General features: G+C 44.0%; 92 protein-coding genes, 5 tRNA genes and 1 rRNA gene (1 of these 98 running past the window's edge). 29 read left to right on the plus strand and 69 right to left on the minus strand.

What is annotated here, in order from left to right; all coding sequences use genetic code 11:
• Nucleotides 1-93, plus strand: a 5S ribosomal RNA gene (gene rrf, locus D0T51_RS06095); the annotation flags it as partial.
• 265 nt (nucleotides 94-358) lie between these two features.
• Here rrf and cobC read toward each other — a convergent pair.
• The 7 genes from cobC to D0T51_RS06130 all read right to left on the minus strand — a co-directional run bounded on the left by cobC (nucleotide 359) and on the right by D0T51_RS06130 (nucleotide 7,973).
• Nucleotides 359-910, minus strand: a complete 552-nt coding sequence (gene cobC, locus D0T51_RS06100) for an alpha-ribazole phosphatase (RefSeq protein WP_163726664.1) — start codon at nucleotides 908-910, stop codon at nucleotides 359-361.
• 7 nt (nucleotides 911-917) lie between these two features.
• The gene (locus D0T51_RS06105; RefSeq protein ID WP_163726666.1) at nucleotides 918-1,682 is read right to left on the minus strand and encodes an adenosylcobinamide-GDP ribazoletransferase; all 765 of its coding nucleotides are present in this window, start codon (nucleotides 1,680-1,682) and stop codon (nucleotides 918-920) included.
• A gap of 1 nt (nucleotide 1,683) precedes the next feature.
• On the minus strand, nucleotides 1,684-2,721 hold the full coding sequence (cobT, locus tag D0T51_RS06110) for a nicotinate-nucleotide--dimethylbenzimidazole phosphoribosyltransferase (RefSeq protein WP_163726668.1): 1,038 nt from the start codon (nucleotides 2,719-2,721) through the stop codon (nucleotides 1,684-1,686).
• Nucleotides 2,708-3,250, minus strand: a complete 543-nt coding sequence (locus tag D0T51_RS06115; RefSeq protein ID WP_163726670.1) for a bifunctional adenosylcobinamide kinase/adenosylcobinamide-phosphate guanylyltransferase — start codon at nucleotides 3,248-3,250, stop codon at nucleotides 2,708-2,710. Before D0T51_RS06115 ends, cobT begins: the two co-directional genes overlap by 14 nt.
• 2 nt (nucleotides 3,251-3,252) lie before the next feature.
• Complete coding sequence (gene cbiB / locus D0T51_RS06120; protein WP_163726673.1) at nucleotides 3,253-4,200, minus strand: adenosylcobinamide-phosphate synthase CbiB; 948 nt, start codon at nucleotides 4,198-4,200, stop codon at nucleotides 3,253-3,255.
• Between the two features lie 80 nt (nucleotides 4,201-4,280).
• The gene (locus D0T51_RS06125; protein ID WP_163726676.1) at nucleotides 4,281-6,563 is read right to left on the minus strand and encodes a TonB-dependent receptor; all 2,283 of its coding nucleotides are present in this window, start codon (nucleotides 6,561-6,563) and stop codon (nucleotides 4,281-4,283) included.
• Between the two features lie 243 nt (nucleotides 6,564-6,806).
• Nucleotides 6,807-7,973, minus strand: a complete 1,167-nt coding sequence (locus tag D0T51_RS06130; RefSeq protein WP_163726679.1) for a Gfo/Idh/MocA family protein — start codon at nucleotides 7,971-7,973, stop codon at nucleotides 6,807-6,809.
• A gap of 247 nt (nucleotides 7,974-8,220) precedes the next feature.
• Here D0T51_RS06130 and D0T51_RS06135 point away from each other — a divergent pair, with 247 nt between their 5' ends.
• The gene (locus D0T51_RS06135) at nucleotides 8,221-8,961 is read left to right on the plus strand and encodes a polyprenol monophosphomannose synthase (protein ID WP_163726986.1); all 741 of its coding nucleotides are present in this window, start codon (nucleotides 8,221-8,223) and stop codon (nucleotides 8,959-8,961) included.
• Between the two features lie 207 nt (nucleotides 8,962-9,168).
• Nucleotides 9,169-10,521 (plus strand): site-specific integrase, encoded by a 1,353-nt coding sequence (locus D0T51_RS06140; RefSeq protein WP_163726682.1) that lies wholly within the window; start codon nucleotides 9,169-9,171, stop codon nucleotides 10,519-10,521.
• Between the two features lie 157 nt (nucleotides 10,522-10,678).
• Here D0T51_RS06140 and D0T51_RS06145 read toward each other — a convergent pair whose 3' ends face one another.
• Nucleotides 10,679-12,772, minus strand: coding sequence for a S9 family peptidase (locus D0T51_RS06145; protein ID WP_163726685.1), 2,094 nt, complete (start codon nucleotides 12,770-12,772; stop codon nucleotides 10,679-10,681).
• A gap of 86 nt (nucleotides 12,773-12,858) precedes the next feature.
• On the opposite strand from D0T51_RS06145, the gene D0T51_RS06150 reads away from it, so the two are divergent.
• On the plus strand, nucleotides 12,859-13,344 hold the full coding sequence (locus tag D0T51_RS06150) for an SPOR domain-containing protein (protein ID WP_163726688.1): 486 nt from the start codon (nucleotides 12,859-12,861) through the stop codon (nucleotides 13,342-13,344).
• Nucleotides 13,345-13,407: 63 nt separating this feature from the next.
• Here the strand turns inward: D0T51_RS06150 and D0T51_RS06155 are convergent, their stop codons facing one another.
• The gene (locus D0T51_RS06155) at nucleotides 13,408-15,693 is read right to left on the minus strand and encodes an NADP-dependent malic enzyme (RefSeq protein WP_163726691.1); all 2,286 of its coding nucleotides are present in this window, start codon (nucleotides 15,691-15,693) and stop codon (nucleotides 13,408-13,410) included.
• Nucleotides 15,694-16,110: 417 nt separating this feature from the next.
• On the opposite strand from D0T51_RS06155, the gene D0T51_RS06165 reads away from it, so the two are divergent.
• Both D0T51_RS06165 and D0T51_RS06170 read left to right on the plus strand, forming a co-directional pair.
• Nucleotides 16,111-17,178: a DUF4831 family protein gene (locus D0T51_RS06165; protein WP_163726697.1), complete on the plus strand. Its 1,068-nt coding sequence runs from the start codon at nucleotides 16,111-16,113 to the stop codon at nucleotides 17,176-17,178.
• Between the two features lie 30 nt (nucleotides 17,179-17,208).
• Complete coding sequence (locus tag D0T51_RS06170) at nucleotides 17,209-18,765, plus strand: peptide MFS transporter (RefSeq protein ID WP_163726700.1); 1,557 nt, start codon at nucleotides 17,209-17,211, stop codon at nucleotides 18,763-18,765.
• A gap of 75 nt (nucleotides 18,766-18,840) precedes the next feature.
• Here D0T51_RS06170 and D0T51_RS06175 read toward each other — a convergent pair whose 3' ends face one another.
• From D0T51_RS06175 to D0T51_RS06215, 9 genes are all read right to left on the minus strand, one after another.
• Nucleotides 18,841-19,749, minus strand: coding sequence for an outer membrane beta-barrel protein (locus D0T51_RS06175; protein ID WP_163726703.1), 909 nt, complete (start codon nucleotides 19,747-19,749; stop codon nucleotides 18,841-18,843).
• Nucleotides 19,750-19,776: 27 nt separating this feature from the next.
• Complete coding sequence (locus D0T51_RS06180) at nucleotides 19,777-20,241, minus strand: DUF4252 domain-containing protein (RefSeq protein WP_163726706.1); 465 nt, start codon at nucleotides 20,239-20,241, stop codon at nucleotides 19,777-19,779.
• Nucleotides 20,242-20,253: 12 nt separating this feature from the next.
• Nucleotides 20,254-20,763 carry a hypothetical protein gene (locus tag D0T51_RS06185; RefSeq protein WP_163726709.1) on the minus strand — a complete coding sequence of 170 codons (510 nt, stop codon included), beginning with the start codon at nucleotides 20,761-20,763 and terminating at the stop codon, nucleotides 20,254-20,256.
• Nucleotides 20,760-21,269, minus strand: coding sequence for an RNA polymerase sigma factor (locus tag D0T51_RS06190; protein ID WP_163726712.1), 510 nt, complete (start codon nucleotides 21,267-21,269; stop codon nucleotides 20,760-20,762). The genes D0T51_RS06185 and D0T51_RS06190 overlap by 4 nt, the downstream gene beginning before the upstream one ends.
• A 70-nt stretch (nucleotides 21,270-21,339) precedes the next feature.
• Complete coding sequence (locus tag D0T51_RS06195) at nucleotides 21,340-22,692, minus strand: MATE family efflux transporter (protein ID WP_163726715.1); 1,353 nt, start codon at nucleotides 22,690-22,692, stop codon at nucleotides 21,340-21,342.
• Between the two features lie 44 nt (nucleotides 22,693-22,736).
• On the minus strand, nucleotides 22,737-23,732 hold the full coding sequence (locus D0T51_RS06200) for an ABC transporter ATP-binding protein (RefSeq protein ID WP_163726719.1): 996 nt from the start codon (nucleotides 23,730-23,732) through the stop codon (nucleotides 22,737-22,739).
• A 6-nt stretch (nucleotides 23,733-23,738) separates the two neighbouring features.
• Entirely contained in the window at nucleotides 23,739-24,773 is a 1,035-nt protein-coding gene (locus tag D0T51_RS06205) for an iron ABC transporter permease (protein ID WP_163726723.1), read from the minus strand.
• Nucleotides 24,774-24,821: 48 nt separating this feature from the next.
• Nucleotides 24,822-26,378, minus strand: a complete 1,557-nt coding sequence (locus tag D0T51_RS06210; protein ID WP_163726726.1) for a CHC2 zinc finger domain-containing protein — start codon at nucleotides 26,376-26,378, stop codon at nucleotides 24,822-24,824.
• 795 nt (nucleotides 26,379-27,173) lie between these two features.
• Nucleotides 27,174-29,363 carry a glutamine synthetase III gene (locus D0T51_RS06215; RefSeq protein WP_163726728.1) on the minus strand — a complete coding sequence of 730 codons (2,190 nt, stop codon included), beginning with the start codon at nucleotides 29,361-29,363 and terminating at the stop codon, nucleotides 27,174-27,176.
• Between the two features lie 125 nt (nucleotides 29,364-29,488).
• On the opposite strand from D0T51_RS06215, the gene lptB reads away from it, so the two are divergent.
• A complete protein-coding gene (lptB, locus tag D0T51_RS06220; RefSeq protein WP_163726731.1) occupies nucleotides 29,489-30,238 on the plus strand; it encodes an LPS export ABC transporter ATP-binding protein in 750 nt (249 codons plus the stop codon).
• Nucleotides 30,239-30,258: 20 nt separating this feature from the next.
• On the opposite strand, the gene D0T51_RS06225 is transcribed toward lptB, so the two are convergent.
• From D0T51_RS06225 to D0T51_RS06260, 8 genes are all read right to left on the minus strand, one after another.
• A complete protein-coding gene (locus tag D0T51_RS06225; protein WP_163726734.1) occupies nucleotides 30,259-31,155 on the minus strand; it encodes a CPBP family intramembrane glutamic endopeptidase in 897 nt (298 codons plus the stop codon).
• A 64-nt stretch (nucleotides 31,156-31,219) separates the two neighbouring features.
• Nucleotides 31,220-33,232, minus strand: coding sequence for a tetratricopeptide repeat protein (locus D0T51_RS06230; protein ID WP_163726737.1), 2,013 nt, complete (start codon nucleotides 33,230-33,232; stop codon nucleotides 31,220-31,222).
• 25 nt (nucleotides 33,233-33,257) lie between these two features.
• Entirely contained in the window at nucleotides 33,258-34,241 is a 984-nt protein-coding gene (locus tag D0T51_RS06235) for an SPOR domain-containing protein (protein WP_163726740.1), read from the minus strand.
• Between the two features lie 179 nt (nucleotides 34,242-34,420).
• Entirely contained in the window at nucleotides 34,421-35,533 is a 1,113-nt protein-coding gene (locus D0T51_RS06240; protein ID WP_163726743.1) for a carbohydrate-binding family 9-like protein, read from the minus strand.
• The gene (locus D0T51_RS06245; RefSeq protein WP_163726989.1) at nucleotides 35,530-36,702 is read right to left on the minus strand and encodes a serine hydrolase; all 1,173 of its coding nucleotides are present in this window, start codon (nucleotides 36,700-36,702) and stop codon (nucleotides 35,530-35,532) included. The genes D0T51_RS06240 and D0T51_RS06245 overlap by 4 nt, the downstream gene beginning before the upstream one ends.
• Nucleotides 36,699-37,214, minus strand: coding sequence for a gamma carbonic anhydrase family protein (locus D0T51_RS06250; protein WP_163726746.1), 516 nt, complete (start codon nucleotides 37,212-37,214; stop codon nucleotides 36,699-36,701). Before D0T51_RS06250 ends, D0T51_RS06245 begins: the two co-directional genes overlap by 4 nt.
• Nucleotides 37,215-37,255: 41 nt before the next feature.
• A complete protein-coding gene (locus tag D0T51_RS06255) occupies nucleotides 37,256-39,043 on the minus strand; it encodes an aminopeptidase P family protein (protein ID WP_163726747.1) in 1,788 nt (595 codons plus the stop codon).
• Nucleotides 39,044-39,183: 140 nt separating this feature from the next.
• Nucleotides 39,184-40,203 carry a branched-chain amino acid aminotransferase gene (locus D0T51_RS06260; RefSeq protein ID WP_163726750.1) on the minus strand — a complete coding sequence of 340 codons (1,020 nt, stop codon included), beginning with the start codon at nucleotides 40,201-40,203 and terminating at the stop codon, nucleotides 39,184-39,186.
• Nucleotides 40,204-40,349: 146 nt separating this feature from the next.
• On the opposite strand from D0T51_RS06260, the gene metF reads away from it, so the two are divergent.
• The gene (gene metF / locus D0T51_RS06265; RefSeq protein ID WP_163726753.1) at nucleotides 40,350-41,300 is read left to right on the plus strand and encodes a methylenetetrahydrofolate reductase [NAD(P)H]; all 951 of its coding nucleotides are present in this window, start codon (nucleotides 40,350-40,352) and stop codon (nucleotides 41,298-41,300) included.
• Here the strand turns inward: metF and D0T51_RS06270 are convergent.
• From D0T51_RS06270 to D0T51_RS06290, 5 genes are read right to left on the minus strand one after another with little or no spacing between them, the layout of a single operon-like run.
• The gene (locus D0T51_RS06270; RefSeq protein ID WP_163726756.1) at nucleotides 41,297-41,842 is read right to left on the minus strand and encodes a DJ-1 family glyoxalase III; all 546 of its coding nucleotides are present in this window, start codon (nucleotides 41,840-41,842) and stop codon (nucleotides 41,297-41,299) included. The two genes, metF and D0T51_RS06270, sit on opposite strands and share 4 nt — an antisense overlap.
• An 8-nt stretch (nucleotides 41,843-41,850) precedes the next feature.
• A complete protein-coding gene (locus D0T51_RS06275) occupies nucleotides 41,851-42,693 on the minus strand; it encodes an energy transducer TonB (protein WP_163726759.1) in 843 nt (280 codons plus the stop codon).
• Nucleotides 42,694-42,697: 4 nt separating this feature from the next.
• On the minus strand, nucleotides 42,698-43,108 hold the full coding sequence (locus D0T51_RS06280; RefSeq protein ID WP_163726762.1) for a biopolymer transporter ExbD: 411 nt from the start codon (nucleotides 43,106-43,108) through the stop codon (nucleotides 42,698-42,700).
• Nucleotides 43,108-43,818, minus strand: coding sequence for a MotA/TolQ/ExbB proton channel family protein (locus tag D0T51_RS06285; protein WP_163726765.1), 711 nt, complete (start codon nucleotides 43,816-43,818; stop codon nucleotides 43,108-43,110). The genes D0T51_RS06280 and D0T51_RS06285 overlap by 1 nt, the downstream gene beginning before the upstream one ends.
• 19 nt (nucleotides 43,819-43,837) lie before the next feature.
• The gene (locus tag D0T51_RS06290) at nucleotides 43,838-44,566 is read right to left on the minus strand and encodes a pyridoxine 5'-phosphate synthase (protein ID WP_163726767.1); all 729 of its coding nucleotides are present in this window, start codon (nucleotides 44,564-44,566) and stop codon (nucleotides 43,838-43,840) included.
• Between the two features lie 85 nt (nucleotides 44,567-44,651).
• Here D0T51_RS06290 and D0T51_RS06295 point away from each other — a divergent pair, with 85 nt between their 5' ends.
• The 3 genes from D0T51_RS06295 (at nucleotide 44,652) to D0T51_RS06305 (ending at nucleotide 47,277) form a co-directional block, all read left to right on the plus strand.
• The gene (locus tag D0T51_RS06295) at nucleotides 44,652-45,311 is read left to right on the plus strand and encodes a CBS domain-containing protein (protein WP_163726769.1); all 660 of its coding nucleotides are present in this window, start codon (nucleotides 44,652-44,654) and stop codon (nucleotides 45,309-45,311) included.
• Nucleotides 45,312-45,331: 20 nt separating this feature from the next.
• Nucleotides 45,332-46,216 (plus strand): NAD kinase, encoded by an 885-nt coding sequence (locus D0T51_RS06300; RefSeq protein WP_163726771.1) that lies wholly within the window; start codon nucleotides 45,332-45,334, stop codon nucleotides 46,214-46,216.
• 95 nt (nucleotides 46,217-46,311) lie between these two features.
• The gene (locus tag D0T51_RS06305; RefSeq protein WP_163726773.1) at nucleotides 46,312-47,277 is read left to right on the plus strand and encodes a glycoside hydrolase family 43 protein; all 966 of its coding nucleotides are present in this window, start codon (nucleotides 46,312-46,314) and stop codon (nucleotides 47,275-47,277) included.
• 286 nt (nucleotides 47,278-47,563) lie between these two features.
• Here the strand turns inward: D0T51_RS06305 and D0T51_RS06310 are convergent, their stop codons facing one another.
• Nucleotides 47,564-51,535 (minus strand): hybrid sensor histidine kinase/response regulator transcription factor, encoded by a 3,972-nt coding sequence (locus D0T51_RS06310; protein WP_163726775.1) that lies wholly within the window; start codon nucleotides 51,533-51,535, stop codon nucleotides 47,564-47,566.
• A gap of 292 nt (nucleotides 51,536-51,827) precedes the next feature.
• Here D0T51_RS06310 and D0T51_RS06315 point away from each other — a divergent pair, with 292 nt between their 5' ends.
• Both D0T51_RS06315 and D0T51_RS06320 read left to right on the plus strand, forming a co-directional pair.
• Nucleotides 51,828-52,892, plus strand: coding sequence for a family 43 glycosylhydrolase (locus D0T51_RS06315; RefSeq protein WP_163726777.1), 1,065 nt, complete (start codon nucleotides 51,828-51,830; stop codon nucleotides 52,890-52,892).
• Between the two features lie 45 nt (nucleotides 52,893-52,937).
• Entirely contained in the window at nucleotides 52,938-54,749 is a 1,812-nt protein-coding gene (locus D0T51_RS06320) for a glycoside hydrolase family 2 protein (RefSeq protein ID WP_163726778.1), read from the plus strand.
• Between the two features lie 410 nt (nucleotides 54,750-55,159).
• On the opposite strand, the gene D0T51_RS06325 is transcribed toward D0T51_RS06320, so the two are convergent.
• From D0T51_RS06325 to D0T51_RS06415, 19 genes are all read right to left on the minus strand, one after another.
• A complete protein-coding gene (locus D0T51_RS06325; RefSeq protein ID WP_163726781.1) occupies nucleotides 55,160-55,471 on the minus strand; it encodes a DUF3467 domain-containing protein in 312 nt (103 codons plus the stop codon).
• A 359-nt stretch (nucleotides 55,472-55,830) separates the two neighbouring features.
• The gene (gene rpoC / locus D0T51_RS06330; protein WP_163726784.1) at nucleotides 55,831-60,111 is read right to left on the minus strand and encodes a DNA-directed RNA polymerase subunit beta'; all 4,281 of its coding nucleotides are present in this window, start codon (nucleotides 60,109-60,111) and stop codon (nucleotides 55,831-55,833) included.
• 118 nt (nucleotides 60,112-60,229) lie between these two features.
• Entirely contained in the window at nucleotides 60,230-64,042 is a 3,813-nt protein-coding gene (rpoB, locus tag D0T51_RS06335) for a DNA-directed RNA polymerase subunit beta (RefSeq protein ID WP_163726787.1), read from the minus strand.
• Nucleotides 64,043-64,148: 106 nt separating this feature from the next.
• Entirely contained in the window at nucleotides 64,149-64,529 is a 381-nt protein-coding gene (rplL, locus tag D0T51_RS06340; RefSeq protein WP_163726791.1) for a 50S ribosomal protein L7/L12, read from the minus strand.
• Between the two features lie 41 nt (nucleotides 64,530-64,570).
• Nucleotides 64,571-65,095, minus strand: coding sequence for a 50S ribosomal protein L10 (gene rplJ / locus D0T51_RS06345; RefSeq protein WP_163726794.1), 525 nt, complete (start codon nucleotides 65,093-65,095; stop codon nucleotides 64,571-64,573).
• 15 nt (nucleotides 65,096-65,110) lie between these two features.
• Nucleotides 65,111-65,809, minus strand: coding sequence for a 50S ribosomal protein L1 (gene rplA / locus D0T51_RS06350; RefSeq protein WP_163726797.1), 699 nt, complete (start codon nucleotides 65,807-65,809; stop codon nucleotides 65,111-65,113).
• A 15-nt stretch (nucleotides 65,810-65,824) separates the two neighbouring features.
• Nucleotides 65,825-66,268, minus strand: a complete 444-nt coding sequence (gene rplK / locus D0T51_RS06355) for a 50S ribosomal protein L11 (RefSeq protein ID WP_163726800.1) — start codon at nucleotides 66,266-66,268, stop codon at nucleotides 65,825-65,827.
• A gap of 69 nt (nucleotides 66,269-66,337) precedes the next feature.
• Nucleotides 66,338-66,880 carry a transcription termination/antitermination protein NusG gene (gene nusG / locus D0T51_RS06360; protein WP_163726803.1) on the minus strand — a complete coding sequence of 181 codons (543 nt, stop codon included), beginning with the start codon at nucleotides 66,878-66,880 and terminating at the stop codon, nucleotides 66,338-66,340.
• Between the two features lie 12 nt (nucleotides 66,881-66,892).
• A complete protein-coding gene (secE, locus tag D0T51_RS06365; RefSeq protein WP_163726805.1) occupies nucleotides 66,893-67,087 on the minus strand; it encodes a preprotein translocase subunit SecE in 195 nt (64 codons plus the stop codon).
• Between the two features lie 18 nt (nucleotides 67,088-67,105).
• A tRNA-Trp gene (locus D0T51_RS06370) sits at nucleotides 67,106-67,178 on the minus strand.
• Nucleotides 67,179-67,221: 43 nt separating this feature from the next.
• Nucleotides 67,222-68,409: an elongation factor Tu gene (gene tuf / locus D0T51_RS06375; protein ID WP_163726808.1), complete on the minus strand. Its 1,188-nt coding sequence runs from the start codon at nucleotides 68,407-68,409 to the stop codon at nucleotides 67,222-67,224.
• A gap of 55 nt (nucleotides 68,410-68,464) precedes the next feature.
• Nucleotides 68,465-68,536: transfer RNA gene (locus D0T51_RS06380), tRNA-Thr, on the minus strand.
• A gap of 9 nt (nucleotides 68,537-68,545) precedes the next feature.
• A tRNA-Gly gene (locus D0T51_RS06385) sits at nucleotides 68,546-68,618 on the minus strand.
• Between the two features lie 134 nt (nucleotides 68,619-68,752).
• A tRNA-Tyr gene (locus tag D0T51_RS06390) sits at nucleotides 68,753-68,835 on the minus strand.
• 196 nt (nucleotides 68,836-69,031) lie between these two features.
• A tRNA-Thr gene (locus D0T51_RS06395) sits at nucleotides 69,032-69,105 on the minus strand.
• A gap of 100 nt (nucleotides 69,106-69,205) precedes the next feature.
• Entirely contained in the window at nucleotides 69,206-69,505 is a 300-nt protein-coding gene (gene hpf / locus D0T51_RS06400; RefSeq protein WP_163726811.1) for a ribosome hibernation-promoting factor, HPF/YfiA family, read from the minus strand.
• Complete coding sequence (locus D0T51_RS06405) at nucleotides 69,495-70,403, minus strand: tyrosine-type recombinase/integrase (protein ID WP_163726814.1); 909 nt, start codon at nucleotides 70,401-70,403, stop codon at nucleotides 69,495-69,497. The genes hpf and D0T51_RS06405 overlap by 11 nt, the downstream gene beginning before the upstream one ends.
• Before the next feature lie 76 nt (nucleotides 70,404-70,479).
• Complete coding sequence (gene rpsU, locus D0T51_RS06410; protein ID WP_163726816.1) at nucleotides 70,480-70,671, minus strand: 30S ribosomal protein S21; 192 nt, start codon at nucleotides 70,669-70,671, stop codon at nucleotides 70,480-70,482.
• Between the two features lie 178 nt (nucleotides 70,672-70,849).
• A complete protein-coding gene (locus D0T51_RS06415; RefSeq protein ID WP_163726819.1) occupies nucleotides 70,850-71,692 on the minus strand; it encodes a hypothetical protein in 843 nt (280 codons plus the stop codon).
• 360 nt (nucleotides 71,693-72,052) lie between these two features.
• Here D0T51_RS06415 and D0T51_RS06420 point away from each other — a divergent pair, with 360 nt between their 5' ends.
• Together D0T51_RS06420 and nifJ are read left to right on the plus strand one after the other, a co-directional pair.
• Nucleotides 72,053-73,231 (plus strand): ATP-binding protein, encoded by a 1,179-nt coding sequence (locus D0T51_RS06420; RefSeq protein WP_163726821.1) that lies wholly within the window; start codon nucleotides 72,053-72,055, stop codon nucleotides 73,229-73,231.
• 130 nt (nucleotides 73,232-73,361) lie between these two features.
• On the plus strand, nucleotides 73,362-76,904 hold the full coding sequence (gene nifJ / locus D0T51_RS06425; RefSeq protein WP_163726824.1) for a pyruvate:ferredoxin (flavodoxin) oxidoreductase: 3,543 nt from the start codon (nucleotides 73,362-73,364) through the stop codon (nucleotides 76,902-76,904).
• Between the two features lie 107 nt (nucleotides 76,905-77,011).
• Here the strand turns inward: nifJ and D0T51_RS06430 are convergent, their stop codons facing one another.
• The 10 genes from D0T51_RS06430 to D0T51_RS06475 all read right to left on the minus strand — a co-directional run bounded on the left by D0T51_RS06430 (nucleotide 77,012) and on the right by D0T51_RS06475 (nucleotide 89,891).
• A complete protein-coding gene (locus D0T51_RS06430) occupies nucleotides 77,012-78,448 on the minus strand; it encodes a Gfo/Idh/MocA family oxidoreductase (RefSeq protein WP_163726827.1) in 1,437 nt (478 codons plus the stop codon).
• A gap of 259 nt (nucleotides 78,449-78,707) precedes the next feature.
• Nucleotides 78,708-81,227 (minus strand): YfhO family protein, encoded by a 2,520-nt coding sequence (locus D0T51_RS06435; protein WP_163726994.1) that lies wholly within the window; start codon nucleotides 81,225-81,227, stop codon nucleotides 78,708-78,710.
• 14 nt (nucleotides 81,228-81,241) lie between these two features.
• Nucleotides 81,242-82,000, minus strand: a complete 759-nt coding sequence (locus D0T51_RS06440) for a glycosyltransferase family 2 protein (protein WP_163726992.1) — start codon at nucleotides 81,998-82,000, stop codon at nucleotides 81,242-81,244.
• Entirely contained in the window at nucleotides 81,997-83,256 is a 1,260-nt protein-coding gene (locus tag D0T51_RS06445) for a glycosyltransferase family 4 protein (RefSeq protein WP_163726830.1), read from the minus strand. Before D0T51_RS06445 ends, D0T51_RS06440 begins: the two co-directional genes overlap by 4 nt.
• Nucleotides 83,257-84,120, minus strand: coding sequence for a glycosyltransferase (locus tag D0T51_RS06450; RefSeq protein WP_163726834.1), 864 nt, complete (start codon nucleotides 84,118-84,120; stop codon nucleotides 83,257-83,259).
• Nucleotides 84,121-84,130: 10 nt separating this feature from the next.
• Nucleotides 84,131-85,249 carry a glycosyltransferase family 4 protein gene (locus tag D0T51_RS06455; RefSeq protein WP_163726836.1) on the minus strand — a complete coding sequence of 373 codons (1,119 nt, stop codon included), beginning with the start codon at nucleotides 85,247-85,249 and terminating at the stop codon, nucleotides 84,131-84,133.
• 18 nt (nucleotides 85,250-85,267) lie between these two features.
• The gene (locus D0T51_RS06460; protein ID WP_163726839.1) at nucleotides 85,268-86,404 is read right to left on the minus strand and encodes a glycosyltransferase; all 1,137 of its coding nucleotides are present in this window, start codon (nucleotides 86,402-86,404) and stop codon (nucleotides 85,268-85,270) included.
• Nucleotides 86,401-87,495, minus strand: a complete 1,095-nt coding sequence (locus D0T51_RS06465) for a glycosyltransferase family 1 protein (RefSeq protein WP_163726843.1) — start codon at nucleotides 87,493-87,495, stop codon at nucleotides 86,401-86,403. Before D0T51_RS06465 ends, D0T51_RS06460 begins: the two co-directional genes overlap by 4 nt.
• The gene (locus D0T51_RS06470; RefSeq protein ID WP_163726846.1) at nucleotides 87,496-88,404 is read right to left on the minus strand and encodes an FkbM family methyltransferase; all 909 of its coding nucleotides are present in this window, start codon (nucleotides 88,402-88,404) and stop codon (nucleotides 87,496-87,498) included. It abuts the gene before it with no gap.
• A 44-nt stretch (nucleotides 88,405-88,448) separates the two neighbouring features.
• Nucleotides 88,449-89,891, minus strand: a complete 1,443-nt coding sequence (locus D0T51_RS06475) for a lipopolysaccharide biosynthesis protein (RefSeq protein ID WP_163726849.1) — start codon at nucleotides 89,889-89,891, stop codon at nucleotides 88,449-88,451.
• A gap of 722 nt (nucleotides 89,892-90,613) precedes the next feature.
• On the opposite strand from D0T51_RS06475, the gene D0T51_RS06480 reads away from it, so the two are divergent.
• The 4 genes from D0T51_RS06480 to D0T51_RS06490 are packed head-to-tail and all read left to right on the plus strand — an operon-like array spanning nucleotide 90,614 to nucleotide 94,097.
• The gene (locus D0T51_RS06480; protein WP_163726851.1) at nucleotides 90,614-91,915 is read left to right on the plus strand and encodes a phenylacetate--CoA ligase family protein; all 1,302 of its coding nucleotides are present in this window, start codon (nucleotides 90,614-90,616) and stop codon (nucleotides 91,913-91,915) included.
• Between the two features lie 23 nt (nucleotides 91,916-91,938).
• Nucleotides 91,939-92,364 (plus strand): ACT domain-containing protein, encoded by a 426-nt coding sequence (locus tag D0T51_RS06485; protein ID WP_163726854.1) that lies wholly within the window; start codon nucleotides 91,939-91,941, stop codon nucleotides 92,362-92,364.
• 30 nt (nucleotides 92,365-92,394) lie between these two features.
• Entirely contained in the window at nucleotides 92,395-92,535 is a 141-nt protein-coding gene (locus D0T51_RS12230; protein WP_203583335.1) for a symporter small accessory protein, read from the plus strand.
• Nucleotides 92,532-94,097, plus strand: coding sequence for a sodium:solute symporter (locus D0T51_RS06490; RefSeq protein WP_163726856.1), 1,566 nt, complete (start codon nucleotides 92,532-92,534; stop codon nucleotides 94,095-94,097). The genes D0T51_RS12230 and D0T51_RS06490 overlap by 4 nt, the downstream gene beginning before the upstream one ends.
• 11 nt (nucleotides 94,098-94,108) lie before the next feature.
• On the opposite strand, the gene D0T51_RS06495 is transcribed toward D0T51_RS06490, so the two are convergent.
• The 3 genes from D0T51_RS06495 to D0T51_RS06505 all read right to left on the minus strand — a co-directional run bounded on the left by D0T51_RS06495 (nucleotide 94,109) and on the right by D0T51_RS06505 (nucleotide 96,389).
• Nucleotides 94,109-95,119 carry a M28 family metallopeptidase gene (locus D0T51_RS06495; protein ID WP_163726859.1) on the minus strand — a complete coding sequence of 337 codons (1,011 nt, stop codon included), beginning with the start codon at nucleotides 95,117-95,119 and terminating at the stop codon, nucleotides 94,109-94,111.
• A gap of 205 nt (nucleotides 95,120-95,324) precedes the next feature.
• Entirely contained in the window at nucleotides 95,325-95,480 is a 156-nt protein-coding gene (locus tag D0T51_RS06500) for a hypothetical protein (protein ID WP_163726662.1), read from the minus strand.
• Nucleotides 95,481-95,690: 210 nt separating this feature from the next.
• On the minus strand, nucleotides 95,691-96,389 hold the full coding sequence (locus tag D0T51_RS06505) for a M48 family metallopeptidase (RefSeq protein WP_163726862.1): 699 nt from the start codon (nucleotides 96,387-96,389) through the stop codon (nucleotides 95,691-95,693).
• 104 nt (nucleotides 96,390-96,493) lie between these two features.
• Here D0T51_RS06505 and gpmI point away from each other — a divergent pair, with 104 nt between their 5' ends.
• From gpmI to D0T51_RS06530, 5 genes are all read left to right on the plus strand, one after another.
• On the plus strand, nucleotides 96,494-98,020 hold the full coding sequence (gpmI, locus tag D0T51_RS06510; protein WP_163726865.1) for a 2,3-bisphosphoglycerate-independent phosphoglycerate mutase: 1,527 nt from the start codon (nucleotides 96,494-96,496) through the stop codon (nucleotides 98,018-98,020).
• Nucleotides 98,021-98,093: 73 nt separating this feature from the next.
• Nucleotides 98,094-98,672 carry a DUF3109 family protein gene (locus tag D0T51_RS06515; protein ID WP_163726868.1) on the plus strand — a complete coding sequence of 193 codons (579 nt, stop codon included), beginning with the start codon at nucleotides 98,094-98,096 and terminating at the stop codon, nucleotides 98,670-98,672.
• Nucleotides 98,673-98,956: 284 nt separating this feature from the next.
• Nucleotides 98,957-100,018 (plus strand): DUF2027 domain-containing protein, encoded by a 1,062-nt coding sequence (locus tag D0T51_RS06520; RefSeq protein ID WP_163726871.1) that lies wholly within the window; start codon nucleotides 98,957-98,959, stop codon nucleotides 100,016-100,018.
• 10 nt (nucleotides 100,019-100,028) lie between these two features.
• The gene (locus D0T51_RS06525) at nucleotides 100,029-100,502 is read left to right on the plus strand and encodes a CYTH domain-containing protein (RefSeq protein ID WP_163726874.1); all 474 of its coding nucleotides are present in this window, start codon (nucleotides 100,029-100,031) and stop codon (nucleotides 100,500-100,502) included.
• 22 nt (nucleotides 100,503-100,524) lie between these two features.
• Nucleotides 100,525-102,684, plus strand: a complete 2,160-nt coding sequence (locus D0T51_RS06530; protein ID WP_163726876.1) for a S46 family peptidase — start codon at nucleotides 100,525-100,527, stop codon at nucleotides 102,682-102,684.
• Between the two features lie 379 nt (nucleotides 102,685-103,063).
• Here D0T51_RS06530 and D0T51_RS06535 read toward each other — a convergent pair whose 3' ends face one another.
• Nucleotides 103,064-103,843, minus strand: a complete 780-nt coding sequence (locus D0T51_RS06535; RefSeq protein WP_163726878.1) for a Cof-type HAD-IIB family hydrolase — start codon at nucleotides 103,841-103,843, stop codon at nucleotides 103,064-103,066.
• Nucleotides 103,844-103,974: 131 nt separating this feature from the next.
• Between D0T51_RS06535 and D0T51_RS06540 the strand changes: the two genes are divergently transcribed.
• Together D0T51_RS06540 and D0T51_RS06545 are read left to right on the plus strand one after the other, a co-directional pair.
• Nucleotides 103,975-104,973 carry an aldo/keto reductase gene (locus D0T51_RS06540; RefSeq protein WP_163726881.1) on the plus strand — a complete coding sequence of 333 codons (999 nt, stop codon included), beginning with the start codon at nucleotides 103,975-103,977 and terminating at the stop codon, nucleotides 104,971-104,973.
• A 60-nt stretch (nucleotides 104,974-105,033) separates the two neighbouring features.
• Nucleotides 105,034-107,964: a PD-(D/E)XK nuclease family protein gene (locus tag D0T51_RS06545; protein WP_163726884.1), complete on the plus strand. Its 2,931-nt coding sequence runs from the start codon at nucleotides 105,034-105,036 to the stop codon at nucleotides 107,962-107,964.
• Nucleotides 107,965-107,970: 6 nt separating this feature from the next.
• On the opposite strand, the gene D0T51_RS06550 is transcribed toward D0T51_RS06545, so the two are convergent.
• From D0T51_RS06550 to pyrB, 4 genes are read right to left on the minus strand one after another with little or no spacing between them, the layout of a single operon-like run.
• The gene (locus D0T51_RS06550) at nucleotides 107,971-108,708 is read right to left on the minus strand and encodes a porin family protein (protein ID WP_163726886.1); all 738 of its coding nucleotides are present in this window, start codon (nucleotides 108,706-108,708) and stop codon (nucleotides 107,971-107,973) included.
• Between the two features lies 1 nt (nucleotide 108,709).
• The gene (locus D0T51_RS06555; RefSeq protein ID WP_163726889.1) at nucleotides 108,710-109,276 is read right to left on the minus strand and encodes a flavin reductase family protein; all 567 of its coding nucleotides are present in this window, start codon (nucleotides 109,274-109,276) and stop codon (nucleotides 108,710-108,712) included.
• A 15-nt stretch (nucleotides 109,277-109,291) separates the two neighbouring features.
• Entirely contained in the window at nucleotides 109,292-109,756 is a 465-nt protein-coding gene (pyrI, locus tag D0T51_RS06560) for an aspartate carbamoyltransferase regulatory subunit (RefSeq protein ID WP_163726892.1), read from the minus strand.
• An 11-nt stretch (nucleotides 109,757-109,767) separates the two neighbouring features.
• Nucleotides 109,768-110,682 carry an aspartate carbamoyltransferase gene (pyrB, locus tag D0T51_RS06565; RefSeq protein WP_163726894.1) on the minus strand — a complete coding sequence of 305 codons (915 nt, stop codon included), beginning with the start codon at nucleotides 110,680-110,682 and terminating at the stop codon, nucleotides 109,768-109,770.
• 239 nt (nucleotides 110,683-110,921) lie between these two features.
• Here pyrB and D0T51_RS06570 point away from each other — a divergent pair, with 239 nt between their 5' ends.
• The 3 genes from D0T51_RS06570 to D0T51_RS06580 form a co-directional block, all read left to right on the plus strand.
• Nucleotides 110,922-112,658: a PAS domain-containing sensor histidine kinase gene (locus tag D0T51_RS06570; RefSeq protein WP_163726898.1), complete on the plus strand. Its 1,737-nt coding sequence runs from the start codon at nucleotides 110,922-110,924 to the stop codon at nucleotides 112,656-112,658.
• Complete coding sequence (locus D0T51_RS06575; RefSeq protein WP_163726900.1) at nucleotides 112,648-114,960, plus strand: PAS domain-containing hybrid sensor histidine kinase/response regulator; 2,313 nt, start codon at nucleotides 112,648-112,650, stop codon at nucleotides 114,958-114,960. Before D0T51_RS06570 ends, D0T51_RS06575 begins: the two co-directional genes overlap by 11 nt.
• 163 nt (nucleotides 114,961-115,123) lie before the next feature.
• Nucleotides 115,124-115,343, plus strand: the beginning of a protein-coding gene (locus D0T51_RS06580) for a KamA family radical SAM protein (RefSeq protein ID WP_163726902.1). It continues 1,901 nt past the right edge of the window; only the first 220 of its 2,121 coding nucleotides appear in the window; its start codon is at nucleotides 115,124-115,126; its stop codon lies off the right edge, out of view.

Here is a 115,343-nt window from a genome sequence, read left to right on the forward strand (position 1 = left end):
GGGATCCACCTCTTCCCATTCCGAACAGAGAAGTTAAGCCTCACCACGCCGATGGTACTGCCCAAAAAGTGGGAGAGTAGGTAGCTGCCGTTTTAAAGAGAGAGAGTCTATTTCGAAAGAGATAGGCTCTTTTTTTGTTTACAGAAAGAGGGAGAGGGGAGTTAACGATTAACGGTTAATGATTAACGATTAACGAAGAGTGGTTAGTGTTTAGTGTTTAGTGATTAGTGTTGGTCGCAAGCGACCAGGGGGAATGGAAGATTGTTTGGATATCAAAATGTAGAGCCTAAATTAATCGTTAATCGTTAAACGTTAATCACTAATCACTAATCACTAATCACTAAACACTAAACACTAATCACTCTTCGTTAAACGTTAATTGAATAACCTCCCCATATGCAGGCATATTTTTGAAGGCGTCTTTTATGTCGTAATGACCGGCATAAATGCGGGCGCAAGTAAGTACACCTCCATGTGCAAAGAGGGCGATGCGTTTTAGATTGTTTTTATTGGCATATTTTCTTATCTTATCCAGGAACTCGCTTACCCGCTTCAGTTGATCCTGCATGGATTCCCCATTGGGGCATGCAATGTTGACCCAGTCTTCAAACCAGGCAATAGATCGTGGGTCGGCAGATAGATCATCCCAGGATTTCATTTCCCAATCTCCAAAATTGAGTTCCAGTATCCGCTCTTCACGTTCCGCATCGGCATAACCGCAATACGTTGCCAGACGTACACACCGGGAAAGGGGGCTTGTCCATACTTTGTCGAATCTAATACCTTCCAATCTTTTTTTAACAACAGCCGCTTCTTCTTCAAAGCTATCTCGCAATGGTACATCGGTTTGTCCATAGGTACATCCTTGTGGGACATCAACGGATGTATGTCTTATCAAATATATTTCCATAGGATAATTAATTTGTACTGATTAAAGAGAAGTAGACTGTTACAACTCCCAGGTAAAAACTCAATTCACAAAGAAGAAATGTTGCACCGCAGCCATCTCCGGTATAACCTTGTATTTTCTTTTGCATGACAGATGTGAGGAAGAAGAAGGTACATAGAGGGAGAATGGCAGCATAAAGATAAGTCATATCGGGAAGCCATAAGAATAAGGGAGTCAGAGCGCATAGAATACTTATCGTATATTCCATAGCGTTCATGGGACTATAGATCGTTTTATTTTTAGCTTCTTCTGCCGGGCGGGCATAGGGAAGGCGGTTGATGATCATACTGGCCACTCCTTTGGCATAAGGATCTCCCGCCAGCATTACATAACCGGCAATTTCTATCGGCAAACTACTCAATAGTAGATAGAGAAGTCCGAAATAAGAGATAAGACCGATCACCCCATAGCTGCCTATGTGGGAATCTTTCATGATACTTAATATGCGCTCGCGTGTATTCCCTCCGCCAAAGCCATCCAGGAAATCAGCCAACCCATCTTCATGCAGGCAGCCGGTGAGTAATGCGCGGGTGAGTATAGCCAATAAGATAGCGGCAGAGGCTGGCAGAAACAGGGAACAGGCATACAATATGAATACCGAGCAACCGGCTGTCAGCCATCCCGTGAGTGCCCAATAGGGAACGACTCGTTTAAAATATGTACCGGGTATTTCCGTCAGGCGCCAAAAAGGCAAGCGGGTGAAAAAGATAAAAGCAGCCAGTAGTTGTTTCATCTTAAAAATATTTAGTGATAGAGGCTTGGGTGAAATTATGCATTTCATTTAGCATACGTACGGCAGAGTCGATAAGAGGATATGCACATACCGCTCCCGATCCTTCTCCCAAGCGTAAGCCCATATGTAACAAAGGCTTGGCATTCAAAATATGCAGTAGCTTTTTATGTCCTGCCTCCTCTCCACAATGCCCAAAGATACAATAAGAAAGCATCTCCGGATAGAGACGCGAGGCTGCCAATACACAATTTGTCATGATAAATCCATCCACCAGAATCAGCATTTTTAGTTCAGCTGCCCGCAGCATCCCCCCTACGGCCATGACCATTTCGTACCCGCCGAAGTATGTAATAACATCCAGAACTTCGTTGCTCCCGCTATAGTTTGCCCGTGCTTTTTGGAGGATGCGGCATTTGTGTTGCACCCCCTCGTCGTCGAGTCCGCTACCGGCACCTACACATTCGGGCAGAGGGATGTCGGTCAGGCATGTCATCCACATACTTGACGTCGCCGTATTGCCAACACCCATTTCCCCAAAGCTAATCACATTGCATCCTTCTGTATAACAGTCGGAGACGGTCTCCGCTCCATAGGCGAGTGCCTGTTCCATTTCTTCGCGTGTCATAGCCGATTCGTAGAGAAAGTTCCGGCTGCCCTTGCGTATTTTTTTGTTGATAAGTTGGGGGATGGAAGGGAAGTCGAAGTCGACACCTCCGTCTACTATCTTCAATTCAAACCCATGTTGTCGTGCCAGGAAGCAGATGCCGGCACCACCATTGAGGAAGTTATGTATCACCTGCCGGGTCACTTCTTTGGGAGATTTACTGATACCTTCATCCGCAATGCCGTGATCGGCGGCATAGATAACATTGACCGGATGTTTTAATTCAGGCGATATATTTTGTTGTATCCATCCGATTTGTAAGGCAATCTCCTCCAATCGTCCTAACGAGCCTTTGGGTTTGGTCAGGTTATTGATTTTTTCTTCGATTGCCGGGAGAATTGCGTTGTCGGGTTTTTCTATTTTAAATGTGATCATATGATACGTTGTTATTTGGAGTCTTTATTGTTACGGGAATACCGCTGACCATGAGTATGACTTGGTCTGCCCGGGAGGCGATGTATTGGTTTAACCAGCCTTGCAGATCGGTGAACTTACGTTGTATTTCGTCGGTAGAAGTACCTCCCAGTCCTATTTCGTTTGTGATGAATATAAAGTGAGCCTCCTGTTGGATAAAGGTGTCAAATTCCGTTTTTAGTTGGGAAAGGGAGAGGGAGACATCGCTTTGATTGTCAAAGAAGAAGTTCGTCGCCCAAAGAGTGATGCAGTCGATAACGACAGTGTGCCCATCCAGGTGGTACCGGCTCAATTGTTTTTCTTCCTCCAGGTTGATCCATTCGGGGCCACGGTCTTGTTGGTGGCGGAGGACACGTTCTTTAAACTCGTCGTCCCAGATGCGTGATGTCGCCAGATACACCGGATACGGATCCAGGGATAATGCCAGTTGTTGGGCATAACTGCTTTTGCCTGATCGTTGCCCCCCTGTTATAACAGTGATTTGCCTCATAGTTATATAAAAAATAAGAAGAGAGTGATACAAAGTCCCATAACCAGCTCCACCTTACTGTTTATCTGGATAGCAGTTAACATATCCTGTATAGTTAAGAGCCGGTCATTCGTTCCTATATATGGTTTTTCTACAGGTTTCCCGAAATAATCATGTGTCCCGCCGAACCGGCAATCTAAGACAGCCGCTAAGGCAGCCTCCGGATAACCCGCGTTCGGACTGGCATGTGCTTTGCCGTATTGTTGAACGAATGTACGTTTGTTCCAGTTTCCGGAGACAAAGAGTATCAGGGCAGCAGTCAGTCGTGCCGGAATATAGTTGGCAAGGTCGTCTATTTGTGCGGCCGTACGTCCGAACGCCAAGTATCGTTCGTTCTTATAACCGATCATAGAGTCTAAGGTATTGATCGTTTTATAAGCAACCATTCCCGGTAGCCCCAAAAGGAGAAACCAAAACATAGGGGCAATAACCCCGTCGCTTAGGTTCTCCGCCAGCGATTCAAGGGCTGCGGTACGTATTTCCTGATCGGAGAGGGTAGAAGTATCTCTTCCTACAATCCGGGAAAGTTGCTTTCGTCCTTCCTCTGTACTTCTGTCTACAGCTTCGAATACCGCTTTTACTTCTTTGATTAAGGTCGTGCCGGCCAGGCAGAAGAAGACACCGACAGCGACCCCTAAATTATATAGATTTGGTTGCAAGGCATAGGCGTGGTGTAAGATCGTTTGTGTGATGCCATAGGTGCCGATAATAAGTAGGAGGGCAAAAACACAACCTTTCAGTTGTCTTTCTTCTCCTTTGTTTAAGGATTTTTCACCCGAGGCGATCAACTTTCCCAATAGAACCACCGGGTGGAAAGAGCCTCCCGGATCAGCCCAAAGGCGATCGGCCAACCAACCTCCCAGGAAAGGAAGAATACGCATCAAATCTGTGGCGTGGTGTGTCCAGAACATATAAAGTATTCAATTTCATACAAAGGTATAAAATTATCCCTCTATATTGACAACATTAGCCTACGGTTTTACCTCCCTCCTTAAAACGTAATAGCCACCTCTGCCCCGATCTGGAAGGGTTTGCTCAATTGCATGAATTTATTATCTAATGATTCAAAATAGAATGCCGCATACCGGGTATCTGTTATGTTTTTACTCCAGATGTTCAGGTTGACAATGCCTTTGCGCACGCCTATTTTGGCATTAACCGTGTTGTAGAAGTTCTGTTTCAAATCATTTTGTTCTGTCCAATATATTTTTCCAATACCGCTGTATTGAACGGATGCTGTGAACTGATCTAACCAAGAACCTTGCAACAACCGATTGTATTGTACGCCTACGTTTAACGTATTCTGGGGAGTATACGGGATGTGATTTCCTTTGAAATCTTCCCGTCCGTTGTGGTAGTCACGGAAAGTAGCATGGGTATACCCATAGTTCAGATCCGCTGTCAATTCCTTAGTAAACCGTGCTTGCAGCGATACTTCGGCTCCATAGCTACGTGCTTTCCCGGCATTGGTCAGGATGCGTCCGTTTCCACTGTTTACGAACTGGGTGAGTTGAAGGTCGCGTATATCCATATAAAACAGGGTTGCTTCTGCTTGTAAATAGTCGGGGATCAATTCGCTGCGTATGCCCAATTCATAGTTCCAGCTCTTCTCCGGTTTGTATGCAACAACATCTTCCACGGGAAGAGGCTCAACGGCCATATTCGGCATATATTTATTCATCAATTCATATTGCATCTGGCTTTGCATCAGGTCGGCAGACATTTGCACATTGTATCCCCCTGTTTTGTATCCTTTGGACACCGAAAGGTAAGTGAATGTACGGGGTGTACATTCATATTTAAGAGCCACCTTGGGCAGGAATTCCCAAAAATCCTGCGATGTACTTACGTCCATCCGGGTAGTATCTGTAGGAATCTCCGTTACAGGCATGCCGGGACGCATCGACATGCCCAGGCGCATGCGTGCTGCTGCGTCATAATCCATCTTTTGTTTTTCATAATCCAGACGCATTCCGACAGTAAGCGATAAACCTTCTGTGAATAGGTTGTTGATTGTTGACTGGTGAAAAAGTGCTGCCCCATAAGAAGGTGTTTCAAAAGTACCAGGGATATAGAGTTCGTCTCCCAGTACCATCAAAGTAGGCATTTTGGGATTATCTTCTTTCAATTGAGTGAATACTTCTTGCAGAACACCTATCCCGTCTTTTTTGAAGGTGACAGGCCCGTCCGTATCCAGTTTGTTATAAAAACCAAACAAACCGAAAGACCATTGATAGTCTTTATTTGTATTGCTTCGGATAGCAAACTCTTGGCTGAAGGCCTTTTGTTTTTGTCGTTGGTTAAGCGTGAAGACAGAGGTGGTGTCATAGTCCTGATCCATATGCATATTATCTTCTAACCATTGATAACCGGTCGTGCTGGTCAGGATAAACGGCTCCGTCCGGTAAGTCAGTAACAAATGATTGCCAGCCATTTTCCGGTTATATGTGCTGGGGTCATTGATGTTGACCGGCTTTACCTTACCTGTCGAGTCGCGTTTGCCATAAGGGAAAGCTCCCTGGTCGGTATAATCGTAGGTGAAGGTATAAGCCGCTGTCAGTTTGGGCGTAATGCGCCAGTCCAGTTTCAACCGTGCACCGGCAGACTCTTCTTTATCCGCTTTTTTCCCGGTAAACTCATTGGTGAAAAAGCCATCGTTGCGATCGTAATATCCTCCGACAGAGAAAGCGATGTTTTCACTCAGTTTATTATAATGAGAGGCTTTTGTTTTGAATTGTCCGTAGTTTCCTCCCGAGAGCGATATTTTTGTTCCTTGAAAATCAAAAGGAGATAATGTATAGATATGCACAATGCCTCCCATCGCATTGCGGCCGTACAAGGTGCCCTGAGGACCACGTAAGACTTCTATGCGTTGTATATCGGTTAATTCAAAGTCGAATGTGCTTTTGTCCAGATAAGGCACATTGTCTACATACAAACCAATGGATTGCCCACTGCTTCGGGCGCCGATACCTCGGATATAAATGGCCGATGTCAGTTTGGATCCGTAATCCGGCATATATAAGTTCGGGACAAATGCACTGATGTCTTTCAATGCATCGATCTGCCTGTTAGTAATCATTTGCGGGGAGAGCAGGCTGACTGCTCCGGGTAATTTGACTAAGTTGTTCGTCTCTTTGGTTGAAGAGGTAATCATTACTTCGTCGATGGCATATGTTTTAATCGTGTCGTTTTCGATTATGCCATCGGCTTGCATCGTTTGTACGCTGAAGAATGAAAGGCTCGTAAGCAGTAAAAGATAAAGTTGTTTCATTGTCTATTTAATTTCTTTCAAGCTGCAAAGGAAGAATAAAAGGAGAGGGCGGACAATCACTAGATGTAGTGATTTTCCCTTGTATAAAAAAAAATGCCGATATATGTCAGCAAAATTGCCGACATATATCGGCAAAATTGCTGACGATTATCGGCAATTGTGCTGACATATATCAGCAATTTTATTTGCGGCGGAGAAAAGCGGTATGTTTCCTAAAGTAGACCGGTGATTCCCGCTATCCTTTTAATCGATCCATTTCACCCATTTCTCCTGATCGTTCCATCCGGCTTCGACCATGGTTTCGATGAACTGCATGCCCCGTACACCGTCGTACACCGTCGGGAAGTCGAGCATTTCTTGGCTAGGCTTTTCGCCTTTGCGTTTGGTCATAACGGTCCATGCGAAGTTACGGTATATATTGGCAAAGGCTTCGATGAATCCTTCCGGATGTCCGGCTGGCGTGCGAACATGCCAGGAGGCGAGATCGCCCAGGGAGGTATTATTTCCTATATGAATGATTTCTTCCGGTTTGTTTCCCCATTTCAGGATGAGTTTATTCGGATCCATCTGGTACCATTCCAAGCCTCCTTTTTCACCATAAACGCGCAGGCGGATGTTATTGGCTTCGCCTTTGGCTATTTGTGTCGCTGTCAGGCAACCTTTCAGGCCTTGGTCGAAGCGAAGGAAAGCGGCCCCGTCGTCGTCGACTTGTCGCCCGGGAGCAAAGGTGTTCAGTTCGGCGCAAAGAGCCGTCACCTTTTGTCCGGTGATGTATTCGGCCAAGTGCCAGGCATGCGTACCTATGTCACCGATACAACCGGCCTTTCCTGTTTGTTTGGGATCGGTACGCCATCCGGCATTGTTCCCACCTTCTAATTCAATCCGGTCGGCCAGCCATCCCTGCGGATACTCCACATACAACCGGCGCAATTTGCCCAGTTCGCCTTTGGCTATCCGGTCTTTGGCCTCTTTGACAGCCGGATAGCCGCTGTATACATGGGTCAAAGCCAGGGTAAGTCCTGTCTCTTCTACCTTTTTTTGCAATAATTTCGCTTCTTCGAGGGAGAATGTAATCGGTTTATCCAATACCACATGGAAGCCTCTTTCCAAGGCCATCATGGCAGGTTCGAAATGAAAACGGTTGGGGGTTACAATCGTGACAAAGTCCATGCGTTCCTCTTCGGGAAGCGCCATTTCCCGTTCAAACATATCCTGATACGTATTGTAAATCCGATCTTCGGGAAGAAAATAGGAAAGACCTGAACTTTTAGATATTTCCGGATCAATGCTGAAGCATCCACATACAAGTTCGATTAGGTTATCCATAAAAGCGGCTCTTCGGTGAATGGCTCCAATAAAAGCGTCGCTGCCTCCGCCTACCATTCCCATCTTCAATTTTCTGTTTTTCATGCGTGTACAATAATAGTTGTAGATATAGATTTTAAGTAATGAGTGCTGAGTTTTTTTAATAAAAGGACAAACAAGATGTTAACTGTGTTCAAAGATACCCCTTTTTTCGGTTCTTGCAACAGCTCATTCATTCTCTTCTCTTTGATGGAAAAAAAAGTTTCTTGAAAAACGAAAAGGGTGGAAATAATAGCCTTTATTTGTAGTTCGCAGAAAATATATACCTTTGTATCCATAAAATTAGATGAATATGTCAGACAGTATCGTTATTATACCAACTTATAATGAAAAGGAGAATATAGAAAATATTATCCGGGCCGTATTCGGTCTGGAAAAAAGATTTCATGTTCTTGTTATCGATGATGGTTCTCCGGATGGAACAGCTGATATTGTCAAAGGACTGCAAAAAGAATTCCCGGAACGTCTTTTTATTGTAGAAAGACAGGGTAAACAAGGATTGGGTACGGCTTATATCCGTGGTTTCGAATGGGCATTGGAACGCGATTACGCCTATATCTTTGAGATGGATGCCGACTTTAGCCATAATCCCGATGATCTTCCCCGTTTGTATGCAGCCTGTACGGAAGAAGGGGCGGATGTGGCCGTAGGTTCTCGTTATATAAATGGAGTAAATGTGGTGAATTGGCCCTTGGGAAGGGTTTTGATGTCCTATTTTGCTTCTGTATATGTACGTATTGTTACCGGCATGAAGGTGAAAGATACCACCGCCGGATTTGTATGTTATCGCCGGGAGGTGTTGCATACAATCGAATTGGATAAGATTCATTTCAAAGGATATGCATTCCAGGTTGAGATGAAATTTACTGCCTATAAATATGGTTTTAAGATTATCGAGGTGCCTATTGTGTTTATTAATCGCGTTTTAGGGGTCTCTAAAATGAACTCTTCTATTTTTGGAGAAGCCCTTTTTGGGGTTTTGAAATTAAAATGGTGGAGTTTCTTCAGAAATTATTCCCGCAGATTAAATTGATGTGATCCGATTGTTTTGAGTGGTATGTGTTTGGTAGACAGGATGTTTGGGTGTGTCCTGCTCTTTCCGGAACGTGTTTTTCATGCAAAAAAACGGAATTTTTCTTATTTTTATTTTTTTTTCGCCGTTTGAAAATCAAGGTTTGACAACCCTTTTTTATCTCTCTTTGTTTATATTTGTGTTGATAAACAAAAACGGTAAATTAATATGACATCAATTGAATTTCATTTGCGCACCTCTTCCCGAGGTCGAAAGCATCTGGGAAGTATCTTTCTGCGGGTAATCCATGACCGGAGAACCGCGAGTATCACATTGCCTTATAAATTGTATCCGGATGAGTGGGACAGTAAAGAACACCAGGTTCTTTATATGCCTGACAACATCTCTCGTTTTAGAAAATTACAACGGATAGAAACGGACTTGGATGATATCCGGGCGTTTTTATTGAACTATGCGGAGCGATTGGAACAAGAAGGGCGGGAATTTTATTCCACGGATATTATTGCTGCTTATCGGAGACGGCATGGGGAAAACCTCCTGGCAGTTTTTGTCGAAAAGCTTTGTACGGAACTTACCCGGGCGAATCAGGAAAGGACGGCCCGTGCGTATCAGACAGCTACCAAGAGCCTGGTTGCTTTTGCCGGAAAGCGCACCTTGCATTTGAAGGATATAAACGGAATGCTTATTCGTCGTTATGAATATGACCTGAGAAGAAGAGGTAAAACGATGAATACGATTTCTTTTTATATGCGTAACCTTCGTTCTATTTATAATAAGGCAATCAAAGAAGGTCTTTTGGAACCTATGATCGTTAATCCTTTCGGGGATGTGTTTACAGGTGTGCAACCGACTCAGAAAAGGGCCTTGACAAAGGAGGAAATGAAACTCTTGGCTCCATTAACTACGCATACCTCCTCCTTTGATCCGACCGAGGAAGATTGGTGTGAAGACCCTTCGGTAAGGGAGTTTTACAGACAGAAGAAACGCCTTTCCCGTAAATATATATTGAAGGGAGGGGTAGAAGGTGCTGTTTTAGACGGTCTTGTCATGGCTCAATCTTTATTTCTTTTTTCATTTCTTTCCCGGGGCATGTCTTTTGTGGATATGGCTTATTTGAAGAAAACGGATATTCACGATGGGGTTATTCATTATTTCCGGAAGAAGACCCGGCAGATGCTGGAAGTAAAGATCACTCCGATAATGAACCAGATAATAAAGAACTTCGAGCAAGACACCAAAGATACTCCTTATGTTTTTCCGATTATACGGGAGAAAGGCAAGCCGGCCCGTCTGCAATATGAGAGTGGCTTGCGTTTGCAAAACAAACGGTTGAAACAATTGGCAGGCATTTGTGGTATCCGAAAGAAGTTATCCACACACGTAGCCCGGCATACCTGGGCGACTGTGGCCAAAGGGGAGCATTTGCCTTTGTCGGTGATTAGTGAAGGCCTGGGACATACATCCGAAAAAACAACAGCTATTTATTTGGCTTCCTTTGACCGGTCGATTATTGACAGAGCCGGTGAGAAAGTGGCCAAAGCCATTAAATATGTAGGGTAATCCTTATTTATTCCGATTATTTTATGATGGCTTTGCCATCAAGTACATAAAAGAGTATCGTTCTAATAAAAACCCCTCTCTTTCGGGCATGCCGAAAGAGAGGGGTTTTTTGTAAAAGGTCTGACTTAATAAGAAGTAAGGCAGACTTTCAGTCTTTTTATTTCAGCCATTTATCTAACCATTGGAAGAAGACGCGTTGGAAAAGAACACCGTTTTGAGGTTGCAACACCCAATGGTTTTCATCCGGATAAACGAGCATTTCTGCAGGAATGCCACGCAGTTTGGCCGCATTGAAGGCCGCTAATCCATGGGAGATAGGTACCCTATAGTCTAACTCACCATGTGTCACCAGGATGGGGGTATCCCATTTGTCCACAAAACGATGGGGAGAATTGGCAAAGGTACGTTGTGCGATGGCGTTGTTCTTCTCCCAGTATGGGCCTCCCATATCCCAATTGGCAAACCACATTTCTTCTGTCTCCAGGTATTGTTGTTCGAGGTTGAACAGACCTGCATGAGCGATGAAGGCTTTGAAACGTTTGTTGTGATTGCCGGCTAACCAGTAAACGGAGAAACCTCCGTAGCTTGCGCCCACTGCTCCCAGTCGTGTTTCGTCGATATAAGGCTCTTTGGCCAATTCGTCGATGGCCGAAAAATAGTCTTTCATATTCTGACCACCGTAATCTCCACTGATTTGTTCCAGCCATTCCTGACCGAAACCGGGAAGACCGCGGCGGTTGGGGGCTACAATGATGTAGTCGTTCGCTGCCATAATCTGGAAATTCCAGCGGTAACTCCAATATTGGCTCACCATATTCTGAGGACCACCCTGGCAATAGAGGATAGCCGGATATTTTTTGTTCGGATCGAAGTTCGGCGGATAAATGACCCAGGTAAGCATCTCTTTGTTATCCGTTGTTTTTATCCAGCGGGGAACGCTTTTACCGATCGTGAGCTGATCCATAATAGGTTTGTTGTCGAAGCTGATCTCCGTCGCCTTTCCGGTGCCCGTTTGAATGGTAAACACTTCTGTCGGGCTCTCCATCGACTGGCGCAGCGCAATCATTTGATCGGCAGCCGTGTCAAATCCGATATAGTCGTATTGCCCGTTTGTTATTTGTTTGAGTTGTTTGTTTAGATCCACCTGCCAGATATGTCTCACCCCTTCTTTGGGACAGATGAAGTAGAGAGATTGGTTGTCGGGTAACCATTGGGGACTGCCTGCATTATAGTCGAAAGCAGCCGTAAGATCTTGTTTCTCCCCAGTCGACAGGTTGGCCACAAAAAGACGTTGTTTGTCTGATTCATAGCCGTCGCGTTCCTGGGAGATCCAGGCAATCGATTTCCCGTCAGGAGAGAAAGTCGGTTGTGTATCATAGCCCATCATACCCTCTGTCAGGTTGAATGTTTCTTTCGTTTCGATATGATAGATGTAAATATCCGAGTTGGTTGACAAGGCATAGGCAACTCCTGTTTTCTTTCGGCTGGCGTATGCAATAGATTTTCCATCCGGACTCCAGGCGAGGTCTTCTATTCCGTTCGAAGGTTTCATTGGTGCTTCATAAGGTTCTCCTTCCAATATGTCCGTAGGGGTACCCATGGAGCCGCTTGCATCCCAGGAAGCAATAAAGGGATGGGGTATATTCTCCACCCATTCGTCCCAATGTTTGTACATCAGATCGTTCACCACCCGCCCGGTGGCTTTGGGCAGGTCGGGGTATATTTCGGACGTACGCTGTCCGTATGGGATATCGCTAGTGAACAACACCCTGGATTCGTCTGGGGATAACATGAATTCGTGGATGTCTTTTTCGTGCCGGCTTACCTGGTGCCGGTTGCTCCCGTCTGCGTTCATGACCCATATCTGCGAACTACCGCTTTCTCTTGAAAGAAAAGCAATTTGTTCGCCTCCCTGGATCCAAACAGCATTTTGTTCCCCTTGCGGTGTCTGTGTGATTTGTTGTTTTTGGTTGTTTACCAGGTCGATGACAAACAACTCCCGGTTTCCTTTGTTTTGTGCTATGTCCATAAAGGTAACCCCGTAGAGAACCTTTTTTCCATCCGGCGAAAGGCGGGCATCACTAACCCGGGGCATACTATACAATACTTCCGGTGTCATAAGCCCATTGGGTACTTTGATTTCTTTACGTTCAATGAGTGCAGTCTGTTTTTCCGTCTGTTTGGTTTCCTGTGTGCAAGCACCGACGAGAATAGATGTTGCCATGATGATTGTTCCGATTGGTTTATTCATGTGCGTTTATAATATATTAAGTTCTGTGTGCGAAAATAGTAAAATTAATTTATATCTTTGCGCATCTAATTTAAGTTCTGAAAGATATGAATAAGATTTGGTTATTTGGAGCCGCTATCAGTATGGTATTCGCATTCGGCTCATGCAAACCTAAGCAAAGCGCGTATAAAGCTGCTTACGAACAAGCGAAAGAAAGAGAAATGAGCGCACCTGTAGAGGTTGTAGTAGAGGAAGAAGAAGTAAACGTAGTGCCGGTTTCAAAACCGAAAGTATCCAACGAAGCTACCCGCGCGGAAAAGATAAATGTAGCGCAAGGGGAAGATGCTACCCGTCTGAAACGCTATAGTGTAGTCATTGGTAGTTTCCAAAACAAGACAAATGCCTATTCTTTGAAAGAGCGTATGCAGAATGATGGTTACAATGCTGTTTTAGGACAAAACGAACAAGGCATGTTGCGTGTCATTGTTTCCAGCTTTGATAACAAAGCAGATGCTGCTGAAAGCCGCGATAAGATCAAATCAAAATATGCACCCAACTTCCAGGATGCCTGGTTATTGGAACGTGCTTATTGATTGAGATAAAGTTACAAAATAAAAAAAGAGAGCGAATCCTGTACAGGACTCGCTCTCTTTTTTTTATTCCCCTTTGTCTATCTGTTCCTGTACGATGGCATCGACGACGGCCACCGTTGTCAGGTTCAGTATATCCCGCGTGGAACTTTCTACATCGGTAAAGTGGATCGGTTTGTTTAATCCCATCTGGATCGGTCCGATCGTTTCTACAATGCCCATTTCCAATAAGAGTTTGTACGCACTGTTGGCCGAACTCAGGTTGGGGAATATCAATGTGTTCACATCCTGTCCTTTCAACTTATTGAAAGGATACATCTCATCGCGCAGTTTTTGATCAAGAGCGAAGTTGACTTGCATTTCACCATCCACCTTGATTTCCGGATGATTTGCGTGCAGGTAATCGATAGCCTCATGGACTTTCTTCGGACTGCCTTGTTTGTCGGCCCCAAAGTTGGAGTAAGACAACATCGCCATTACCGGTTCATGGGCAAAGAATTTCACGGCATCGTGTGTCAGACGGGCAACGTCCATCAATACTTCGGACGAAGGATGGCGGTTGATTAATGTGTCGGCAAGGAAGAATGTTCCTTTTTTGCTGGTTATGATATTCAATGCACCAAAATGTTTGTACGAAGGACGTATGCCGATGATTTGTTCCGCCATCTTGGTAATGGCGGAATACCGGCTGTATACTCCGGTAATGAAAGCATCGGCTTCTCCGGTGGCAACCATCATCATGCCGAATGCGTTCCTGTCGACCATCGTTTCGCATGCTTCCGCGTAGGTAACCCCTTCCCGGGCTTTCTTTTCCGAGAGGATACGGGCATAGCGATACCGGCGTTCGTTCTCCCGGTCATGCCGTAAATTGACAATCTCTATCCCTTCCAGGCTAAGGTTTTCTTCTGCCGCTATCTTTTGCAAACGTTCTTCATTGCCCAATAAGATAGGATAACAAATACCTTCGGCTTTGGCTTCGACGGCAGCCTTTAACATATTCGCATGGTTGGCTTCAGCAAAGACAACCCGTTTCGGATTGGCTTTGGCCATATCTGTGAGGGAGCGGATCATCTTATTGTCGTATCCCATCATATCCCGTAGATGATTGGCGTAGCCTTCCCAGTCGGTAATTGTCTTTTGAGCCACCCCGGAGGTGATGGCCGCTTTAGCCACGGCAATGGATACACGCGTCAGGAGTCGGGGATCCAATGGCTTGGGCAGGATGTAATCCCGTCCGAATGTTGTCCGTTTGAGTTTGTATGCGGCATTGACGACATCGGGCACAGCCTCCTTGGCCAACTCGGCAATAGCATATACGGCAGCCACTTTCATCTCTTCATTGATAGCCGTGGCATGGGTGTCTAAAGCTCCACGGAAGATATAAGGAAATCCTAATACATTATTTACCTGGTTCGGATAATCGGAACGTCCGGTTGCAAAAATGATATCTTGGCGTGAGGCCATCGCGTCGGCATACGAAATCTCCGGGTTGGGATTAGCTAAAGCAAATACGACCGGGTTTTCGTTCATGCTGCGCACCATGTCTTGTGTCAATACATCGGCCACGGAAAGTCCCAGGAATACATCGGCACCTTTTACGGCCTCTTCCAATGTCCGGATATTTTGTGTGGTAGCAAATTCTTTTTTCGATTCGTTCAGGTCCGTGCGGTATGTCGAAAGAACCCCTTTGCTGTCGCACATGAGGATATTTTCTTTGCGCGCGCCCAAACGCACATACAATCTGGTGCAGGATATGGAAGCAGCGCCTGCGCCATTGACTACGATTTTTACCTCATCGATTTTTTTACCGATGATTTCCAAAGCATTCAACAGGGCGGCTCCCGAGATGATTGCCGTGCCATGTTGATCGTCATGCATAACCGGGATATTCAACTCTTCCTTCAGGCGTTTTTCTATTTCAAAACATCCGGGCGCTTTGATATCTTCCAGGTTGATGCCTCCAAAAGTCGGAGAAATGGCTTTGACTGTTTGAATAAACTTTTCCGGATCTTTTTCATCCACTTCGATATCGAACACGTCAATACCTGCAAAGATTTTAAAAAGCAATCCTTTTCCTTCCATCACCGGTTTGCCGGCGATGGCACCAATGTCGCCCAGACCCAGTACCGCTGTCCCGTTTGAAATAACAGCAACCAGGTTTCCTTTGGCTGTATATTTATAGGCGTCCAGGGGATTTTTCTCTATTTCCAGGCAGGGCTCGGCTACTCCCGGAGAGTAAGCCAGGGATAAATCTCCCTGTGTGCTGTAGGGTTTGGTTGGAATAACCTCTATTTTACCAGGCTTTCCTTCGGCATGATACCGCAGGGCCTCTTCTTTTATTGATTTTGCCATAGACTGTTTTTTTTGATTAAACTCATATCTGTTTGTAAACCGAATACAAAAATAACTATTTATTATTTGAATATAGACTTTTGCTTTCAAAATAATAGTTGCGGGCCGGTAAAAGGCGACTCCTCTTCATGAATATCAGCAGCCGCAATTAGGGCAGACTTCGGCAGGAAGCAGGCCTGGGCGAATGAAGAAAAAGAGGGGGGGGGTCTGTTGCCGATGCGCATCGGCAATATAAACGAAGCGCATCGACAATATTGACGAAGGGCATCGGCAATATTGCTGAAGCGCATCGGCAATAGATTTCTCCTTGTTTTTGACTTTCGTTTAATTCCATCATTTATCCCTTTCACGTTGGTTACTAACAAAATATTTTTTAGTTTTGTGCTGTCTACATGGACATACAAAGAGTAAAAGGATATGAAAAATTATATTATACTGGCATGTTTGTTGCTGGGTTTGCCTTTGATGGCTCAAACCAAGGTGGTAAAGAAAAATGCCGTAAAAGCAAATAACTACGGAATAACCTATTCACTGCCTAAGACTTCCCTGGTAGTCCATGTGGAAGTGGTAAAGGTAAGTTGTCAGGCCGGCCCTTATTATCAATATGCCGAAAAGTATCTGGGGATAAAAGATGCGGTAGCGGAAGACAAGGTATATTATGAATTGGGAAAGGTCACTTTGGCCAATGTAGGTATTCCCGATCCGGATAACACCTATCTGGTAGAGTTTAAGTCGGGCACCGTAGCCCCTTATGCCTATTTGACGGAAGAGGGTTTGTTGTGTGCAATCAATGCGGAATACAGCCCGGAAGCCTCTACATGGGATACCCTTAAAAAGAATAAACCGGAACAGAAGACAGGAACGAACGCATCTGTATTCTCCGAAGAATTATTGATGGCAGGATCCAAAACGCGTCAGGCGGAAGTAGCAGCCAAGCAGATCTATCGCATCCGGGAAAGCCGTATGAACATCCTGACAGGCGAGGCCGACAACCTGCCTCCTGACGGAGCAGCGATGAAGATTGTCATGGACCAGCTGGAAGAGCAGGAGAAAGCGTTGACACATCTTTTTACAGGAACCCTTACCCGGTCGACCGAACAGTATGAAGTAAGCCTTGTTCCACATGACAACCTGAATAAAGAAGTCCTTTTCCGTTTCTCCGAACTCTTGGGAGTGGTCGATGTCGACGATTTGGGAGGAGCACCGGTGTATATGAATCTCAAAACCACCGAGCGTGCCCCCTTATTAGATCCCAAAGAAGAAGAGAAAAAAGAAAAAGCCATGAAAGGCATTATTTATAATGTTCCCGGCAAAGCATCCGTAGAGATTTTAATGAATCAGAAGACACTGTATAAAGGAGACGTGCAAATTACGCAGTTCGGTACACGGGAAAGTCTTGCACCTGTTATGTTTGAAGACAAAAAAATGCCGGTCAAAGTGTATTTCTACCCGGAGACCGGAGCCATAAAGCAAATCATACAATAAACACAATACTCATTTAACACCTAAAAGCACATGTTTAAAAATCATCCCAAAGGATTAATCGGAGCGGCTCTTTCCAATATGGGCGAACGTTTCGGGTTCTACATTATGATGGCTATTCTTACTTTGTTTATCTCTTCTAAGTTTGGCCTTTCAGAAACAACCACAGGTTATATTTATTCCGCATTCTACGCCTCTATCTATTTGCTGGCTGTCGTAGGTGGTTTAATTGCTGATAAAACAAAGAATTATAAAGGAACGATCCTTACCGGTATCATATTGATGGCCGTAGGTTATTTCATCATTGCTATTCCTACGCCTACCCCGGTTCCTAATATGGCACTTTATTTATTCATTACCTGTGCCGGCTTATTAGTAATCGCTTTGGGTAATGGTTTATTCAAAGGTAATCTCCAGGCATTGGTCGGACAGATGTACGACGATCCCCGGTATGCAGACCGGAGAGATGCCGGCTTCCAGATTTTCTATATGTTTATCAATATTGGTGGCTTCTTCGCCCCTTTCATTGCGATTGGTGTGAGAAACTGGTGGTTGAAAGTACATAATTTTGATTACAATGCCTCTTTGCCCGAACTTTGTCACCAATTGATTGGTGAAGGCAGTGCCATGCCGGCAGAGTCGGTGAACCGTTTGACGGAATATGCCAATGCCGCGATGCTTGACGGAGCACCGGTGACGGATTTACTGGCCTTTGCCAATGACTATCTGAATGTATTTAATATTGGTTTTCAATATGCATTTGCTGCAGCCATTATTGCCATGTCGATTTCTCTTGTTGTATTCATCGTCAATAAGAAAACCTTCCCGGATCCGGCATTGAAAGCAACAAAGGCAACGAATCATACGATCTCCAAAGAAGAAATCAGTATGAGTGCACAGGAGATCAGACAACGTATTTATGCTTTATTTGCTGTGTTTGGCATTGTTATTTTCTTCTGGTTGGCTTTTCACCAAAACGGTTATTCACTCACTTATTTTGCCCGTGACTATGTGGATTTGAGTGTTATCGATATCGATTTAGGTTTTACCCGCATAAAAGGTGCTGAGATATTCCAGAGTGTGAATCCTTTCTTTGTCGTTACCCTGACGCCCCTGATTATGTGGATATTCGGAGCAATGAAGCGTAGAGGAAAAGAACCTTCTACCCCGATGAAGATCGCCCTCGGTATGGGAATCGCTTCGTTGGCGTATGTCTTCCTGATGGTATTCTCTTTCGCTCTGCCTGCCAAAGAATCGTTGGCTACCATGAGCGTTGCAGATATAGACGCGATGCGTGTAACCCCTTGGGTGATGATCGGATTGTATTTCATCCTGACGATGGCTGAACTATTTATCTCTCCCCTGGGACTTTCTTTCGTTTCCAAAGTAGCTCCTCCGCATTTGCAAGGGCTTATGCAAGGGTTCTGGTTGGCAGCGACAGCTATCGGTAACTCTATCCTGTTTATCGGTGGATTGCTTTATACCAATGTGCCGCTTTGGGCTTGTTGGTTAGTCTTTGCCGTAGCAACAGCTGCTTCTATGTTCGTTATGCTCAGCATGGTGAGATGGCTGGAAAAGGTAGCGAAGTGATAGTCGCGAAGCGACTGATAACTCCTCTGACTCCTTTAACTCCTCTAAATAATCAGCCGCAAAGCGGCTGATTATTTAGATATGCAATTGCAAACCGATGGATACTGGATGTATCTTAGGGCCTTTATCGTTTTCAAACAATTCGAAAGGGGAGTATTTCATATACAATCCGATCCAGCTATAACCCATCTGCAAGAGAAAATCCATATTTATAGGACGGATATACAGGCCTGTGTCCATTTTTTCTTTTCTCTTTTTTCCATTCTCGTCCCGGTAAACAATCCGGGAGGACGATGCCGTTTTTATCACACCGACAATCCCTGCCGAGATAAAGAAATCATTGTCGTACCGCCTCCGGTTTTGCCATTCCAGCAGGATAGGGATCGTAAGGCTGGTTATGTTCAGCTTACTGGCGGAATAGTGAATGCCTTCCGGAGCTAGCTCTAACAGAGTCGTTCCATCGACACGTCTGAAGTGTTTGTCTCCATCCAGGCGATACCGGCTCCAGCGTATACCGACACCAGTTACGACAGCCCATGCATATCTTTTGGAGAGCCGGAAGTCGTGTTCAAAGAAGTTTAGGTTGTATTCCAGGGATTTTCCGCTATTGAGGGAAACCCCATCGATGTCGTTTACATGTAAATCCTTGTCTGCGAAGTTGGCGAAGCCTACGCCGAGTCCGACCCAGTGTGCATCGAAACTCCGGTTTCTGTAAGGCAGAGGGATGGTGATGGATTTGCCGTGCTTGCGTCTTTCATAACTTTGCCCTCCTTTGTAATGTCCTTCGAAGACAAGTTCCTGTTCTTGTTCTTCTCCGTTTGACGGGAGGTCATAAACCCGGACCTTCATGCGGTCTTCCCCTTCTTTGATTTGGATTTTCTTTCCTTCCATATACAGGGTCGTATCCGGAACGATTGTGTGTGTTTCTGTAGCCAGCAACCCCATAGGTATGCAGATGGCAATCAGGCATAGTACTTTTTTCATATTTCTATCATTAAATTATATTGTTTCTTAAAAATCATTGCGTGTGAAGAGGAGGGTGATCAGATCGTCACTGTCCAATTCACCTTCGATATATACCAGTGTGATCACTCCTTTTTTGCTCACCTTGAAGAGGATAAAACGGTTTAAGTCTTCCTCTACGCTGGGCAGTTGGTAATAGGCGGAGATGATACCTCCGTCGTCGGTTACTTCTTTGATTTTCCGTGCTCCTTTTTGATCTGTTTCCAGGCATTTACGGGTAAAGCGGAGCGCTTCTGCATCTTCTTTGATCGTGATGCTTTTATAATGGGCCATGCCATACGTTTCCAACATCTCGTTGGAAAGCTCCACCATGGTCACATTTTTCTTTTTTCCATAGCGCTGAAATACTTCTTTAATTCGTAAATCCTTCTGCATCTCTGCTGCTCCAGCCTCCAGGGCGAAGAGTATACAGAGGGTTAGCAGGCAAGTTATTATGCGTATTATCCGTTTCATGATAGTATATATTTATTCTTCTTCTTCTTTGAACAGGTTTCCCAGCTCTTTTAATTGATTTTCTATGATTTCGCGATCGTTTAACTCGGGTTCTATGGTGGAGAAAAACTCATCGGGGGAGGTGGATACTTCCTGTAAGGCATTGAACGCGTGTTGGCGTATTTTATGTATATCCGTATAACAACGTCCGTTGATGACGACATAATTCTCCTGACAGAAGACAGAGCCGGGGAATAGATAAAAATGTCCGAGGCTTAACAAAATCAACATGCCGGCAGCCACGCCTGATATCCAGTGGATCTTTTTCCGGTGCCGGGTATAGAACGTGACATATATTGTTTGTTTCTTCTTTTGTCCTTTCGTCTCTTTCTCTATCTCCTGGTCAAAGTAGGCAAACAAAGGAATATAGCTGAATAGGTGCTCCGGCACTTCTTGTGAAGTGAAGAATTGACGGAGTAGGCGTTCTTCTTCAGCGGAAGTTTCTCCTTCAAAATACTTGTTTAATAGATTCTCTATATTCATTGCCGTGTATTCATTGTTATCTTTATATATGCTTCTCTCACGCGTTTGCGGGCTCTTGATAAATTCGTACGGATCGCTTCGATATTGGAGCCTGTAATATCTGCTATTTCTGCCAGTTCATACCCTTCGATATCTTTCATTCGGATAATCGTTTGTTGTAATGAAGGGAGTTGTCCAATGAGTTGGCGTATGCATTCGACAGCCTCTTTTTGTTCGAGTTGTTCGGCCGGACTTAATGTATCTGCCTCCAGATAGAATAGATCCGATTCATTACCCTGGGGTTTCTGTCGTTTGATTTTATCCAACGTCAGGTTCTTGGTCATCGTAACAGCCAATGCTTCCACACTCTTGTACTGATCCAGTTGATCCCGGATGTGCCAAAGTTTGAGGAAGACTTCCTGCACTATATCCTCGGCATCTTCTTTCTCTTCAATTAGCCGGAGGGATATACGCATTATCTTCTCGCGAAGGGGCAATACTGTTATCTTAAACCTCTCGAATTCCATTCTACTCATTAGACGACAAAAGGAAGAAAACATAACATCTCAGAAACAAAAAAGAAGTATGCCTTTTCATTTAAAGGCTGTTTTTGTACCTTTTTATATGATGGGCTAAGAAAAACCAGGCAGTAACAGCTGCGGCAAAGTCTGACAAAGGAGCCGCGAACCATACACCGTCCAGGTCGAAAAAGGGAGGTAATAAAAGAATGGCAGGAATCAGGAAAAGGCATTGCCGGCTTAAACTTAGAAACATGGCTTTCCAGGCAATACCAATACTTTGAAAGAATTGGGTGATGGCTATTTGAGATCCAACCGGTAAAAAGAGTAAAAGAGAGATGCGTAAGCCATTGGAGGAGATGGCTATCATTTCAGGATCGTTGCTGAAAGCCCGGACAATCCATTCCGGGGAAAAAGTACTGCAAAGAAAGCCGGCGCCGGTAATACAGGTTGCGGTGATAATGACCAGCCGCAGGGTCGCCAATACTCTTTTATGCAATCCGGCTCCATGATTATAGCCGACAATAGGCTGCATGCCTTGGGCGATGCCGATGTTGAGCATAACCAACAACATCGCCACGCTAGAGATAATGCCATTGGCACCGATAGCCAGGTCGCCTCCATAGGTTTTCAATGAATGATTCATGACCACATTTACCAAACTGCCGGCTAATTGCATGGCAAAAGGGGAGATGCCTATGGAGACAATGCCCCAAATGAGAGGCTTTTTCAGGGTAAAGGTGTTTTTCCGGAAGCGGATCAGGCTTTTTTTATGTAGGAAGTGATGCATAACAAAAAGGGCACTGACGGCCATGGATATCACTGTGGCTACCGCTGCTCCTTTTATGCCCAGATCCATGCCGAAGATAAACACAGCATCCAGGATGATATTCAGAAAGGCACCGATCAACATAGTGAACATGGCTTTCCGGGGATAACCGGAGGCACGCATGACGGCATTGAAGCTAAAGCTTAGAGCTGCAAAAATATTCCCGGGAATAGTGATCCTCAGATAATCCTTCGCATAAGGAATGGTTTGTTCGCTTCCGCCAAAAGCCAATAGAAGTTCATCCATAAAAAGCAGGCAGGGGATCAGGGTGCAGGCGGATAAGATAAAAGTCAAAACCAAAGCGTTGCCCAAGACATTTTCGGCCAGATCGTTTTGCTTTCTACCCAGATAGATGGATATACGGGTAGCCGTACCGACGCCTACCAACATGCCAAAGGCCTGGATGAAAAGAAGAATAGGGAAGGTCAATGTCAGGCCAGAGATGGCCAATGCTCCGACTCCTTGTCCGATAAAGATACGGTCCACAATATTGTATAAGGCATTGACCATTGTCCCGATAACTGCCGGTATGGCATAATGCAATAACAAAGGAGCAATTTTCTCATGTTCCAGTCTCTGGGTGATATGTGTTGTCGTATTCATTCTTCTTTATCTGTATAAAAGGCAGGAAAGTCGTGTCTTTGGATTTACAAAGATAAGAGTAAAGATTCAATACTGTTTACTTCTTTTTGTTTTTGTTCGGGGTAGGATATGATCAACTGTTTGGGAGATAGGCAATTGATGTTTATATGTTGTTTGTTGACGGGAGAAGGACGATATCCTTTTCTGACCAGTGCATTCCCTACCCAATAGGAAGTCAGGAAGTCTCCTTCCACACCAATTGGGGTTTCCGGTATGGTTGTATTTAACTTACCCGTAGAAGGGTCGAAGACGATTCCTTCTTTCTTGAAAAAGGATTCGAATGAACCGGAAAGTATCAAATCCTCTGGTGTGCCACAAACCATAGGACGTTGTTTCTCCTGTAACCAAAGGCGGTCGCCCATTTGTATGGCCAGGTCCAGGTCGTGGGTGGATAATAAGATCGCCTTTTGCTGTTGGGTCGCTAATTGACGCAGGAGTACCATGGTTTCGATTCGGCTGGTGACGTCCAGAAAGGCTGTCGGTTCGTCCAGGATAATGATCGGGCATTGTTGTGCCAGTGTTTTGGCAATCATAACCTTCTGCCGTTCTCCGTCGCTTAGTTCCGAGACATAGTTCTGTTTTTTGTGACTGATACCGACGGCTTCGATAGATTCTTCTATGATGAGATGGTCTTCTTTTTTCAGTTGCCCGAAGAAACCGGTGTATGGATGTCTGCCCAGAGAAACCAATTCATAGACTGTAATTCCCCCGGCATTTGTCTTTTCTGTCAGAACAACTCCTACGGTTAAAGAAAAGACATTCTGTGAATAGGATTCCAAGGGTTTGCCCATCAACTGGATCGTTCCTGCCAAAGGGGGTTGAAAGCCGCATAAGGTACGCAGTAGGGTGGATTTACCGGCACCGTTTAACCCCAATAGGCAAGTCACTTCTCCTGTATGTACCTGTATGTCCAAGGAGTCGTGTACCACTTTTCGGTGTCCTCCTTTTAAAAGATAACCGATCGAAAGGTTGGATGTCTCTATGACGGGGCTGGATTTCATTTTGTATTAATCAAAATATTGAATATTCTTTCGGTTGATAATCACATAAAGAATGACCGGAGCCCCCAAGAGAGGAGTAACGGCATTGAGCGGAAGAATCATGTTGGATCCCGGGACTACCATCAACATATTGCATAACAAAGCGATACAGGAGCCGGTAAGTAGGGTGACCGGTACAAGCATCTTATGATTGGAAGAGCCCAACAGGAGCCGGGCTATATGGGGGACTGCCAAACCGATAAAAGAGATGGGGCCGCAAAAGGCAGTCGTCACAGCTGTTAATAATCCGGTACAGAAAAGGATTAAAGCACGTGTCGTCTTGATTTTTACGCCTAAGTTAGCGGCATATAATTCACCCAGCAAAAGAGCATTCAGAGGTTTTATCAGGAGGATCGCAAAAAATAAACCAAGCAAGGAAAAGAAAGTGAAGTAGGGAAGCTGTTCTATAGATACGCCGGAGAAATTGCCCATGCCCCACATCACAAAGGTGTGTACCTTATCTGCAGCGGCATAATAGTTCAAGATGGAAATGATGGAGGAAGCCAGGTAGCCGATCATGATGCCTATAATAAGCAACATCACGTTGTTTCTTACTTTGGAAGAGAAATAAATGATCAATAATAAAACCAGACAGGCACCGGTTAAAGCCGCCAGGATAATGGCCATGTATCCACTCAGGGACCAGCCGGTCAACTCTTTCAATGATCCTCCCAGGTAGAGCATAACAACGGCTACCCCCAGATTCGCTCCGTCGCTTATGCCTAATATAGAAGGTCCGGCTAATGGATTTCTGAAAAGCGTTTGCAGCAATAATCCGCTTGTGGCGAGTGAAGCGCCGGCTAATAGGGCGGTTATGGCCTGCGGCAGACGCGCTTGCAGGACTATATTGTTCCAGGCAATCCGGTCAGTCTCTTTCCCCAGTAAAATATCCACCACCTGCATAAAAGGAATGGAAACGGCCCCATAAGCCAGACTTCCTACAAAAAGGAGAAGGAGAAGGGCGATTAAAAAGAGATAGAAAAGGGATGCCTTTTTTTTCATACCCACAAAGGTAGTGAATTTTTAGAAATGGGGTATGAGGTGGTGTTTTTAGTTGACACCCATTCGTTCCAGCCAGCAGGAAGTGACAAAGTTGCTCTCTTTTCGATCGTCCAGGTATGAGAGTAAAGTATCCATATCATTGGGGCAGGGTGTCGGGCGATACCGGGAAATGATTTCGGCTATATCTTTGTAAAGCCGCTCTTCGTAATATTCATGCATAATGTTGAGGAAAAGGCGTGAAAGGGCCTCCTCTTCATTCATATTGCTGATAGCCATGTATTGGGAGTGCATTTGCTGCAACATGGGGCCGTGTTTTTCTATCAAGCCGGTTGCTATGAATAAGAGGTCATCTTCTAATAATTCCCACAAAGGGAGTATGGGGCCGGAAAACTCACAGTGATTTATCTGTTTCAATATGTATGCGTGCCTTTCCCGAACAAAAGGAACACTGTCCTCTTGCAACATATGGGAGAGGAAAGGAACGAAGGGACTGCTTTTTCCGTCTTTAAGAAATACACGTGCCCGGGGATAACATAAACAAATGGCTAAAAGATATTCCTCCGTAAAATGAGCCGGATGGGTGAGTTCTTCTATCCAAACGGTAAATTCTTTTTTCCCCCGTTCGCGGAAAAAGGAGTCGGGATCGTATCCTTCCGGAAGAGAGAATAACCGGGTTTTTATATTGTGTTTATTCAATATGCGGGCCAATTTTTTATTGGTTTTCCGACTAGGCTGGTTACCGTTAACAAGCAGGTAAGCATCTTTTACATCCTCTCCGATAAATTGGAGCTGTTGCTTTGTCAGGCTTGTGCCTGAAAGGGTAATCGTATTGATGAAACCAGCAGCATGCATAGCCAGTACATCTTTATAATCCTCAACGATGTAGAGTTCTCCTTCGAATATGATTTTTTCTTGTCCCTGAAAATAACCGAAAAAGGGAAGTTCTTCCCAGTCTTCCTCAAGGGGCATGGTGTTTATATACAAAGGGGATTCTCCTTTACCGGCAAAACCAATCAGGTCGCTTACGGAGTTACGAATAGGGTAGATAACCCTGCCTTCAAAAGCTTTCCAATGGGCGGGCAGAATCGAAGGGGCTTGGCTTACCTCGAAGTCCAGATAGGTGTCTATTAAATCCGGATGTTCGGGTAAATAGGGGGATAGAAGAGATAAAAACTCTTCATTGGGATTAGACGGATCTTTGTCCGGATGACGTGCCTCATAGGAAAAATAAGGTATGTACTCCGGCTGAACATAGGGAGGGATAACCGAAGGGGGTATCTGTTTGTTTGATTTATTTTTCTTCTTATAGATTGTTTGTGAGGAAATATGTTTTTCCTCTGCATTGTTTGTTAATCGCAGAACCGCTTCATTGAAAGAACAATGTTCTATTTTCCGGATAAATGAGATCACGTCTCCCCGTTCGCCACAAGCGAAGCAGGTATAGACCTGACGTTGCAGGTCTACTTGCAGGGAAGCATGTGCATCTTCATGAAACGGGCACGAACCAAAGGCTTTTCTGCCTCTGTATTCCAAGTTGATATATTTACCGATCACCTGGTCAATCGCAAATTTATCCTTAAGGTTTTGGACTTCAGTAGGTGTCATAGAATTATATTATTATCAAAATTAATAATCATTGCAAAGGTCTCGTTCTTATGGATGGAAATAACATATCCATAATTTGTATATGGAACACTACCGGAAAGAATATTGTTCGATCCGGGAATGACTTTATTTTTTAGCTGGACGGATACAGGCAAGTGAATGTGGTTTGTCCTGCTTGTGTCAGACAATAAAAAAGAGGCTCTGTTCTTTTCAGAAACAGAGAATTGGCTTTGTAGGTTTTTGATTTCGGTTGGTGTATTTGTTTTTATACTATTCATAAAGTTTGTTCATAACATCGTATACCGTACTATCTTTGTTTTCTCGCATTTAAACTTGTTACTCTTCTTCTATTTATCACCTTGTTTCTTTGTGCAAATTGCTTACCGCTGTAAGCCTTGAACTTGGGTAAAAAGGCATTCTTTTGTCTCTCCGGAAGGAGGTTTCTTTATCTTGTTTACTTATGGCTTGAATAACAAGTTGTTAAAGATATGAAATAGTTGACTTATTTAAAGCAGTATCTCCTGGTGAATGGATGAAATTATTGATAGAGTTTATATATTTCCTTGATTCTCATCACTACTAGTGGATGGTTAAAGTTTGTGAAAAAAGTTTCTATTCTCATGTTTTTGTGAATAATCGGCTTTCGATTTTTACGACTATCTACTGAAAACGATCATTCGGAAGGAGTGTATCCTTCTCCCGAATGATCGTTTATATAGTTAAATGCCCGTTTTTGTCGTCTTTGGTTGTTGGTAAGTTATCGGATGAATAACAGTGTCCGGACCAAAGAAATCGTTAGCGCATGAATAGAAGTTCCCTGTATTTGGGTAAAGGCCACATTTGATTATCCACCATAAGCTCCAGGTCGTCAATGTGATTCCTTATTTCATCCAGGAAAGGGGCGACTGTGTCATGGTATGCAATGGCTTTTTCCCGATAGTCCGTAATCCGGTTTGCTGTTTTTCTTGCTTCAATCATCTCATCGACCATCTTAGTCACTGCACAGATGTGATGAGCTATTTTGCGGATAAGACTACGCGGTTCGGCAGATAGTTCGTCGTATTCTTCTTTTTCAAACGTTTCTTTTAACCGGGTAATATTTTCCAATAAGACAGTTTGGTAACGAATCACCACCGGGATGATATGATTCAGGGATAAATCTCCAAGCACACGGGCTTCTATCTGTACCTTTTTTATATACATTTCCCATTTGACCTCGTTGCGGGCTTCCAGCTCTTTCTTACTCAAGACATGGGCTGTTTCGAACATTTCCACAACTTCCGGTTTTAAGTATGCATCATACTGTAACGGGATGCTGGTTTCACAATCCAATCCTCTGCGGGCTGCTTCCTCTTTCCATTCTTCACTGTATCCATTACCATCGAAACGAATGGGTTTGGATTCTTTGATATAAGCTTTTAATACTTCGAAGATGGCTGCCTCTTTGCTTTTGCCCGCTGTCCGGAGTGCTTCTACATCTTTTTTGAATTGAATCAGTTGATAGGCCACCGCCGAATTCAGAGCAAGCATCGGAGAGCCGCAGTTGGCGGAAGACCCCGGAGCACGAAACTCAAAACGATTCCCTGTAAAAGCAAAAGGAGAGGTGCGATTCCGGTCGGTATTATCCAATAAGAGTTCGGGTATCTGTCCAAAACCCAGAGACAATCGTTTCTTATCATCCACCTCGATAGCATCTTCAATGGAGCTGTTTTCGAATTTATCCAGGATCTCACTGATTTGTTTTCCTAAAAAGGAAGAGATGATAGCCGGAGGTGCTTCGTTTGCTCCCAGGCGATAAGCGTTACTGGCTGAAGCAATACTGGCTTTCAAGAGGGCATTGTATTTGTATACAGCCATCATCGTATTCACAACAAATGTGATAAACCGCAAATTGTCTTCCCTGTCTTTTCCCGGAGAGAATAGATTAATCCCCGCATCGGTCCCCATGGACCAGTTGCAATGTTTGCCGGATCCATTCACGCCCATAAAGGGTTTTTCATGTAAGAGAACACGGAAATTATGGTGACGGGCAATGCGTTTCATTACCGACATAAGCAGTTGGTTATGATCGTTTGCCAGATTACATTCTTCATAGATAGGAGCTAATTCGAACTGATTGGGTGCCACTTCATTATGCCGGGTTTTCACGGGGATACCTAAAATATAACATTCTATTTCAAGGTCTTTCATGAATTCTTGTACACGGGTGGGGATGGAACCGAAATAATGATCGTCTAACTGTTGATTCTTAGCACTTTCATGTCCTAAAAGCGTACGGTCTGTAAGGGATAAGTCTGGGCGTGCCGAATATAAATTTTCATCCACAAGAAAGTATTCCTGTTCCCAACCGAGATAGGTGATTATTTTGTTGACATCTTCATCGAAGTATTTATAAACCTCGATGGCTGCCTTGTTCAAAGCCTCTATGGAGCGAATAAGAGGGGTCTTATAGTCGAGGGCTTCACCTGTATAGGCGATAAAAACAGTAGGGATACATAAGGTATCATCTACAATGAATGCCGGTGAAGAAGGATCCCAGGCCGAATAGCCACGCGCCTCGAAGGTGTTTCGTAACCCGCCACTGGGGAAACTGGAGGCATCCGGTTCTTGTTGCGCCAACAGCTTTCCGCTGAATTCTTCGATCAGTCCTCCGTTGCCGTCATGCTCTACAAAAGCGTCATGCTTTTCAGCCGTTCCGTCGGTAAGGGGTTGGAACCAGTGTGTATAATGAGTTACTCCTTTTTCAAGGGCCCACATACGCATACCGGCAGCGACATGGTTGGCTATTTCCCGGTCGATAGGAATTCCATTGTCTATGGCACGCGTCAAAGCACCGTATGTCTCTTTCGATAGGTACTTCTTCATCGCTTTGCGATTAAAGACGTTGGCGCCATAATATTCGGAAACTTTCTGATGAGGGATTGTGGCTTCTACCGGTTTGCGGTTGGAAGCTTTTTCTACTGCATAAAAGCGAGAGGTTGACATAAAAAATAATTTATTGTTATACCGGGTGCAAAGATACAAGCAAAATTGAAACGGTTTCTTATTTGTCCTGTCTATTTCTTGTTCAAAATGGATTTATTCTGTTTCTTTGCATCAAATCTTTGAATATGGCAGAAGAGCAAATGGTACTCCGGACGGAGGACCTGGTAAAGAAATACAGAACCCGTACAGTCGTAAATCATGTCTCTGTAAATGTGAAACAGGGCGAAATTGTGGGTCTGCTTGGTCCCAATGGAGCCGGAAAGACGACCACCTTTTATATGGCAGTCGGCTTGGTTACGCCTAATGAAGGAAAAATATTCCTGAACGACATGGAGATAACGAAGTTTCCGGTATATAAACGGGCACGTAATGGCATAGGATACCTTGCTCAGGAAGCTTCCATCTTCCGTAAAATGACGGTGGAGGACAATATCCGTTCTGTCTTAGAGATGACGGATAAATCGCTTGATTATCAAAAGGACAAACTAGAGAGTCTTATTACGGAGTTTGGTTTGCATAAAGTGCGTAAAAACCTGGGCGATCAATTGTCCGGAGGGGAAAGGCGCCGTGCCGAGATAGCCCGCTGCCTGGCTATCGACCCTAAGTTTATTATGTTGGACGAACCTTTTGCCGGAGTCGACCCGATTGCCGTACAGGATATACAAAGTATTGTCGCCAAGCTAAAGCATAAGAATATCGGTATCCTTATTACAGACCATAATGTGTATGAAACCCTCAGTATCTGCGACCGTGCCTATCTTCTTTTTGAAGGCAAAGTGCTTTTCCAGGGGACTGCCGAGCAATTGGCGGAGAACGAGATTGTGCGTGAAAAGTATTTAGGTAAAGATTTTATTCTACGCAAAAAAGAGTTGTAAGAATCTTCTTCTTACACGGATTACGGATTACACCCGTTTTTTTTCAATCTCCTTATAAGGGGGATAAAAAAGAGGATACCGGCCAAAGCGAAGAGAAACAAGGGCAATAATTGATTCTCCGAAAAGTCTCCTGTCATAAAGTCTTTCTCTTTCAACCGTTCGCTGGACATCGTTGTCATAACCACCGCATTGTTTATAAAATGAAGAAGGATAGGGATCCAAATATTCCTACTCCAATAAACGATATATCCGAAATAGGCCCCCAGCAACATGCGCGGGATAAGTCCGTAAAACTGCATATGGAAAATACTAAACAAAAGGGCAGTACCCCAGATGACGATATGATGATTTGGGGTGAATCTTCCCATAATACTTTGCAAGGCTCCGCGAAAAAGGAATTCTTCTGTTATACCAGCCATTACGGCTATAACCAATAGATTGAAGAAGTAAGAGGAGAGGTTTTTGTCGCGTAATAACAGATCGGTCAACTCTTTGGCCGTATTTTCCTGTGTGCGCATCCAATCTTCGATACTTTTCAATGAGGCCGGTAACTCTAACTGGCGGTTAAGAAATTCAGTCAGACTGATGCTTGGTGTGATAAGTAGAAGCCCGATAAAAGCCAAGAACAAAATCTTGCATCCGGGCATTTTGCCTATGGACAAAAATTCTCTGGGATGCAGGCTGCATAACCAGGCGGTCCCCCATGCCGGCAGTAAAAAGGTACCGATGGAAGAGATGAGCTGAAGCCAGCGTACCGTATCCGGGTATTGAAAAAGATCGGCCTTCGCTCCATGTAAAACGAGGAGCAGCAAATAACCTAAAAAAGAAGACACAACATATCCCCCGAATACCAGTAGGAGTAAAACAAATAATTGTTGTAAACCTGGTCTGTCTGCCAATATTCCTTTTAGATTCATTTTGTAGAAAGAATAAAATGTAAATTATATAAGGGGTATTTTTTTTATCTATGTTAACGATAGCCTACTCTTTTTCTGCCCGCAGTTCGCCGGCTATATCCTGATGGCGTTGAGCCAAATCCTCTTCGCCTAAATGACGATAGACTTCCGCCAGGTATTCATGTGCCGCGATATGTTTGGGTTTGATAGATACAGCTTTCAGAAAGTCGGCCATCGCTTCTTCGTAATGGTTGAGGCTGAGATGGCATTTCCCCCGGTTATACAAGGGTTTGAATGCCAAAGGACTCAATTTGACAGCCGTATTGAAACAGGTAAGAGCTTCATAATCTTCCTGGCTGTCCAGGAGAGTGACGCCTTTTCTTACCCAGGCATCTATATAGGTAGGGTCTAACTTGATGGCTTTGTTGAAGTTACGCAGGGCAGCACGTGCATCCCGTGCTTTGGTGATACATTCGTTTCCCATCAGGTAATACTCATGGGCGTATTCTTTCTGTAGTTCACGCATGGCGTGTATTTCTTCCCGTAATGACTTAAGCTCTTCTTTCTGTGTGTTGATCCGTTGCAGCTTTACGCGCATAAGCCGTTGAATGGCCGGATTATTTAATTCATTGCGTTTGCCGACAGCGGTCACAAAGGAGGTGACGGCTTCTTTTATATCTCCTTTATCGAAAGATTCAATGGCCTGCGCATAACTAAGTTCGGCTTCACTTTCCTGCAAACTTTTTTCTATCAGTCCCGCATTGTTGAATTGCTGACTGAAGGCAACGATCTCTTTTCTTACAAAAATGTCATGCGGGGATATTTTGCTTTTCAGAACCAAACCTTCCAAAGAGGTGCAACGGCTTAATGCCACATAGGTTTGTCCTCCGGCAAAGACTCCGCCGGTCAGGTCTACCACAACGCGGTTGAAGGTCAACCCCTGACTCTTATGCACGGTGATCGCCCAGGCCAGGCGGATGGGCAGTTGTTCGAAAGTGCCGATGATCTCCTCTTCGATCCGTTTTTCTTTGGCATTGTATTTATATTTATAATTCCGCCAGGAGGCCATTTCCACCAAATGTTCGACCCCACTCTCCAACAATACATAGACGTTCCCGTTTTCATCAATGCCGGAGATCATGCCGATAGTGCCATTGACCCACCTGCGTTCCGGGTCGTTGTCGATAAAGATCACCTGGGCATGTTCTTTGATAGAGAGATTGAGTTGGGTAGGGAGTGAATTTTCCGGAAAATCACCATTGATAATCCCGTTGGAAATAAATTCTTTATCCGGCAACTCTTTCAGTTTTTTCTCGTTTATATGATCTACCTGGTCGCGCCGGGTAGCCAAGGTGATGTACATATCTTCATTGCGTGGCTCAAAAGAAGGGAAATAACGCGCATTGAGTATTTCCAACTCTTCTTTGCGGATAGCATTGTTGCGGATATGATCCAGGATATTGATAAAGACCGGATCGGTTTGCCTGTACACCTTTTGCAGTTCGATCGGCACCAGATGAATTTCTTTGAACACCCGTGCCGAGAAGAAGAAAGGGCTGGCATAAAACATACTTAATATCTCTTTTTGGTCACTGGGTACTACCGGTTCCAACTGAAAGATATCTCCTACGAATAAGAGTTGTTTCCCTCCAAAAGGTAAACGGGAGTTACCGGAGAATACCCGGAGAATACGATCGATGCAATCAATCGTGTCTGCCCGGACCATAGAGATCTCATCAATAATGATAAGTTCTACCTGCTCGATCAGTTTGCGGTGTTTCTTCTGGTATTTAAAGAATTCGAAAATGCGTCCGTTCTTTGTACTCAGGTCCGGATCATCAGGCAACATCGGACGAAAAGGAAGTTTGAAAAAAGAATGCAGGGTAACCCCTTTGGCATTAATCGCCGCAATACCGGTGGGGGCGAGTACGACAAATTTCTTTTTTGTTTTCTCGCATATATATTTCAGGAATGTAGACTTGCCGGTTCCCGCCTTTCCGGTAAGAAAAACGGATTGACGCGTATGGGTCACCAGCTGCATGGCATGCTGAAATTCTTTGTTATTTGTGTCTAATTGAAAATCGGAACCTGTATTCATGCTGTATACAAAGTATTACATGTTTTTATCTACCGATAAATAACCAGGCGTCTTTGTATTTGTCTGTTTCACGGATCGTAGAAAGGTAGTTCTCTGCTTCTTCCCGATTGTCATATTTGCGGGCATATACACGGTAGCGATCGTCGCGAATCACTACGCCGGCTCCCGGATAGGCGATATGGTCTAATTTGCCCAGAAACTCGTTCGCTTTCTCTTCCGAAGGAAAGCTGCCGACGACGATATGGAACATTTTTTTTCTTATCGCCGGTGAAGCTGCTGTTGCTTCCGCTTTGGGCGTTGATACGACTGGGGTGGATATTTCCGAAGAGGTATTTTCTTCCGTCGCTTTTTCTGTTTCCACAGGTGTTTCCACCGCTTCACTTTTGGGTAGAATGAGTTGGGAAGGAAGTATGCTGGCCGTATAAGCCGATTGTTCTATATCCCTTACGGGGGTGGAGATCAGTAAAAATAAGATAATGGCAGCCACCGATGCGACAGCGCCACGGATAAACCGCATATTGACCGGTATGTACAGAAAATCTTTTTTCCGTTTTCTTTCCCGCGGCACATCTTCTTCTTCCGTTTTAACTGCAAGAACAGGGAAGTGGAAGTGCGTTAATCCGTAATAATTCACATCGAATGAATCGGTTTTTCCTGCCTGGTAGATAATCTGGCCTTCGTCCCCTTGCAAAAGCGAACCCATATTTCCCAGCGATACTTTTCCGTATTGTTGCAATGCCTTTTTCAGATCAGCCACATCTTCTTCTACCATATTTTGTGCTTTCCGGTAGTCTACCTGATAGGTCTGCATATAGGATTCCGGCAACAAGCCATCGGTATGTGTCAATATTTTATTGAAGACAATCCTTTTGCGCATCGGAGAGAAAGAATGATCCTTCCCTTGATAAGTGGCTGAAACTGTTTGTAAAACAAATCCGCCCACCTCAGGAATAATGACGCAATCCTGTGTTAAAAGCAATCGTTCGATATGTGCTATTATACGAAGCATAGTACAAAGGTAGGAGATTTCCTGTAATAAGCAATCAGAAAAGAAGGTTTTTGGAGAATAAATAAGGTATATTCTATTGCCGATGCGCATCGGCAATATTGCTGAACATGTTCGTCAATATTGCTGAACCGCATCGGCAATGTTGCTGAAGCCCATCGGCAATAAAAAAGTCCCTGTTTTTACTGATTTTGAATAAGAACACGTGAAGAGACTAATCCTTCGTGGTTGATACGGTATATCGTATCTTTTTCTTGCAGGGTGATTTCATACATGGTTTCTGTGGTTTCTATATGCAGCTTTTGCCTCATTTCGGCAGGCAGTATCTCTTCGGGTTTCAGGTCTGCCAGGTTAGAGGCATAATGTGCAAAGGCCTGCATATACTCTCGTTGCCTGTAATATAAGTTGCGCAACATCCATTTGATTTCTTCTTCGCGACGGGGGACAAAAGCGACTTGGGTGTTTCCGGCTGTTTGCTCGCTGAATTGTACATATCCCCAGTATTCCGGCATATGGATATTGATGGCTCCGGTGGGTGCCCATACCCAATTATGTTCACGGATTTTATCTTCTCCGGGCATGGGTACTTTTACATATTTTCCGTCTTGTATTTCGGTGGTCCATTGAACACGGGAGAAGTTTACGCGCATTTGTTCACCTTCGGCAGGGGCTTTGCCTGTGCGTTTCACTTGGTAGATATCGCTCCAGGGGAGAAAGATTTCGATACTCCAGGCCGTATCTTCATCTGTCGGATTATTCAGAGTGCCATCGATATGAATGGCGGATTGTATTCCCCGGAACTCCCAGTTGTTTAATACCACCGGATTGTCGCGATAGGGTTTACTCAGGAAGAGGTCCCATTCGGTACCCAGAGCATTGATTTCGTATTCCAGGTAATTATGCGTGTCGTTGGTTGGGTTGAGGAATAATTCGAAGTCGTTATCCTGGTAGATCACCGCATCGTGTTCGGTGATCGTGGCCCATATATGAGGTTCTTCCATCTGAACAGCGAAGTACATGCCTTTTTCATTATGTACCATCTTTACCCGGGTCTGATGATAGGGTTGAGGTTGGCTGTCTCCTTCGATATCGACAAAGTCGGCAGACCAGGGCACCGCCTCCCATTCTTCCGGGGAGAGTATACCGTCTATCGTAATGGCTGAAGGTGCCTTATAGCAGACATAGGTTGGGGGATTGAAAGGGTATCTTGAGGCATACCATACTTCTTTATTGCGTTTTTCCGTACAAGACAGGAGGAGGATACAAGGGATAAGTATCCAATAGATTCTTTTCATATCGACTGATCGTTTGTTTGTGAAAGTATACTTATTGCGGCCGACAACCATATATTGATGTCGTCGGGATAATGTTGCGAAGTGCGTGTCTCACTGCGTTTTCGTCCTAAACGAACCACTACTGCATCCCATTCGGGCAAGACAAATACGTATTGTCCGAGGATGCCCCGCATATAGGGGATAGACATTCCCTGGTATTCCAATCGCCAGAACTGAAAGCCGTAATACGTATTCGGCTCATTGTATTCTTTCCAACAGAGGGAGGTGTCCGGTGTAATAGCCTCCTGTAGATAAGCGGCCGAAATTAATTGGCGGTCTTCCCAGCGGCCTTTGTTTAAAAGCAGTTGCCCGAATCGGGCAAAGTCACGGGCATTACTGTTGAAACAGCAATAGGCTTTTTCTATACCGTCTTTTTTGTCCAGGCTCCATAAAGCATTCTCTTCGGCTTGCATGGGCGTCCATAGTTTGCGTGAGACATACGAACTGATGGATTCTCCCGTCGCTTTTTGGACGATAAAGGTCAGTAATTGGGTGACTCCGCTTTGGTAGATAAAGTGTATCCCCGGCTCCTCATTTTCTTTCATATGGAAAGTTACTTTATGCAGGTCGTTTCCGTAATAAAGCTGTGTCGTAGGGGAGAAAGGAGTTGTGTAGGCTTCCTGGAAATGAACGCCGGCACTCATTGTCAGAAGGTGACGCAAGGTGAGTGTTTTTCCGTTATATCCCGGAAATTCCGGAAAGAAGTCGCTGACGGGCTGATCGATATGTCGAATGAAACCGTCATCGATAGCACATCCGATGGCCAGTGAGACAATGCTTTTTGCCATGGAGAAAGAATTACTGTGCGACCGGGGGGAATAATCTTCCCAATATTCTTCGAAGAGAAGTTTACCTTCCCGGATAATAACAAAAGCAACTGTTTCGTATTTCCTGAAAGGTTCTTCATAGGCGGCAGGCAGAGACAGGAGGTTATACATTTCTGCTTTCTGCCAGGGATGGGGATCACCGGCGGTCACTATCCGGTTTTCAAAAATAGGATATTGATCGATTTTAGGGTGCAGGTGGACGATGGCACGGCGCAAATAATAGTTGGCCGGCAGGAAAAGAAAACCTGCCAGGCCACATACAAATAGAATGAGTGTGAGACAAACCTTTTTAGCTGTCGTCATTCTTTGTACCATGAGGCGTACATATGATAGTTTGTTGCGATCTTCTGGTTGATTTCTTTGGCTTGTTCCGGATCCACCTTCTTTACGAATTTGGCCGGAGCACCGGCATAGATACTGCCCGGTTCCACAATTGTTTTACTTAATACGACAGAGCCGGCCGCAATAATAGCACCTTCTCCTATGACCGCATGATCCAGAATAACCGAACCCATGCCGATCAGTGCTCCGTTGCATATTTTAGCTCCGTGTATGGTCACGTTGTGTCCGACAGAGACGTTGTCTTCTATTTCAATAATTGATTTTTCATAGAGGGTGTGTAATACGGAGCCATCCTGGATGTTTACGCCTTTTCCGATACGAATCGAGTTTACATCTCCCCGCAATACGGTTCCAAACCATATACTACATCCTTCTCCAATCTCCACATCTCCTATAATCACTGCGTTGTCTGCCAGGAAAGTATCTTCTCCTATTTGAGGTGTAAAACCTCGGACTGATTTTATTAGGGCCATTTTATTAATTGTTAATTGATAATTCGAGATTTAGGAAGTGTCTAGACCTCGCGCGTTTTCTCTTTGAGCCACGCCTTTTCCTCTTCGTTGAGGTGTGGACTGAGTAGTTCGTATACCTTTTGGTGGTATTTGTTCAACCAGGCGTGTTCGCGGGCAGAAAGCATGGATACAAGAACGAGGCGTGTATCAATATAACATAAAGTAAGTGTGTCGAAACAGAGGAATTTCCCCCATTCGGTTTCACTGTCGTTCTGGGTTAAGATCATGTTTTCTATGCGAATGCCGTATTCTCCCGTCCGGTACATAGCCGGTTCGTTGCTCATGATCATGCCCGGTTTGAGGCTCACCGGGTTCTCGTCCATGCGGATACTTTGTGGTCCTTCATGCACGTTGAGGCAGTGTCCGATGCCATGGCTGGTGCCGTGTAGGTATTGTATGCCTGCGTCCCAGAGAGCTTTGCGGGCTAGTATATCAATCTGACACCCCCGGGTGCCTTCGGGGAATTTGCATTTGGCTATGCTAATCATTCCTTTCAGGGTACGGGTGAAGTCTTTTTTCATTTGTTCGGTAGGTTCGCCCAGGGCAATGGTGCGGGTGATGTCGGTGGTACCGTCCATGTATTGAGCACCGGAGTCCATCAATAACAACCCTTCGGGTTTAAATGTAATATTGGATTCCGGAGTAGGGGAGTAATGGACAATGGCGCCATGTCCGGCATATCCGCAGATGGTTGAAAAGCTGTCCATCAGGTACATGGCCTGTTCGGCCCGGAGCGAGGTCAGTTTTTCGGAAGCACTTAACTCGGTGACTGTCTCTCCGGTAGTCATTTGTTTTTCCAACCATATGTAGAACTTGGTCAAAGCGATACCGTCTTTGAGTAGGGCATTGCGAAAACCTTTGATCTCGGTTTCGTTTTTGATGCTCTTGAGGTGGTTGGTAGGCGTAAGCCCTTCTATGATCTTGCAGCCTTTGGGTATGGCGTTGAACAAAGATAGATTTGTTTTCTTTGCATCAATATATACCGTTTTATCATTCGACAGGCGTGACAGGTAGGTTTGTATCCTGGCATAATCGGCCAGTGTGACCCCTTCTTTTTTCAGTTTCTCAGCCACTTCGGCGGTCATCTTTTTCGGATCGATAAAGAGAATGCTTTCTTCTTCGGATACGAATCCGTAACTGATAGCCACCGGGTTATACGCTACGTCTGTTCCCCGGATGTTGAAAGTCCAGGCAATTTCATCCAAAGCTCCCAGGAGCAGGCAGTCGGCTCCTTCTTTATGCAAGAGGTCATTGATCTCATTTAACTTTTCAGAGACGCGTTTACCGCTCAGTTCTTCCGGCATTTCGAATAAAGAGTTACCGGGGATTGCCGGGCGGTCTTTCCAGATAAGGTCGACCAGGTCGTAAGCCGTTTCGAGTACAATCCCTTTTCTGCCTAATAATTTTTCCAAATGTTCTCCCTCTGCAGCGCTATAGGTGAATCCATCCAGTCCGACAGTCTTTCCCGGTGATAACTCGTTAAGGAGAAAGTCTGTGATGGAGGGAGTCTCCGGCAGAGAAGCTTTGTACAATTCGATGCCCGACCCTTGCAGTTGCATGTCGGCTTGCAAGAAATAACGGGAGTCTGTCCAGAGCCCGGCCTTGTCAGCTGTCACTACAAGGGTGCCGGCTGATCCGTCAAAACCGGAAAGCCATTCACGTGATTTCCACCGGTCGGCAGGATATTCACTTAGATGTGGATCGGAACTGGGAATGATGTAAGCATCTATTTGTTTTCGGTCCATCGCCTCGCGAAGGGCATGTATACGTGCAGGTATTCTTGTTGTCATGGTCATCTGTCTATTTGCAGTTATTCATTTGTACAAAAGTAATAAAAACCGGACAAACAAAAAACACAGAAAACACGGCAGGATTCTGCCGGTGTATTTCTGTGTCTGTTTGTATCTGTCTGTTATGACTTTCGTATCTCTTATTCGATAATGCTTACCCAGCCATAAGGATCCGGTTCGTCACCGCATTGGATGCCTTTTAATTTATTGTATAGTTTCTCGCATACCGGTCCGGGTTTATTGTCTTTTGTGAAAACATAGGACTTGTTTTCATCCAGGTCGTCCACTTGGGAGAGGGGAGTGATCACAGCGGCTGTTCCGCATTCGGCAGCTTCTTCGAAAGTCGCTAATTCTTCCAACATTATAGGGCGGCGTTCTATGGTCATACCCATGTCTTCTGCTAATTGCATCAAGCTCTTATTGGTGATGGAAGGCAGGATAGAGTTCGATTGGGGAGTGATATAACTATTGCCTTTGATCGCAAAGAAGTTTGCCGGGCCGCATTCGTCCAGGTATTTCTTTTCTTTCGGATCCAGGTAAAGCACAGCGGCGTATCCTTTTTCTTTCGCCAGTTCGCCGGCAGCCAGACTGGCAGCGTAGTTACCTCCTACTTTGATAGTCCCTGTTCCGTAAGGGGCAGCCCGGTCGTATGCTCTCATCATACAAACCTTAGAGGGTTGGAATCCTGTTTTGAAATAAGGTCCGACAGGAGTAACAAATACAAGGAACATATATTCGTTCGCCGGTTTGACACCTACCTGTGCACCTAAGCCGATCAATAAGGGACGGATATACAAAGAAGCACCGCTGCCATGCGGAGGAACAAAACGTTCATTCAGTTTGATCACTTTACGTACAGCTTTTTCAAATATATCTACGGGTAATTCGGCCATTTTGATTCCCCGGCTGGACGCCTGCATACGTTTGGCATTTTCATCCATTCGGAAAACGCGAGTCTTACCGTCTTTCCCTTTGAATGCTTTCAGTCCTTCGAAAGCTTCCTGTCCGTAATGCAGACAGGTGGCTGCCATATGGATATTGATAATCTCGGAAGAAGAAACTTCCAACTCGCCCCATTTACCATCCCGATAGTAACATCTTACATTATAATCTGTCTTCATATAACCGAATGACAGATCCGACCAGTTTATATTTTCCATGATCTGTTAATATTTATTTGTCTATAAGTTTGAATTGCAAATGTAGTTTTTTTCGGCAGATATGTATTATTTTTGCGACAAAATATAAGTCATAATACGGTCTTTGCAGAAGGAACGTTTTATAAACCGGTATAATTTGTAATAAAATGAAAGTAATAGACCTGATAAAAGGTAACCATAAAACTGCTTTTTCCTTTGAGATATTACCTCCTCTGAAGGGGAATAATATTCAGCGGGTATATGATGTGATAGACAGATTGAAGGAGTTTAATCCTCAATACATCAACATCACCTCCCATCACAGTGAACCTGTTTATAAGACGTTGCCAGACGGTACGTTTCAGCGGGTAAATGTCCGTAAGCGTCCCGGTTCGGTAGCTATTGCTTCGGCTATCCAGAATAAATATGGAATCCCGGCTGTGCCGCATATCATCTGCAAAGGATTTACGAAAGAGGAAACGGAGTATGCGTTGATCGACCTCAATTTCCTGGGAGTATATGATTTGTTGTTGTTGCGTGGAGATGTAAAGACGTTGGATGCCTCTTTGGACAAAAAACTATATCATGACTATGCGACGGATCTTCAGCAGCAGGTGAATGATTTCAATAAAGGTATTGCGGTAGACGGTTCATCGTTTGACGCCAACGAGACTCCTTTTTCTTATGGCATGGCTTGCTATCCGGAGAAGCATGAAGAGGCACCGAATATGGAATCGGATATTTATTACCTGAAAGAAAAGGTAAAAAACGGAGCCGATTACCTGGTCACACAAATGTTTTTCGATAATGAGAAGTACTTCTCCTTTGTGGAGCGTTGCCGTGCCGAAGGCATTCAGGTGCCGATTATTCCGGGGATCAAACCGGTAGTCTTTAAAGAACAACTCACCGTTCTTCCCCGTGTCTTTCGCTCAGAGATACCCGAACCGTTCGCGGCTGAATTACGAAAGTGTAAAAACAACGAAGAAGTAAAAGCCGTAGGCGTAGAGTGGTGCACCCAGCAATGCAAAGAGTTGATTGCCAGGGGCGTCCCCAGTCTGCACTTTTATACCTTTATGGCTTCGGACAGTGTTTGTAAAGTGGCCGGTGAGATTTATTAAACCAATAAACCGGCAGCCACTTCTTCTGCTACCGCTTCTCCCTTGAGGGAGGAGACAAGCGCCAATCCAAAGTGAAAAACGAGGCCGGGTCCTTTTCCCGTAATCACATTACCATCCACTTCCGCCGCTTCTCCTGTGACGGTAGCACCGGTTAATTGCGGTTCGAAGCTGGGGTAACAGGTGGCTCTTTTCCCTTTGAGTATACCCAATCCGCCTAAAACCAAAGGAGCGGCGCAGATAGCAGCCACTATTTTTCCTGCGTTGAATTGTTTCAATAGTTGTTCTTTCAGCGGGTCGAAAGCATTCAGGTTGTTACTGCCAGGCATACCTCCCGGTAAAACAAGAGCATCTGCCATTGTGAAATCCGCTTTTTCATACAAGGTGTCCGCTATAACGGGCAAGCCGTGCGCCCCGGTAACTTGTATATCTCCGGTGATAGAAACGACTGTTGTATCGATACCTGCCCGACGCAATACGTCGATGGTTCCTACAGCTTCTGTTTCTTCGAAGCCGGTTGCTAAGAATACAAATGCTTTTTTCATAAGACGGTTTATTTCAGTTTATATAAATAAGTAATTGTCCCACTCTGGTTGTTGGTCCCGTTGATGCTGTTGAACTTGGCACGGCGTGCGGCATCCAATGCACTTTTGCGCATGGAGGCATTGTCGATATTGGTACCTCTGCCAATTTCCGTAAATATAACATTCCCCTTGGGGTCAACGGTTATATTGATCACGATTTTACCTTCTTCCTGGATGGTATAAGACGGACGGGGCAAACCTCCTGCACCGATGGAACGACCGTTCAGGTTGAAAGAGCCGTATCCACCCACTCCTTCATTGGCACCTTTATCGGAATTACCAAAAGGACTGCCCTGGTTGCCTGCTCCTTCCGTGGCATCTCCCTGGCTGGTGCCTTCTGCCTGTCCGATACCAAAGGCACCGGCTACGCGGTTGCTGATGGCTTCTTCTCGTTTGCGTTGTTCTTCGGCCAGGCGTTTGCGTTCGGTTTCCTCTTTACGGATTCGTTCTTTTTCAGCCTCCTCCTTGCGTTTCTTCTCCTCTTCCCGTTTGCGTTCCTCTTCTTTCTTTTTGGCATCTGTCAGCGAAACGGTTTCTTCCTCCTCTTGGGTGATCAACTCTTCTTTGGGTGTTTTAGCCACCGGAGTCGGAGTAGGCGGAGGGGTTATGTTTTCTTTCGGAAGCTCTTGCCCTGTATATCTCGGTTCAAAGGTGCCGGCAGCAGCGTTCAGGTTACCGAAGTTCACAAGTATACCCTCTTCCTCTTCGGGCACCACGGTTCTTAACACCGTAAACCAAAGGATCAGAAAGATTATCAAGTGGAATATGACTGTTCCCAATAGGCTGTATATGTCATCTTTTGTCTGTTTCATATTCTCATCTTTGCGGACGGGTAGCAAGCACCATTTTGAATTTGTTCTCGTTCGCTATATTCAGAATCTTGACAATTTCTTTATAAGGGACTGTCTCGTCGGCATATAATGCCACGAACATTTCCGGTTCTTTTGCATAACTATCCTGTAAGAAAGGAGTTATCTCTTCGAAAGAAACCTGTTTTTCTCTTTGAGAACCAAAGGCTACATAATAGTTCATCTGCGCATCGATTGTGACCCGGGTGAGCGGTTTGGCCGCTGTCTGTTTTTGTGATTGGGGCAGGGTGACTTTGATGGCATTGGGCACTACGACAGTAGAGGTAATCATAAAGAAGATCAACAGCAGGAATATGACATCGGTCATGGATGCCATACTGAAGTTTGCATCTATTTTAGTTCTTCTTTTGAGTCCCATCAGTTCGCCGGTTCATTTAATAAGTCCATAAATTCCATGGTACGGGCTTCCATTTTATTCACCACATTGTCTACCTGTGATACGAGGTAGTTATAGGCGAACAAAGCGATAATACCTACCACCAAACCACCTACGGTTGTTACCAAAGCTTCGTATATACCTCCTGAAAGCAGAGCCACGTCTACGTTTGTTCCGGCATTGGCCATATCAAAGAAAGCGCGCACCATACCTGTTACCGTTCCGAGGAATCCTAACATAGGAGCACCGGCAGCCGTGGTTGCAATTACCGGAAAGCCTTTTTCCAGTTTGGCCACTTCCAGGTTCCCTACATTTTCGATAGCAACCAAGACATCGTTCATCGGACGTCCCAGGCGGGAAATACCTTTCTCTATCATACGGGCCGAAGGGGTCTGTGTACTGCGGCATAAGTTAAGCGCCGATTCCACTTTCCCTTCGTGGATATAATCTTTTATGCGGTTCATGAACGATTCGTCTTCTTTGCCTGCCCGGCGGATAACGATCAGCCTTTGGATAAATATATAAATAGCTAATAAAGACAGGAGTAAGAGGACACCCATTATCCATCCGCCCTTCAGGGCAAGATCGATGATGTTGATCTCTGCCTGGGTAGGGACAGTGACTTCCGTAAATTCCGGCAGCTGCTCTGCCAATTGTGCCCCTGCGGCTTGTAGTAAAAGTGAGATGTTCATTGTTTTTTTTATTATGTTTTTATTTTATTATCTGTTCTTTTAATTGTTCCCTGTATAAAGAGATGGTTTCTCTTAATCCTTTGTACAAGGCATCGGCTATCAGGGCATGCCCGATAGATACTTCATCCAACCAGGGGATCTGTTGTTTGAAGTAGGCCAGGTTTTCCAGGTTCAGGTCGTGTCCGGCATTCACCCCCATGCCCAGGTCTTTGGCCAACCGGGCGGCTGCGATAAAAGGAGCAATCGCCGCTTCCCTGTCTTCCGCATATTGGTCGGCATAGGGTTCGGTATAGAGTTCGATCCGGTCGGTTCCCGTTTGGGCGACCCGTTCGATATTGGCTAAGTCGGTACCGACGAAGATCGAGGTACGTATGCCTTGTGCGGTAAAGGTGTCCACCAGTTCACTCAGGAAATCGAAATGCGTGAGCACATCCCATCCGGCATTCGACGTGAGGGCATCCGGTGCATCCGGTACCAGGGTGACCTGAGCCGGTTTGATGGTAAGTACCAGATCGATAAACTTTTTATTGGGATAGCCTTCGATGTTGAACTCTGTTTGTAATACAGGTTTGAGGGCATAGACGTCACTGTAACGGATATGCCGTTCGTCTGGACGTGGATGTACGGTGATACCTTGCGCACCGAAAGTTTCACAGTCTATGGCTACTTTAACAACATCCGGCACATTCCCTCCACGCGAATTACGGAGTGTTGCCACCTTGTTTATGTTTACACTTAAATTTGTCATTCTATAGAGGTATATCTTTTTCTTTCCTTACATTTGCACAAATGTATCGGCAAAAATAGCACGAATTAGTAAATAAAACAGAATAATGTTGGTGAAAGATTTCATAACAAAGGATATTCCTGTGTTAAAAAGTTTTGACACGGTCGAGTATGCTTTGAACCTGATGGATGATTGGAAGCTGAAGCACCTGCCGCTCGTCCATGAAACAATCTATCAATCCCTGGTTTCCGAAAAAGACCTCTTATCTCTCACGGATCCTTCCGAGCCTATTGGAAAGTCTTTTCTGTTTGCTCCGGCCGTACAGGAAGACGGACCATTGCATGCGGCTTTGGCGATGATAACACGTTTCGGCTTGTGTATTCTTCCGGTGGTCTCTTCCGAAGGGAAGTATGTAGGGGCGATTACCCGGGAGAAGTTATTGGATGCATTGGCCGAGTTATGCAATGTGCACTCCGAAGGAAGTGTGATTGTGCTTGAAATGCTTCCGCAGGATTATGTGCTTTCCGATATTGCCCGCCTGGTAGAGTCTAATAATGCCCATGTGTTGAATCTTTTAACCTCCACAGAGAAGGATACGGGACGTTTGTTGGTGACGATCAAGATTGATCTGGAAGATGCATCCCCTGTGATCCGTAGCTTCGAACGATTCAACTACAATGTGGTCTATCATTTTATGGAGAACGGACGGATCGATGAGCAATTGCAGCAACGCATGAATGAGTTATTATATTATATGAATATGTAAATGCTAAGGGAGAGAAGTATATGAAAGTAGGAGTATTTGGCAGTCAACATCAGATAGAAAAGCAGAGCCTGATCAAACGTTTGTTTGAAAAACTCTATGCCCTGGATTCGGAAATATATATAGATGTTGATTTTTATACCTTTCTTACCGAAACACTTCATTATGATGCTCCGAAAGCCGGACTATTATATGAATGCGATGCCTTCAACCTGGATGTTGCTTTGAGTGTGGGAGGAGATGGTACCTTCCTGCGAACCGCAGCCCGCATACATAGACAGGATATCCCTATCGTCGGCATCAATACCGGTAGACTTGGATTTTTGGCGGATATTGGCGGCAACGATATAGAAGATACCCTGGATGAGATTTTTAAAAACTATTACAAAGTAGAGGAACGCACTTTGTTGCAGTTGCATACGGTAGAGCCTCTGTACGGTTGTTATAACTATGCGTTGAACGAAATCGCTATTCTGAAACGCGACACCTCGTCGATGATCACAATCCATACCTCGTTGAACGATGCCTTTCTCTCTTCTTACCAGGCCGACGGCTTGGTTATTGCCACCCCGACCGGATCGACTGCCTATTCGATGAGTGTGAATGGCCCTATCCTGGTGCCACAGAGTAACAGTATCGTCTTGAGCCCCGTGGCTCCCCATTCCCTGAATGTCCGCCCCTTGGTTATTCCCGATTCCACGGTGATCACCCTGAGTGTAGACAGCCGCAGCGATACCTTTCTGGTTTCTCTCGATGGCCGTTCGGAAGTATTCCCGGCAGGTGCCGAATTGAAAATATCCAAAGCCGATTATACTACCAAGGTGATCAAACGCCACAATCACACCTTCTATCAGACCTTGCGCGACAAACTCATGTGGGGAGCTGATGCCCGTCAGGGAAATAGATGAATGAATTCTGTAATTATTTGAACGATTATTGAACATATCCCTGCCGGAGACTTCTTTCTTTTGCAGCGTATACAGTTTAATACCTCGTTCTACATATGAAAATATCACTGACATTTCTTCTCGCCCTCTTTTGTCATCTTCTTTTTGCGCAAGAAGAACAGCCCATCGATCGGAATATCTATCTTGCCGATCCCACCATTTTTTATGAAAACGGTATCTATTATTTGTATGGCACCGGAGGAGGCCCGGACGTAGGCTTTCTGGTGTATACCTCGACGGATAGGAAACACTGGGAAGGTCCCCGGGGTGTTTCCGACGGATATGCCTTGAAGAAAGGGGATGCCTATGGCTCAAAGTGGTTTTGGGCACCACAGGTATTCCGCTATAAAGAGGCGTATTATATGGCCTATACGGCGGATGAGTGTATCGCCATTGCCCGTAGTGAAAGCCCTTTGGGGCCTTTCAAACAGGATACATTAGCCAAACTTCCGGCTTCGATCCGACAGATAGATCCTTATGTCTTCTTCGATGAGGACGGGAAGGTGTATCTCTATCATGTACGGCTTAACCAAGGCAATCGTTTGTTTGTAGCTGAGTTGAACGAAGACCTGACGGCTATCCGAGAAGAGACACTGACCGAGTGTATCTCGGCCCAAGGAGGGTGGGAAGATACACAACAGGCGGAATGGCCGGTAGCCGAAGGACCTACTGTCTTCAAACAAAAGGGTATTTATTATTTTTTCTATTCCGCCAATGATTTCCGGAATATCGATTATGCCGTAGGTTATGCAACCTCCCGTTCCCCTTATGGTCCCTGGGAGAAACAAAAAGGAAATCCGCTTATCGACCGACATCTACTCAAACAAAACGGAACGGGGCATGGCGATTTATTCGTAGATAAAGAAGGACTTCTTCATTATGTCTTTCATGTGCATCACTCCAACGAAAAGGTATCCCCGCGCAAAACAGCCATACTCACCCTGGAGGTGACCGATCAAGAAGAGGTTTCTCTTTTTAAAGCCCTTCCTGAAACTTTCTTTCTGCCGCAGCGGATGAATTGAAATTCAAAGAGGAAAAGGAGGTGGAGGAGTTAAAGGAGTCAGAGCAGTCAGAGCAGTCAAAGGAGTTAAAGGAGTCAGAGTAGTTAAGGGATTATACTCCTTGACTCCTAAGGAGCGAAGCGACTGATAACTTCTTTGACTCCTTTTTTAAGGGGATATTTTATTGCTGATGGGCATCGTCAATATTGCTGAAGCCCTTCGACAATGTTGCCGATGCGCTTCGTCAATATTGCCGATGCGCATCGGCAACAGAGTAGTCCCTCCCTAAGTGCCTTATTTTTAGTGTTTATCGTTCTGTTCCCTCTCTTACTTTTTTGAGGAATTCCGAAGGGGACTCGCCATATTGCTTTTGGAAACAGGTGGAGAAATAGGCGGGAGAGGAGAATCCTACGGCGAATGCGATTTCGTTGATGCGTTTTTCTCCTTTCTGCATCAACTGTATAGCTTTTTTCAAACGGGCAATCCGGATAAAATCATTGGGGGAAAGGCCGGAGAGACCTTTTACCTTTCGGTATAAGCTGGAGGTGCTCATGCCCATTTCGGTAGCAATGTTTTCGACACTCAGCGTTTCTTTATCCAGGTTCTCGTTGAGGTATGTATTCAGTTGGTTCAGGAAAATATCATCCACCGGGGAAACGGCTAAACTGCCCGGCGGGGTAAAAGGTTTATCGGAATAAGCCTTGTTGAGCATCTCTCTGTTTTTCAACAGGTTGGTTGTCTGGGCGAGTAACAATTCGATGGAGAAGGGTTTTTCCATATAGGCATCTGCTCCTTTGTTCAATCCTTTCAGCCGGGATTGCAGGTTGTGTTGGGCGGTAAGGATAATGAAAGGGATGTGACTGTATTGCACATCATTCTTTACCCGGTTACAAAGCTCGAAACCATCCATTACCGGCATCATGACATCGCTGATGATGAGATTTACCGTATGGTTATATAATATTTCGATGGCCTTTTCTCCGTTTGCCGCTTCCAATACCTGGAAAGTGGTGGATAATTCCGAGGCAATGAATTGCCGCATATCTGTTTGGTCTTCGACGACAAGGATCACCGGTGTTTTATGTTCCTGTACAGGGGGTGTTTTTTCTGTTCTCTTTTCTTCGGTTGTCTCGGATTCGCCTGTAAGATAATAGTTTTCCTGTTTTACAGGCAGGGCCAATAAAAAACGGTTCAGGCCGTCGGCGGTCGAACGATATACCAGTGTGCCCTCATGAAACTCGGCCAATGAGCGGGAAAGAGAAAGTCCGATGCCACTGCCTTGTATGTTTTCTGTTTCTTTTAATCGGTAAAAGGGGCTGAAGATGGCTTCTTCTTCATTTTCCGGAACCAGCGGTCCGTCGTTTGTTACCTGCAATAGAAACGGCTCTTCCCCTTCCCGCGGTGGAATCAGTTCAATCGCAATCATCTGTTCCGAATATTTCAGGGCGTTGGTGAGTAAGTTACTGACTATTTTTGCATAGGCTTCTCTGTCAATATAAGCAAACAGGGGAGCTTCCGGGTAAAAGGCGGAGAAGGTTCTCTTTTCGTTTTCAAAGACAGGCAGAAAAGGTTGAATGATCGTATCGGTCCACATCTTGATGTCTGTCTTGACATAGTTCAGGCGAAAACCGCGACTTTCTGTTTTGCGGAAATCAAGGAGCTGATTGCTCAGGTCCAATAATCTTTGGGTGTTCTTCTCAATGGTTTGTAAATTCTTTTTCATTGAAAGAGAACCTTCTTCGGAGCGAATGATTTTTTCCAACGGGGCCTTTATCAGGGTAAGAGGCGTACGTATCTCATGGGTGATAAAGGTGAAAAACTGAATCTTGGCATTGTACAATTCTTTTTCTTTTTCGTTCTCGAATATTTCTTTGGCACGCAGGTGTCTTCTTTCCAGTTGCCGTTTTTTATAATTGTAAAAGAGCAGTATAAAAGAGATCAGTAGCAGTATATACAAGGTGTAAGCCCAGCCTGTCGCCCAGAAAGGCGGAGTGATGACCAGGTGTAAGTGGCATTCGTTATCCTGCCAGGCATTGCTGCTGTTGGTCGATTTGACTTTAAAGGTATAATGGCCGGGAGGGAGGTTGGCGAATGTCACTTCCCGCTTGGTACCCATGGCGATCCATCCTTTATCCACTCCCTCCAGCATATAGGCGTAATGGATGGCTTCGGGAGAGGCATATTCAATGGCCGTATAAGATAAGGTAAAAGTGGCGCTATGGTAAGGTAGTTCCAGTATGGGGTATTGTTGGTTTAAAGAAAGAGTCGCACTGTATTTTTCTTTTTTATCCTCGGGCACATACAGGTGTGTGATGTATACCGGAGGTACGAACCTGTCTTCTTTGAATTGGCGGGGATTGAAGGAGATCATACCGTTAATGGTTCCCATATAAATCATTCCGTCCGGAGCTTTGTAAGAGGAGCTGAAATTGAATTGAGGCTCCGGTAATCCGTCCGTAGTGGTATAGGTTCGCATCGTGTGGCTGTCTGGGTTGAACCGTACCAGTCCGTTGGCTGTTGTCACCCAGAAGAGACCGTCTTTGTCTTCTACAATCCGGTAAACGATATTGCTGGGCAGTCCGTCTTCGGTAGTGATGCGGCTAAAGGACTCTGCCTGCTCATTGTATAGAGAGAGGCCATAGGTCGTTGTGACCCAGATACGTCCTTTGGAATCTTCGAATACGGAAGTGGTATTGTTACTGCCAATACTTTGTTTACTTTCGGTAGAGGTATAAACAATCAGGGAATTTCCTTCCGGTATATATTGGTATACACCATAGCCGGTAACCACCCATATTCTGCCTTGGCTGTCTTCGTATATCTGTCGAATGAGTGAACGGATATTGTTCCAGGGGGAAAAGTTATCCTTTTCTTTGTTATAAATCAGTACGCCCAGGGAGGTGCCGACAAGAAATTCCCCTTTAGATGTTTTGGTAAAACAAAGCACAAAGTCGCTGATAAGTCCCTGATTCGTATTTTCCTGGGTGTATCGTTTGATGATTTTGCCCGAAGGGATGTCCAACACATCGATACCTTTGTTGAAGGTGCCTACCCACAGTTGGTTTTCATCGGCAAAGAGTCCGTGTATATTGGTGGCGGATAATTTATTGACCGGGTTGGTTCGTGAATAATTGAATATCTCTCCTGTAGCCGGTGTATAGCGGTTGATGCCATTATCCTCTGTGCCCAGCCATATATGCCCGTATGCATCCGGACATATCTCCCGTACGGCATTCCCCAACATGGTGGGATGTGTTTTGCCTCCGATGTAATAATGAAAGGGTGTATATTGTTGAGGCAAATAGCTGATGCCTCCGAAAAAGGCGCCTACCCACATGCCTCCTTCCCGGTCTTTGGTGATGGAGTAGATGGCATTGTCGGCGATGGTATGTTCATTGGTCAGGGATTTGGTCAGGTGGACAAAAGATTTCTCGATCAGGTTGTAAATGTATACGCCCGATTCGCTGGCTATCCAATAGGTGTTGTTGTCGTAGGCAGTAATATCGCGCACATAGATATCCGGTATCAGGCATTCGCTTTTTTTCGAATGATGGTAGAAAAACTTTAAACCGGCATTGTTTGTGCCTACCAGTATGCCCATGTTGGAAACAGGGCAGATGGCGGAAATAAGTGTGTTTCCTTCTTTTTCTTTCTCGGTGAGTATGGGGATCCGGTCAAATCCTGCGGTATCTTCCCGGTAGCGGTAGAGATCCTGACCATCGGCAAACAAAGGGAGTTTGTTGGCTGTGATCTCCATGATTCGTGGATAAAAGTATTCCTTGGCTGTATAAATACGGATTTGTTCTGTCTCCGGGTTGTATTTTATGATTTGTTGAGAGGAGGAGAACCAGAGGTTTTTATCTTTATCCTCCTCTACGGCATGAAAGATTTCCCGTTTGTTTTCTCCTGTAATAAATGGAAGGGGGTGAAATTTGTTGGTGGTATAATCATAATAACAAGTACCTCCATTGGTGCATATCCACACTTTGCCGGTGGAGTCTTCGGAGAGACGGATGATTCGGTCATGCGGCAATCCTTCTTCTTCCGACAGCCAGGAGTTGTATCTGTATACGGTGAACGAATATCCGTCGAAGCGGTTCAGGCCGTCGTCTGTGCCAAACCACAGAAATCCTTTGCTGTCCTGGAGTGAATGATAGACGGTGTTGTGTGACAGGCCTTGCCGGTTGGTATAATGTCGAAAATAATAATTCTCCTCATTTTCTGCCTGCAGGTGAAATGTGATTGATAGGAGTATCGCAAAGAAGAATAGATATTTCATGGTTTAGCCTGTATGGAACTTTCGACAGACAAAGCTACTAAAATCCATCAATATATGTTTTAGATTTCATTCAATACTCTTTAATTATTAAGTCTTTCCCTTTCTTCTGGCGTATGATTGAAAGCTTCTTTTCTGTTTTTGCATGATTTCTGAAATGTTTTGACTGATTATTGAATGTCTACCGGGGGGCAATGTTTTTTCTTTGTAATGAAATTAACTTAATCCATCCAAGTAAAAGGGAAGGAGAGGGGGAGAGCCTCTCTCCTGTTCCCTTTCTGTAGCTAAGAAAAATATGAAAAAAACACTCCCGCTGTTTGTTGCCTGTTTGAGTCTTTTGTTAGGAGGCAGTTCTATATCCGAAGTGAAATTAAAACCCCAAAAGAAGGATGACTCTGTATCAGCCTTTTCCTGCTGTAAAAAGAATACAAGCAAAGAGAGTGAAGAAAGAAGAATGTATAAGAATCCGGTAATCGGTTACAGCTTACCAGATCCGACAATTCTAAAAGCGGATGACGGATACTTCTATCTGTATGCAACGGAAGATATACGCAATATACCTATTCATCGTTCGAAGAACCTGATCGACTGGGAAGAGATAGGAACTGCTTTTACCCATGAAACCCGTCCTGTGTTTGAACCTAAAGGGGGCTTATGGGCTCCGGATATCAATTATATAAACGGACAATATGTTTTATACTATTCCATGTCGGTATGGGGTGGGGAATGGACCTGTGGGATAGGGGTTGCAGTGGCAGACCGCCCGGAAGGTCCTTTTGTCGATAAAGGTATGTTGTTCAGGAGTAATACGATAGACGTACAAAATTCCATCGATCCATATTATATAGAAGACAATGGCAAGAAATATCTTTTCTGGGGTAGTTTTCGGGGATTATATGCCGTCGAACTATCGGACGACGGACTTTCCCTGCAGGAAGGAGCGGAAAAGAGACAGGTTGCGGGAACTGCCTATGAAGGTGTATATGTACATAAACGTGGGAAGTATTATTATATGTTTGCATCCATAGGCTCCTGTTGTGCTGGGGTGAAGAGCACATATACCACGGTAGTAGGAAGATCTTCGGTTCTTTGGGGGCCTTATCTGGATAAGCAGGGCCGGTCGATGATGGATAATCACCATGAGGTAGTAATCGGTAAAAACGAACGTTTTGTCGGAACAGGACATAACTCGGAAATCGTTTCCGACGCGGATGGAAACGATTGGATCTTTTATCATGCAGTTGATTTGCAGCATCCGACAGGCAGGGTGCTCCTGATGGACCGGGTGAAATGGCTTGATGACTGGCCGGTAGTGGAAGGGGGGAAGCCTTCTCTGGAAGCAGATACTCCGGTTTTTTAATACATATATTACATATATTTTATACACTATATTAAATCGAATAACATGAAAAAGAGACTATTAGTATGTTTTGCCCTGGTTTTAGCCATAGGTGCACACGCTCAGTGGAAACCCGTAGGTGATAAACTAAAGACCAAGTGGGCGGAAGAGATCAATCCGAAGAATGTCTTACCAGAATATCCGCGTCCGCAGATGGAACGTTCTGACTGGGTGAACCTGAACGGGGAATGGGAGTATACTATCCAAACGAAAGGGGCGGTAGAACCTGTTGCGTTTGAAGGGAAGATATTAGTCCCTTTTGCAGTAGAGTCATCTTTGTCCGGAGTACAAAAACAGGTAGGTGATAAAAACGAATTATGGTATAAAAGAAGTTTTACCGTACCGGCCAACTGGAAAAACAAAGACATTATGCTTCATTTCGGTGCTGTAGACTGGAAGGCAGATGTATTTGTTAACGACATCCTGATCGGTTCGCATAAAGGTGGATTCACTCCATTCTCATTCAATATCACCCCGTATCTGACAGGAAAGAATAATCAAAAGTTGGTAGTTCGTGTGTGGGACCCGAGCGAAAAGGGATATCAACCCCGTGGAAAACAAACCTCTCGTCCGGAAGGTATCTGGTATACTTCGGTGACAGGAATCTGGCAGACTGTATGGTTGGAGCCGGTAGCTACCGAACATATTACAGCGATTAAAGCCATTCCGGATATTGACAACGGAGCAATGGCTGTAACTGTTTCAGCTTCTTGTGGTTGCCCAACAAATATCATTGAGGTGAAACTCTTGGATAAAGGGAAGGTAGTAGCTACCGCGAAAGGGTTAGCCGGTAAAGAGATGCGTTTAGGTGTACAGAACCCGACATTATGGGATACAAACAATCCGTATCTGTATGACATGACTGTATCTTTGTCTAAGAACGGCAAAGTGGTAGATGAAGTAAAATCCTATACGGCCTTCCGTAAGATTTCTATGAAAAAGGATGAGAACGGTATTATGCGTATGCAGCTGAATAATAAAAACGTATTCCATTACGGTCCGCTCGATCAGGGATGGTGGCCTGATGGTTTATATACTGCTCCGACGGATGAGGCGTTGTTGTATGATGTTGTCAAGACCAAAGACTGGGGATTCAATATGATCCGTAAGCATGTGAAGGTAGAACCAGCGCGTTGGTATTATCATTGCGACAGAGAAGGTCTGCTTGTTTGGCAGGATATGCCAAGTGGGGATATGGGCAATCAATGGGCACCTCACCAGTACAACGCAGGAACCGACAAGAACCGTTCACAAGCTTCTGTTGCTAACTTCTACCAGGAATGGAAAGAGATTATGGATTTCTGTATCTCCAGCCCATCAGTGGTGGTATGGGTTCCATTCAACGAAGCCTGGGGGCAATTTGATACGGAAAAGGTAGCGGAATGGACGGCCAATTACGATGCCTCCCGTTTGGTGAATCCTGCCAGTGGAGGAAATCATAGGGCTTGTGGGGATATCCTGGACTTACATAACTATCCTGGACCGAAAATGTTCCTGTTCGATCCGCAACGCGTAAATGTGTTGGGAGAATATGGTGGCATCGGTTTGCCGATGGAAGGGCATTTATGGCAGACCGACAAGAACTGGGGCTATATCCAGTTCAAAGATAAAAATGCGGTAACGGCCGAATATGTGAAATATGCGAACGAACTGAAAGGTATGGTTGACAGAGGCTTCTCCGGAGCTGTATATACCCAGACAACAGATGTAGAAGGCGAAGTAAACGGTTTGATGACTTATGACCGTAAACAGATCAAGATCAATGAGGCGGATGTGAAGAAAATCAATCAGGAAGTTATCAATCAATTATCTAAATAAGGTGGATGCCGGTTTATTCCATCTGCCGTGAAACACCGGAAAGATAGAAACTGAATAATAAAAAATCCGGTCATTCATAAGCTTTTCATTTGGGAGCTTTTGAATGACTGGATTTTTTATACCCTATAATTAGGTTTATGCAAAAGGAGATCACCCCGGAAATCAAAGGGGTAGGATCAAGAACCTGGATAAATTTGACTGTCGACGATCGTCGACAGTACTGTTGATAGCTATCAACAGTATTGTCCATAATTATCAACAGTACTGTCGATAGCTATCAACACTAAAATTCTCAGCGGTTTTGACTTATCCTGAAGTTGGTTGTCACTTTTAGTCCCCCCCTCTCTGAAACATTTCATAAGATTCCAGGGAGATCTGCCAAGTAACAAGGGAGAGAGTGTTAAACTCTCTTAGGCTTCACCCGGTATGCCGCCCAGGGGAGGCATAAAGTCGTCGAAGTTGGCTGTTTTATCTCTTTGCTGTTGTCCGTCAAACTGGGAGATATTATCCTGTAAAGCCCCTAACAGCCGTTTGGCATTATCAGGAGTGAGGATGATCCGGCTTTTGACTTTGGCCTTGGGTACTCCGGGCACGATGCGGATAAAATCCAGGATAAATTCGGAGGAGGAATGGGATATTATTGCCAGGTTGGCGTATGTGCCTTGTGCCATCTCTTCGGATAGCTCTACTTGAATCTCATTAGGTTGTTTTTTGTTTTCCATACGTTCTTCTTTTGATGATTTGTTTTTTGCAAACAAATATACGCATTTAGAAGAATGGATAATGATAAAGAGGGGTATAAAAGTGAAACGACCACCTTCACAGGCAGTCGCTTCCATGTTGTGTTTTTAATTCTCAATTCTTTAGACCAATGTAAAAATACTTTTGTGTTTAAATAATAATCTATTAAAACGTTTTTTTCAAGTTTAGATACATAGTGCTAATATCTATCACTAGATCGAACAAAAGTACAGAGTTTTATACGAACAGCCAAATATTCTAAGAAAATTCTATACATGAAATAAAAAAAGAGCTACCGGAATTGGCTCCGGTAGCTCTTAAATACCTATATAAAGGCTTCTTATTCGTTTTCCATTGAGCTGAAATCAACGACTGTCTTACGGTTAGCCATGATACGCTCAAATTCATCTTTTGCTCCAACAACGAGTTTATCAAACTCACGTTGACCGGTACCGGCAGGGATTAAGTGTCCGCAGATTACGTTTTCTTTCAAACCTTCCAAACGGTCAACCTTTCCATTGATAGCAGCTTCGTTCAATACTTTGGTTGTTTCCTGGAAGGAAGCAGCCGACATAAAGCTGGTGGTCTGCAGGGCAGCACGGGTGATACCTTGAAGGATCTGGTTGGCTGTAGCAGGAACTGCATCACGTACTTCTACCAGTTTCAAGTCACGACGTTTCAACATACTGTTTTCATCCCGAAGTTTACGGGCGGTCACAATTTGTCCGGCCTGCATGGTTTGTGAATCACCGGCATCAAGCACTACTTTTTTGCCCCAGATACGATCGTTTTCATCCATCACATCCAGTTTATCCACTACCTGTTGTTCCAGGAAGCGGGTATCTCCCGGATCGACGACTTCTACTTTACGCATCATCTGACGCACGATCACTTCGAAGTGTTTGTCGTTGATCTTCACCCCTTGTAGGCGGTATACGTCTTGTACCTCATTCACAATATATTCCTGAACGGCTGTAGGGCCTTTGATAGCCAGGATATCTGAAGGAGTGATTGCTCCATCTGATAAAGGCATACCTGCACGGATATAGTCGTTTTCCTGAACCAATAATTGTTTGGATAATGGAACCATGTATTTCTTCACTTCACCCAATTTAGAGGTGACTGTGATTTCACGGTTACCCCGTTTGATCTTACCGAATCCAATTTCTCCGTCGATTTCAGAAACAACAGCTGGGTTGGATGGGTTACGTGCCTCGAACAATTCTGTTACACGAGGCAAACCACCGGTGATATCACCTGTTTTACCAACAGCACGTGGAATCTTAACCAATACTTCACCCGCTTTCACTTCATCGCCGTTTTCTTTCACGACGTGTGCTCCCAGGGGTAATGAATAGTTTTTCAGGTGATCACCCTTCTCATCAACGATATGCGCAGCCGGAGCTTTTGTCTTATCTTTGGATTCGATGATAATCTTTTCCTTCAAACCTGTTGTTTCGTCACTTTCTACTTTGTAAGTAACGTTTTCTATTACGTTTTCAAATTCGATCTTACCCGATACTTCCGAAACGATAACGGCGTTGAATGGGTCCCATTCAATAATTACATTTCCTTTTTTCACCTTGTCTCCACTCTTGAAGAAGAGTTTAGAACCATAAGGAATATTATGTGTGAGCAATACAATGTTTGTATTGGGGTCAACGATACGCATTTCAGCCAGACGGCTAACAACTACTTGGTGTTTTTTACCGCCTTCAACAGCTTCAACAGCGCGAAGTTCGTCAATTTCAAGGATACCATCGTATTTAGAAATGATACTGTTTTCGGTGGCGATGTTAGAAGCAATACCCCCTACGTGGAATGTACGCAATGTCAACTGTGTACCCGGTTCACCGATAGATTGTGCAGCAATAACGCCGACAACTTCTCCTTTTTGAACCATTCTTCCGGAAGCCAGGTTACGGCCATAACATTTGGCACATACCCCCTTCTTGGATTCGCAGGTAAGAACCGAACGGATCTCTACGCTTTCAATAGGTGAGTTTTGAATCATCTCTGCCGCATCTTCACGGATTTCTTCACCGGCGTTAACAATGATTTCACCTGTTAATGGGTGTTGAATATCGTGAACAGATACACGACCCAGGATACGTTCGTACAGCGAAGCGATTACTTCTTCGTTATTTTTCAATTCTGTACAGATCAATCCACGCAATGTACCACAGTCTTCTTCGTTGATGATCACATCATGAGATACGTCAACCAGACGACGGGTCAGGTAACCGGCATCAGCCGTTTTCAAAGCGGTATCCGCCAAACCTTTACGAGCACCGTGCGTAGAGATAAAGTACTCCAACACAGACAATCCTTCTTTAAAGTTCGAGAGGATCGGGTTTTCAATGATCTGACCTCCTTCAGCTCCACTTTTTTGCGGTTTGGCCATCAAACCACGCATACCGGATAACTGACGGATCTGTTCTTTAGAACCACGGGCACCGGAATCCATCATCATGTATACGGAGTTGAATCCATCGTTGTCTTCAGCCAATTTCTTAATAAGGATATTCGAAAGTTTGCTGTTAACGTGGGTCCATGTATCGATGATCTGGTTGTAACGTTCGTTGAAGGTGATGAATCCCATGCTATAGTTAGCCATGATTTGTTCTACTTCAGCATCTCCTTCTTTTATCAATATTTCTTTTTCAGCCGGGATGACAACGTCAGCCAGGTTGAAAGATAATCCTCCCTTGAAGGCCATCAGATATCCCAGGTTCTTAATATCGTCAAGGAACTGAGCGGTACGAGCTACTCCACATACCTTAATCACGTTACCGATGATATCACGCAACGATTTTTTACCTAAGATTTCGTTGATATAACCTACTTCTTTTGGCACGAATTCATTTACCATTAAGCGGCCGACAGAAGTTTCTATCATTCTCTTTATGGTATTTCCTTCTTTGTCTACATCGTTCACATAGACTTTGATTGGAGCATGGATAGAGACTTTACCTTCGTTATAGGCAATTGTTGCTTCTTCCGGTCCGTAGAAAGTTAATCCTTCTCCTTTGCTACCTTTGCGCATCTTGGTGATGTAATACAAACCAAGCACCATATCCTGTGAAGGAACGGTAATAGGAGCCCCGTTAGCCGGGTTTAAGATATTGTGTGAAGCAAGCATCAACATTTGCGCTTCCAGAACCGCTTCATTGCCTAAGGGCAAGTGTACAGCCATCTGGTCACCGTCAAAGTCGGCGTTGAATGCCGTACAAGCCAACGGGTGCAACTGGATTGCTTTTCCTTCAATCAATTTCGGTTGGAATGCCTGGATACCTAAGCGGTGCAATGTAGGTGCACGGTTCAGTAACACAGGATGTCCTTTCATTACATATTCCAAAATATCCCAAACAACGGGTTCTTTACGGTCTACAATCTTTTTGGCTGATTTCACCGTTTTTACGATACCGCGTTCGATCAATTTACGAATAACGAAAGGTTTATAAAGTTCGGCTGCCATGTTTTTGGGCAAACCACATTCATGCATTTTTAGTTCAGGACCAACGACGATAACCGAACGGGCTGAGTAGTCCACACGTTTACCCAATAGGTTCTGACGGAAACGACCTTGCTTCCCCTTCAAGCTGTCTGAAAGAGATTTCAACGGACGGTTGGCATCTGTTTTTACAGCACTTGATTTACGAGAGTTGTCAAACAAGGAGTCTACCGCTTCCTGAAGCATACGTTTTTCATTACGTAAGATTACTTCCGGAGCCTTAATGTCGATCAGACGTTTCAAGCGGTTGTTACGGATAATCACACGACGGTACAGGTCATTTAAGTCGGAAGTCGCAAAACGTCCCCCATCCAGTGGCACCAATGGGCGCAATTCGGGTGGAATTACAGGCACTACTTTCACAATCATCCATTCCGGTTTGTTACGACCACGAGATGCACGGAAAGATTCAACCACCTGTAAACGTTTCAAGGCTTCATTCTTGCGTTGTTGGGAAGTATCTGTACTGGCACGGTGACGTAAGTCATAGGAGAGTGAATCCAGATCCAGACGAGCCAATAATTCGTAGACTGCTTCCGCTCCGATCTTTGCAATGAATTTGTTCGGATCGGTATCTTCCAACATTTGGTTTTCTTTGGGTAGGCTATCTAAAATATTCAGATATTCTTCCTCAGATAGGAGATCCAACTCAGTAACGTCTTCAACTGTTCCTGCTTGAATCACTACATAACGTTCATAATAAATGATAGAATCCAGTTTCTTGGTAGGTAAACCTAACAGGTAACCGATTTTGTTCGGCAATGAACGGAAATACCATATATGCGCTACAGGGACCACCAAATGGATGTGTCCCATACGTTCACGACGTACTTTCTTTTCTGTAACTTCTACCCCGCAACGATCGCAGACAATTCCTTTATAACGGATGCGTTTGTATTTACCGCAATGACATTCGTAGTCTTTGATCGGACCAAAAATGCGCTCGCAGAACAAACCGTCACGTTCAGGTTTATACGTACGATAGTTAATCGTTTCCGGTTTTAGTACTTCACCGCTTGAGTTTTCAAGAATCTCTTCTGGAGAAGCTAAACCGATTGTGATCTTTGAAAAGTTACTTTTTATCTTATTTTCTTTTCTAAAAGCCATATTCCTTCAAATTGAAAATTGAAAATTGCTTTACGTTTCGCTAGGCGAACGTTGTTTGAAAATTAAGAATGAAAAACAGCCTATGAGATAATCTCCTGTTTTTCATTCTCTCTTATATTTAGTCCAGAGTGAAACTCAAACCAAGTCCTCTGAGTTCATGAAGCAATACATTCAATGATTCAGGGATTCCCGGTGTTGGCATAGGATCACCTTTCACGATTGCTTCATAAGCTTTTGAGCGTCCGACAACATCGTCCGACTTGATTGTTAGTATTTCTTGAAGGATGTGAGCCGCACCGAATGCTTCCAGTGCCCAAACTTCCATTTCCCCAAAACGTTGTCCCCCGAACTGGGCTTTACCACCTAAAGGTTGTTGGGTGATCAAAGAGTACGGACCGATTGAACGGGCGTGCATCTTATCATCTACCATGTGACCCAGTTTCAGGAAGTAAGTAACACCTACTGTCGCTGGTTGGTCAAAACGTTCTCCTGTACCTCCATCATATAAGTACGTTTTACCGTAGCGTGGAATACCGGCTTTGTCTGTCCATTCGTTCAGGTCATCAATAGAGGCACCGTCAAAAATAGGAGTAGCGAATTTAACATCCAGGCTTCTTCCTGCCCAACCCAATACAGCTTCAAAGATCTGTCCCAGGTTCATACGAGAAGGTACCCCTAGTGGATTCAAACAGATGTCAACAGGTCTTCCGTTATCCAGGAACGGCATATCTTCCTGACGGACAATCTTGGATACAATACCTTTGTTACCGTGACGTCCTGCCATCTTATCACCTACCTGAATCTTACGTTTTTTCGCAATGTATACTTTCGCCATCTGTACAATACCTGTTGGTAATTCATCTCCGATAGTAAGGTCGAATTTCTTACGTCTCAGTTCAGCATCCAACTCTTTGTATTTTTTCAGATAGTTCAGGATTACCTGTTTGATCAGTTCGTTTTTATCATTGTCGGCGGTCCATTTACTTACCTGTATAGCGCTATAATCAAGCTCTTCCAGTGCCTTGCGGGTAAATTTGGCTCCTTTCAGAATCACTTCGGTGTTCATGTAGTCTTTCACACCCTGTGATGTTTTACCGTTTGTCAATACAAGCAGTTTTTCGACCAACTGATTTTTCAGATCGGCTAACTTTTCTTCGTACTCTTCGTCCAGCTTCGGCAAAATCGCTTTGTCGGTCAGACGGGATTTCCGTTTCTTCACCGCTTTGGAGAAAAGACTGGTATCAACAACAACACCCCGCAAAGAAGGAGTTGCTTTCAAAGAAGCATCTTTCACATCTCCGGCTTTATCACCAAAGATAGCACGCAATAATTTTTCTTCCGGAGAAGGATCGGATTCCCCTTTGGGGGTAATCTTACCGATCAGGATATCTCCCGGTTCGATACGTGCTCCTACGCGTACAATACCTCTTTCGTCCAGGTCTTTGGTTGCTTCTTCACTTACGTTCGGGATATCAGATGTCAACTCTTCCATACCGCGTTTGGTTTCCCGTACTTCGAGGATGTATTCATCTACGTGTACAGATGTAAAGAAGTCTTCCCGCACCATGCGTTCGTTCAATACGATCGCATCCTCATAGTTGTATCCTTTCCAAGGCATATAAGCCACCATCACATTACGTCCGAGGGCTAACTCGCCATTTTGAGTCGAATAACCTTCCGTGAGGATATCTCCGGCTGTAACGCGTTGACCAACGACACAGATAGGACGTAAGTCCACGGTTGTGCTTTGGTTCGTTTTACGCCATTTAGGAATAACATATGTTTTAATCGAATCTTCGAAGCTTACGAAATCTTCATCTTCGGAACGATCGTATTTGATTTTTATCGTTGTAGCGTCTACGTATACTACTTCACCGTCACTTTCTGCGGTAATTTGTGTACGTGAATCTTTTGCAACTTGTTTTTCAATACCTGTACCCACGATAGGAGCATCGGCATGAATCAATGGAACTGCCTGGCGCATCATGTTAGATCCCATCAATGCACGGTTCGCATCGTCATGTTCCAGGAAAGGAATCAAAGAGGCTGCGATAGAGGCAATCTGCGTCGGAGAAACGTCCATCAAATCTACTTCAGCAGGCGGAACGACAGGGAAATCAGCTTCAAATCTTGATTTAACCTTGTCGCGGATAAATTTACCCTTTTCATCCAATGGAGCATTTCCTTGGGCAACAGTCATCTTTTCTTCTTCTTCGGCTGTGTAGTAGTCCAATCCTTCTTTAGAGAAGTCTACCTGTCCGTCTTTTACTTTACGGTAAGGGGTAGATATAAATCCTAAATCATTGATTTTGGCGTATACACAAAGAGAAGAGATCAAACCGATGTTCGGACCTTCCGGTGTTTCAATCGGACAAAGACGACCGTAGTGTGTATAGTGAACGTCACGTACCTCAAAACCGGCACGCTCTCTAGACAAACCACCCGGTCCCAGAGCAGACAAACGACGTTTGTGTGTGATCTCGGCCAATGGATTGGTTTGATCCATAAACTGCGACAAAGCATTGGTTCCGAAGAATGAATTGACAACCGAAGAAATAGTCTTCGCATTGATCAAGTCGATCGGAGTAAATACTTCATTGTCGCGTACGTTCATACGTTCGCGTACGGTACGTGACATACGTGCCAGACCGATACCGAACTGATTATATAATTGCTCACCCACCGTACGAACGCGACGGTTACTCAAGTGGTCGATATCATCCACAATTGTTTTTGAATTTATCAGTTCAATCAGATACTTGATAATTTCAATGATATCTTCTTTGGTGAGTACCTTTACTTCGTCACTGGTGGTAAGACCTAATTTCTTATTGATTCTGTAACGCCCTACTTCCCCTAAGTCATACCGTTTTTCAGAGAAGAACAAGTTGGTGATTACTTCACGTGCACTTGCCTCATCTGCCGGTTCTGCATTACGTAACTGTCTGTAGATATAGAGAACGGCCTCTTTCTCCGAGTTACTTGGGTCTTTCTGTAAGGTGTTATATATAATTGCATAGTCGGAGAGGTTTTGATCTTCCTTATGTAACAATACATACTGAGTGCCTGAATCCAGGATCTCTTCTATATTATCCTGATCAAGTATCGACTCCCGATCGATAATGACGTCATTTCGTTCAATAGAAACCACCTCACCGGTATCTTCATCCACAAAGTCTTCTACCCAGGTTTTCAGTACACGAGCGGCCAGTTTACGTCCGATAAGTTTTTTCAGATTGGTCTTCGTTACCTTTACCTCTTCTGCCAGATTAAAGATTTCAAGAATATCTTTGTCGCTTTCAAAGCCGATAGCTCTCAAAAGGGTAGTTACAGGCAATTTCTTTTTACGGTCGATATACGCGTACATCACATTGTTGATGTCGGTAGCGAATTCGATCCATGATCCCTTGAATGGGATGATACGGGCAGAGTATAATTTCGTTCCGTTCGCGTGTGTACTCTGTCCAAAGAATACGCCGGGTGAACGGTGTAATTGAGATACTACTACACGTTCGGCACCATTGATTACAAAAGTTCCTCTTTCTGTCATATACGGAATAGGACCCAGGTATACATCTTGAATAACCGTGTCGAAGTCCTCGTGATCCGGATCTGTACAGTACAGTTTCAGCTTTGCTTTTAATGGTACGCTATAAGTTAATCCGCGGGCAATACATTCGTCTATCGTATAGCGCGGCGGATCGATATAATAATCTAAGAACTCTAACACAAAGTTGTTACGCGTATCTGCAATGGGAAAATTCTCTGCAAACACTTTATACAACCCCTCCTTTTTCCGTTTTTCAGGAGCAGTGTCAAGTTGAAGAAAGTCTTGGAATGACTTCAATTGTACTTCGAGAAAGTCCGGATAGGGTAGAGGATTCTTAATCGAAGCGAAGTTAACTCTTTGTTTATCAGCTGTTGAAGACATTTGTAAGGATTTTATTGAACTTAATGAAAATAAAGACACAAAAAGGTTAAGAGTCTCCTTAAATGCAGACTCTTAACCAAGTCACCTGCTTAACAGGTTATGAATATTATTTAAGCTCAACTTCCGCTCCTGCTTCTTCTAAGCTTTTCTTTAATCCTTCTGCGTCTGCTTTAGCGACACCTTCTTTGATAGCGCTAGGAGCTCCGTCAACTAAATCTTTTGCTTCTTTCAAGCCAAGACCTGTTAATTCTTTTACTAATTTAACGATCGCTAATTTATTAGCACCAGCTGATTTCAAGATAACATCGAAAGAAGATTTTTCTTCTTCGCCACCAGCAGCAGCACCGCCAGCTGCAGGACCTGCAACAGCTACAGCTGCAGCAGCAGGTTCGATACCATATTCTTCTTTCAGGATAGTAGCTAGTTCGCTTACTTCTTTTACAGTCAAGTTTACTAATTGTTCAGCAAAAGCTTTCAAATCTGCCATTTTTGTATGATTTAAATGATTATTTTTCTTAATATTAATTCTTATCTTTCTTCAAGCGTCTTTAAAAGACCATGAATTGTTTGTCCTGATGCACTCAAAGCAGAGATAACGTTCTTCGCAGGAGATTGCAACAAAGTAACAACTTCTCCAATAAGTTCGTTTTTGCTCTTTATATTTACCAAAGCGCTTAGGTTTTCGGCTCCGATATAGAAGCTTTCTTGTACGTAAGCCGCTTTTAACTGAGGCTTACCTTCTCCTTTGCTTTCTTTTGTAAATTCTTTGATCAGGCGGGCAGGGACGTTGGCCTGTTGTGAAAACATCACAGCCGTATTTCCCTTGAGTGCTACGTCTAACGGTGAGAAATCACCTTCCACGTTTTCCAATGCTTTTTTAAGCAATGTATTCTTTACTACGATCAGTTTCACCTCCTGTTTGAAGCATGCTCTTCTCAATTGACTGGTTTTCTCTGCATCTAATGCTTCGATATCAGTTAAATAGAAATTAGGATACTCATTCACAGTTGCAGCTAACAGCTCGATAATAGCGCTTTTATCTTCCTTTCTCATTGTTCAATTGTTTAATTAGTTTTCTTCAACTGATTTGGGGTCAATTTTAATACCCGCACTCATTGTACTTGAAAGATAAATGCTCTTTATATATGTACCTTTAGCTGCTGTAGGTTTCAGTTTCAGCAAGGTAGAGATAAATTCTTTGGCGTTGTCACGGATCTGGTCGGGAGTGAAAGACACTTTACCTACCGATGTATGAACAATACCGCTTTTATCTACTTTAAAGTCGATCTTACCTTGTTTCACTTCTTTTACAGCATTTCCTACTTCATTGGTAACCGTACCGCTTTTGGGGTTAGGCATCAAGCCACGAGGACCTAATACACGACCTAAAGCACCAATTTTACCCATGATAGAAGGCATGGTAATGATAACATCAATATCGGTCCAACCGCCTTTGATCTTATCAATATACTCATCCAGACCTACGTAGTCAGCACCCGCTTCTTTCGCTTCTGCTTCTTTGTCCGGTGTACATAATGCGAGAACTCTAATCTGCTTACCAGTTCCGTGAGGCAATGAAACAACGCCTCTGACCATTTGATTGGCTTTACGGGGGTCAACACCTAAGCGAACATCCACATCCACAGAAGCGTCAAACTTGGTAGTCGTAATTTCTTTTACCAATGCAGATGCTTCCTTTAATGTATATGCTTTCCCCGGTTCAATCTTGCCTAAAGCCAACTTTTGATTTTTTGTAAGTTTACTCATCTCAATTGAATTTTATTAATTATTACCCGGGAATGTACCTTTGACGGTGATACCCATACTTCTGGCTGTTCCTGCTACCATTTTCATGGCTGCATCAACAGTAAAGCAGTTCAAATCGACTATTTTATCTTCTGCGATAGCCTTTACCTGTTCCCAGGTAATTTCCGCAATTTTCTTACGGTTAGGTTCGGCAGAACCACTCTTCTGTTTGGAAGCTTCCAATAATTGGATTGCTACAGGAGGGGTTTTTACGATAAAGTCGAATGTTTTATCGGCATAATAAGTGATTACCACAGGTAATACCTTACCAGCCTTGTCCTGAGTCCTGGCATTGAATTGCTTGCAAAACTCCATAATATTAATACCCTTCGAACCTAAAGCAGGTCCTACTGGGGGAGAAGGGTTTGCTGCTCCTCCTTTAATCTGCAATTTGATTTGTCCAGCAACTTCTTTAGCCATTTTTTCTACAATTTAAATATAATAATAACTGAAAGAAAGACGGGTAGTACGATTCGTAACAAAAATGTACTATTCTTTCTCTACTTGTAAATAACCTAACTCAAGCGGGGTCTTCCGTCCGAAGATTTTAACCATCACTTTGAGTTTCTTTTTCTCGGCATTGACTTCTTCGATGATACCACTGAAACCGTTGAAAGGACCAAAAGTCACTTTCACTGTTTCTCCTACGTAGAATTGGATATCCAGCTCGTCTTGATTCTCCTGCAGTTCATCAACCGTACCTAAGATACGATTTACTTCAGAAGGACGAAGAGGGATCGGATTATCTGATCCGCCTAAAAATCCAATCACATTCGGGATGGTTCTCAATCGATGGGCTACTTCTCCCACCAAAGCGGCTTCTACTAAAACATAACCAGGCAAGTAGGCTCTTTCTTTCATCACCTTCTTGCCGTTACGTACAGTAAACGTTTTTTCTGTGGGGATAAGAACTTGTGAAACGTATTCTCCTAAGTCCGTATTCTTTAGTTCAGCTTCAAGATATTCTCTTACCTTATTCTCCTTACCACTAATGGCTCGTAGAACGTAAAATTTCTTTTGGATATCAGACATACCTCAAACCAATTAAAAAATTCTTTCGTAGACGAAACGCATCACGCCTTCAAAAGCCACGTCAATAACAAAGATTAATGCTGCAATGATAAGGGAAGCAATCATAACCACTACTGCACTATTGGAAAGCTCTGTTCTCGTTGGCCAAGAAACTTTATAAACAAGTTCGTTATAAGATTCCTTAATATAGTTTATTATCTTTTTCATCGAATCTATAGATTTTTGCACGGAAGGAGAGGCTCGAACTCCCGACACCTGGTTTTGGAGACCAGTGCTCTACCAACTGAGCTACTTCCGTAAATCAAGCCGGTCCGAAAACCGGCTTGGGTTTTATAGTAGAATTAGTCTAATAATTCAGTAATCTGACCTGCACCTACTGTACGTCCACCTTCGCGGATAGCGAAACGAAGACCTTCGCTACAAGCTACCGGGTAGATCAACTCTACAGTGATCGTTACGTTATCACCAGGCATTACCATTTCAGTTCCTTCAGGAAGAGTGATCTCACCTGTTACGTCCAAGGTACGGATGTAGAACTGAGGACGGTATTTGTTGTGGAATGGAGTGTGACGTCCACCTTCTTCTTTCTTCAGGATATACACCTCCGCTTTTACTCTAGAGTGAGGAGTTACTTTTCCTGGGTGAGTGATAACCATACCACGTTTGATTTCGTTTTTGTCAACACCACGCAACAACAAACCTACGTTGTCACCTGCTTGACCTTCGTCTAACAGCTTACGGAACATTTCAACACCTGTTACTACAGATTTCATGCCTTCAGCTCCTAAACCGATGATAGAAACTTCTTCACCTACTTTGATGATACCTGTTTCGATACGACCTGTTGCTACTGTACCACGACCTGTGATAGAGAACACGTCTTCAACCGGCATCAAGAAAGGTTTGTCTACTTCACGAGGAGGCAGTGGAATCCAAGTATCGCAAGCGTCCATCAATTCCATGATTTTGTCTTCCCATTGTGCGTCACCGTTCAATCCACCCAAAGCAGATCCACGGATAACCGGAGTATTGTCGCCGTCGAAATTGTAGAATGAAAGAAGTTCTCTCATTTCCATTTCAACCAAGTCTAACATTTCTTCATCGTCCACAGAGTCACATTTGTTCATGAAAACAACCAATCTAGGAACGTTTACCTGACGAGCCAAAAGGATGTGCTCGCGAGTTTGGGGCATAGGACCGTCAGTAGAAGCAACTACGATGATAGCACCGTCCATCTGAGCAGCACCCGTTACCATGTTCTTAACGTAGTCGGCGTGACCCGGACAGTCTACGTGAGCGTAGTGACGATTAGCAGTTTGATATTCTACGTGTGAAGTATTGATTGTAATACCTCTTTCTTTTTCTTCAGGAGCGTTGTCGATAGAATCGAATGAACGCAGCTCTGAAAGACCTCTCTTCGCCAGCACTGTAGTGATAGCAGCTGTCAAAGTTGTTTTACCGTGGTCAACGTGACCAATCGTACCAATGTTTACGTGTGGTTTCGATCTGTCAAATTTTTCTTTTGCCATAACTTTAATTGTTCTTTATTTGATTAATGATCATGTTTTACAATCTGTTCTTTTGAGCCGGTGCCGAGACTTGAACTCGGGACCTCTTCCTTACCAAGGAAGTGCTCTACCGCTGAGCTACACAGGCAATCTTGAGAGCGGAAGACGGGGCTCAAACCCGCGACCCTCAGCTTGGAAGGCTAATGCTCTATCAACTGAGCTACTTCCGCATATTTTTGCTTGCGCAAAAAATAAATTGACAATTGACAGTTGATAATTGACAATTATTCAGAATGAAATAAAAATATTTCATTGTCAATTGTCAATTGTTCATTGTCAATTTGAGCGAGCCTGCTCGCTCATGTGGGCAGTGATGGATTCGAACCACCGAAGTCGAAAGACAGCTGAGTTACAGTCAGCCCCATTTGGCCACTCTGGTAACTGCCCCTTTTTTAATTGACAATGGATAATTGACAGTTGACAATTAATCGTTTTTTTTGTATCAGAATTTCAAAGAAATTGTCAGCCTCTGCCAACAACCAGTTGATTTGTTTGTTTCTTTATTGCTTTCCGCTCTGGGAAGCAATTTTTAATTGTCAATTGTCAACTTTCAATTGTCAATTCGCAAGCTGCGCTTGCGTTGAGCCTCTTGTCGGATTCGAACCAACGACCCCGAGATTACAAATCACGTGCTCTGGCCAACTGAGCTAAAGAGGCAAAAAATGTTTCTTCTGAAAGAAGCCGTTTCGGCTCTAGGACGAAACGGCTGCAAATTTAGCTATTATTTCTTATATACCAAACTTCTTTCTCCTTTTTTTTATTTGGTACGGATTTTTTCCTTGATTTTAGCCAATTGCTTTTCCAAAGCTTCTATACATTCGTCGACAGATGCTTCAAAAGTGTCATTAACTTTCTCGGCAAAGCAATCTCCGTGTTTGATGTTTAGCTTGATTCCTGCTTGTTTGTTTTTAGCAGATTCCGGTTTTACAACCTTTAATGTTACCTCGGCAGAAATGATATCATCGTAAAACTTACTTAACTTTGATACTTTCTTCTGAACGAATGCTTCTAATTGTTCAGATGCATCGAAATGAATTGCTTGAATTCTAACTTCCATAATGACCTCCTTCTTTTTTTGCTCTTGGATGAGCATGATACACTTTTTTTAATTCTTCAAAGGTTGTGTGTGTGTAAATACTGGTCGACGCAATGCTGCTGTGTCCGAGTAATTCTTTGACTGCGTTTAGTTCGCCTCCGTTATTTAATATACTGGTGGCAAATGAATGGCGCAGTATGTGTGGGCTTCGCTTGGCGAGTGTTGGAATTTCTTTCAGTCGTTTCTTTACTATAGTATAGATGAAAGCCGGATTGGCCGGTGTTCCGTTGTTTTTAAGCAATAACCACTCGCTGTTTGCTGTGACCTCACGGTTTCTGATCTCTGTATAGGAGATCAGTAAGTTTTTTAATCTGTCGGCAAAAGGGATGAGTCTTTGTTTGTTGCGCTTACCGGTTATTTTGATTAACATACTGTCGTAATCGATGTCGGAGTTTTTGATTCCTGCCAGTTCGGAGCGACGTATGCCGGTGTCGTACAATAGTTCAATGACCAAACGGTCTCTAATGCCTTCGAAATCCTCACTGAAATCCTCTCCGTCTAATAACAGATCCATTTCGCTTTCCTTGATGAAATAAGGAAGCGGCTTTTTTGTTTTGGGTCCGTTTACCAGTCGCAGGGGGTTGGTAGAAATTACATTCTGCTTAATGAGGTATCTAAAAAAAGACTTCAAAGAACTTAATTTCCGGTTGACAGATGAAGCGCTGATCCGATTGTCTAAAAGGTGGACGATCCAATTGCGCACAATGTCTGCATCTGTGTGAGCCGGGTCAAAATTATTTTCTTGATGAATTTTTACATATTCTTCGAACTGGCGCAAATCTTTCTCGTATGCGGCAAGGGTATGGTCGGAATACACCCGTTCATACCGAAGATAATCTAAAAATTCATCAATAATCATACTCTCGTTGTCGTGTCAAACGTGCAACGAATATAGGAATAAGAATTTAATAAAACAAGCCTGTATAAAGGATTTTTTATTCTTCTATTTGTTGCAGGTGTTGTACGTAAACCGCACGCATATTCTGTTTTCTTTTTACTACAGAAGGCTTGATGAAGGCCTGGCGGCTTCTCAATTCTTTTACGATACCTGTCTTTTCGAACTTTCTTTTAAACTTTTTAAGCGCTTTTTCGATGTTTTCGCCTTCTTTTAATGGTACTACAATCATAATTGTTTTTTAATATATTATTTGAATTATTACATCCACAAAACGGGCAGCAAAATTACGGATTGTTTCCTTATTACCAAAACTTTCTGGCAAATTATTCGCTTTTTTTCTGAAATATCTCTTGAGAAGGAGTAAATCTTTACTGTTCAGAAGAGTAGCTGAAGGGGGAGAGGGTGTTTTACCAGGAGGGGTCGTCGGGTGATTCACCGTAAAACCCGATAGCGATAGAGGCAGCCAGACCTGCAGCGATGGCAACGCCTATACCGAGATTCCGTCCTTTGACTTCTTTTACGTAGAAGAGGTCTCCCGGAATCTCCCTGTTGCCCAGGAAGGAGGAGGGAGAAGTGTGGCCGGCTCTGATGAGTTTGTTTACGTAAAAGCTTCTTTCGAAGACCATCGGTTTGCTCAATAATCCGTCTTCTCTTTCGGTGTAAAGAGTCAGGTAGCTCCGGAAGTAGAGGGGGCTGTCGGCTTCTGTATATTCTTTTAGGTAGATCGTGAGCTGCTTGGAGTCTTCGACAGGAAAAGAGGTCTTTGTGAACTCTTTCTTGGGTATCTGTTTGAAAGGAAGGTTGGAAAGGGTTAAAGGGGTATTTTCTATTCTTGCCTGTGGAGGGATGACGTTTATTCCGTGTGGGAAAGCGATTCCTCCCGAGAAACTGCCTTGGCTGGAGGAGGTCGCCGGGTTGTTATATATATAGGTGTCTCCCTGGATAGGAGCTATTCCTTCGTAATAGCTTGTGGCTACCTCGTCGATGATGATGGCGGACCGTGTCCAGTCGATGTAAACCGGTTCCTCTAATTTATTATATATAGTAATATGTATAGGCGCGTCTTCGCCGTAGAAATTGTAAGAAATGCGGACCGAGTCGTTCTCCTGTATGAATTCGCCTGTGTTGTTCCGGCTGATCAGGTGATTTCGGTCGGTAGAGTCCAGGATGGAGTAGTAGTAAGAGGTGCATCCGCTTAAACTCAAAAGTAATACGGTTAGTATGGAGGTGTATAAGGCTATCTTTTTCATCGCTTCCTAGTGTTGGGTATGACTTGTTACAAATATACGGAATAATGTGAAAAAGACTCTTTGTCTGTCAAAGAAAATGAGGGGAATAGGTATGAATTTTACCGGGGGAATTCTATTGCCGATGGGCATCGGCAACATTGACGATGCTGTTCAGCAATATTGTCGAACGTGTTCAGCAATATTGCCGATGCTCATCGGCAATAGAATAGCTCGCGTAATAAATGACTTTTAAGCGTGGATGAAAACAATCGGTTGATAAGTCTAGCTTTATAAAATACCTATTTTTGCAATCTCGGTATTGCAAAATGAGGAATCTTTTTTATATTTGTGCCCGGTAAAAGAATACAATAGACGGAATAAGTGGAATCCTTCTTTAAGACACATAAATATTTGGTAGACCATCTCTATTCACCCGTACGCCGGGGGTTGATGGATGAGATCGATTGGAGCGACCGTCTGATTGGTATCAAAGGTTCTCGTGGGGTAGGAAAGACAACGTTTCTCCTGCATATTGCCCGTGAACATTTTGGGGCCGACAATAAAGAGTGTCTTTATATCAATTTGAATCACTTTTATTTTACGGAACGTACCTTGATTGATTTTGCATCCGAGTTCAGGGCGAAAGGGGGAAAGGTATTGCTGCTCGATCAGGTGTTCAAATATCCCGGATGGTCCAAGGAATTACGTTATTGCTACGATCATTTTACCGATCTCAAAATCGTATTTACCGGTTCCACGGTGATGCGTCTGAAAGAAGAGAACCCGGATCTCTCGGGTAGGGTCTCTTCTTATCATTTGCGGGGATTTTCTTTTCGTGAGTTTCTTAATCTTATGTCTGGGAATGAATTTCCGATCTTCCGCTTGGAAGAGGTAATTCAGAATCATGAAGAAATAGCCACCCGTATCTGTTCTGTTGTCAAACCGATGGCTTATTTTCAGGATTATCTTCACCATGGTTTTTATCCCTTCTTTCTCGAAAAGAGAAATTTCTCGGAGAACCTGTTGAAGACGATGAATATGATCCTGGAGGTAGACGTCTTATATATCAAACAGATAGAGCAGAGTTACCTGCCCAAGCTGCGCAAATTACTCTATTTGTTGGCTACGACTGCCCCTTGTACCCCCAATGTGAGTCAGTTAAGTAAGGAAATTGAGACTTCGCGGGCCACAGTCATGAATTATATTAAATACCTGACCGATGCCCGTTTGATCAGCTTGCTTTATCCGGCAGGGGAGATGTATCCGAAGAAACCCTCTACCGTATATATGTACAATTCCAACCTGATGTATCCCATCCGGCCGGAGGAAGTCAACGTACAGGCTGTGCGTGCGTCCTTTTTTTATAATCAGTTAATGAAAGAAAACCAGTTGAATGAAGCGACTAAAAACGCTCATTTCCTGGTGAACGAAACCTATAATTTCAGAATAGAAGAAAATATAAAGGTGAAGAATAATCCGGACTTTTATTATGCTGTCGACAAGACAGAGATTGGTCAGGGGAATAAGATTCCGCTTTGGCTGTTTGGATTCTTATACTAATTGTAAATTGTTAATTCTAAATTGTAATGGTTTATGATTGACGGTTTACAGCAGATGGTTTGGTAATTCTTACTTATAATTTACAATTTATAATTAACAATTAAATAGATTACTAATAGTTTATTGGTTTATGACAAAACAAAAGAAATTTTTAACCTGTGATGGTAACCAGGCTGCTGCACATATCTCGTATATGTTCAGTGAAGTAGCTGCGATTTATCCTATCACACCCTCTTCCACTATGGCAGAATATGTGGATGAATGGGCAGCCGCCGGACGTAAGAATATCTTCGGCGAAACGGTATTGGTGCAGGAAATGCAATCGGAAGGTGGAGCTGCTGGTGCACTTCACGGATCGTTGCAAGCCGGTGCGCTTACGACTACGTATACAGCTTCTCAAGGGCTGTTGTTGATGATCCCGAACATGTATAAGATCGCAGGTGAGTTGTTGCCTTGCGTATTCCATGTGTCGGCTCGTACGTTGGCTTCTCACGCGTTGTCAATCTTTGGTGACCACCAGGATGTGATGGCTTGCCGCCAGACAGGTTTTGCTATGTTGGCTGAAGGTTCCGTACAGGAAGTAATGGACCTGGCTGCTGTAGCGCATTTGTCTACAATCAAGTCTCGCGTACCATTCATCAACTTCTTCGATGGTTTCCGTACTTCTCACGAGATCCAGAAGATCGAAACGTTGGATAATGAAGATCTGGCTCACCTGATCGACCAGAAAGCATTGGCTGAGTTCCGCTCACGTGCCCTGACTCCGGAGAATCCGGTAGCCCGTGGTATGGCGGAAAACCCGGATGCCTTCTTCCAACACCGCGAATCAAGCAATTCTTACTACGAAGCTGTTCCGGCTGTTGTGGAAGAATATATGAACGAACTGTCGGTAATCACCGGACGTAAATATGGTTTGTTCGACTATTACGGAGCACCGGATGCTGACCGCGTAATTATTGCGATGGGCTCCGTAACGGAAGCGATCCGTGAAGCGATCGACTACCTGACAGCTAAAGGCGAAAAGGTAGGTTTGGTAGCGGTTCACCTCTATCGTCCTTTCTCTGCGAAACACTTCCTGGCTGCTGTGCCTAAAACGGCGAAACGCATCGCTGTGTTGGATCGTACGAAAGAACCGGGAGCAACAGGCGAACCATTGTATCTCGACGTGAAAGATTGTTTCTACGGAAAAGAAAACGCGCCCGAAGTGGTAGGTGGACGTTATGGTCTGTCTTCGAAAGATACCACTCCGGCTCAGATCCTTTCGGTATACGAAAACCTGGCGATGGCTATGCCGAAGAACCAGTTCACTATCGGTATCGTTGACGATGTAACCTTTACTTCTCTTCCGCAGAAAGAAGAAATCGCTATGGGTGGCGAAGGTATGTTCGAAGCGAAATTCTACGGTTTGGGAGCTGACGGTACAGTAGGTGCCAACAAAAACTCAATCAAGATTATCGGTGACAACACCAATAAATATTGTCAGGCTTATTTCTCTTACGACTCGAAGAAGTCGGGTGGTTTCACCTGTTCTCACCTTCGTTTCGGGGATACGCCGATCCGTTCCACTTATTATGTAAATACACCGAACTTCGTGGCTTGTCACGTTCAGGCTTACTTGCGTATGTACGATGTAACGAAAGGGTTGCGTGAAAACGGTACCTTCTTGTTGAACACCGTATGGGATGGCGAAGAATTGGCGAAACATTTACCGAACAAGGTAAAACGTTACCTGGCTCAAAAGAATGTGACTGTTTATTATATGAACGCTACGCAGATTGCGTTGGAGATTGGTCTGGGTAACCGTACCAATACGATCCTGCAATCGGCATTCTTCCGTATCACCGAGGTGATCCCTGTGGATCTGGCTATCGAGCAGATGAAAAAGTTCATCGTGAAGTCTTACGGTAAGAAGGGTGAAAATATTGTCAATATGAACTACGCGGCAGTAGATCGTGGAGGTGAATATAAACAACTGACTGTGGATCCAGCATGGGCAAACCTGCCGGATGATGCAGCGGTAGAAAATAACGATCCGGCATTTATCAACGAAGTAGTTCGTCCGATCAATGCACAGGATGGCGACTTATTGCCGGTATCTGCTTTCAAGGGTATCGAAGACGGTACCTGGATGCAGGGAACGGCTCAGTATGAGAAACGTGGTGTGGCTGCTTTCGTTCCGGTATGGAACGCTGAGAACTGTATCCAGTGTAACCAGTGTGCCTACGTTTGTCCTCACGCTTCTATCCGTCCGTTCGTGTTGGATGATGCCGAAATGGCTAACGCTCCGCAGGCAGACTTCTTGGATGTAAAAGCTCCGGCGGCAATGAAAGGCATGAAGTTCCGTATCCAGGTAGACGTATTAGACTGTCTGGGTTGTGGTAACTGTGCGGATATCTGTCCGGGATTCAAGGGCAACCAGGCATTGAAGATGGTCGACTTGGAATCACAATTGGGCGAAGTGCCTAACTGGGAATATATGACCAAGAACGTGAAGAGCAAACAACACCTGGTGGATGTGAAATCGAATGTGAAGAATTCACAGTTCGCTACGCCGTTGTTTGAGTTCTCAGGTGCTTGCTCGGGTTGTGGAGAAACACCGTATGTGAAGTTGGTATCTCAGTTGTTTGGCGACCGTCAGATGGTAGCTAATGCAACAGGTTGTACCTCTATCTATTCCGGGTCTGTTCCTTCTACGCCGTATACAAAGAACGAAAAAGGACAAGGTCCGGCATGGGCTAACTCTTTATTTGAAGACTTCTGCGAGTTCGGTCTGGGTATGCAATTGGCGAACGAAAAGATGCGTGAGCGTCTGGTACGCTTGATGCAGGATGCGATCGCTAAAGATTGTCCGGCTGATAAGAAAGAACTGTTCGAAGCATGGATCGAAAACCAGAACGATGCCGATAAGAGCCGTGAACTGGGCGACCAGATCAAAGCTGCTGTCGAAGCAAATGCAGCCAACTGCCCGATCTGTAAAGAAATTGCTGAGCTGAGCCATTATCTGGTGAAACGTTCACAGTGGATCATTGGTGGTGACGGTGCTTCTTACGATATCGGTTACGGAGGTCTTGACCACGTGATCGCTTCAGGCAAGAATGTAAATATCTTAGTGCTCGATACTGAGGTGTATTCTAACACCGGTGGTCAGTCTTCTAAAGCAACGCCGGTAGGTGCTATCGCTAAATTTGCGGCAGCCGGTAAGCGTGTACGTAAGAAAGACCTGGGTATGATCGCTACGACCTATGGTTATGTATATGTTGCTCAGATCGCTATGGGCGCTGACCAGGCACAGACCCTCAAAGCCCTGCGTGAAGCAGAAGCTTACGATGGACCATCTTTGGTTATCGCTTATGCTCCTTGTATCAACCACGGTATCCGCAAGGGTATGGGTAAGAGCCAGGCGGAAGAGAAAGAAGCCGTAGCTTGTGGTTACTGGCACCTGTGGCGCTACAACCCCGCGTTGGAAGCCGAAGGAAAGAACCCGTTCACTTTGGATAGCAAAGATCCGGACTGGTCGAAATTCCAGGATTTCCTCAAAGGCGAGGTACGTTTCGCATCTGTTGCTAAACAATATCCGGCCGAAGCAGCCGAATTGTTCCAAGCCGCCGAAGACAATGCGAAGTGGCGTTATAATAGTTACAAACGTATGTTAAGCCTCAACTGGGGCGAATAAAAAAAGAGGGCTGCTCGATTGAGCAGCCCTCTTTTTTTAAATTGAAAATTGAAAGTTGAAAATGGGAAGACACCTTACATTTTCAATTTTCAACTTTCCATTTTCAATTATTTATAATATTCCTCCCATCCTTGACGTGGCACCGCAGCGTAAAGCAGTTGGTTGGCGATCGGATCGTTGGTGATCTGTTTCTTTTCGCGGTCGAAGATCAGCTTCTTACCTGTCCATTGAGCTAATACACCGAGGCAGAATACCTGGCTCAACGGGCCTGCGATGGAGAACGGTGAACGCGGTTTCTCTTTACCCATACAGCTCAACAGGAAGTTGGCAAAGTGGTTGGATGGGCTTTTCGGTACTTCAGGTAACTTGGATGCCATCTCTTTTGCTTTGGCCTCAGGAATGATAGAGAGCGTACTACCGTGTGAACCTCCCTTGAATGTCAATTCTTTTGAATAAATCTCTTTCCCGGGATTCAGTTTGGCCGGCTGTATCTTTCCGCCTGCCACCTGCGGGATGTTCGGGTCGATCTCTGACACACCGTATCCTTCGGGTACAGCTGGGATATTGTCCAATCCGTCATACCAGGTGATATCTAAGGCAGGCATACCCGCGCGTTCCGGGAATTTGAACAGAAGCGTGGAGGACATTGGATAGAAGAACGGATTGTGATCCTTCAGGTAGATCGGATCAACCTCTGTTGGCAATCCCAGATCCAGGAATTCATGGATCGTATCCAGGATATGTGCTCCCCAGTCGCCTAAGGCACCCATACCGAAGTCGTACCAGCAACGCCATTGTCCGTTATGATAAGCATTTGCGTTGAAATCATGATACTGCGTCACACCCAACCAAGTGTCCCAGTCTAAGGTTGAAGGGATGGCTTCTGCTTGGGGGTAAGCGGTAATTTTCGGGTCGAACTTATGCCAGCGACGGGCGTTGTTCATATGAGCAGTTACGGCGGTTACATCCTTGATGATACCTGCTTCTTTCCAGGCTTTGAACTGGAAATAGTTGCCTTCGGAGTGTCCCTGGTTACCCATCTGGGTTACTACACCATATTTCTTTTCGGCTGCCATCATCAGTTCGCACTCATAGAAAGTGCGTGCCATGGGTTTCTCCACATAGACATGCTTGCCGCGCCGCATCGCCTCCATGGTGATGGGGAAATGTGAATGGTCGGGTGTCGCAATAGCTACGGCATCGATCTGGTTGCCCATTTTGTCGAGCATCTTGCGGTAATCCTGGAAGCGCGGAGCGTTCGGGAACATCTCCGCGATCTGGTTTGTTTGGCGGGCGCCCATATCGACATCGCACAGGGCTACAATATTACATAAACCAGTTTTAAACAAGTCTTTGGCGATCTCGTTACCACGATTACCAATACCGATCAAGGCAAGGTTTACTTTGTCATTGGCACTGATGCGTGCCCCTCCGGGCAGTGTAGATGCTTTTGCCGTAGTCCAGGCGGTTGGAATAGCCGTAGCCGCTGACAGGGCGATTGCCTGTTTCAGGAAATGACGGCGGGAATTTTCGTTTGAATTCATGGTGTATTAAATTTATATATTTATAATGTTTGCGCAAACACTAAGTGATTACAAAGAAACAAAGATAAGATGATAATCAATACTTCATCACAACAAAAGCAAAAAAATAACACTCCTTTGCCGGATATTTGTATTTTTTTGCTTTTCATGCCTGCAGTCTATCAGTCCGGCTTGCAGGAATGTATTTTCCCGTTCTGCCGGTTTCTTGATATTTGCAACACCTCCATGTGGGGAGGGACCTTATTTGTAATCCTTTTATTTATTCTTCTTTGTTCTCTTGTTGGGTAGATGGACGAAATACTTTCCAAACCGAATAACCGATGACGGCAATAAATAGGAGAAGGATCAGGAAGGAAGAGTAGGCGGAGATATTGGCGGCTACTATATATCCTTCCGGACGGAATTCAAAAACAAGCTGATGTTCTCCGGCCGGCACGCGCATCGCACGCAAGATCCAATCTGCCCGGAAATGAGAAGCAGGCTGTCCATCGATGGTTACCTTCCATCCCGGTTGATAAAAGACTTCAGAGAATACAGCGATTTGCTCTGTGACAGCCTTTGTCGTATATGTCAAACGGTTGGGACGATAGTTATCCAGGGTGATGGATGCCATAGAGTCGGGTTGGGCCTGGAATCCGTTCAACTCTTCTGTAAAACGCTTATCTACGACAGCAGTCTGCAAAGGATGAATGGTATGCAAGGCTTCCATCTCAGCATCTGCATTTTCTACTATCCGGACTTCCGGAACAAACCAGGCGTTTCCATAAATAAACGGATTCTCTACCGGAGCTTGCTCTGGGTGGTAAATAACATATTTGGTATTCAGCATATTCAGGGAAGGTGTCTGAGAGAATACTTTTTGAATGTCTTCCAGGCTAGTAGCTTTCTGGAATGCCTGTATCACAGTACTCAGCTCTTGCGACAACCGGTGATCGATCAGTTCCTGATAACGTCTTAATTTGGCCGCATGATACCCTCCGATGGAATGATGGAAATAGGAAGTCGTCGTTTCCTGGAAAGGATTGTTCAGGTTGATCACCCGGTAAGAAATGGTCGGGTCTTTCAGTATTTCTTTGTCTGCTACGGATGCCTTATAGATATCGGCTGGTTTTTCTTTCACATAGTTCTTGTCATTCAGGTATCTTCTGTCGACAGTCCAGAGATCAGCCAACGTAAATAAAGTCACTCCGATACAAAGGATAAGGCTTGCTCTCTTTTTGTTCTTCGCCTTGAGAAAGAAAAAGACCAGTCCGGCTGTCAATAAAATGAATAAAAACGAACGGAAGGCATCTGAAGAGGCCAGGGAAGAACGGTCCATGAGTAATGCCGCATACCAGGGTTGCTCTTGGTATTGTGCATCATAATTCGATTGAAAACTAAGCAATAGGCTGGGGAATAACCAGATGAGTAGACACAAACCGCCGGTGAGTGCCACCGACCCTATCAGCCCTTTTTTGAGTAAAGAGAGATCTACCTGCTCGTTGACGATTTCTTTCAATCCCCAGAAGGCGATGATGGGAGCCACCAAGCCCGGAATAACCAATGCCATTTCGACTGTCCGGAATTTATTGTACATAGGCAGGTAATGAAACATGATGTCGTTGAACCAATCCAAGTTCCTACCCAAAGCCAATAATACGAGAAAAAAACCGCCGGCAAAAAGCCACCATTTCATTTTGTTTCGGATAACAAACATACCTAAAACAAACAAAAAACAAACACCGGCACCGAAATAAACAGGACCTTGTGTGAATGGTTTGTCTCCCCAGTAAGTGGGTGCCTGCATCTCGTTTTTTACTTGATAACCGGCTGCTTTCAATGATTTGTAGAATTCGGAAGAGCTGTCCAGGGTTCCTCCCGATCCTCCTCCGTATGCATGGGGGATAAGCAGGGTTAATAATTCACTTTTTCCATAACTCCATTGAAAAGCATAGTCTTTATCCAGACCAGAAGAAATCTTCTCTCCGGAAGCACCGGCGGTAGTCAGTTCGGTAGCCCCGCGGGTGGACGATTGCCCCAGGTCCCAATGTACATACATATTCCGTGCATTAGGCAGTACGGCCAACAGTACACAGGCAATCAGTATAGCTGTCACTTTCCCTAACTCTTTATATGCTTTCTGTTTGATCTGCCAGGTTAAATAGCCCAGGTAAATGAAAACACAGAGAAGGACCAGGTAATAGGTGATCTGTAGATGGCTGTTGCCAACCGAGAGAGCTACGCCCAGGAGGAAAAGAATACCTCCCCACATATAGTTGCGTTTGAATAATAATACCATGCCGGCCAAAACCACAGGCATATACGCAATGACATAAGCTTTGGTCACGTGCCCGGCCAATACCAGGATAATATTATAAGAGGCAAAAGCAAAAGCGATAGCCCCTGCTATAGCCAATAGCCAGTTTACCCCCATCACACACATCAGGAGATAGAAACAAACCAGTCCGACAAATACCATGCCTCCATGCACATAGTCGATACCTTTTAAGGGTTTTTCCAATACCTCATACCCGGGTAGGTTGGGGGCCGCATGGCCATAATGTGTCACATACGGCATACCGCCGAACATGGCATCCGACCATTCGCTAAACTCTCCGGGCTGGGCTGTTTGCGCATATTCTTCCATTTGGCTGGATCCCATTCCGTACACGTTTGTCATGTCGGCATTCTGTATCCGTTTGCCATCCAATATAGCCGGACTGAAATAAACTATTGTCAATACCAGGAAGACAACAATCGCAAGGACATGTTTCCCCCATTTCTTTACTACATCCTGTATCATATTCTTTTTATTTAGACTCTGCCTTTAAACCATTTTGCTGTATAAAAACGCACGGCAAACCAACCATGCATAAAGAAGGTAGACAAGGGGCCATAGTAGTGACACATAACCTTGTACCGTTCTTTCAAAGACGCTTTCCGTTCGACGCTGCTCATGCCGGCCTCCAGGAAATTAGATAATACCCGAAAAGTGTTATGAACCGACTGTGCCCGTTGCAGGCATTGAATACACCAATCATAATCGGCTACCAAGCGGTATGTGGTATTATACAACGGAGCGATTTCTTTTTTGGCTATGAACGACTGGTGGTTGACCAGCATACCTTTGCGGAAACTCTTCCAAGTCAATCTTTTCGGGGGGCGCAACCGGCGTAGTCCGATCGGAGCTCCTTGGGCATCTACGATCATCGTATCCCCATACATAACGTCCGGCAAAGATACTTTCTTTTTTAAAGATGTTACTATTTCCTGTAAAGTATCTGCCGTGTAAAGCGTATCTCCCGCGTTGATAAACCACACATAATCACCTGTGGCGCGAAGCAATCCTTTATTCATGGCATCATACAAACCTTTATCCGGTTCACTTTGCCAATAGGAGATGCCCGACGCATATTGCTTGATCAATTCAACTGTGCCGTCTGTAGAGTTTCCATCGATAACAATATATTCGATATGGGGATAGGATTGACTGAGTATGCTCAGGATCGTCCTTTCCAACCATTGGCTGGCATTATAGGTTACTGTTATGATCGAAAAAACGGGTGGTTTCATATTTTCTTTTCCCATAAGTTCTTGTAAAGGTGAATATATTTTTCTGCCACAACGGATTCCCGGTAGCTCGTCTGTACCTTTTCCAGGCAGGCTCTTGACAGGTTTTTTGATTCCTTGTTTTCCAGTATCCATTGTATACCGTCAGCCAGGTCCTCCGCCTCTTTATACCGGGCTACATAGCCGTTGTTTTTATGATCGATCATTTCAGGTATGCCGCCCGTTTCAAAACCAACAGAGGGAGTGCCACAGGCCATGGCTTCCATAATTGTATTCGGTAGGTTATCCTCCAGGGAGGGGATCACAAACAGATCCACAGAGGCATACGCCTTCGCCATTGTCTCCTGGTCGGATATATACCCCAGTTCGTGTACCGGGAAAGGAAGTGCAGCGATCAGTTCATCCGAATGACTGCCCATCAATACGACCTCCAACGTATAATTCCGTTCTGCCAATAGACGGCAGGCCTCGATCAGGAAAACGGCTCCTTTCCGCGTATCGGAAAGTTTGGCGGCTGCAAATAATAATAAAGCTTTGTCCAAAGGCAGGTTGAATTGCTCCCGGCAATCTTTCTTAGCTATCGGCCGAAAGACCGTGGTGTCTATCGGGTTGGGAATGGACATGAAACGAGCCTGTTGTAATAATCCGCTCTGTTTGGCCATCGAACTGATCCATGTGCTGCATCCGACAAAGGTGATGGAAGCATTCTTTAATTCTTTTTTCCGGTCAAAGACCTGTTTGGCCAAATCCCATAAAGGTTGATTCACCAATAACGGGCAATGGGAACAACCGGAATGGTAACGTTCGCAAGTACCCGGATAATGACAAATACCTGTTGCCGGCCAGAGATCATGCAATGTCCAAACGATAGGTTTGTCCATCTGCAAGAGTCTTTCGATATCTTTCAGCGAGAGAAAGCCCTGGTTGATCCAATGCAGATGAATGATATCAGCCTCTTGCAATACGATGTTCCGGTCCAGGTTATTACCGGTGTTGGCAAGAGATACCTGAAACAGGTTCTTCCGATTCAACCGGTTACATACAAAAATGACCAGCCGTTCCCACACAAACCGGAACCGGTTCAGTTGTCGTTTGATAAAAGAGGTATTTACCGACACCACATCCCCGGCCTCTGTCTGTTTGTCGCGTACCAGCATACAAACCGTGAGTCCGGCCTTTTGCAAGGCAGCTTGCAGGCGATTGGCTGCAACGGCCGCTCCTCCTGTCCGTTCGGCGGTATTCAGTAATACGACTTTCATTTAGAGGTTTTTATTGGCTTCATTCACCCGTTGGCTGATCTCTTCTACGGAAGCGTTATACATTGTATAGAGTTTCTTCCGGTTTTTTATTTCCTGGTGACCCATAAATCCTTTATTCCAGATGCGCATACCGCCTGCCACCATCGATTTAAAGCCGGCATTATACCAGCCGACCTTCAAACCGGATAACCAGGCACGCAGGCATAATTCGCAATCATCGCATTGGAAAGGAGCGAAAGAGAAATCGATATGTTTCAGGTGTTGTATGAATAAAGACTTATTCAGAAGCATGGGCGCCCGGTTTACCGAATGCACAAAACGAAAGTCTTTATTCCCCCAATCTGTTGTTTTATATGCATCCACATACCCCCACTTCTCCGTTTCATCCAAGCAGAACTCCAATCCGTTCAAGCCTCCCAGAATGGCCATGTCCGGATAGCGGTTAAAATATTCCACGCCTTTATCCACCCAGGCCAAATCCTTAATCTCGTCATCATCCTGTAATAAGACAATGTACTTCCCATTGGCAAAACGAATGGTTTTATCATACATCACATTCTCATACAGATCATTTGCCCGGATAAGAAACTCATTACCTAACTGTAGAAAGCGGGTCAATGCCTTGGTATGTTTTGGCTCCGAACCATCGTCGATCACTATGATTTCTGCTCCTGCATAATTCCTTAACTGACTGACAATCCGCATCACACTGTAACTTTTATTGTGCGACTGAATGATAAAACTTACTTCCGGTGTATTATTGTATCCCTTGGCTGCCCAATCTGCAAATGTTTTCTGTTTCTTTTTCAAGACCCTTTTGGCAAGCATCCAATATACTTTTTCAAAAAATAGACGAAGATTCATATCTTTATATTTATAATGCAATTATACGATCGATAAGTTGCTCCCAGTATGCCGCATACGCATATGGCATTTTATTGGCTTTCACCCTTGCGTTCTCAAGAACCGGACTCTTTTGTATAGCCTGTTGCAGTTTCTCTTTTAATTCCGTTTCCGAATAAGGGTTAAACACCATTCCATTCTCCGGCTCTTCTATCAAGCCGGAGGCACCGGCCAAAGAGGAGCAAAGAGTATAACATCCGGCAATCAAGGCTTCGTTGGCCACTGCGCCGAAGCGTTCAAAATAACTGGGAAGCACAAACAATTGTCCGATATTATACCAGGCATAGAGTGCGGTTCCTTGCTTTTTCCCTGCAAAGATAATACGATTTCCGATCTTGTGTTTTTCTGCTTCCTCTTTCAGGGCGGAAGCTCGTTCGCCTTCGCCGACCAATACCAGTACTGTTTGTGGGTATGTATCAGCGATACCGGCAAAGGCTCTTATCAATACAAACAGGTTTTTTATGTCGATCAACCGTCCGACAAAGAGGATCGGTATCTTCCCTTTCAGTGCATATTCTTCCATTAATTCCTTTGTGGCAGGCAATGCTTCATAAAGATCCTTCCGGAAAGCCTCCTCTTCTTGTATAATAGGGAAATAGAGAAACTTCTCTTGCTTTTTGAAATGTTCTTGATACCAGGCCTGGGCATCTTTGCTGGCCAGGATTACTCCGGTGTAGAAACGCAATAAAAAAGCGCGTAGGTATTTCTGTAATCCTTTGGTCTTTTGGGCAATGTCCCGGCTGTCGTCGCAGATGGTAAATACCTTCAGTTTTCTGTTACAGAAGAGTTTGTAACATAAGACAAAGAGGCCGAGCATATTAAATTCACTGCAAAATACCAGATCCGGCTTCTCGTGTCTCAGGAGAGAGAACACCTGCAGGCGCAGATTCTTCCTGCCGAACAAACCGGGAGACAGGTAATGCGGGGTGAAATCCAATCGTTTTTTCAAGGCTTCCTGATGAAAAGATTGCTCCTTTGCGTCATCGTACATAAAGTAAAAAGACGCATCATAGGCTTGGTATAACGAATTGAAAAAATCAATTCGATAAGGTACGATAGCCGGATGGAAAATGACAAGACGCTTTTTCATGTGAAAATAAATAGAATATCAACTCTTTACTATATAACTGTCCACAACCTCCTGAAACGCTGCATACAATCGGTCCAATGAATTGGCTTCATAATAGGCCTCGAACAGTCGTTTTTCTGTATCCCTATGGGTTAATGTCCGGATCGCCTGTGCACAGGCTTCCGGGTTGTCCGGGTCGATCGCAAGACCCAGGTTATATTTTCGGACAATCTTTTCCATATAATATCCTTTATTTACGATCAACGGTTTTCGGAAAAGAGATGCCTTGGCAAGCATATTGCTGCTTTGAGAAAAGTGGACATAAGCTGCATAAAGAATATGACAACTGTCTACCAATGCATTAAAATCCGATTCGGTAGGAATAGGATGGGGGTAATAGAAGGCATTCTCTTTCTTTTGAAAGAGATCTTCGAAATACATTTGGTCCGGTTTGTCCAATTTGCCTGCAATGACAAAGAAATAATCTGTAGAAGGCAGGTGTTTTATGCTGTCAATCAGTGTCCTATATCCTTTGCGCAAACTCAGGCTTCCGACTAAAGCGATGATGATGCGCCCTTTCGCCTTTTCCCTGATTTCGTTTACCGGAGCAAATGTATAGTCGGGCGTTGCCGCATCTGTAAAATCGGGGAAATGGATGATGTGCGGTTGAAAAACTTCGAGTTCTTCCCGGCAGAATACATCCAGAACACCGACAGACTTGCAGTTTTTTGCTTTCAGTATATTCCGTCTGTCCAGATGGAATAGTTTTTTATCCATCCTGTAGGGCGATAATAACAGGCCGGAGAAAGGAAGAGGTAACAATCGGTTGATTAACCAGAGCGGCATCAACACGTGCATATAGGTGTCGATACAGCAAAAGAACCATTTCCCGTTGCGGGGCAGCTTCTTTTTCAAGTAATATAAGTTTCGGATCAATAGGTAGAGATTGAGAAGGATCACTGCTTTTTTCAACCATCCCTTACTCGGGAGGGCGAAAGCTTTCTTCTGTTTGACCGTGAGGATGAGGCTCGGATCGATCCCTTCTATCTCCGGTTGGCTACTGCATACAGTCACCTTATGTCCCGCACGCAGCAGGGCTTCAGTGAAATGACAAAGATACATCTGGTGATGTCCTGTCAGATCCGGTTCGATCAGTATGATATGTTCTTTTTTCATCGGATCGATTTATATAGATCAGCCGTCTCACGTGCCGTCTCTTCCCAGGCATACCGTTTCAGTTGTTCTTTCCCTTTTTGCCGCAAATTGTCTCTGAGGGCGGAGTCGGTTAATACCTTCTCTATCGCCTGGTACATAGAGTCTTCGGCAGTAGGCTCAAAGTATATCGCTGCCTCTCCGGCTATTTCCGGGAAACAACTGGCTTGGCTGAGTACCACGGGGCAATCCATGGCAAATGCTTCAAGAATAGGAAAACCAAAGCCTTCATAAACAGAAGGAAACACAAATGCCTGCGCATGCCGGTAGAGCCAGGCCAATTCATTGTCGTTCACCGTAACGGCCAGGACTTTCTCCTCTATCTTCAGGGATTGAAGCCTTTGTTTTTCCTCTGCGCTAAAGGTGCTGCCCGTACAGATCACCCGGAGTTCCGGATAGATGACCGAAAGGCGGGAAAAGACCTTTATGAACCGGTCGAAATTCTTATATTCCCACCGGGCTCCGACATATAAGAGGTAGGGTTTTTCCAGGGAGAAGGTCGGTGGTGCCGGTTTTATCTTCTCCGGATCGATGGCATTGCCATGGTATATCCTCTTTATCTTGCCGGCGTCTATGTTTGTATAGGCTAAAATGTCTTCTTTTGTTTTTTCACTGATGGCGATTATCTTGTCCGCCTTTTCCATCAAGACCTTCCGGATCGGTATGATCGTGTCGGTAGGCATATATTTCTCAATGGTCATATCATGTACCGTCAACACAAACGGTTTCTTTTGCAAAAAAGAAGGATCCAGGAAATAAGACTGGTAATAAGTCGGATGAAATACATCAAAAGCCTGCTTCTTTAGTTGCTTTTCTGTAGCCCACTGATTTACTTTCCACATGATTTGATTGCGCATCTTCAGGTTCATACCGGGAAAGAACGGGCAGTGAGCCGATACATCCTTGTGGCGTAGGTAATGATTGTTGGAAAAGACCACGGGAAGAAGGGCTTCCACCTCGTACTGAGGTAAAAACTTTAACAACTCATAATGGTACCGGGAAATACCGCCGTACTGCTGAGAAGTGAATATTTGATGGTCAAACAAGATTCTCATTTATTGCATCAATTTGATTTCTTCGGTTTTAATATCGTTATATAAATCAGCATCTTCTTTATGGAAAAGGCAGATGTCAAAATATTCAAATGCCGCTTTCTTTCCTTTGATGTACAAGTCTAATTGTTCGAATATCTCCATATTGTATAGATGAAAGGAGAGTAACATACGGCCGTAATTGTCATAAATAATCACATCTTCGTACCCCAAGTCTTTCAATTTCAATAAAGTAGAAAAGCCGTCGTCCCCATTGGCATCGAGAAATACCCTGTCGTATTCAAAGAAGAGGATAGGTTTTATCTCTTTTATGTAATTCAATCCTCCTCTGATTATCTTTAGATCAAAGCCATCTGTGTCGATCTTAAGTATTTTGGCTTGTTTGACCGCTATTTCCGATTCCGATAAGGCATCCAGGGTTAACAGATTCATCTGTTTGCTGCCGGTGTCAGTCGCTATCCTGGCTGTCCCTTCTTGATTTATAATGGTGCCACAAAGAGTTGTGTTGTCTGATAAAAAACAGTCTACGATTTTGACATTTTGCAGATGCCCCAGGTTGTGCCGCAAATAGGTTATAAATAAAGGATCCCCTTCTACACAAATGAATACAGGATCTCCTTTACATTTTTCTTTTATCAAAGCGACCGTATCTCCCACATTGGCTCCTACATCCAGGATCGCCGTGTCCGGATATTTTTTTTGTATGCATTGAACGATACGCGGTAAATTTCTTGAATAGCCTGGAAATTGGCTTATCAATGAAGGTAGAGCATGTTCGGCAGGTAATTGCAAACGAATATCTCCGATCTTCAGAATTTGCATGCCTTTTACTGTTTTTTTCTTGTAAACTTTGACTATATCATAGCCATAGGCGCGTAAACAAGAACGTAACCCTTTTTTTAAGAAATTCATTTTTTATTTCTATTATATAATTTTGCTTCCAATATTGTATACGCTTATTTCTTTAATTTCAACAAATAAGCCACACTCTCACTAAATATTTTCGATTGACTGTATTTCATTATCAACACATAGACCAGGACGGATACGCCTACCTTGGCTGTTAACACAAGATAGATGTTCGTAAACAATGTCGATACCGCCCAGGCGATCAGGAATGAGAACAGGGAGATCAACAGGTACGGCAGAATGTCTTTCAATATATCTCTTAGTCTTATTTCAATCATCTTCGCTGCATGATAATGCCAGATCAACAGGCCGATGTAAAACATCAGGACATACCCCGCTACCATATACATAATGCCGAGTGGCGAACAGGCTATAATCGCTGCCAATTGCAAGAGACCCACCACAATCATGCCATACATATAAATATTCGACCGTCCATGGGATATGATGAGATTCGTATACAGATTCCAGAGAAAACCGAAAGCCCCCCACAAACAAAATAATTGCAGAAAAGGTACGCTGGGTAACCATTTTACTCCCAGGGCGATATGAATAAATTCCGGGGCAATAAATGCCAAGCCGAGCATCAAGGGAAAAGAGAGGAAAGCACCGAACCGGATCATCTTGCGAAAGACGTATGACAGCCTTTCTTTTTCTTCCCTTACCTGCACCAATACGGGTTGAGCTACGCTGGTGATCATACCCGACAAAACGCTGTAACCCATATTCATCCATTTGTATCCCTGGGAATACAAACCGACCTGGGTGGCATCGTATAATTTACCCAGTATGAGGGAAAATATATTGGTGTTCACCTGGAAAAAGATATGGGTGAAAAAGATTCGGATACTGAAAGGTAACATCTCTTTTATCGGTGAAAAATCAATGTCTAACGTAGGACGCCAGGGACTGATAATGCATTTCAACAGGCTGTTTACGGATATGTAAACGACACTTTGCATGACCAAGGCCCAATAGGCATACCCTTTGACGGCCATTAGTATACCGACCCCTCCGGATAAGACCACCGAGAGGATGTCGATAATCGCCTGCTCTTTGACCATCATACGCTTAAATAAAACCGTATAAGGCACAGTTGCGATTCCTCCAAAAACAAAACTAATGAAAAGTACCCGGGATAAAGCCGTCAGCTCCGGATGTTTATAGAAAGAGGCAATCAAGGGGGCTGACAAAAACAAAATCACATATAATACTAAAGCCACAAAGACGGTAAACCAGAAAACGGCATTGTACTCTTTGTGGCTGGCTTCCTTCTTATTGGTCAAGGCTACTGAAAAGCCACTGTTTATAATGGCACTGGCAATGCTGGTGAATATAGCGAGCATGCCCACCAAGCCGTAATCTTCAATACTCAATAGACGCGCAAGAAAGATGCCGAACACAGCCCCTAAGACTTGCAATATGCCACTGCTAAGCCCTCCCCAAAAAAGGCCTTTTGCTGTTTTTTCCTTGAGTGTCGATTCTGCCATACCTTGTTATTCACCCGGTTTTTATACAACCTTTGTGATTACAAACAACAAAGATAAGGAAATTTAGTTAAAGGAGGCAGAGGGGGGAGGAGTTAAAGGAGTTAGGGGAGTTAGAGGAGCCAAGGGAGTTAAAGGAGTTAGAAGAGTCAAGGGGGAAGGTATTTATTCCCTGTTTTTACTGGGGGAAATTTTATTGCCGATGGGCATCGGCAATATTGACGATGCTGTTCAGCAATATTGTCGAACGTGTTCAGCAATATTGCCGATGCCCATCGGCAATAGAATAAACCCGGTTTATCAGGCCCTTGAGGGAGGTTGGTGAGGCTTATCTTCGGAGGGAGGGGGAGGGAACGGTAGGGTATAAAAAAGAAAAGGTTGTCTCCCGACAACCAATCTTCATTGTTAACCTTAAATCTAATACCATGAAAAACACAGTGCAAATATACGTGCTTTTATGTTATCCAACATAGTTTTTCGGCATAAAATCGAATATATTAATCTTATTTAACAATTAAGGGGTAATATACAGCTTCTGTCTTGTGGGGGAGGGGGACTCTTTCCCTGTCTTTTGTTTATTCATAGGTCTGGATTGGGGGAGGGGAACAATCAATTTATTATTGTATAAGCCATAATTTACAACAAAACAGCGTTATTTTAGCAAAATAAACGATACATTTGCAGTTTAATACAAGGAAATACTCACAAATTAACATTGAAAGAAGATGATGTATTGGCAGAAAGACATCGAGACTCTCAGTCAAGAGGAACTACAAAAAATGCAATTAGACAAACTGAAGCAAACCATTGCTTTGGCGTCTAATTCACCTTTCTACAATAAGTTATTTACAGAAAATAATATTAGTCCGGATAGTATCCAGTCTTTGGAGGACTTGAAAAAGATTCCTTTTACAACAAAGAGTGACCTCCGGGATAACTATCCTTTCGGTATGGCGGCGATTCCGATCAAAGACTGTGTGCGCTTGCATTCATCGAGTGGAACGACCGGCAATCCGACTGTTGTTTTACACTCGGCCAAGGACCTGGATGCCTGGGCCAACCAGGTAGCCCGCTGTATGTATATGGTCGGCCTGCGGGATACGGATGTATTCCAAAACACTTCCGGTTATGGCATGTTTACCGGTGGACTGGGCTTTCAATACGGAGCTGAAAAATTAGGGGCATTGACCGTACCTGCGGCGGCGGGCAATACCAAACGGCAAATTAAGTTTATCACCGACTTTGGAACGACTTGCCTGCATATCATACCCAGTTATGCCACCCGCCTGGCAGAAGTGATGTATGAAGAGGGGGTAGACCCGCGGCGGGATACGCAACTGAAGACGATTTGCATCGGTGCCGAGCCGCATTCGGAGGAACAGCGCAAGCGTATTGAGCAATTGCTGGGCGTAAAGGCTTACAACTGTTTCGGTATGTCTGAGATGAATGGGCCGGGTGTGGCTTTTGAGTGTACGGAGCAAAACGGCTTGCATATATGGGAAGATTATGTGATTGTAGAAATCGTCGATCCGGAAACATTGGAGCCTGTTCCCGAAGGGGAAATAGGGGAATTGGTGTTGACAACGATCAACCGGGAGGCTATGCCGTTATTGCGTTACCGGACGCGTGACCTGACGCATATTATCCCGGGAGCCTGTGCCTGCGGGCGTACCCACAAACGCATCGCTCGTTTCAAAGGACGCAGTGACGATATGATTATCCTGAAAGGGGTGAATCTCTTCCCGATCCAGATCGAAAAGATACTGATGCAATTCAAAGAGTTGGGTAGTAACTACCTGATTACGCTGGAGACGATAGGCAACAGTGACGAGATGCTGATCGAAGTAGAGTTGAGTGATCTGTTTACGGATGATTATACGGTATTGCAACGCTTGACAAAAAATATAACCCGTCAGTTGAAAGACGAGTTACTGCTCACGCCGCGTCTGAAGATGGTAGCCAAAGGATCTCTTCCGGTACAGGAAGGAAAGGCTGTCCGTGTGAAAGACCTTCGGAAAACAATTTGAACTTAAATGGCAAAGAAAATAGTATGACTATCAATCAAATTTCCATCTTCCTGGAAAACAAATATGGAACACTGAGTGAGATTTTGGCTTTATTGGCGGAAGAGAATATACGTATTATTGCCGCCACGGTGGCCGATACGAATGAATTTGGGATTATGCGTATGATCGTGAGCGATCCGCAAAAGGCGTATAAGATACTGAAATCGAATAATGTGACAGCTACCCTGACGGATGTGTTGGCCATACTGGCCGATCCTTGCGCCGGCAGTTTTGCCAATACGCTTTCTTGTTTCACGAAAGCCGGTTTGAGTATTGAGTATATGTATTGTTTCTCTGTTAAACAAAAAGCCGTATTGATTCTGCGTACGAACAACCGCGAAAGTGCACGGGATGTAATTCGTCGTCAGAACCTGGAGCATATCCGTGAAAGTGATTTGATAAACCTGTAATCAGGCAATAAAGTATAAAATAGAATACATATGTTAGGCATAGAAGATCCGGGCATTTACCTGGCTTATTTGTTGGCAATAGCTTGTCTGTTGTTTTCCCTTTGGTTTGGAATAACCCATTGGAACAGGGATGATAAAGAGAATACGAACCCGAAAAAACCAAAGATATGAGTATGTTGATGTTGGGGGTGGTTGTTCTTGTTTATATGTTTCTGATAGCCTGGTTGGGTTATATCGGATATAAACGAACCAAGGACGCCAGTGATTACCTCTTGGGAGGACGAAAGACGAACCCTATTATTATGGCGCTTTCTTATGGCGCTACTTTTATTTCGGCATCTGCCATCGTCGGTTTTGGGGGATTTGCTGCCACTTTCGGCATGGGGATCCAATGGCTGTGCATGTTGAATATGCTTATGGGGGTGATTGTGGCTTTTATATTCTTCGGACGGAAAACCCGGAAGATAGGAGAGCAGCATAATGCCCGTACCTTCTCTCAATTGCTTGGGTTGCATTATGGATCCCGTACGATCCAGGTATTTATTGCTGTTGTGATCTTTATCGGTATGCCTTTGTATGCCGCTGTTGTCATGAAAGGAGGGGCTGTGTTTATTGAGCAGATGTTCCATGTGAATCTGGACCTGGCTTTGCTTATCTTTACCCTTATTGTTTCCGCTTATGTGATTACCGGTGGTATAAAAGGGGTGTTGTATACCGATGCTTTGCAGGCGGTTATCATGTTTGCGTGTATGACTTTCATGCTCTTTTGGTTTTACCATATGATGGGAATGAGTTTTACCGAGGCCAACCGGGAGCTGACCGATATCGCACCTTTGGTGCCGGAGCGCTTCAAGGCTTTGGGGCATCAGGGATGGACCCGTATGCCTGTCTCTGGCTCTCCTCAATGGTATACATTGGTTACCTCGTTGATTATGGGGGTGGGCATCGGCTGTCTGGCACAGCCACAATTGGCCGTGCGTTTTATGATGGTCGAAAGTACCAAGCAGTTGAACCGGGGGGTATTGATCGGTTGTTTATTTATCTTCTTTACGGTAGGCTCCATTTATCATGTGGGTGCCTTGTCTAATCTCTATTTCCTGCAAACAGATGGGGTCGTTGCTTCGGAGATGATTGGCGATATGGATAAAATCATTCCCTTATTTATAAATAAGGCTATGCCGGCTTGGTTTGGAGCTCTCTTTATGCTCTGTATACTTTCTGCCAGTATGTCTACGTTGAGTGCTCAGTTTCATACGATGGGAGCTGCCTTTGGGGCGGATATCTTTCCCCGGCTGGGACGGGCGAAAAACCCGAATTCGACCCTGGGGGTGCGTTTCGGTGTTTTATGTTCTATCTTACTCAGCTATGTGATCTGTTATGTGTTGAGTGCAGGTATTATAGCTCGTGGTACGGCTTTGTTTATGGGAGTCTGTGCGGTTACCTTCCTGCCGGCTTATTTCTGTGCCTTGTATTGGAAAAAGGCCACACGGGAAGGGGCTTTGGCCAGTTTGATCGTAGGTGCTTCCACCAGTATCTTTGCTATGGTGTTCCTGCATAAGGCAGAGGCTGCTTCGATAGGAGTATGCAAGGCTCTTTTCGGAAAAGAGGTATTGATCGACGTGTATCCTTGGTTTGTGATTGACCCGATACTTTTTGCTTTGCCACTGTCTGTTTTGGCTATTGTCGTCGTCAGCCTGTTCACCCAAAAGAAAGGGGTAGAAGCGGAAGTTTAAATATCAATGGATCACTTGGAGGTGATCCATTGCATATCATTGGCTAAGTTCCATACATTCAGGAAGGAGGCTTTGGTGATATCGACTATTTTGTCCCAGTTCAACTTCTCTGTATGGTCGGAAGGCATATGATAATCCGGATGTCCATCCGTATGATACCAGATGATGGGAATGTCCGATAAAGCAAAGGACGCATTGTCGGAACCACTGACCGGACGATCCCAGGGACGGTAGACAGGGCTTAGGTGTAGGTTGTACTTCTGAATATCCTTTTTCGACCATTCTGCAAATACGGGATAGGCTTCTGTGTAGAAATAAACGACATGGGTGGGGTTTGCTTCTTTGTTGTTGCGTCCGATCATATCAAAATTAAGGTAAGCTTTTACCTTATCTAATGCGGGAAAGGTGGAGGTGAAATACCTGGATCCGAGCAATCCTTTCTCTTCTCCATCCCAGAAAGCGAAGATAACGGTGCGTTCCGGTTGTTTTCCGCTGGCCAGAAAAGCCCGGGCTATCTGTAATACGGCCGAAACACCGGAGGCATTATCATCGGCTCCATTGTATATCCGATCGCCATTCAATATGGGATCCACTCCCAGATGGTCGTAATGGGCACCAACGATGACGTATTCATCAGCCTTTTTTCCTTCGATTTTTCCGATTATATTCTGTAAGGATAGTTTGCGGTGAACCCCTTGCTTGATCTTTTTTATGGAATCAGGGTGCACTTGAAAACGCCCTCTCTTCTGTCGTTCCACGGCGTATGCTTCGAAAGGTTGGGCGTAGGTTTCTGCCAAAGGAGCAATGCCCATTGTTTTCAAGCAAGAGGAGATATATTCTGCGGCCACATATCCTCCACGGGTACCGGCTTCGCGTCCCTCTAATAAATCGTGGGCTAAAAAGTGGATATACGCTTCTGCTGTAGATTGGTTTATTGTCTGTAACCCTTTTTCTTCAGGGGTTTGTCCTAGGATTATCGTATGTATAAAAAAGAAGGCGAAGAGAGAGACGATGCGTTTCATTTGTTTCCTTTTTAGCTGTTTATATATTTTAGAGGGGCAAATATAGTGAATCTAAAGGGAAAATTTATTTTCCTGTAAGATTGCCCAGGCGCATCTCGTATATTACAGGTATAGACAAAAAAAATCTCTTACCCAATTCAGCTTTAAGCTGAAGGTAAGAGACAACATATATGATTTTAAACTTATTTGCTAAAGAAAGGCAGTTTTAATTTTTTACTGCACTCTCATTCATTTCGTCTAACATGCGACGAATCTTTGCGTTTAGTTGTTGGCTCATCGCTCCATTTCCAATGGATTGATAATGATTAGCCTGATAACGTAACATCGCTAAAGCACGAAGGCTTTTTTCATTTTCTCTCATAATCATACTCGTTTTTTGTTTAATGCCTCTCACGCTAGAGAGGTTTGGTTAATAAAAATAATCTAAAACAATCTTTCTTTTAATTCCACTACAAAGATAACTCTTTTATTTGCGAAAATGTTTTACAACATAAAAAATAAGATATAATTTAACGATAGTTGGCGTATTCGTGGTGTTTTTTTACATTTCGTAACAATGTATCCCTTCTTTTTAGAGCATACGCTGCTGTTTGAGCTCTCTTCTTAGGGCGTATGCCTTATTATCGGTCACCTTATTGAGTAAATCCCAGAAGCGGTCACTGTGGTTCATTTCAATTGTATGACATAATTCATGCAATAATACATAGTCGATCAAATGCCAGGGGAGTTGCATCAGGTAGAGGGACAGGTTGATACTTTTACGTCCGGAGCAGCTTCCCCATCGACTTTGGCTATTGTTGATACGTACGCTACTATACGTAAACCCATGTTGTTGGGCAAGGGCAGACAAGCGATCCGGTAACAAACGTTTCGCCTCCATGCGGAATACATTCCTTATTATGACGAGTAAATGGTTTTGCACAACATCCTCCTCTATGGATAAACGGGAGGGACAGCCGATGGTCAACATACCTTGCTGGAGGCTTGCTTTCCAATTGTTTTTTTCTCTGCGTATAATACGTAACTGAAAAGAGGCGGTTTGCATCTGTGTCGTCTCATCCAATAAAGGTGGTTTGGGGTATTGGGGCAGTAACCGGATCAGTTTGGCTTTGCTGCGTTCTATAAACTCAAGCATAAATTTTTCATCTCCCCATTCTGGCATAACAGCGATTACCCTGCCTGCTTTAATCTTGAGGGTGTACCGTTTGTTACGTGGGTTACGCAAAAGGGTTATCACTCCCAGTTCGTTGTCCTGTATTTCCTTTTCCATACTTTTACAAAAGTAATACTATCTGGGGAAAGAATAATACAGTGAAAATGATTATCTTTGCGGCCTGAAAAGGAAAAGAAAATATATACTAAAAAATAACAATTATGAGCAAGAAAGCACTTCTTATTATTTGTGACGGATGGGGTATCGGTGATCGTCAGAAAGATGATGTAATCTTTAATACACCTACTCCTTACTGGGATTCTTTATTGGCAGACTATCCTCATTCTCAATTACAGGCATCCGGAGAAAACGTCGGTTTGCCGGACGGACAAATGGGGAACTCTGAAGTAGGCCACTTAAACATTGGAGCCGGCCGGATCGTTTATCAGGATTTGGTAAAGATCAATATCGCTTGTCGCCAGAATACCATTATGGAGAATCCGGGTATTCAACGTGCTTATACGTACGCGAAGGAAAACAACAAACAAATCCATTTTATGGGATTGGTTTCTGATGGCGGTGTACATAGCTCGCTGGAGCATTTGTTTAAATTGACAGATATCGCAAAAGAGTACGGAGTAAATAAAGCCTATGTGCATTGTTTTATGGATGGCCGTGATACCGACCCGAAAAGCGGTAAAGGCTTTATCCAACAACTGGAAGACCATCTGAAAGTAACAGGCGGTAAGATCGCTTCTGTTATCGGTCGTTATTATGCCATGGACCGTGACAAACGTTGGGAGCGTGTGAAAGAAGCCTACGATCTGTTGGTGTCGGCGAAAGGCACACCCGCGGAGGATATGGTTGCAGCCGTTGAAGCTTCTTATGCAGAAGGGGTGACAGATGAGTTCATTAAACCGATCGTACATACCGAAAACGGCAAGCCGGTAGCCACGATCGAAGAGGGTGATGTTGTCATTTTCTTCAATTACCGTAACGACCGTGCCAAAGAACTGACAGTTGTCCTGACGCAACAGGATATGCCGGAAGCAGGCATGCAAACGATACCTAACTTGCAATATTTCACAATGACCCCTTATGATGCCAGCTTTACAGGCCTCCACATCTTATTCGATAAAGAAAATGTGAATAATACATTGGGAGAATACCTGGCATATTCCGGTAAAAAACAATTGCACATTGCCGAAACGGAAAAATATGCACACGTGACTTTCTTCTTTAATGGGGGACTTGAAACACCGTTTACCGGAGAAGACCGTATCCTTGTACCTTCCCCGAAGGTAGCTACATACGACCTGAAGCCGGAGATGAGTGCTTTTGAAGTGAAAGATCAGTTGGTGGACGCAATTAATAAGAAAGAATATGACTTCATCGTATGTAACTATGCCAATGGAGACATGGTAGGACATACCGGTGTTTACGCAGCCATAGAAAAAGCGGTGGAGACAATCGATGCCTGTCTGCACGACACAGTAGAAGCCGCTAAGGCCAATGATTACGAAGTGATAATCATTGCCGATCATGGAAATGCAGACCGTGCACTTAACGAAGACGGATCTCCCAATACGGCCCATTCCCTGAACCCGGTGCCTTTTGTTTATGTAACCGAAAACAAACAGGCCAAAGTGGAGAATGGTATATTAGCCGATGTGGCTCCTTCGGTATTGCATATCCTGGGATTGGAACAGCCGAAAGAGATGACTGGCAAGTCACTTATCAATGATTAAGTACGGAGAGATCAGGTATAACAATCGTTGAAACAAACTCTTTCTAATAGATATCCTAATTAATACTTGAACAATGATCCAGATTGATGATACATTAATAAGTTTTGACCTGATTGAACGACACTTCCTCTGTGATTTGTCTCAATGCAAAGGGGCTTGTTGTGTAGAAGGTGATTCCGGTGCTCCGTTGGAACAAAAAGAACTACCCATACTCAAACGTATATTACCTGCCGTATGGGATGATCTTTCTCCCGAGGCACAGGAGATAATCCAAAAACAGGGAGTTGCCTATATCGATGAGGAAGGGGATACGGTTACTTCTATCGTTCACGGGAAAGACTGTGTTTTTACCTATTATGATGGAGATAATACTTGTAAATGCGCTATCGAAAAGGCTTACCGGGAAGGACGGATTGATTTTTACAAACCGATCTCCTGCCACCTTTATCCGGTGCGTGTGAAACAGTATCAGACCTTTAAGGCCGTGAACCTGGATCGTTGGAATATTTGTAAAGTGGCAGAAGTCTTGGGAAAGAAAGAAGGACTTCTTGCTTACCATTTTTTGAAAGAGCCGCTTGTCCGTAAGTTCGGGCAGGATTGGTATGATCAATTGCTCTTGTATGCCGACGAATGGAAGAAGCAAAAAGCGTAATTCCTTTTCATAAACGAAGGGGCTGTCTCCGTAAGAGGCAGCCCCTTTCTCTGAATTAAAGTTTGGGCTAAACTAAGGTTTTATATAATTCAAGTTTTATCTGATAAACAAAAACCACGCCTACATACGATCCTTCAACATATGAGGCATACGTATATATAACACTTAAGATCGAAAAAGGTTTGCCGCACCTTTGTTTTTTCCTCCGTATATTTCCTCTGATCCCTTCCGATTCACAGATAATTGCCTACTTTTGTAAAGGAAATAACACAAAAAATAAATAGATGAACATCCAAATAGGAGATAAGGTACGCTTCTTGAATTCAGTAGGAGGAGGTACCGTTACGCGATTCAAAGGCAAAGATCAGGTATTGATTGAAGATGAAGACGGCTTCGAGGTGCCGGCACTTATCCGGGAGTGTGTCGTTGTCAATGAAACGAATATGCAGGTACATACTACCCTTAAACCTCAGATACAGCCTCAGCAAGTCCCAGTCGTTGTTCCTGCCAAACAGGAAACGGATGCATTGCCTCTGATAGAAACCCCGGAGGGTGAACGATTGAATATCTACCTGGCTTACCTGCCACTCGATCCCAAGGCTATGCAACAGAGTGCTTACGAAGCCTATTTTATTAATGACAGCAATTACTATCTGTTTTTCAACTATATGAACCGGCAACACAACAGCTGGTATAGCCGTTTCAATGGCATAATCGAACCAAATACCCGCATTTTCCTGGAAGAATTCGGGAAAGAAGACTTGAACGATCTGGAACGGATTTGTGTGCAATTCGTTGCTTTCAAGAAAGACAAACCTTATGCGTTGAAAAATGCCATCTCTGTTGAATTGCGTTTGGATACGGTGAAGTTTTATAAGATACATTGTTTCACGGAAAATGATTTCTTTGAAGAAGATGCCCTGGTATACCCGGTGGTTCGAAATGACTTGCCGGAAAGAGAATTACTCGTCTCTGCCACCGAATTGCAAGAGGCGTTGCAACAGAAAGCACGTATCGACCGTCGGGCACCGCAACCGACTGCAAATAAAAAGAAACCCGCTTCCACTGTGATAGAGATCGATTTGCATATACAGGAGTTATTGGACGATACTTCCGGCATGAGTAATGCGGATATACTGACTTATCAACTCGATAAATTCCATGAAATATTGGCGGATCATGCTGGTAAAAAAGGACAAAAGATCGTCTTTATTCATGGAAAAGGAGACGGGGTATTGCGTAATGCTATCGAGAAAGAACTAAAAACCAGGTATAAGAGTTATTATTTTCAGGATGCCTCCTTCCGGGAATATGGCTTTGGAGCCACGATGGTGACGATCAAATAAGAGAATACCGATGGCAACAGAAATCGAACGCAAATACCTGGTGAAAGGGGATTTCCAGCAAGATGTTGTCGGTTCCCAACGCCTGGTGCAAGGTTATATATGTTCGCAGTCCGGACGCACCGTCCGGGTTCGCATAGCCGGAAAAAAAGGCTTTCTCACGATCAAAGGAGCCTCCGATGCGAAAGGGTTGAGCCGGTATGAGTTTGAGAAAGAGATATCCCTTTCGGAAGCCGAAGAACTATTCAAACTTTGTGAACCCGGTACCATCGAGAAGGTACGCCACCGGGTCGTTTACGATAACCATACCTGGGAAATAGATGTTTTCCAAGGGGAGAATACCGGCCTTGTACTTGCAGAGATCGAGTTGTCCGACGAAGAAGAAAGCTTCCAACTGCCCGCCTGGGTCGATCGCGAAGTAACGGGCGACAGACGCTACTATAATTCCATGTTGAAAGAAAACCCCTATAGTTTGTGGAATAAATAACACTAAATAAATAGAAAACGCCATGAAGAAAATTATCTGGCTGTTGTTGACAGCCCTTATTTCCTTTCCTGTTATTGCCGACGAAGGCATGTGGTTGCTTCCCCTTTTGCGTCAGCAGAAGTTTACTGATATGCAAAGATTGGGATTGAAGTTGGAAGACTACGACATTTATAATCCCGATTCCTCTTCCCTGAAAGATGCAGTGGTGATATTCGGAGGAGGATGTACGGGGGAGATTGTATCGCCTGACGGTCTGTTGTTGACCAATCATCATTGCGGATACAGTCAGATACAACAACATAGCACGGTGGAACACGACTACCTGACCGATGGTTTCTGGGCCGGCTCCCGGGAGAAAGAACTGCCCAATCCGGGATTGACCGTCACCTTTATTGACGCTATGGAAGATGTGACTGCTTATGTATTGGCAGAGTTGGCCAAAGATACTGTTCCAAACAGCATGAATTTCCTGTCGCCTCGTTATTTAAACAACCTGGCCAAAGCAAAGGTGGGGGAAAGTTTCTTGCAGAATAATCCGGGTACCGAAGTAGAGATCCGACCCTTTTACGGAGGGAATCAATATTATATGTTTACCAAGAAAATCTATTCGGATATTCGCCTTGTCGGTGCTCCCCCTTCGTCAATCGGTAAATTCGGAGCCGATACGGATAACTGGATGTGGCCACGCCATACGGGAGACTTCTCTGTTTTCCGTGTCTATGCAGATGCGAATGGGAATCCGGCTCCTTATGCTGAGACGAATCTCCCCTTACGTCCCAAACGTTGGTTGCAGATATCCCTCAAAGGGGTGCAAGCCAACGATTATGCGATGATGATGGGATTCCCGGGACGTACCAATAAATATTATACTTCCTGGGAGGTGGCCGAGCGGAGAGATATTGATAATACCGTCCGCATCGATATGCGGGAGTTGCGTCAACAGGCTATGTTGGAAGAGATGTTGAAAGACCCCACTGTACGTATCCAGTATGCCAGTAAATATGCCGGTTCAACCAATGCCTATAAAAATGCGATCGGGGCCAGCTGGGCTATCAATAAACGCAACTTCGAACAGGTAAAAAAAACGGAGCAAGACCGACTTATCGCTTGGTCTACACAGTATAACAAACCGGAATATATCGAAGCCTTACAGCAATTGCAGCAGATCGTGCGTGACAGGAAAGACCTTCGTTACCGCCTTTGGATGTTGGATGAGGGCATTATGCGCAGCATTGAATTTGTTCGTATACCCACCGATACCCAACCCTTGAGTGATGCGTTAAAAGGAAAAGACAAAAAAGAACGGCAGGCACAGATCGATCTATGGGAGGTGGCTTATCAGCGTTTTGCCAATAAAGACTATGCCCCCCGGGTGGATCGGAAGATCGCTAAGATCATGCTGAAAGAATACCGCCGATTGATACCCGCTCAGTCTCAACCCGCCTACTTTGCTGAGATAGATACAAAATACAAAGGAGACGTAGATAAGTTTATAGATAACCTCTTCGATAAGTCCCTTTTTGGCAGTACGGAGAATTTCCATCGTTTCCTTTCCCGCCCTACCGTCAAAGCCTTGCAGGAAGATCCGATGATCCGGTTCGTTCAGTCGGTTCAGGACGAACGCAAAGCCTTGGCAGCTGCCTTGGAGAAGTTCGAAACCGACTTTGCCCTGGCTCATCGCATGTATGTAAAAGGCTTGTTGGAGATGGATAAAGAACAGATGAACTTCCCGGATGCCAACTTTACACTCCGTCTGACCTATGGCCAGGTCAAGGGTTACAGCCCGCGCGACTGTGATTATTATGGCCATCAGACGACATTGGAAGGGGTTATGGAGAAAGAAGATCCGACCAACTGGGAGTTTGTTGTGCCCTCCAAGCTCAAAGAATTATATACTGCCAAAGACTATGGTCGTTATCAATTGCCGGAAGGAAAAATGCCGGTGGCCTTTGCGGCAACCACCCACTCCACGGGAGGTAATTCCGGTAGTCCGGTATTTAACGCAGATGGGCAACTGATCGGTATCAACTTCGACCGCAACTGGGAAGGTGTTGGTGGCGATATTCAGTATCTTCCCGACTATCAACGCAGTATCATCGTGGATATCCGTTATGTGCTCTTTATCATGGATAAATATGCCGGCGCCGGTTATCTCTTGGATGAAATGGATTTGGTAGAGTAGAGGAGAGAGAATTGAAAATGGAAAATGGAGAATGGAAAATTATTTGAAGAGGAGTTAACTAACGATTCATGATTAACGTTTAACAATTAATAATTAACAATTAAAGAGTTCACCCCTTTCAGGGCTGGTAGTAAGGGGATTGTCTCGCAACCGTGGGATGCAATCCCACGGTTATTCACCTGAAACCCCTTCAGGATTTCCTTCTTTTTTTTATTATATATACTGTTGTATTATATTCTAACATAGGGTTTTTTGTTGCTGATGGGCATCGGCAATATTGACGATGCCCATCAGCAATATTGTCGAACGTGATCAGCAATATTGCTGATGCCCATCGGCAATAGATTATACCTCCCCTTGGGGGACGGTTGGTGGGGCTTTATTTCAATATGCCAAAGTGTTGCAAAGCCTTGTGTATGCCATCATCGTCAACCGATGAGGTCACGTAGTCGGCTGCTTCTTTTACGTCTTCGGCAGCATTACCCATGGCTACTCCCAGTCCTACATGGCGAAGCATTTCGATGTCGTTGCCTCCATCTCCAAAAGCCATGGCTTCTTCCAGGGTGAAACCGTAGTGAGCGAGTATCTTATCAATGCCAACGCCTTTGTTGCTTCCTTTGGGCACAACGTCAGAGAAAAGCGGATTCCAACGGGTGGATTCGCAATGCGGGAGAACAGATAGGATGTGTTCTTCCTGCTCTTCGGTAAAAAAGGCAATCAATTGATAGGTTTTATTATATACTATTTCCCGAAGAGGGCGTAGGGGAGGTGCGGGGAAGTTCAGTAGGGTAAATATCTGATCTACGGCAGCATTCTTATAGTTCATATAGATCTCCTCTTCTTGCACAACGGCGCAGGGAAAATCCTCCACCGTCTCCTGGTAGTGAGATAGGGCTATAATATCTTCCTGTGGAATACTATGTGTATAAATCACCTTCTCTTTCCCGATAGTACAATAGCCTCCGTTTAAAGTAATATAACCATCAAAAGTGAGTGTCCCGATATTGTTAATGCTTCCCAGGCGACGGCCTGTGGCAATAAAGACTTTGATGCCTTGAGCTTTTAACTGATTGATACTGTCTATTGTGGACTGAGGGATCTGATGCGTTTGGAAACTGACGAGTGTACCGTCAATATCAAAGAAAACCGCTTTAATCATACGAATCTTTTTACTTATACCTTAACTCCGGCAAAGTTACGGTTTATAATCTAATAAAAAGAACAAAATCCATCTACCGAACGTGTATTATGTATTATCTTTGTAGGGAAGCAATGTGAAAATCAAGGAATATGGAAATCTATCAAGCGAATGAAAACCGTTATACGGATAAAACATACCGCCGATGTGGAAGAAGTGGTGTCTTATTGCCCTCTCTTTCCTTGGGGTTATGGCATAATTTCGGTAGTGTGGATGTATTTGAACACTTTATCAAGATCGCTTATGCTGCTTTTGATAACGGGGTAACCCATTTTGATTTGGCAAACAACTATGGGCCTGTTTATGGTTCGGCTGAGGAAAACTTCGGGCGTATACTCCGAAAAGGGCTTGGTCGATACCGGGATGAATTATTTATCTCCACGAAGGCCGGATATGATATGTGGCCGGGACCCTATGGCAATTGGGGAAGCCGTAAATACTTAATGGCCAGTTTAGACCAGAGCCTGAAGCGTATGGGCTTGGATTATGTGGATATCTTTTATTCGCATCGTCCGGATCCGGAGACCCCTATAGAAGAGACAATGAGAGCCTTGGCCGATATGGTGCGACAGGGAAAAGCTTTGTATGTCGGCATATCCAATTACAATGCCCGGCAGACCCGCGAGGCATTGGCTCTCTTGAAGGAAGAGCGGGTTCCTTGTTTATTGCATCAGGCGCGCTATTCGATGTTTGACCGGTGGACCGAACCGGAATTGCTTCCCCTCCTGGCAGAAGAAGGAGTCGGCTTGGTTGCATTTTCTCCTTTGGCACAAGGGCTGTTGACGGATAAATACCTACATGGTATTCCGGTAGATTCAAGGGCTGCCAAGTCAACCGGACATTTGCAACGTTCCCAGGTAAGCCCGGAAGTTATAGAGAAAGTAAAGCAGTTGCATGTCCTTGCCCAGCAACGGGGGCAGACCTTAGCCGAGATGGCCTTGGCTTGGTTGTTAAAGGATGAGCGGGTGACAAGCCTGATTATCGGTGTCCGTTCGGTAGAGCAATTGATGGATAACCTGCATGCCTTGCATAATCTCTCTTTTACATCCGAGGAATTACAATCGATAGAAACCATACTCTCTACCCCTTGATTCTTTTTTACACTTTTAATTTTCAATTTTCAACTTTCAATTTTCAATTTTAAAAACTCTATGTCCCCCTTTTTATCCCAAATAGCCTCTCTCTTTTATAAAGAATACGGTCCGGATATCAGTCGACTGGCCTTTGTCTTCCCCAACCAGCGGGCAGGGCTTTTCTTCAAAAAATATTTGTCCGAGTTGACGGATACTCCCGTCTTTTCGCCTACGATCTTAACGATCAAGGATCTTTTTCTGCAATTGAGTGGCAAACAAACGGCCGACCGCATCCATATGCTTTTTTCATTATATACATTATATATTGAAATAAGTGGGTCGACGGAGACCTTTGATGAGTTTTTGTATTGGGGGGAGATGTTGTTGAATGATTTTGATGATATCGATAAATACAAGGTGGATGCGAAGATGCTTTTCACCAATGTGACTGATCTGCGGCAGATAGAAACCGATTTTAGTTTCTTGAATCCCAAACAGATCGCAGCGATACGTTCTTTCTGGTCTTCTTTTTATCCCAAAGGAGATGCCACAAACCAACGGGAGTTTTTAGCTGTCTGGCAGATCTTGTATACCTTGTATGAAGCCCTGCGCAATCGGTTGGCTGCCGAAGGAGTGGGTTATGAAGGCATGATCTTCCGGGAAGTCGTAGAGAAGGGAGAGGTCGAAAAATGCAAAGAATTGGGTTATGAGCAAGTCGTTTTTGTAGGCTTGAATGCTTTATCCGTTGTCGAAGAATCGTTGTTGGAGCAATTGAAACAACTAGGTATTGCGGACTTCTATTGGGATTATGCCTCGGAGAAAGTAACGGATCCGGAGAACAGAGCCTCTTTTTTTGTGGACCGCAACCGGATGTTATTCCCTTCCCAGCGTTTCTTGCCTGTGGAGGAAAAGAAACAGGCTGTTATTGAAACAATCGGTATACCATCGGGTATCGGACAAGCGAAACAAGTGTATTCTTTGTTGCAGGAGATATGTCAGGAGGGGGGCATGAGTGAAACAGAGGCTTTGCGAACAGCCATTATACTTCCGGACGAACATCTTCTGATACCGACCCTGAATTCTATCCCGGAGGAGATACGGTATATAAATGTGACGATGGGTTATCCGTTGTCTGCTACTCCCGTGGCTTCCCTGGTAGATTCTCTCCTTTGCCTGCAGAAGAATATACGGTATGTGGAAGGCCAGGCAGCCTTTTATTTCAGGGATGTTCTTCCTGTTCTCAATCACCGGTATATCTCTTCCACCTGCCCGGAAGTAATCCCTTCGTTGGTGAAAGAGATTGTTCAGAACAACAGAATCTATATAGGTTATGAGACATTGAACAGAACGCCTTTCTTGGCTTTGCTTTTCACTCCTGTTGCCGGGGCAGAAGATTTATCCGATTACCTTATCCGTTTATTGGAAGAGATAAACAAACAGATGAACCGGGCAGAGGAATCAACCCTTATCCCTCCTGCCGCGCCTGTCATGCAGGAGGTGGAAGAAGAGATACCCCTGCCGGAGGAAAAATACTTAACAGCCCATACACAATTGGATAGCGAGTTCTTGTTTCATTACTTCACGACGGTAAACCGCTTGAAAGAGGTGATGAAAGAGGCCGGGGTAGAGATGCAAACGGATACGTATGCCCGGTTGTTGAAACGGGCGGTAGAAACAATAAATATACCTTTCCAGGGAGAGCCTTTGGCCGGACTTCAGATAATGGGAGTCTTGGAAACCCGTGCGTTGGATTTCGACCGGTTGATTATTCTTTCCATGAATGAAGGGATTTTCCCGAAACGGGCGGCTGCCAATTCTTTTATCCCTTATAATTTGCGGCGGGGATTCGGCTTGCCTACCTATGAACATCAGGATAGTGTCTGGGCTTATCATTTTTACCGCTTGATCCACCGGGCAACGAAGGTCAGTTTGCTTTACGATACGCGCACCAATGGTTTACAGTCGGGGGAGGTGAGCCGTTTTGTGCATCAATTGCATTATCATTATGAAATGCCGATCCGCAACAAGCTGGTGGTCTACAATGTGTCTTCTTCCCAAACACCCGTTCTGGAGGTAAAGAAAACAGAGCCGGTGATGAAGCTCTTGGAGGAATATCGAAAGGGAGGGCCACGGGCTATTTCGGCAAGTGCTATCAATACGTACCTGGATTGTCCCTTGAAATTTTATTTTTCTGTCGTCGAGAATGTACGGGAAGAAGAGGAGGTGACCGAGGCGATAGAAAGCAGTATGTTCGGGAGTATTTTACACGCTACATTGGAGACTCTATACGAGCCGTTGTGTGGAAGAATGATAAGTGCCGACATCCTGAAACGCATACGAAAAGATAAAAAAGAAATAACCGAGGTCATCACAAAAGCCTTTGCGACGGAATTCTTTAAAACAGAAAATGTACGTCCTTTGACGGGACAGAATTACCTGATAGGGGAGATGATCCGTAAGTATGTCGAAAAGGTATTGGAGTGGGACGGCAAGCTGACCCCTTTCCAATACATACAGTCGGAGAAACGGATGAATGATCTTTTTGAGCTCACCGACGGCCGGGAAATACAATTGAAAGGATACATCGACCGTATCGATGAGGTAGGGGATGTGATTCGTATTATCGACTATAAGAGTGGAAGCGGACTCTCTGTCTTTCATTCCATCGAAAGTCTTTTTGATAAAGAAGAAAAAGACCGGCCTAAAGCGGTCATGCAGGTCTTTATGTATGCCTGGATGTATAACCGGTTGTCGGGGAATACGCGGAAAATATACCCTGGTATTTATTATATGCGCACCTTATTTTCTGCGGCTTTTGATGCAGGTGTCTGGCAACGGGTAGAGAAACAAAAACAGCTTGTAGAAGATTTCAGGGAATATGCAGAAAGCTTTGAGGAGGGGATGAGAATTTGTCTGGATGAGATCTTCGATAGAGAAAAGGCATTTGTCCAGACACCGACAGGAAAGGCCTGTGTGTATTGTCAGTTTAAATCAATCTGTGGGAAGTAGTTTTTGTCAGAAGACCAAACCCAAAGAGAAACTCATCACATTGGTGCGTTTATCTATTTTTATGTTGTTGCTGATGGCCGGGATGGCCGGGGTCTTGCTCTTGAAATCGGTTTCGACCTGATTGAGGCCGAATTCATATTTGAAATCAAAAAAAAGTTGCCTGATCTGTACGCTGATACCGGTGGAAATGCCTAGTCCCCACGGTGTGTTGTCGCTTAGGTATTCGTAGTTGGTAGGGGTAGATAAAAAGGTATAAGACTCCTTATAATTGTATTTGAAATTGGGACCGGCCATAAAGGTCAGACCGTAAGGGCCACTTCTGACAATGTGGTATCCGACAAATATAGGCACTTGTAAGGAGCTGTTTTGCAGGGCAATCTGAGTTGTCGGTGCTTCTCCTTTCCCGTTTGAGAGTGTTTCGGGGAGTTCGTTTAAAGGAGTGTTGAAATGAATTTCACTTTCAGAGAGATGCCAGAATATATTCGGTTGAAGAAAGAAACGATCCATGTTTATCCGGCAAAAGAAAGAGGCGAAATGCCCTACTTTGTATTTTATATGGATATTCTCCACTTCTACATCATCTACAGAGAGGGAGTTAATGACAGGAAAAGTAGCATTGAAACCAATGGTTGCCCCCATATTAAAGACTTTGCCCTCTCTTTCTCTGGCGGAATGAACGTGTTGTGCTTTCAACGGTAGAGAAAGAAGGGTACATGCCATAAACAGGTAAATGCCTTTTGCCATCTTACTTTTTCTTTTGAACAGACCAGCCGAATTTGCCCACGAAAGGCCCTAACTCATAATACTTGCCATGGGCATACGCTAACAAACCGGTTTGCTCCATGTTGAATGCACCGGTTTGCGGATCCATATAGGCATCGTCGGCCCGTATGTTGACCACATCCGCAATAAACATATCATGGCTGCCTAATGCCATCACTTCTTTCACCCGGCATTCGATGCATAAAGGAGATTCTTCGATAGTCGGGACATTCACGATGGAGGCTTTGCCCGGGGTCAGTTTCAGTTCCTCAAATTTATGATGATCTTTCCCGGAATTAACTCCGGCCCAATCTGTGGGATAGGCCAGATCCTTGGTGGTTAGGTTGATCACAAACTCCATATCCCGCTTAATAATATCATACGAATGACGCTCCTTGCGAACAGAGATATAACACATAGGAGGATTGGTGCAGATCGTACCTACCCAGGCTACTGTGATTATGTTGTAATCTGCCGGCGTACTGCCACAGCTAACCATGACAGCGGGTAGGGGATAGATGAGTGTACCTGGTTTCCAGTCAACTTTCATTTTCGATGCATATATTTATTTGATGACGATATCTTCTTTGTTTATTTTCCGTTCGCAATAACGACAACGGATATTGCCGGTTTCTTTGTCTATCACATCGAAGCGGGTAGGCATAGGCTCGTTATTGGTGATGCATTTGGGATTATTACATTTGACCACACCCACCAATTCGTCTGGCAGGGTGACGGTTTTCTTTTCAACCACTTCATAGTCGCGGATAATATTCAGTATTACTTTGGGAGCGATCAGGGCTATGCGGTTGATCTCATCTTCTTCGAAAAACTTATCGGCTATTTTGATAACTCCTTTACAGCTCATTTTGCTGCTATGGAAATTGTTACCGATAGTGATCGTATTGTTCATTTTCTCCAGACCAAGCAGGGAGGCTACTTTAAAGAGTTGGCTGGGAGGGATATGGTCGATGGCTGTGCCATTTTCTAATGCTGCAACTTGTAATTCTCTTTTCTTTTCGGGTGACATGGTGTTTGTTTTTAGTTGTCAATGCCTAATACTTCACAAATAATAGCTTCGCGGGTAAACAGACCGTTGCGGGCTTGTTGGATATAATATGCTTTCGGATTATCGTCCACATCGTAAGCAATTTCATTTACCCGGGGTAATGGATGGAGGATTCTCAGGTTATCGCGGCTGTTTTCCAGCATCTCGTTACGCAGTATATATACGTTCTTCACGCGTTCGTATTCTTCCATATCGGTGAAGCGTTCCCGTTGTACACGGGTCATGTAAAGAATATCTGTTTGATTGATAATCTCTTCGGTGAAATCCGTATGTTCATAATAGGGGATACCCCGTTTGTCGCAAAAGTGTTTTTGTTCATCCGGCATACGAAGCTCATCGGGGGCAATGAAGTGAAAGGTCGGATTGAAATGCGACATACCGACAATGAGGGAGTGAACGGTGCGTCCGTATTTCAAATCTCCCACCATGGTAATGGTCAGGTTGTCCAATTTGCCTTGTGTTTTTTGGATAGAGTATAAATCCAAAAGGGTTTGGGAAGGGTGTTGATTGGCACCGTCTCCGGCATTAACAATGGGCACATCGGTTATTTCAGAAGCATATCGTGCGGCCCCCTCCAAATGATGTCTCATAATGATAATGTCGGCATAGTTGCTGACCATCAGGATGGTGTCTTTCAGTGTTTCCCCTTTGGATGAACTACTGGTTGAGGCATCCGAAAAGCCAACGACTTTACCTCCCAGGCGATTGATAGCAGTCTCAAAGCTGAGTCGTGTGCGGGTAGATGGTTCAAAAAATAAAGTGGCAGCGATTTTACCCTCCAATACTTTCCGGTTTGGATTTTCTTCAAAACTTTGGGCATTTGTCAGGATACGAAGAATGTCCTCTTTGGAACATTGGTCGATGGAAACTAAACTTTTACTTTTCATAGATTGATATATTCGTCATTCCATGCAAAAGTATAAAAAAATAAGGCTGTCTGCTAAAACACCTATTGTAAAATATTTTTTTGTATGTACCGATAAACGAACATTCTGGTTTGAATCCTTGTTATTATAAAAAGTGAGAGAGGTTTGAAGGTCGCTATAGCGACATATGTAACGGTATATCAGCGATTGTGGATTCAGAATCCTCTAAAATTAAGTACATAGACAAATATAGAATGTTGATGAACTATTTCATCTGCCATAAGAGCTTGTTATTAATGATTCTATCCTGTGACAATGTCGCACTTACTCCCCTTTTGCAAATAAATGATCTTTGGACCCATCGTCTTCCTGTTGTTCCCTGTTTTATTGTTATCGGTTTGTTCGTCTTTCTTTTCAGTCTGATGATGATTCGCCTTTATAGAAAAGAATCATATAATAAAGACATCGTGCAGAAGAAATTAGAGAAAGAACAGAAAGAACTGGATATTACGATAAATTCTTTAAAAGAAGGGGTCGTCTCGGTGGATGTAAAAGGAAATATTCTTTCTATAAACTCTGCCGCTATTTGCTTTTTACGCTTGGATAAGAAGAAGTCTTATATAGGTACTTCCATTTGGTCTTTGTTTGATATACAGGAAAAGGGAAATCCTTTTTATCTGAAAGAACAGATCCATGCGTTTTCTAATTCTTTGGGCAATCAGACATTGAGTGATACTGCCTATGTCATAACAAAAAACAAAAATACCTTTTCTGTTGCAGGTAGTATAAGCAGTCTATATTATAACGGACGTTCATACGGCTCGGTTATTACCTTTCATGATACAACAGATGAGTTTACACAGAAAGAGTTCCTGGCTTTAAGTATGATTTCAGGAGATGTTTTTGCCTGGCACTACAACCCTGGTCAGAATGCGCTCTTTTTTGATCCTTCTTTTTTTGAAGCATTTCATATAGATGATGATGGTACGCACGCTATTAAAGGGGATCGCTTTTTGAATGCCATTCATCCGGATGATCTGGATGATTGGTTAAATATGACAAGGGATGTTTTTCATGGAAAGATAAAGAAAATAACCAAGCAGGTACGTATGATGTTATCCGGATCAGCCTATCAGTGGTGGGAATATCGTTTAGCGGTTTTACCCAAATCTCATAAAGGATCCAAGTATAAATTAATAGGAATATGTATGAGTATTGAGCAGTTCAAGAAAACGGAAGAAGAACTGATTCGTTTGCGTGACGAAGCGGAAAAGTCGGATCAGATGAAAGGTGTTTTCCTGGCCAATATGAGTCATGAGGTACGCACTCCATTGAATGCTATTGTCGGTTTTTCCAGTTTACTTATTGATAGCCAGGATTTGTCTTTGGATATTCAGGTTGAGTTTATGGATATTGTCAATGAGAATTGCCGTTTGTTATTAAAACTGATCAATGAGATATTAGATATCTCTCGCATAGAAAGTGGTATAACCTTTACATATGAAGTGGTAAACCTGAACACCTTGATAGAAGAAATCATTTTACAGGTAATGATCGAACAACAAATAGATAAGGTGGAGTTGGTATGTAAGTTACCAGACGAACCTCTATCTATCGTTACAGATCCTTTCCGTTTGAAACAAGTATTGGGGAACTTAATAGATAATGCTCTTAAATTTACCCAAAAAGGAACAATCTGTATGGGGTATAGTTATAAAAAGACTGAAAAAGAAGTGGTACTCTTTGTGGAAGATGATGGGATGGGTATTTCTGCCCAGGAATTACCTAAAATATTTGAACGTTTTTATAAATCGGATAATTTCACCCAGGGAGGCGGACTGGGGCTTCCTATTGCAGAGGAAATAGTGAAACGTTTAAATGGCCGGATACACGTAGAATCAGAATTGGGCAAAGGAACCTGTTTCTTTGTTTATTTACCCTGGGATAAAGAAGAAGGATTGAAAATAAAAGAAGAAAGTGGTACAAATGAGACCTGAAAGACAAATACGATACCGGCATCACTTTTTGCTATGTGTTTTTTGTATAGCGACTGTGTTTTTAGGTGTGTCTTGTTCTGAGAGAAGAGACACCTCTGATCCATTGATCTTTCAAGTACCCATCGTATTTAGTGCAGTAGATTATTATGATCCGGTCTTTGCTTGGATGCAGGGTGGAAGATGTGGGATAGAGAATACGGGCCTACCGTCTAATGCGACGATTTTACATAAACCTTTTGGGGGAAGATATAAAAAACACCTGATCGGTTCGTCTTTTTTTGTCTCTTTGTTGCTCATTACTTTAATCTCTTTTTTTGTCTTTTTGTATATAAGAGAAAAGAAAAAAAGAGCATTAACACAAAATGAGTTGCAAGGGCATCGGAATAAACTGAAAATAGTACTATCCTCTATCCGGGAAGGGGTTGTCTCGGTTGATTTAGATAGGAATGTTTTTGCTATTAATCCGTCGGCATTGGGTTGGTTACACTTAAACGGAAACGAGGAAGACTATATAGGGAAATCAATAGAAGCATTGATTGATATACCGGATATATGCCAGGTGAATACGCTGAGGGAACTTATAATGATTGTTTTTGAAGAGATGAAGTCGGTTCCTTTGCATACCGTACATATGGTATCTTTGTTAGGGAATCATTCTTTTCCAATTGCAGGTTCTGTCTCTGCCATATCTCGGGACGGACAATTGTATGGGGCTGTTATTGTTTTCCATGATATATCGGAAGAGTTAGCACAGAATGAATACCTGGAGTTAACCCTGGGAGCCGGTGATGTTGTATCCTGGCGTTTTGATAATGTCAATAGAAATATTCTTTTTGATCCTTCATTCTTTGAAAAGTATAAAGTGCAAGGTGATGCATATCACGGTATCTCATATGATGTGATAAAGAAATCCATTCATCCGGAAGATCGGCAAGGTTGGTTGGATGCCAATGATCAATTAAAGTCTGAAAAAGTAGACAAGTTGGTTTTTCCGATGCGTGTGTATTTTGAAGGAAAGGGGTATCAGTGGTTGGAATTGCGTTACACCTCTTTAAAAAGCTTATCTCCCGAATCTCCTCCGCTTATTTTCGGGCTGGTACGTAATATAGAAGACTTTAAACAAACCTTGTTTGCCATTGAACAGGCACGTGATAAAGCGGCTATGTCCGATAAACTGAAGAGTGCCTTTTTAGCCAATATGAGCCATGAGATTCGTACTCCCCTAAATGCCATTGTCGGTTTTTCCAATGTGTTGACGTCCGGAGAAAATTTCGAAACGGAGGAAAGGCAGATATTTATTGAAATGATACGTAATAATTGCAATTTATTATTAGCTTTGATCAGTGATGTATTAGATCTGGCACAGATAGAAAGTGGAAGCATTTTATTCAAAGAGGAGGTATGTGACCTGAATGAGTTGATCAGCCAGATAATAATTACGCAGCAGGTGATTATACCAGAGCATTTGTCCCTGGTACGTGATGTTCCTTCGGAAACGGTTTTTATCATGACTGATAAACTTCGTTTAAACCAGGTAATAACAAACCTGATTAATAATGCGGTGAAGTTTACAAATGAGGGTCGTGTAACTGTTGGTTATACCCAAGTGGATGAAAGATATATTCATCTCTTTGTAGAAGATACAGGAAGAGGGATTCCTGAAAAAGACTTAAACAATATATTTGAACGCTTTTTCAAAAAAGATGACTTTAAACAAGGAGCCGGACTGGGTTTGTCTATCTGTAAAATGATTGTGGATCGGTATAAAGGGACAATAGAAGTCACTTCCCAAGAAGGAAAAGGCAGTCGTTTTACAGTGATACTGCCTTATTTGAAAGCAACCCCTGTAGAAAGTACCCCCAGCATTTTTACAAATAGTAAAACTTATAAATTATATAATATGAATATGGAAACGAATAACACGCCCATGCAGGAGAGACCGACTCTCTTGATTGCAGAAGACGAGGAAAGTAATTATCTGTTGTTAAAAACAATATTACAAAAACACTGTCATTTGTTTCGTGCAAAGACCGGAGTGGAAGCCCTGAAGATATTTAATGAAAATGCTGTTGATTTGATAATGCTGGATATTAAGATGCCTGAGATGACCGGTATAGAAGCGTTGAAGGAGATTCGTAAGATATCGACGACGATCCCTATTATCATGCAATCGGCCTATGTGTTTGATTCCGATATGGAAAGTGCTCGCCAGGCCGGAGCTTCCGATTTCATAACAAAGCCTATCAATCTAAAGCTTTTAAAGGAAACGATCAGTAGGTATCTGCCTTCCCTCAACTGGTGATTTTTATTTTTGTATTTCGGATGAAGTGCGTATGCAGGAATTACTTGTAATCTGCTTTTACACCTTTTATATGCTTTTTAACCGATAAAATTTTATATATTTGTAGAAACCTTAATTCTTCCCTATTCTACACGTTATAATTTATTCGTTAAAAAGCATATCTATGATAAAGAGAGATCCTGTTTGTACTCATGTATCTAAAGTGAGAAAAGATTTTATTCATAAGTTCCCTGGTATACGACAGTTAGCAGAGGATAATCATACGCCGGAATTATTTAAGGAGGCACTGAATGAATTCCTTTCCTCTCAGATCCAGTGGATACAAGATGAAAGAAAGTATAAAGTATTGAAACGACTTCAACTTTTGATCGCTTTTGATAATC

This window comes from Parabacteroides sp. 52 (assembly GCF_010500925.1).
Classification (GTDB): Bacteria; Bacteroidota; Bacteroidia; order Bacteroidales; family Tannerellaceae; genus QVMG01.

What these genes read in the sequence shown, in the direction of transcription:
- pyrB (WP_163726894.1), bottom strand. Translation starts at nt 110,682, where the DNA reads ATGAAAAGTAAAAGTTTAGTTTCCATCGACCAATGTTCCAAAGAGGAC.
- gpmI (WP_163726865.1), top strand. Translation starts at nt 96,494, where the DNA reads ATGAGCAAGAAAGCACTTCTTATTATTTGTGACGGATGGGGTATCGGT.
- D0T51_RS06285 (WP_163726765.1), bottom strand. Translation starts at nt 43,818, where the DNA reads ATGAACATCTCACTTTTACTACAAGCCGCAGGGGCACAATTGGCAGAG.
- lptB (WP_163726731.1), top strand. Translation starts at nt 29,489, where the DNA reads ATGGCAGAAGAGCAAATGGTACTCCGGACGGAGGACCTGGTAAAGAAA.
- D0T51_RS06140 (WP_163726682.1), top strand. Translation starts at nt 9,169, where the DNA reads ATGACATCAATTGAATTTCATTTGCGCACCTCTTCCCGAGGTCGAAAG.
- rplK (WP_163726800.1), bottom strand. Translation starts at nt 66,268, where the DNA reads ATGGCTAAAGAAGTTGCTGGACAAATCAAATTGCAGATTAAAGGAGGA.
- D0T51_RS06465 (WP_163726843.1), bottom strand. Translation starts at nt 87,495, where the DNA reads ATGAGAATCTTGTTTGACCATCAAATATTCACTTCTCAGCAGTACGGC.
- D0T51_RS06210 (WP_163726726.1), bottom strand. Translation starts at nt 26,378, where the DNA reads ATGACACCTACTGAAGTCCAAAACCTTAAGGATAAATTTGCGATTGAC.
- secE (WP_163726805.1), bottom strand. Translation starts at nt 67,087, where the DNA reads ATGAAAAAGATAATAAACTATATTAAGGAATCTTATAACGAACTTGTT.
- D0T51_RS06155 (WP_163726691.1), bottom strand. Translation starts at nt 15,693, where the DNA reads ATGGCAAAATCAATAAAAGAAGAGGCCCTGCGGTATCATGCCGAAGGA.
- D0T51_RS06310 (WP_163726775.1), bottom strand. Translation starts at nt 51,535, where the DNA reads ATGAAATATCTATTCTTCTTTGCGATACTCCTATCAATCACATTTCAC.
- D0T51_RS06250 (WP_163726746.1), bottom strand. Translation starts at nt 37,214, where the DNA reads ATGGCCCTAATAAAATCAGTCCGAGGTTTTACACCTCAAATAGGAGAA.
- D0T51_RS06290 (WP_163726767.1), bottom strand. Translation starts at nt 44,566, where the DNA reads ATGACAAATTTAAGTGTAAACATAAACAAGGTGGCAACACTCCGTAAT.
- nusG (WP_163726803.1), bottom strand. Translation starts at nt 66,880, where the DNA reads ATGTCTGATATCCAAAAGAAATTTTACGTTCTACGAGCCATTAGTGGT.
- D0T51_RS06135 (WP_163726986.1), top strand. Translation starts at nt 8,221, where the DNA reads ATGTCAGACAGTATCGTTATTATACCAACTTATAATGAAAAGGAGAAT.
- D0T51_RS06305 (WP_163726773.1), top strand. Translation starts at nt 46,312, where the DNA reads ATGAAAATATCACTGACATTTCTTCTCGCCCTCTTTTGTCATCTTCTT.
- D0T51_RS06555 (WP_163726889.1), bottom strand. Translation starts at nt 109,276, where the DNA reads ATGAAAGTTGACTGGAAACCAGGTACACTCATCTATCCCCTACCCGCT.
- D0T51_RS06225 (WP_163726734.1), bottom strand. Translation starts at nt 31,155, where the DNA reads ATGAATCTAAAAGGAATATTGGCAGACAGACCAGGTTTACAACAATTA.
- D0T51_RS06105 (WP_163726666.1), bottom strand. Translation starts at nt 1,682, where the DNA reads ATGAAACAACTACTGGCTGCTTTTATCTTTTTCACCCGCTTGCCTTTT.
- rplJ (WP_163726794.1), bottom strand. Translation starts at nt 65,095, where the DNA reads ATGAGAAAGGAAGATAAAAGCGCTATTATCGAGCTGTTAGCTGCAACT.
- D0T51_RS06175 (WP_163726703.1), bottom strand. Translation starts at nt 19,749, where the DNA reads ATGAAAAAAGTACTATGCCTGATTGCCATCTGCATACCTATGGGGTTG.
- D0T51_RS06215 (WP_163726728.1), bottom strand. Translation starts at nt 29,363, where the DNA reads ATGTCAACCTCTCGCTTTTATGCAGTAGAAAAAGCTTCCAACCGCAAA.
- D0T51_RS06405 (WP_163726814.1), bottom strand. Translation starts at nt 70,403, where the DNA reads ATGATTATTGATGAATTTTTAGATTATCTTCGGTATGAACGGGTGTAT.
- D0T51_RS06270 (WP_163726756.1), bottom strand. Translation starts at nt 41,842, where the DNA reads ATGAAAAAAGCATTTGTATTCTTAGCAACCGGCTTCGAAGAAACAGAA.
- rpoB (WP_163726787.1), bottom strand. Translation starts at nt 64,042, where the DNA reads ATGTCTTCAACAGCTGATAAACAAAGAGTTAACTTCGCTTCGATTAAG.
- D0T51_RS06185 (WP_163726709.1), bottom strand. Translation starts at nt 20,763, where the DNA reads ATGAATATAGAGAATCTATTAAACAAGTATTTTGAAGGAGAAACTTCC.
- D0T51_RS06480 (WP_163726851.1), top strand. Translation starts at nt 90,614, where the DNA reads ATGATGTATTGGCAGAAAGACATCGAGACTCTCAGTCAAGAGGAACTA.
- D0T51_RS06170 (WP_163726700.1), top strand. Translation starts at nt 17,209, where the DNA reads ATGTTTAAAAATCATCCCAAAGGATTAATCGGAGCGGCTCTTTCCAAT.
- cobC (WP_163726664.1), bottom strand. Translation starts at nt 910, where the DNA reads ATGGAAATATATTTGATAAGACATACATCCGTTGATGTCCCACAAGGA.
- metF (WP_163726753.1), top strand. Translation starts at nt 40,350, where the DNA reads ATGAAAGTAATAGACCTGATAAAAGGTAACCATAAAACTGCTTTTTCC.
- D0T51_RS06165 (WP_163726697.1), top strand. Translation starts at nt 16,111, where the DNA reads ATGAAAAATTATATTATACTGGCATGTTTGTTGCTGGGTTTGCCTTTG.
- D0T51_RS06260 (WP_163726750.1), bottom strand. Translation starts at nt 40,203, where the DNA reads ATGGAAAATATAAACTGGTCGGATCTGTCATTCGGTTATATGAAGACA.
- D0T51_RS06450 (WP_163726834.1), bottom strand. Translation starts at nt 84,120, where the DNA reads ATGAATCTTCGTCTATTTTTTGAAAAAGTATATTGGATGCTTGCCAAA.
- D0T51_RS06575 (WP_163726900.1), top strand. Translation starts at nt 112,648, where the DNA reads ATGAGACCTGAAAGACAAATACGATACCGGCATCACTTTTTGCTATGT.
- D0T51_RS06535 (WP_163726878.1), bottom strand. Translation starts at nt 103,843, where the DNA reads ATGATTAAAGCGGTTTTCTTTGATATTGACGGTACACTCGTCAGTTTC.
- D0T51_RS06200 (WP_163726719.1), bottom strand. Translation starts at nt 23,732, where the DNA reads ATGAAATCCAGCCCCGTCATAGAGACATCCAACCTTTCGATCGGTTAT.
- D0T51_RS06445 (WP_163726830.1), bottom strand. Translation starts at nt 83,256, where the DNA reads ATGAAAGTCGTATTACTGAATACCGCCGAACGGACAGGAGGAGCGGCC.
- rplA (WP_163726797.1), bottom strand. Translation starts at nt 65,809, where the DNA reads ATGAGTAAACTTACAAAAAATCAAAAGTTGGCTTTAGGCAAGATTGAA.
- D0T51_RS06495 (WP_163726859.1), bottom strand. Translation starts at nt 95,119, where the DNA reads ATGAAACGCATCGTCTCTCTCTTCGCCTTCTTTTTTATACATACGATA.
- D0T51_RS06315 (WP_163726777.1), top strand. Translation starts at nt 51,828, where the DNA reads ATGAAAAAAACACTCCCGCTGTTTGTTGCCTGTTTGAGTCTTTTGTTA.
- D0T51_RS06195 (WP_163726715.1), bottom strand. Translation starts at nt 22,692, where the DNA reads ATGAATACGACAACACATATCACCCAGAGACTGGAACATGAGAAAATT.
- D0T51_RS06280 (WP_163726762.1), bottom strand. Translation starts at nt 43,108, where the DNA reads ATGGGACTCAAAAGAAGAACTAAAATAGATGCAAACTTCAGTATGGCA.
- D0T51_RS06460 (WP_163726839.1), bottom strand. Translation starts at nt 86,404, where the DNA reads ATGAAAAAAGAACATATCATACTGATCGAACCGGATCTGACAGGACAT.
- D0T51_RS06295 (WP_163726769.1), top strand. Translation starts at nt 44,652, where the DNA reads ATGTTGGTGAAAGATTTCATAACAAAGGATATTCCTGTGTTAAAAAGT.
- D0T51_RS06415 (WP_163726819.1), bottom strand. Translation starts at nt 71,692, where the DNA reads ATGAAAAAGATAGCCTTATACACCTCCATACTAACCGTATTACTTTTG.
- D0T51_RS06485 (WP_163726854.1), top strand. Translation starts at nt 91,939, where the DNA reads ATGACTATCAATCAAATTTCCATCTTCCTGGAAAACAAATATGGAACA.
- D0T51_RS06130 (WP_163726679.1), bottom strand. Translation starts at nt 7,973, where the DNA reads ATGAAAAACAGAAAATTGAAGATGGGAATGGTAGGCGGAGGCAGCGAC.
- D0T51_RS06230 (WP_163726737.1), bottom strand. Translation starts at nt 33,232, where the DNA reads ATGAATACAGGTTCCGATTTTCAATTAGACACAAATAACAAAGAATTT.
- rplL (WP_163726791.1), bottom strand. Translation starts at nt 64,529, where the DNA reads ATGGCAGATTTGAAAGCTTTTGCTGAACAATTAGTAAACTTGACTGTA.
- D0T51_RS06235 (WP_163726740.1), bottom strand. Translation starts at nt 34,241, where the DNA reads ATGCTTCGTATAATAGCACATATCGAACGATTGCTTTTAACACAGGAT.
- D0T51_RS06440 (WP_163726992.1), bottom strand. Translation starts at nt 82,000, where the DNA reads ATGAAACCACCCGTTTTTTCGATCATAACAGTAACCTATAATGCCAGC.
- pyrI (WP_163726892.1), bottom strand. Translation starts at nt 109,756, where the DNA reads ATGTCACCCGAAAAGAAAAGAGAATTACAAGTTGCAGCATTAGAAAAT.
- D0T51_RS06300 (WP_163726771.1), top strand. Translation starts at nt 45,332, where the DNA reads ATGAAAGTAGGAGTATTTGGCAGTCAACATCAGATAGAAAAGCAGAGC.
- D0T51_RS06475 (WP_163726849.1), bottom strand. Translation starts at nt 89,891, where the DNA reads ATGGCAGAATCGACACTCAAGGAAAAAACAGCAAAAGGCCTTTTTTGG.
- D0T51_RS12230 (WP_203583335.1), top strand. Translation starts at nt 92,395, where the DNA reads ATGTTAGGCATAGAAGATCCGGGCATTTACCTGGCTTATTTGTTGGCA.
- D0T51_RS06275 (WP_163726759.1), bottom strand. Translation starts at nt 42,693, where the DNA reads ATGAAACAGACAAAAGATGACATATACAGCCTATTGGGAACAGTCATA.
- D0T51_RS06180 (WP_163726706.1), bottom strand. Translation starts at nt 20,241, where the DNA reads ATGAAACGGATAATACGCATAATAACTTGCCTGCTAACCCTCTGTATA.
- rpoC (WP_163726784.1), bottom strand. Translation starts at nt 60,111, where the DNA reads ATGGCTTTTAGAAAAGAAAATAAGATAAAAAGTAACTTTTCAAAGATC.
- D0T51_RS06205 (WP_163726723.1), bottom strand. Translation starts at nt 24,773, where the DNA reads ATGAAAAAAAAGGCATCCCTTTTCTATCTCTTTTTAATCGCCCTTCTC.
- tuf (WP_163726808.1), bottom strand. Translation starts at nt 68,409, where the DNA reads ATGGCAAAAGAAAAATTTGACAGATCGAAACCACACGTAAACATTGGT.
- rpsU (WP_163726816.1), bottom strand. Translation starts at nt 70,671, where the DNA reads ATGATTGTAGTACCATTAAAAGAAGGCGAAAACATCGAAAAAGCGCTT.
- D0T51_RS06145 (WP_163726685.1), bottom strand. Translation starts at nt 12,772, where the DNA reads ATGAATAAACCAATCGGAACAATCATCATGGCAACATCTATTCTCGTC.
- D0T51_RS06430 (WP_163726827.1), bottom strand. Translation starts at nt 78,448, where the DNA reads ATGAATTCAAACGAAAATTCCCGCCGTCATTTCCTGAAACAGGCAATC.
- D0T51_RS06240 (WP_163726743.1), bottom strand. Translation starts at nt 35,533, where the DNA reads ATGAAAAGAATCTATTGGATACTTATCCCTTGTATCCTCCTCCTGTCT.
- D0T51_RS06125 (WP_163726676.1), bottom strand. Translation starts at nt 6,563, where the DNA reads ATGAAACAACTTTATCTTTTACTGCTTACGAGCCTTTCATTCTTCAGC.
- D0T51_RS06255 (WP_163726747.1), bottom strand. Translation starts at nt 39,043, where the DNA reads ATGACAACAAGAATACCTGCACGTATACATGCCCTTCGCGAGGCGATG.
- D0T51_RS06525 (WP_163726874.1), top strand. Translation starts at nt 100,029, where the DNA reads ATGGCAACAGAAATCGAACGCAAATACCTGGTGAAAGGGGATTTCCAG.
- D0T51_RS06245 (WP_163726989.1), bottom strand. Translation starts at nt 36,702, where the DNA reads ATGACGACAGCTAAAAAGGTTTGTCTCACACTCATTCTATTTGTATGT.
- D0T51_RS06455 (WP_163726836.1), bottom strand. Translation starts at nt 85,249, where the DNA reads ATGAAAAAGCGTCTTGTCATTTTCCATCCGGCTATCGTACCTTATCGA.
- D0T51_RS06520 (WP_163726871.1), top strand. Translation starts at nt 98,957, where the DNA reads ATGAACATCCAAATAGGAGATAAGGTACGCTTCTTGAATTCAGTAGGA.
- D0T51_RS06570 (WP_163726898.1), top strand. Translation starts at nt 110,922, where the DNA reads ATGAACTATTTCATCTGCCATAAGAGCTTGTTATTAATGATTCTATCC.
- D0T51_RS06515 (WP_163726868.1), top strand. Translation starts at nt 98,094, where the DNA reads ATGATCCAGATTGATGATACATTAATAAGTTTTGACCTGATTGAACGA.
- D0T51_RS06470 (WP_163726846.1), bottom strand. Translation starts at nt 88,404, where the DNA reads ATGAATTTCTTAAAAAAAGGGTTACGTTCTTGTTTACGCGCCTATGGC.
- D0T51_RS06115 (WP_163726670.1), bottom strand. Translation starts at nt 3,250, where the DNA reads ATGAGGCAAATCACTGTTATAACAGGGGGGCAACGATCAGGCAAAAGC.
- D0T51_RS06530 (WP_163726876.1), top strand. Translation starts at nt 100,525, where the DNA reads ATGAAGAAAATTATCTGGCTGTTGTTGACAGCCCTTATTTCCTTTCCT.
- D0T51_RS06150 (WP_163726688.1), top strand. Translation starts at nt 12,859, where the DNA reads ATGAATAAGATTTGGTTATTTGGAGCCGCTATCAGTATGGTATTCGCA.
- cbiB (WP_163726673.1), bottom strand. Translation starts at nt 4,200, where the DNA reads ATGTTCTGGACACACCACGCCACAGATTTGATGCGTATTCTTCCTTTC.
- D0T51_RS06505 (WP_163726862.1), bottom strand. Translation starts at nt 96,389, where the DNA reads ATGGAAAAGGAAATACAGGACAACGAACTGGGAGTGATAACCCTTTTG.
- D0T51_RS06545 (WP_163726884.1), top strand. Translation starts at nt 105,034, where the DNA reads ATGTCCCCCTTTTTATCCCAAATAGCCTCTCTCTTTTATAAAGAATAC.
- D0T51_RS06325 (WP_163726781.1), bottom strand. Translation starts at nt 55,471, where the DNA reads ATGGAAAACAAAAAACAACCTAATGAGATTCAAGTAGAGCTATCCGAA.
- D0T51_RS06500 (WP_163726662.1), bottom strand. Translation starts at nt 95,480, where the DNA reads ATGAGAGAAAATGAAAAAAGCCTTCGTGCTTTAGCGATGTTACGTTAT.
- D0T51_RS06540 (WP_163726881.1), top strand. Translation starts at nt 103,975, where the DNA reads ATGGAAATCTATCAAGCGAATGAAAACCGTTATACGGATAAAACATAC.
- nifJ (WP_163726824.1), top strand. Translation starts at nt 73,362, where the DNA reads ATGACAAAACAAAAGAAATTTTTAACCTGTGATGGTAACCAGGCTGCT.
- cobT (WP_163726668.1), bottom strand. Translation starts at nt 2,721, where the DNA reads ATGATCACATTTAAAATAGAAAAACCCGACAACGCAATTCTCCCGGCA.
- D0T51_RS06550 (WP_163726886.1), bottom strand. Translation starts at nt 108,708, where the DNA reads ATGGCAAAAGGCATTTACCTGTTTATGGCATGTACCCTTCTTTCTCTA.
- D0T51_RS06490 (WP_163726856.1), top strand. Translation starts at nt 92,532, where the DNA reads ATGAGTATGTTGATGTTGGGGGTGGTTGTTCTTGTTTATATGTTTCTG.
- hpf (WP_163726811.1), bottom strand. Translation starts at nt 69,505, where the DNA reads ATGGAAGTTAGAATTCAAGCAATTCATTTCGATGCATCTGAACAATTA.
- D0T51_RS06320 (WP_163726778.1), top strand. Translation starts at nt 52,938, where the DNA reads ATGAAAAAGAGACTATTAGTATGTTTTGCCCTGGTTTTAGCCATAGGT.
- D0T51_RS06190 (WP_163726712.1), bottom strand. Translation starts at nt 21,269, where the DNA reads ATGGAATTCGAGAGGTTTAAGATAACAGTATTGCCCCTTCGCGAGAAG.